Origin of the sequence: Marinobacter alkalisoli (assembly GCF_045449855.1) — a bacterium.
Taxonomy (GTDB): Bacteria; Pseudomonadota; Gammaproteobacteria; order Pseudomonadales; family Oleiphilaceae; genus Marinobacter.
The window spans coordinates 1-110813 of sequence record NZ_JBJJLC010000041.1 but is presented as its reverse complement, the minus strand read 5'-3'; the positions used below and the strand labels follow the sequence as shown (position 1 = coordinate 110813).

General features: G+C 58.2%; 117 protein-coding genes (1 of these 117 running past the window's edge). 40 read left to right on the top strand and 77 right to left on the bottom strand.

Translation table 11 applies throughout. The features are described 5' to 3' along the window. The 22 genes from ACJO5Y_RS16155 to ACJO5Y_RS16050 all read right to left on the bottom strand — a co-directional run. Positions 1-1045: the 5' portion of a Tad domain-containing protein gene (locus ACJO5Y_RS16155; RefSeq protein ID WP_406988647.1), read on the bottom strand. 161 nt of this gene lie to the left of the window's left edge; 1045 of the gene's 1206 nt are visible here — the first part of the coding sequence; its start codon is at positions 1043-1045; its stop codon lies off the left edge, out of view. Positions 1046-1072: 27 nt separating this feature from the next. Next, the gene (locus ACJO5Y_RS16150) at positions 1073-1381 is read right to left on the bottom strand and encodes a hypothetical protein (protein ID WP_406988646.1); all 309 of its coding nucleotides are present in this window, start codon (positions 1379-1381) and stop codon (positions 1073-1075) included. Continuing rightward, positions 1371-2864, bottom strand: a complete 1494-nt coding sequence (locus tag ACJO5Y_RS16145) for a type II and III secretion system protein family protein (RefSeq protein WP_406988645.1) — start codon at positions 2862-2864, stop codon at positions 1371-1373. Before ACJO5Y_RS16145 ends, ACJO5Y_RS16150 begins: the two co-directional genes overlap by 11 nt. A gap of 72 nt (positions 2865-2936) precedes the next feature. Beyond that, positions 2937-3722, bottom strand: coding sequence for a Flp pilus assembly protein CpaB (gene cpaB / locus ACJO5Y_RS16140; RefSeq protein ID WP_406988644.1), 786 nt, complete (start codon positions 3720-3722; stop codon positions 2937-2939). Between the two features lie 29 nt (positions 3723-3751). Then, positions 3752-5074, bottom strand: coding sequence for a DUF8689 domain-containing protein (locus ACJO5Y_RS16135; RefSeq protein ID WP_406988643.1), 1323 nt, complete (start codon positions 5072-5074; stop codon positions 3752-3754). A gap of 36 nt (positions 5075-5110) precedes the next feature. Beyond that, positions 5111-5617 (bottom strand): A24 family peptidase, encoded by a 507-nt coding sequence (locus ACJO5Y_RS16130; RefSeq protein ID WP_406988641.1) that lies wholly within the window; start codon positions 5615-5617, stop codon positions 5111-5113. Positions 5618-5691: 74 nt separating this feature from the next. Continuing rightward, positions 5692-5871 (bottom strand): Flp family type IVb pilin, encoded by a 180-nt coding sequence (locus tag ACJO5Y_RS16125; RefSeq protein ID WP_406988640.1) that lies wholly within the window; start codon positions 5869-5871, stop codon positions 5692-5694. A 142-nt stretch (positions 5872-6013) separates the two neighbouring features. Beyond that, the gene (locus ACJO5Y_RS16120) at positions 6014-6847 is read right to left on the bottom strand and encodes a helix-turn-helix domain-containing protein (protein ID WP_406988638.1); all 834 of its coding nucleotides are present in this window, start codon (positions 6845-6847) and stop codon (positions 6014-6016) included. Positions 6848-7098: 251 nt separating this feature from the next. After that, a complete protein-coding gene (locus tag ACJO5Y_RS16115; RefSeq protein ID WP_406988636.1) occupies positions 7099-8094 on the bottom strand; it encodes a branched-chain amino acid ABC transporter permease in 996 nt (331 codons plus the stop codon). A 2-nt stretch (positions 8095-8096) separates the two neighbouring features. Next, positions 8097-8984 (bottom strand): branched-chain amino acid ABC transporter permease, encoded by an 888-nt coding sequence (locus tag ACJO5Y_RS16110; RefSeq protein WP_406988635.1) that lies wholly within the window; start codon positions 8982-8984, stop codon positions 8097-8099. 104 nt (positions 8985-9088) lie between these two features. Continuing rightward, positions 9089-10303 (bottom strand): ABC transporter substrate-binding protein, encoded by a 1215-nt coding sequence (locus ACJO5Y_RS16105; protein ID WP_406988634.1) that lies wholly within the window; start codon positions 10301-10303, stop codon positions 9089-9091. 78 nt (positions 10304-10381) lie between these two features. Continuing rightward, positions 10382-11104, bottom strand: a complete 723-nt coding sequence (locus tag ACJO5Y_RS16100; RefSeq protein ID WP_406988633.1) for an ABC transporter ATP-binding protein — start codon at positions 11102-11104, stop codon at positions 10382-10384. Next, on the bottom strand, positions 11101-11874 hold the full coding sequence (locus tag ACJO5Y_RS16095; protein ID WP_406988631.1) for an ABC transporter ATP-binding protein: 774 nt from the start codon (positions 11872-11874) through the stop codon (positions 11101-11103). The genes ACJO5Y_RS16100 and ACJO5Y_RS16095 overlap by 4 nt, the downstream gene beginning before the upstream one ends. Positions 11875-11954: 80 nt before the next feature. Further along, positions 11955-12758, bottom strand: coding sequence for an alpha/beta fold hydrolase (locus ACJO5Y_RS16090; protein WP_406988629.1), 804 nt, complete (start codon positions 12756-12758; stop codon positions 11955-11957). Positions 12759-12762: 4 nt separating this feature from the next. Then, the gene (locus ACJO5Y_RS16085) at positions 12763-13179 is read right to left on the bottom strand and encodes a PaaI family thioesterase (RefSeq protein ID WP_406988628.1); all 417 of its coding nucleotides are present in this window, start codon (positions 13177-13179) and stop codon (positions 12763-12765) included. Beyond that, positions 13176-14825: an AMP-binding protein gene (locus ACJO5Y_RS16080; RefSeq protein ID WP_406988626.1), complete on the bottom strand. Its 1650-nt coding sequence runs from the start codon at positions 14823-14825 to the stop codon at positions 13176-13178. Before ACJO5Y_RS16080 ends, ACJO5Y_RS16085 begins: the two co-directional genes overlap by 4 nt. Before the next feature lie 119 nt (positions 14826-14944). Continuing rightward, a complete protein-coding gene (locus ACJO5Y_RS16075) occupies positions 14945-15988 on the bottom strand; it encodes a proline racemase family protein (RefSeq protein ID WP_406988624.1) in 1044 nt (347 codons plus the stop codon). Next, positions 15988-17130 (bottom strand): zinc-binding dehydrogenase, encoded by a 1143-nt coding sequence (locus ACJO5Y_RS16070; protein WP_406988623.1) that lies wholly within the window; start codon positions 17128-17130, stop codon positions 15988-15990. The genes ACJO5Y_RS16075 and ACJO5Y_RS16070 overlap by 1 nt, the downstream gene beginning before the upstream one ends. 99 nt (positions 17131-17229) lie before the next feature. Beyond that, positions 17230-18333, bottom strand: a complete 1104-nt coding sequence (locus ACJO5Y_RS16065) for an AI-2E family transporter (protein WP_406988621.1) — start codon at positions 18331-18333, stop codon at positions 17230-17232. 151 nt (positions 18334-18484) lie between these two features. Next, positions 18485-18613, bottom strand: a complete 129-nt coding sequence (locus tag ACJO5Y_RS16060; protein WP_406988619.1) for a hypothetical protein — start codon at positions 18611-18613, stop codon at positions 18485-18487. Between the two features lie 110 nt (positions 18614-18723). Beyond that, positions 18724-19587, bottom strand: coding sequence for a hypothetical protein (locus ACJO5Y_RS16055; RefSeq protein WP_406988617.1), 864 nt, complete (start codon positions 19585-19587; stop codon positions 18724-18726). A 247-nt stretch (positions 19588-19834) separates the two neighbouring features. After that, a complete protein-coding gene (locus tag ACJO5Y_RS16050) occupies positions 19835-20497 on the bottom strand; it encodes a hypothetical protein (RefSeq protein WP_406988615.1) in 663 nt (220 codons plus the stop codon). 372 nt (positions 20498-20869) lie between these two features. On the opposite strand from ACJO5Y_RS16050, the gene ACJO5Y_RS16045 reads away from it, so the two are divergent. Next, entirely contained in the window at positions 20870-21805 is a 936-nt protein-coding gene (locus ACJO5Y_RS16045; protein WP_406988614.1) for a formylglycine-generating enzyme family protein, read from the top strand. Here ACJO5Y_RS16045 and ACJO5Y_RS16040 read toward each other — a convergent pair. From ACJO5Y_RS16040 to ACJO5Y_RS16005, 8 genes are all read right to left on the bottom strand, one after another. After that, positions 21802-24519 carry a LysM peptidoglycan-binding domain-containing protein gene (locus ACJO5Y_RS16040; RefSeq protein WP_406988612.1) on the bottom strand — a complete coding sequence of 906 codons (2718 nt, stop codon included), beginning with the start codon at positions 24517-24519 and terminating at the stop codon, positions 21802-21804. The genes ACJO5Y_RS16045 and ACJO5Y_RS16040 overlap by 4 nt on opposite strands. Then, positions 24503-25366, bottom strand: a complete 864-nt coding sequence (locus ACJO5Y_RS16035) for a DUF4123 domain-containing protein (protein WP_406988611.1) — start codon at positions 25364-25366, stop codon at positions 24503-24505. The genes ACJO5Y_RS16040 and ACJO5Y_RS16035 overlap by 17 nt, the downstream gene beginning before the upstream one ends. Further along, positions 25329-27434, bottom strand: coding sequence for a type VI secretion system Vgr family protein (locus ACJO5Y_RS16030; protein ID WP_406988610.1), 2106 nt, complete (start codon positions 27432-27434; stop codon positions 25329-25331). Before ACJO5Y_RS16030 ends, ACJO5Y_RS16035 begins: the two co-directional genes overlap by 38 nt. A 169-nt stretch (positions 27435-27603) precedes the next feature. Next, positions 27604-28491, bottom strand: coding sequence for a 3-hydroxyisobutyrate dehydrogenase (mmsB, locus tag ACJO5Y_RS16025; RefSeq protein WP_406988608.1), 888 nt, complete (start codon positions 28489-28491; stop codon positions 27604-27606). A 62-nt stretch (positions 28492-28553) separates the two neighbouring features. Further along, positions 28554-29639 carry an enoyl-CoA hydratase/isomerase family protein gene (locus ACJO5Y_RS16020; RefSeq protein ID WP_406988606.1) on the bottom strand — a complete coding sequence of 362 codons (1086 nt, stop codon included), beginning with the start codon at positions 29637-29639 and terminating at the stop codon, positions 28554-28556. A gap of 1 nt (position 29640) precedes the next feature. After that, the gene (locus tag ACJO5Y_RS16015) at positions 29641-30420 is read right to left on the bottom strand and encodes an enoyl-CoA hydratase (protein ID WP_406988605.1); all 780 of its coding nucleotides are present in this window, start codon (positions 30418-30420) and stop codon (positions 29641-29643) included. A gap of 53 nt (positions 30421-30473) precedes the next feature. Beyond that, positions 30474-31640 carry an acyl-CoA dehydrogenase family protein gene (locus ACJO5Y_RS16010; RefSeq protein ID WP_406988603.1) on the bottom strand — a complete coding sequence of 389 codons (1167 nt, stop codon included), beginning with the start codon at positions 31638-31640 and terminating at the stop codon, positions 30474-30476. A gap of 66 nt (positions 31641-31706) precedes the next feature. Beyond that, positions 31707-33203, bottom strand: coding sequence for a CoA-acylating methylmalonate-semialdehyde dehydrogenase (locus ACJO5Y_RS16005; protein ID WP_406988602.1), 1497 nt, complete (start codon positions 33201-33203; stop codon positions 31707-31709). A 164-nt stretch (positions 33204-33367) separates the two neighbouring features. On the opposite strand from ACJO5Y_RS16005, the gene ACJO5Y_RS16000 reads away from it, so the two are divergent. The 4 genes from ACJO5Y_RS16000 (at position 33368) to ACJO5Y_RS15985 (ending at position 36350) form a co-directional block, all read left to right on the top strand. Beyond that, entirely contained in the window at positions 33368-34240 is an 873-nt protein-coding gene (locus tag ACJO5Y_RS16000) for an AraC family transcriptional regulator (protein ID WP_406988600.1), read from the top strand. 232 nt (positions 34241-34472) lie between these two features. Further along, positions 34473-34901, top strand: a complete 429-nt coding sequence (locus ACJO5Y_RS15995; RefSeq protein ID WP_406988598.1) for an SRPBCC family protein — start codon at positions 34473-34475, stop codon at positions 34899-34901. Between the two features lie 206 nt (positions 34902-35107). Beyond that, positions 35108-35476 (top strand): hypothetical protein, encoded by a 369-nt coding sequence (locus tag ACJO5Y_RS15990; protein ID WP_406988596.1) that lies wholly within the window; start codon positions 35108-35110, stop codon positions 35474-35476. 151 nt (positions 35477-35627) lie between these two features. Continuing rightward, positions 35628-36350 (top strand): YebC/PmpR family DNA-binding transcriptional regulator, encoded by a 723-nt coding sequence (locus tag ACJO5Y_RS15985; RefSeq protein WP_406988595.1) that lies wholly within the window; start codon positions 35628-35630, stop codon positions 36348-36350. Positions 36351-36414: 64 nt separating this feature from the next. Here ACJO5Y_RS15985 and ACJO5Y_RS15980 read toward each other — a convergent pair whose 3' ends face one another. Then, the gene (locus ACJO5Y_RS15980; RefSeq protein WP_406988593.1) at positions 36415-37023 is read right to left on the bottom strand and encodes a CAP domain-containing protein; all 609 of its coding nucleotides are present in this window, start codon (positions 37021-37023) and stop codon (positions 36415-36417) included. Positions 37024-37256: 233 nt separating this feature from the next. On the opposite strand from ACJO5Y_RS15980, the gene ACJO5Y_RS15975 reads away from it, so the two are divergent. Next, positions 37257-37997 carry a glutamine amidotransferase gene (locus ACJO5Y_RS15975; RefSeq protein ID WP_406988592.1) on the top strand — a complete coding sequence of 247 codons (741 nt, stop codon included), beginning with the start codon at positions 37257-37259 and terminating at the stop codon, positions 37995-37997. 4 nt (positions 37998-38001) lie between these two features. On the opposite strand, the gene ACJO5Y_RS15970 is transcribed toward ACJO5Y_RS15975, so the two are convergent. The 3 genes from ACJO5Y_RS15970 to ACJO5Y_RS15960 are packed head-to-tail and all read right to left on the bottom strand — an operon-like array spanning position 38002 to position 40785. Continuing rightward, positions 38002-38352, bottom strand: a complete 351-nt coding sequence (locus ACJO5Y_RS15970) for an FHA domain-containing protein (RefSeq protein WP_406988590.1) — start codon at positions 38350-38352, stop codon at positions 38002-38004. Positions 38353-38368: 16 nt separating this feature from the next. After that, positions 38369-39130, bottom strand: coding sequence for a PP2C family protein-serine/threonine phosphatase (locus ACJO5Y_RS15965; protein WP_406988588.1), 762 nt, complete (start codon positions 39128-39130; stop codon positions 38369-38371). Beyond that, positions 39130-40785, bottom strand: coding sequence for a serine/threonine-protein kinase (locus ACJO5Y_RS15960; RefSeq protein WP_406988587.1), 1656 nt, complete (start codon positions 40783-40785; stop codon positions 39130-39132). The genes ACJO5Y_RS15965 and ACJO5Y_RS15960 overlap by 1 nt, the downstream gene beginning before the upstream one ends. A gap of 213 nt (positions 40786-40998) precedes the next feature. Here ACJO5Y_RS15960 and ACJO5Y_RS15955 point away from each other — a divergent pair, with 213 nt between their 5' ends. The 3 genes from ACJO5Y_RS15955 (at position 40999) to ACJO5Y_RS15945 (ending at position 44059) form a co-directional block, all read left to right on the top strand. Next, a complete protein-coding gene (locus ACJO5Y_RS15955) occupies positions 40999-42453 on the top strand; it encodes a phospholipase D family protein (protein ID WP_406988586.1) in 1455 nt (484 codons plus the stop codon). Positions 42454-42635: 182 nt separating this feature from the next. Beyond that, positions 42636-43037 carry a PA2779 family protein gene (locus ACJO5Y_RS15950; protein WP_406988584.1) on the top strand — a complete coding sequence of 134 codons (402 nt, stop codon included), beginning with the start codon at positions 42636-42638 and terminating at the stop codon, positions 43035-43037. A 17-nt stretch (positions 43038-43054) separates the two neighbouring features. Next, positions 43055-44059, top strand: coding sequence for a PA2778 family cysteine peptidase (locus ACJO5Y_RS15945; RefSeq protein ID WP_406988583.1), 1005 nt, complete (start codon positions 43055-43057; stop codon positions 44057-44059). Between the two features lie 4 nt (positions 44060-44063). Here ACJO5Y_RS15945 and ACJO5Y_RS15940 read toward each other — a convergent pair whose 3' ends face one another. Continuing rightward, positions 44064-44732, bottom strand: coding sequence for a class I SAM-dependent methyltransferase (locus ACJO5Y_RS15940; RefSeq protein WP_406988581.1), 669 nt, complete (start codon positions 44730-44732; stop codon positions 44064-44066). A gap of 128 nt (positions 44733-44860) precedes the next feature. Between ACJO5Y_RS15940 and ACJO5Y_RS15935 the strand changes: the two genes are divergently transcribed. The 3 genes from ACJO5Y_RS15935 (at position 44861) to ACJO5Y_RS15925 (ending at position 48867) form a co-directional block, all read left to right on the top strand. Further along, positions 44861-45883 (top strand): helix-turn-helix domain-containing protein, encoded by a 1023-nt coding sequence (locus ACJO5Y_RS15935; RefSeq protein ID WP_406988580.1) that lies wholly within the window; start codon positions 44861-44863, stop codon positions 45881-45883. Between the two features lie 283 nt (positions 45884-46166). Beyond that, positions 46167-47954, top strand: coding sequence for a choice-of-anchor D domain-containing protein (locus tag ACJO5Y_RS15930; RefSeq protein WP_406988578.1), 1788 nt, complete (start codon positions 46167-46169; stop codon positions 47952-47954). An 88-nt stretch (positions 47955-48042) separates the two neighbouring features. Further along, positions 48043-48867 carry a DUF6160 family protein gene (locus ACJO5Y_RS15925; RefSeq protein ID WP_406988576.1) on the top strand — a complete coding sequence of 275 codons (825 nt, stop codon included), beginning with the start codon at positions 48043-48045 and terminating at the stop codon, positions 48865-48867. 38 nt (positions 48868-48905) lie between these two features. Here the strand turns inward: ACJO5Y_RS15925 and ACJO5Y_RS15920 are convergent, their stop codons facing one another. The 5 genes from ACJO5Y_RS15920 to ACJO5Y_RS15900 form a co-directional block, all read right to left on the bottom strand. After that, positions 48906-49898 (bottom strand): CobW family GTP-binding protein, encoded by a 993-nt coding sequence (locus tag ACJO5Y_RS15920; protein WP_406988575.1) that lies wholly within the window; start codon positions 49896-49898, stop codon positions 48906-48908. Positions 49899-49976: 78 nt separating this feature from the next. Continuing rightward, complete coding sequence (locus ACJO5Y_RS15915; RefSeq protein WP_406988573.1) at positions 49977-50771, bottom strand: ABC transporter permease; 795 nt, start codon at positions 50769-50771, stop codon at positions 49977-49979. Further along, on the bottom strand, positions 50771-51382 hold the full coding sequence (locus ACJO5Y_RS15910) for an ABC transporter ATP-binding protein (protein WP_406988572.1): 612 nt from the start codon (positions 51380-51382) through the stop codon (positions 50771-50773). Before ACJO5Y_RS15910 ends, ACJO5Y_RS15915 begins: the two co-directional genes overlap by 1 nt. Before the next feature lie 36 nt (positions 51383-51418). Next, positions 51419-51832, bottom strand: coding sequence for an alternative ribosome rescue aminoacyl-tRNA hydrolase ArfB (gene arfB / locus ACJO5Y_RS15905; RefSeq protein WP_406988570.1), 414 nt, complete (start codon positions 51830-51832; stop codon positions 51419-51421). A 55-nt stretch (positions 51833-51887) separates the two neighbouring features. After that, positions 51888-52787, bottom strand: a complete 900-nt coding sequence (locus tag ACJO5Y_RS15900; RefSeq protein WP_406988569.1) for a sensor domain-containing diguanylate cyclase — start codon at positions 52785-52787, stop codon at positions 51888-51890. Between the two features lie 229 nt (positions 52788-53016). Between ACJO5Y_RS15900 and rluF the strand changes: the two genes are divergently transcribed. Then, a complete protein-coding gene (rluF, locus tag ACJO5Y_RS15895; RefSeq protein WP_406988568.1) occupies positions 53017-53922 on the top strand; it encodes a 23S rRNA pseudouridine(2604) synthase RluF in 906 nt (301 codons plus the stop codon). A 26-nt stretch (positions 53923-53948) separates the two neighbouring features. On the opposite strand, the gene ACJO5Y_RS15890 is transcribed toward rluF, so the two are convergent. From ACJO5Y_RS15890 to ACJO5Y_RS15855, 8 genes are all read right to left on the bottom strand, one after another. Further along, positions 53949-54293: a YdbL family probable chaperone protein gene (locus tag ACJO5Y_RS15890; protein WP_406988566.1), complete on the bottom strand. Its 345-nt coding sequence runs from the start codon at positions 54291-54293 to the stop codon at positions 53949-53951. Positions 54294-54322: 29 nt separating this feature from the next. Next, on the bottom strand, positions 54323-54538 hold the full coding sequence (locus ACJO5Y_RS15885; protein WP_406988565.1) for a YnbE family lipoprotein: 216 nt from the start codon (positions 54536-54538) through the stop codon (positions 54323-54325). Further along, positions 54535-56052 carry an intermembrane phospholipid transport protein YdbH family protein gene (locus ACJO5Y_RS15880; RefSeq protein ID WP_406988563.1) on the bottom strand — a complete coding sequence of 506 codons (1518 nt, stop codon included), beginning with the start codon at positions 56050-56052 and terminating at the stop codon, positions 54535-54537. Before ACJO5Y_RS15880 ends, ACJO5Y_RS15885 begins: the two co-directional genes overlap by 4 nt. Before the next feature lie 23 nt (positions 56053-56075). After that, the gene (locus tag ACJO5Y_RS15875; protein ID WP_406988562.1) at positions 56076-57644 is read right to left on the bottom strand and encodes a nitrilase-related carbon-nitrogen hydrolase; all 1569 of its coding nucleotides are present in this window, start codon (positions 57642-57644) and stop codon (positions 56076-56078) included. Between the two features lie 72 nt (positions 57645-57716). Beyond that, complete coding sequence (gene thpR / locus ACJO5Y_RS15870; RefSeq protein ID WP_406988561.1) at positions 57717-58259, bottom strand: RNA 2',3'-cyclic phosphodiesterase; 543 nt, start codon at positions 58257-58259, stop codon at positions 57717-57719. Positions 58260-58269: 10 nt separating this feature from the next. After that, on the bottom strand, positions 58270-58698 hold the full coding sequence (locus tag ACJO5Y_RS15865; RefSeq protein ID WP_406988559.1) for an organic hydroperoxide resistance protein: 429 nt from the start codon (positions 58696-58698) through the stop codon (positions 58270-58272). Positions 58699-58756: 58 nt separating this feature from the next. Next, the gene (locus ACJO5Y_RS15860; protein ID WP_406988557.1) at positions 58757-59242 is read right to left on the bottom strand and encodes a MarR family winged helix-turn-helix transcriptional regulator; all 486 of its coding nucleotides are present in this window, start codon (positions 59240-59242) and stop codon (positions 58757-58759) included. A 74-nt stretch (positions 59243-59316) separates the two neighbouring features. After that, positions 59317-59634, bottom strand: coding sequence for a putative signal transducing protein (locus ACJO5Y_RS15855; protein ID WP_406988556.1), 318 nt, complete (start codon positions 59632-59634; stop codon positions 59317-59319). A 232-nt stretch (positions 59635-59866) separates the two neighbouring features. On the opposite strand from ACJO5Y_RS15855, the gene ACJO5Y_RS15850 reads away from it, so the two are divergent. The 4 genes from ACJO5Y_RS15850 to ACJO5Y_RS15835 all read left to right on the top strand — a co-directional run bounded on the left by ACJO5Y_RS15850 (position 59867) and on the right by ACJO5Y_RS15835 (position 62106). Then, on the top strand, positions 59867-60436 hold the full coding sequence (locus tag ACJO5Y_RS15850; RefSeq protein ID WP_406988715.1) for a DJ-1/PfpI family protein: 570 nt from the start codon (positions 59867-59869) through the stop codon (positions 60434-60436). A 51-nt stretch (positions 60437-60487) separates the two neighbouring features. Next, complete coding sequence (locus ACJO5Y_RS15845; RefSeq protein WP_406988554.1) at positions 60488-60868, top strand: ribbon-helix-helix domain-containing protein; 381 nt, start codon at positions 60488-60490, stop codon at positions 60866-60868. Positions 60869-60956: 88 nt separating this feature from the next. After that, complete coding sequence (locus tag ACJO5Y_RS15840; RefSeq protein WP_406988553.1) at positions 60957-61460, top strand: NlpC/P60 family protein; 504 nt, start codon at positions 60957-60959, stop codon at positions 61458-61460. A 19-nt stretch (positions 61461-61479) separates the two neighbouring features. Beyond that, positions 61480-62106 carry a porin family protein gene (locus ACJO5Y_RS15835; protein WP_406988551.1) on the top strand — a complete coding sequence of 209 codons (627 nt, stop codon included), beginning with the start codon at positions 61480-61482 and terminating at the stop codon, positions 62104-62106. Between the two features lie 15 nt (positions 62107-62121). On the opposite strand, the gene ACJO5Y_RS15830 is transcribed toward ACJO5Y_RS15835, so the two are convergent. Beyond that, positions 62122-62730 carry a LysE/ArgO family amino acid transporter gene (locus tag ACJO5Y_RS15830; protein WP_406988549.1) on the bottom strand — a complete coding sequence of 203 codons (609 nt, stop codon included), beginning with the start codon at positions 62728-62730 and terminating at the stop codon, positions 62122-62124. Positions 62731-62818: 88 nt separating this feature from the next. Here ACJO5Y_RS15830 and ACJO5Y_RS15825 point away from each other — a divergent pair, with 88 nt between their 5' ends. After that, the gene (locus tag ACJO5Y_RS15825) at positions 62819-63694 is read left to right on the top strand and encodes a LysR family transcriptional regulator ArgP (protein WP_406988548.1); all 876 of its coding nucleotides are present in this window, start codon (positions 62819-62821) and stop codon (positions 63692-63694) included. A gap of 36 nt (positions 63695-63730) precedes the next feature. Here the strand turns inward: ACJO5Y_RS15825 and ACJO5Y_RS15820 are convergent, their stop codons facing one another. Further along, positions 63731-64210 carry a cupin domain-containing protein gene (locus ACJO5Y_RS15820; protein ID WP_406988547.1) on the bottom strand — a complete coding sequence of 160 codons (480 nt, stop codon included), beginning with the start codon at positions 64208-64210 and terminating at the stop codon, positions 63731-63733. 161 nt (positions 64211-64371) lie between these two features. On the opposite strand from ACJO5Y_RS15820, the gene ACJO5Y_RS15815 reads away from it, so the two are divergent. Genes ACJO5Y_RS15815 through ACJO5Y_RS15805 form a run of 3 tightly spaced genes read left to right on the top strand, consistent with a single transcriptional unit; the run spans position 64372 to position 66494 of the window. Further along, on the top strand, positions 64372-65016 hold the full coding sequence (locus ACJO5Y_RS15815; RefSeq protein WP_406988546.1) for a sigma-70 family RNA polymerase sigma factor: 645 nt from the start codon (positions 64372-64374) through the stop codon (positions 65014-65016). Continuing rightward, positions 65013-65249 carry a mycothiol system anti-sigma-R factor gene (gene rsrA, locus ACJO5Y_RS15810; RefSeq protein ID WP_406988544.1) on the top strand — a complete coding sequence of 79 codons (237 nt, stop codon included), beginning with the start codon at positions 65013-65015 and terminating at the stop codon, positions 65247-65249. Before ACJO5Y_RS15815 ends, rsrA begins: the two co-directional genes overlap by 4 nt. A gap of 24 nt (positions 65250-65273) precedes the next feature. Continuing rightward, positions 65274-66494: a MerC family mercury resistance protein gene (locus ACJO5Y_RS15805; RefSeq protein WP_406988543.1), complete on the top strand. Its 1221-nt coding sequence runs from the start codon at positions 65274-65276 to the stop codon at positions 66492-66494. On the opposite strand, the gene ACJO5Y_RS15800 is transcribed toward ACJO5Y_RS15805, so the two are convergent. Continuing rightward, positions 66484-69372 (bottom strand): BACON domain-containing protein, encoded by a 2889-nt coding sequence (locus tag ACJO5Y_RS15800; protein ID WP_406988542.1) that lies wholly within the window; start codon positions 69370-69372, stop codon positions 66484-66486. The two genes, ACJO5Y_RS15805 and ACJO5Y_RS15800, sit on opposite strands and share 11 nt — an antisense overlap. A 302-nt stretch (positions 69373-69674) precedes the next feature. On the opposite strand from ACJO5Y_RS15800, the gene ACJO5Y_RS15795 reads away from it, so the two are divergent. Beyond that, on the top strand, positions 69675-70094 hold the full coding sequence (locus tag ACJO5Y_RS15795) for a DUF2721 domain-containing protein (RefSeq protein WP_406988540.1): 420 nt from the start codon (positions 69675-69677) through the stop codon (positions 70092-70094). Here ACJO5Y_RS15795 and ACJO5Y_RS15790 read toward each other — a convergent pair. From ACJO5Y_RS15790 to ACJO5Y_RS15775, 4 genes are all read right to left on the bottom strand, one after another. Further along, positions 70085-70708, bottom strand: coding sequence for a CPBP family intramembrane glutamic endopeptidase (locus tag ACJO5Y_RS15790; protein ID WP_406988539.1), 624 nt, complete (start codon positions 70706-70708; stop codon positions 70085-70087). The genes ACJO5Y_RS15795 and ACJO5Y_RS15790 overlap by 10 nt on opposite strands. Further along, entirely contained in the window at positions 70709-71563 is an 855-nt protein-coding gene (locus tag ACJO5Y_RS15785) for a crotonase/enoyl-CoA hydratase family protein (protein ID WP_406988537.1), read from the bottom strand. A 105-nt stretch (positions 71564-71668) separates the two neighbouring features. Beyond that, entirely contained in the window at positions 71669-72067 is a 399-nt protein-coding gene (locus tag ACJO5Y_RS15780; RefSeq protein ID WP_406988536.1) for a DUF2784 domain-containing protein, read from the bottom strand. A 1-nt stretch (position 72068) separates the two neighbouring features. Then, the gene (locus ACJO5Y_RS15775; protein WP_406988535.1) at positions 72069-72395 is read right to left on the bottom strand and encodes an antibiotic biosynthesis monooxygenase family protein; all 327 of its coding nucleotides are present in this window, start codon (positions 72393-72395) and stop codon (positions 72069-72071) included. 242 nt (positions 72396-72637) lie between these two features. Between ACJO5Y_RS15775 and ACJO5Y_RS15770 the strand changes: the two genes are divergently transcribed. Further along, entirely contained in the window at positions 72638-72844 is a 207-nt protein-coding gene (locus tag ACJO5Y_RS15770) for a cold-shock protein (RefSeq protein ID WP_406988534.1), read from the top strand. Positions 72845-72906: 62 nt separating this feature from the next. On the opposite strand, the gene ACJO5Y_RS15765 is transcribed toward ACJO5Y_RS15770, so the two are convergent. Then, positions 72907-74046: an AI-2E family transporter gene (locus ACJO5Y_RS15765; protein ID WP_406988533.1), complete on the bottom strand. Its 1140-nt coding sequence runs from the start codon at positions 74044-74046 to the stop codon at positions 72907-72909. Positions 74047-74079: 33 nt separating this feature from the next. Further along, positions 74080-74751 (bottom strand): SDR family oxidoreductase, encoded by a 672-nt coding sequence (locus ACJO5Y_RS15760; RefSeq protein WP_406988531.1) that lies wholly within the window; start codon positions 74749-74751, stop codon positions 74080-74082. Positions 74752-74878: 127 nt separating this feature from the next. Between ACJO5Y_RS15760 and ACJO5Y_RS15755 the strand changes: the two genes are divergently transcribed. Continuing rightward, complete coding sequence (locus ACJO5Y_RS15755; RefSeq protein WP_406988529.1) at positions 74879-75898, top strand: 2-dehydropantoate 2-reductase; 1020 nt, start codon at positions 74879-74881, stop codon at positions 75896-75898. Here ACJO5Y_RS15755 and ACJO5Y_RS15750 read toward each other — a convergent pair. Further along, a complete protein-coding gene (locus ACJO5Y_RS15750; RefSeq protein WP_406988528.1) occupies positions 75869-76921 on the bottom strand; it encodes a GlxA family transcriptional regulator in 1053 nt (350 codons plus the stop codon). The two genes, ACJO5Y_RS15755 and ACJO5Y_RS15750, sit on opposite strands and share 30 nt — an antisense overlap. Positions 76922-77080: 159 nt before the next feature. Between ACJO5Y_RS15750 and ACJO5Y_RS15745 the strand changes: the two genes are divergently transcribed. Then, positions 77081-77647, top strand: a complete 567-nt coding sequence (locus tag ACJO5Y_RS15745; protein ID WP_406988527.1) for an OsmC family protein — start codon at positions 77081-77083, stop codon at positions 77645-77647. Positions 77648-77746: 99 nt separating this feature from the next. Then, entirely contained in the window at positions 77747-78589 is an 843-nt protein-coding gene (locus ACJO5Y_RS15740; protein WP_406988526.1) for a M90 family metallopeptidase, read from the top strand. Here ACJO5Y_RS15740 and ACJO5Y_RS15735 read toward each other — a convergent pair. Then, on the bottom strand, positions 78580-79476 hold the full coding sequence (locus tag ACJO5Y_RS15735) for a LysR family transcriptional regulator (RefSeq protein WP_406988524.1): 897 nt from the start codon (positions 79474-79476) through the stop codon (positions 78580-78582). The genes ACJO5Y_RS15740 and ACJO5Y_RS15735 overlap by 10 nt on opposite strands. Before the next feature lie 111 nt (positions 79477-79587). On the opposite strand from ACJO5Y_RS15735, the gene ACJO5Y_RS15730 reads away from it, so the two are divergent. Together ACJO5Y_RS15730 and ACJO5Y_RS15725 are read left to right on the top strand one after the other, a co-directional pair. Next, positions 79588-80028, top strand: coding sequence for a DoxX family protein (locus tag ACJO5Y_RS15730; protein ID WP_406988522.1), 441 nt, complete (start codon positions 79588-79590; stop codon positions 80026-80028). Between the two features lie 41 nt (positions 80029-80069). Continuing rightward, positions 80070-80846: a dioxygenase family protein gene (locus tag ACJO5Y_RS15725; protein WP_406988521.1), complete on the top strand. Its 777-nt coding sequence runs from the start codon at positions 80070-80072 to the stop codon at positions 80844-80846. 60 nt (positions 80847-80906) lie between these two features. On the opposite strand, the gene ACJO5Y_RS15720 is transcribed toward ACJO5Y_RS15725, so the two are convergent. The 4 genes from ACJO5Y_RS15720 to ACJO5Y_RS15705 form a co-directional block, all read right to left on the bottom strand. Continuing rightward, a complete protein-coding gene (locus ACJO5Y_RS15720) occupies positions 80907-82211 on the bottom strand; it encodes a TRAP transporter large permease (protein WP_406988519.1) in 1305 nt (434 codons plus the stop codon). Beyond that, the gene (locus tag ACJO5Y_RS15715; protein ID WP_406988517.1) at positions 82201-82695 is read right to left on the bottom strand and encodes a TRAP transporter small permease; all 495 of its coding nucleotides are present in this window, start codon (positions 82693-82695) and stop codon (positions 82201-82203) included. Before ACJO5Y_RS15715 ends, ACJO5Y_RS15720 begins: the two co-directional genes overlap by 11 nt. A gap of 60 nt (positions 82696-82755) precedes the next feature. Beyond that, the gene (locus ACJO5Y_RS15710; RefSeq protein WP_406988516.1) at positions 82756-83766 is read right to left on the bottom strand and encodes a DctP family TRAP transporter solute-binding subunit; all 1011 of its coding nucleotides are present in this window, start codon (positions 83764-83766) and stop codon (positions 82756-82758) included. Between the two features lie 172 nt (positions 83767-83938). Then, entirely contained in the window at positions 83939-84607 is a 669-nt protein-coding gene (locus tag ACJO5Y_RS15705; RefSeq protein ID WP_406988514.1) for a DNA-3-methyladenine glycosylase I, read from the bottom strand. On the opposite strand from ACJO5Y_RS15705, the gene ACJO5Y_RS15700 reads away from it, so the two are divergent. Further along, positions 84606-84872: a DUF2897 family protein gene (locus ACJO5Y_RS15700; protein ID WP_406988513.1), complete on the top strand. Its 267-nt coding sequence runs from the start codon at positions 84606-84608 to the stop codon at positions 84870-84872. The two genes, ACJO5Y_RS15705 and ACJO5Y_RS15700, sit on opposite strands and share 2 nt — an antisense overlap. Before the next feature lie 18 nt (positions 84873-84890). Here the strand turns inward: ACJO5Y_RS15700 and ACJO5Y_RS15695 are convergent, their stop codons facing one another. The 6 genes from ACJO5Y_RS15695 to ACJO5Y_RS15670 form a co-directional block, all read right to left on the bottom strand. Beyond that, on the bottom strand, positions 84891-85406 hold the full coding sequence (locus ACJO5Y_RS15695) for a copper chaperone PCu(A)C (protein ID WP_406988512.1): 516 nt from the start codon (positions 85404-85406) through the stop codon (positions 84891-84893). A 113-nt stretch (positions 85407-85519) separates the two neighbouring features. Next, positions 85520-86629 carry a dihydrolipoamide acetyltransferase family protein gene (locus ACJO5Y_RS15690; RefSeq protein WP_406988511.1) on the bottom strand — a complete coding sequence of 370 codons (1110 nt, stop codon included), beginning with the start codon at positions 86627-86629 and terminating at the stop codon, positions 85520-85522. A 68-nt stretch (positions 86630-86697) separates the two neighbouring features. Continuing rightward, on the bottom strand, positions 86698-87723 hold the full coding sequence (locus ACJO5Y_RS15685; protein WP_406988510.1) for an alpha-ketoacid dehydrogenase subunit beta: 1026 nt from the start codon (positions 87721-87723) through the stop codon (positions 86698-86700). Next, positions 87720-88814, bottom strand: a complete 1095-nt coding sequence (gene pdhA / locus ACJO5Y_RS15680; RefSeq protein WP_406988509.1) for a pyruvate dehydrogenase (acetyl-transferring) E1 component subunit alpha — start codon at positions 88812-88814, stop codon at positions 87720-87722. Before pdhA ends, ACJO5Y_RS15685 begins: the two co-directional genes overlap by 4 nt. 88 nt (positions 88815-88902) lie before the next feature. Then, entirely contained in the window at positions 88903-89241 is a 339-nt protein-coding gene (locus ACJO5Y_RS15675) for a zinc ribbon domain-containing protein YjdM (RefSeq protein WP_406988508.1), read from the bottom strand. 70 nt (positions 89242-89311) lie between these two features. Next, positions 89312-89827: a histidine phosphatase family protein gene (locus ACJO5Y_RS15670; RefSeq protein ID WP_406988713.1), complete on the bottom strand. Its 516-nt coding sequence runs from the start codon at positions 89825-89827 to the stop codon at positions 89312-89314. A gap of 343 nt (positions 89828-90170) precedes the next feature. Between ACJO5Y_RS15670 and ACJO5Y_RS15665 the strand changes: the two genes are divergently transcribed. The 6 genes from ACJO5Y_RS15665 (at position 90171) to ACJO5Y_RS15640 (ending at position 97131) form a co-directional block, all read left to right on the top strand. Beyond that, on the top strand, positions 90171-90623 hold the full coding sequence (locus ACJO5Y_RS15665; protein ID WP_406988506.1) for a YaiI/YqxD family protein: 453 nt from the start codon (positions 90171-90173) through the stop codon (positions 90621-90623). A 99-nt stretch (positions 90624-90722) separates the two neighbouring features. Continuing rightward, on the top strand, positions 90723-92546 hold the full coding sequence (locus tag ACJO5Y_RS15660) for an ABC transporter ATP-binding protein (RefSeq protein WP_406988504.1): 1824 nt from the start codon (positions 90723-90725) through the stop codon (positions 92544-92546). Positions 92547-92613: 67 nt separating this feature from the next. Continuing rightward, the gene (locus ACJO5Y_RS15655) at positions 92614-93387 is read left to right on the top strand and encodes an ABC transporter ATP-binding protein (protein WP_406988502.1); all 774 of its coding nucleotides are present in this window, start codon (positions 92614-92616) and stop codon (positions 93385-93387) included. Next, positions 93377-94309, top strand: a complete 933-nt coding sequence (locus tag ACJO5Y_RS15650) for an ABC transporter substrate-binding protein (RefSeq protein ID WP_406988500.1) — start codon at positions 93377-93379, stop codon at positions 94307-94309. Before ACJO5Y_RS15655 ends, ACJO5Y_RS15650 begins: the two co-directional genes overlap by 11 nt. Next, positions 94299-96329, top strand: coding sequence for a Fe(3+)-hydroxamate ABC transporter permease FhuB (gene fhuB, locus ACJO5Y_RS15645; protein WP_406988499.1), 2031 nt, complete (start codon positions 94299-94301; stop codon positions 96327-96329). The genes ACJO5Y_RS15650 and fhuB overlap by 11 nt, the downstream gene beginning before the upstream one ends. Next, entirely contained in the window at positions 96316-97131 is an 816-nt protein-coding gene (locus ACJO5Y_RS15640) for a (2Fe-2S)-binding protein (protein WP_406988498.1), read from the top strand. Before fhuB ends, ACJO5Y_RS15640 begins: the two co-directional genes overlap by 14 nt. Positions 97132-97302: 171 nt before the next feature. On the opposite strand, the gene ACJO5Y_RS15635 is transcribed toward ACJO5Y_RS15640, so the two are convergent. Further along, positions 97303-99480 (bottom strand): TonB-dependent siderophore receptor, encoded by a 2178-nt coding sequence (locus ACJO5Y_RS15635; RefSeq protein WP_406988496.1) that lies wholly within the window; start codon positions 99478-99480, stop codon positions 97303-97305. Between the two features lie 229 nt (positions 99481-99709). On the opposite strand from ACJO5Y_RS15635, the gene ACJO5Y_RS15630 reads away from it, so the two are divergent. Next, positions 99710-100798, top strand: coding sequence for a PQQ-dependent sugar dehydrogenase (locus ACJO5Y_RS15630; protein ID WP_406988712.1), 1089 nt, complete (start codon positions 99710-99712; stop codon positions 100796-100798). A gap of 13 nt (positions 100799-100811) precedes the next feature. On the opposite strand, the gene ACJO5Y_RS15625 is transcribed toward ACJO5Y_RS15630, so the two are convergent. Beyond that, positions 100812-101225 (bottom strand): GFA family protein, encoded by a 414-nt coding sequence (locus ACJO5Y_RS15625; RefSeq protein WP_406988495.1) that lies wholly within the window; start codon positions 101223-101225, stop codon positions 100812-100814. 135 nt (positions 101226-101360) lie between these two features. On the opposite strand from ACJO5Y_RS15625, the gene dkgB reads away from it, so the two are divergent. Beyond that, a complete protein-coding gene (dkgB, locus tag ACJO5Y_RS15620) occupies positions 101361-102170 on the top strand; it encodes a 2,5-didehydrogluconate reductase DkgB (RefSeq protein ID WP_406988493.1) in 810 nt (269 codons plus the stop codon). A gap of 9 nt (positions 102171-102179) precedes the next feature. Here dkgB and ACJO5Y_RS15615 read toward each other — a convergent pair whose 3' ends face one another. Further along, entirely contained in the window at positions 102180-103115 is a 936-nt protein-coding gene (locus tag ACJO5Y_RS15615; protein ID WP_406988491.1) for an aldo/keto reductase, read from the bottom strand. Between the two features lie 68 nt (positions 103116-103183). Next, positions 103184-103954 (bottom strand): glutathione S-transferase N-terminal domain-containing protein, encoded by a 771-nt coding sequence (locus ACJO5Y_RS15610; protein ID WP_406988490.1) that lies wholly within the window; start codon positions 103952-103954, stop codon positions 103184-103186. A 263-nt stretch (positions 103955-104217) separates the two neighbouring features. Here ACJO5Y_RS15610 and dacB point away from each other — a divergent pair, with 263 nt between their 5' ends. From dacB to yfiB, 3 genes are all read left to right on the top strand, one after another. Then, on the top strand, positions 104218-105804 hold the full coding sequence (gene dacB / locus ACJO5Y_RS15605; RefSeq protein ID WP_406988488.1) for a D-alanyl-D-alanine carboxypeptidase/D-alanyl-D-alanine endopeptidase: 1587 nt from the start codon (positions 104218-104220) through the stop codon (positions 105802-105804). 205 nt (positions 105805-106009) lie between these two features. Next, positions 106010-106384: a DUF4398 domain-containing protein gene (locus ACJO5Y_RS15600; RefSeq protein WP_406988486.1), complete on the top strand. Its 375-nt coding sequence runs from the start codon at positions 106010-106012 to the stop codon at positions 106382-106384. Positions 106385-106411: 27 nt separating this feature from the next. Further along, complete coding sequence (yfiB, locus tag ACJO5Y_RS15595) at positions 106412-107224, top strand: outer membrane lipoprotein YfiB (RefSeq protein ID WP_406988484.1); 813 nt, start codon at positions 106412-106414, stop codon at positions 107222-107224. A 69-nt stretch (positions 107225-107293) separates the two neighbouring features. Here the strand turns inward: yfiB and ACJO5Y_RS15590 are convergent, their stop codons facing one another. The 4 genes from ACJO5Y_RS15590 to ACJO5Y_RS15575 all read right to left on the bottom strand — a co-directional run bounded on the left by ACJO5Y_RS15590 (position 107294) and on the right by ACJO5Y_RS15575 (position 110731). After that, a complete protein-coding gene (locus tag ACJO5Y_RS15590) occupies positions 107294-108061 on the bottom strand; it encodes an SDR family oxidoreductase (RefSeq protein WP_406988482.1) in 768 nt (255 codons plus the stop codon). Positions 108062-108078: 17 nt separating this feature from the next. Further along, a complete protein-coding gene (locus ACJO5Y_RS15585; RefSeq protein WP_406988481.1) occupies positions 108079-108768 on the bottom strand; it encodes a histidine phosphatase family protein in 690 nt (229 codons plus the stop codon). Next, positions 108768-109832 carry a phosphotransferase family protein gene (locus tag ACJO5Y_RS15580; RefSeq protein WP_406988480.1) on the bottom strand — a complete coding sequence of 355 codons (1065 nt, stop codon included), beginning with the start codon at positions 109830-109832 and terminating at the stop codon, positions 108768-108770. Before ACJO5Y_RS15580 ends, ACJO5Y_RS15585 begins: the two co-directional genes overlap by 1 nt. Positions 109833-109912: 80 nt before the next feature. Next, positions 109913-110731, bottom strand: coding sequence for an SDR family oxidoreductase (locus tag ACJO5Y_RS15575; protein WP_406988478.1), 819 nt, complete (start codon positions 110729-110731; stop codon positions 109913-109915). Positions 110732-110813: the final 82 nt, after the last annotated feature.

Genomic DNA, 110813 nt, shown 5'->3' with positions numbered 1-110813 from the left:
AACAGCTGAAGCCCAATAACTCCACCGAATCCTGCCCGTTGGCCAGTCCGTCACAGTTACCGACCGGCATGGTCAGGATTCGCCGGCCGGGCGCACCGCTAGGCGGCTGGTCCGGAACAACGCTCTCGTATTGCGATTCATACCAGTTCAGGTCGTAGGCGGGCATTGTCTGGTTGTTGTAATCGTCTTCCGTGTAGGTTTCATGGTTGGTAAACCAGTCGGGCGGGTAATCGTTCGAGTTCACCGGGCCGTTATAGATACCCAGGCGGGTGTTGATACCCTGAGCAAACGGACCGACGGTATTACCTGGCTCTGTTTCGATATCACCGTCACCACCCGTGGAAAGACAGGCGTCGAACTTTCCGGCTGCGGCTTCCCGCACATCGGCGCCACCGCTGCTACCATCAAGCCGAATCAGGTAGAAGTTGCCGTTACCCACCTCTGAAGTGGTGCCTGAACCGATTTTCAGCTGTTCCACCTCCCCCCGCGAATAACCAAAGGTAGTGCCAGGGGGGCTTTCTTCCTGCGGAGTTCCGCAGGCCATCATCGGCACAACATTGCAGGCTTTTTGCAGCGCCGGGCTTGGGCCGGCAACCGCAGTACCGGCGACCGCCAGCTCATCAATCCCGAGCACCGGAGCAAACCATTCTCCGACGTCATAGTTGGCCACACCTGCCCTGACGTAGTGCGCGGGTGTGGTACCGGCGACAAACGGATTCAGCGTGGAGGAGAATTCGAGCACCAGGCTGAGATCGCCATTGCTGGAAGCTGCCCCCAGCCCGGCGTTTCCTGGCGCGGCCACATTGGCCGCAAAGGTGGTATGGCCCGCACTGTCGGCTAATGCCGTGTTACCAGTTTGATCAAGCACCTTCGCTGCACTGAGCGCAGCGGCGTCCAGAGCATTCTGGAGTCGCGTCTTTTCCAGGTGAGCATTGCTGATATCCAGCGCGAGGGCGGCCATCCCGAGAATAGCCACCAGGGAAATAGCTGCCAGCGGCAAAATAGCACCTTGTTGTAAATGCCTGACCCCGTTTACCAGTACCATGACTCACCCTCCTGTCCAGCGCTGGAATCAGCGCTGGAGCCCAAGACCAACACCGCCGCTCATATCAGGATTCAGTCGCGTGGGGTTGCCGGTATCCTTGCGATAACTGTTGTATCCGGCTTCCGCTTTACGACCATCCAGCACCGGTAACTCCCGCGTTTGCTGATCCGGCGAAACGTACTTCTGGGCCGAGATCATCTGGCGCACCGAGTTACCGAACTGGTCCTCGGAACTGGGTGAGGCACATCCGACCATCAGCAAGCCTGCTGCCAGCCCTGCCACTACTGTTTTCCAATTGCGCTTGTAAGCTTCCATGGCTTCCACCTCAGAGTTCATGACCGAATTGTCCCTTCACACTTCCCTGCTGAGTCGACTTGGCACCGGTACCGGGCTCATGCCGGCCTTCGGTGTATCCCAACAGGTAAAACTCGAGATCGGACGGCTCCACAAAATAATCCGTCGGCAAGGTAAACCGATCACGATCCACTGGCTTGGCGAAGTGCGGTGTGACCAGAATCACCAGTTCGGTTTTACCCTTGACGAATTCCTGACTGCGGAACAGGTTGCCCAGCACTGGCAGGTCACCCAGACCGGGGAACTTGTCCACCCGCTCCCGCAGGCTTTCATTGATCAGGCCGGCTACCCCGATGGTCTGGCCATTAGCCAGCTCCACGGTGGACGATGCGCTGCGGCTGGTAAGTGCATTGACGAAGAAAGTGGCAGAGGTATTCGGTACATCAAGGGTGATCGAATTCTGATTGCTCAGCTCACTGACCTTGATGTTGAGCTTGAGGCTGATCATGTTGGAATCCAGCACCGTGGGCAGGAAACCCAGACTGACCCCAAACTCCTTGAACTCGATTTCGATACCGTCATCGCGACCGCTGCCGACGGGAATCGGGAACTCGCCCCCGGCGTGGAAGGTGGCTTCCTGACCTGTCAGAGTGGTCAATGTGGGTTCAGCCAGAACCTTTGCCAGGTTATTCTCCTGAGCGGCGTCGATCACCAGGTCAAACAGGGTATCCCCATCCAGGAAGCTGGCGAACAGGCCAGTGGTCTCGAACGTCATGGGTTCGCGCAGGATCTGGGTAGTGGGCACACCCCCCGATATGGTGTCAAACCCGCCTCCGGTGAGAAACGCTCCGGAGGGCGCCAGCGCCGTTCCGTTGTTACCGGCGCCAATCGTCAGGAGGGAGTTCGCATTGACCGCCTCAAACTTGGCGCCAATGCGCTTGAGGAAATCCCTTGAAACTTCGGCCACCTGAACCTCCAGCATGACCTGCTGCGCTCCACCCACCTGCATCATATTGAGCACTTTGCCTTCTTCACCGCCCTGATAACTGCCGGCGAGATCAAGTGCCGCCATCATGCGGGCGGTACTGCTTACCTCACCGCTCAGGATGATGGCCTCCTGCGACGACCGTACCTCGATCTCCTCATCCGGCAGGATCTGATGAAGCTTCGATTTCAGACTTTCCAGGTCATGACCGACTTCAATGCCAACGGCGCTGACCACCTGATTGTCGTTATCCCACAGGGTCACGTTGGTTGTCCCCAGCTTCTTGCCCACGACGTAGAGTTGCCGCGAGCGCAGAATCAGGATATCGGCGATTTCCGGGTTGCCAACGGAGATCTTTGCTACCGGCTGCTCCAGGTAGAGAATCTGGGACTGGTTCAGGGCCACTTCCACAACCTGCCTGTCCATCCCGCTCGCGAGCATGACCTGAGCGCGGGCCCCCACCGGAAACACCAGTACGCACATCAAAGCCAGGCTGATCAGATAGCCTTCCAGCGATAAATTCCGCACCTTTATTATCATGGTCACTCTCCCCTGTTTTACTTCCTGTCCGGCTGCCACAATCCACTGGCAACCGCCACACCACAAATTCAATTACATGGATACCTTCGACGTGCTGACTTCCGTGCCACGAATGATCGTGACACTGGATGAAGTGGCAACCACTCGCCGTGGCGCAGGTTTCGGCGCCGGCGGCGCTTTCGCCACGACTTCCTCTTTTACCGGCTCCGGCTCAAGCGCCGGACGCATGGTGTCGTCCAATGGATTCCGCAAGGCCAACTGCACTACCCCTTCCTGAGTCGCTTTGATCAGCTCTTCAGCTTCATCCGAGCTCAGTTCCAGGGTGACCGCCCGCACAATCACCGGCTTGTCTTTTTCAGGTGATGCGGTCTGGTCCACCGCCAGTACCTTGACGTTTTCCAGCAGGGTCCGGGACTGATAGCGGCGGTTTCCATTGGGGATGGCAGACACAACGTCTACCCGGTTACCCGGCATCAGGAAGCCCGCCACGCCGATCACGTCGTTCACCCGGACAGTCACCGCCCGTTTGTTGGGTTCAATCACGGCCGACAGCGCACTGCCCCCACCAAAGGCGACCACCTTCTCCTTCAGGATCACTTCACCCGGGTAGATGGTGGTCATGGCGACCGTGCTCTGGATGGCTTCCGGTTCCTGGTAGGCGCCGGATGGCACCATGGACCTGGGCATATTGGTGACTTTCAGGTCACTGACTTCCACCTTCTTACCGAAAGGAATCTGCAGTGCCGCCACCACCACCGGGACACCGTCATCCGTGGCTGGCGAGGCAAAGCGATCCACGGCCCAGCCCCTGGCCAAGTAGGCGGCGCCAAGCCCCATCAGCAGTGCAAAAGTAAGCATGAGTAAAGTTCTTGACTTGAACATAGCGGTCACCCCACGTTATCCATGTGTACGAAGTAGTTTTGCCAGGCCCATCGGATGGACTCCCGGCTGAGCCTGGCCGGTAACCCGCGATACCGGCAGTAATCACTGACCAGACCGAGCAGGTCCCGGGGGTGACAGGGCAGCAGGACGTTGTCCTGCTTCGGGTATAGCTCTGTCATCATGATCCGGGTAACTTCAGGATCGTTTTCGATCGCCATCTCCTGGCAGACCTGTTGCCATAACCGTAGATACGATTCCGGCTCCAGGGTTTTAAACCCGATTTTGTGTCCAATCCGGCGCAGGAAGGCTTCGTCTGCCAACTCGAGCGGATTCAGGTTGGTGGAAAAGATCAACAGCATGTCGAACGGAACAGCGAAGTGCTGCCCCGCCCTCAGATTCAGGAAGTCCCGCTTCTCCTCCATGGGAACGATCCAGCGGTTCAGCAGATCCATATGGGACACCCGCTGCCTGCCCAGGTCATCAATCAACAGCATGCCGTTGCTGGCCTTGAGCTGTATGGGCGCCTGGTACTGTTTCCGCTGTTCATCGAACTTCAGGTCCAGCATATCCAGAGTCAGCTCACCACCGGTGGTGACCTCAGGGCGATGGCACAGAACGTATCGGGGATCATGGCCGCTGGTGAGGTGAACCGGGTCCTGCTCCTCGCCATGAACCGGATGATGGAACTCCGGATCAAACAGGCTGATGACGGTATCGCCCACCAAGATGGCGTAAGGGACGTAGACCGGACCGGCAAGCAACCTGACCAGTTGGCGGGAGATATAGCTCTTGCCACTGCCAGCCGGACCGTAGATAAAGATGGCGCGACCGGAATGAACCGCCGGGCCGAGTTGGGCCAACAGGCGCTCCTCCACCACAGTATCGCGGAACAGCCGGTGGATATCCTCTTCGGTCACAACGCATCTGGATACCGACTGGCGCCGAACCAACGCTCCGTAATCCGCCAGTAAAACCGGAGCCGGGCCGCAGTATCCGTCACGTGATAACGCATCCAGCGCCACCGCGCGCCCCCGGTCGGTGAGGGCATAACGAAGGCCTTTACCGGAGAGGTTCTCACTGCGGCTTTCCACCTTGGCTTCCTGCCGCAGCAGGTTTATCACCGGCTCCAGCACGGCGCCGGGCAGTGCCATATGTCGGGATAACTGTTGCAGAGTCTGATTGCTGACCAGGTTAAGATGCTTCAGCAACAGATCCGCCACGAAGAAGTGATCCAGGCCAGTATCCTCAAGGGTGTGCGGCCTGGAAATCATTCTGGTTGCCAGGTAATCGACGCCCCAGTCTTCAGAGGGTATGAGTTCGGCTTCCATTGCTCACTCCTTTTGAATTCCTTGCGGACTTGACCGCTAGATGATTGCCAAGACAGTCCCGCAGGCGATTGCTAATGCGTAGGGGAACCGTAATCCGGCTGCTTCACCAGGAGCTGGGGGGATATACTGGAGTTGACCTGCTACCATCAACATCAACATTGAATGGTAGCGGCGAATCATCATTAACAAACCGCCCTTCGCCGTGATATAAGCTAACCCAATAACACCGCCCACCATCATTGTAATAAGCGCAGCCAAGAAGACATTCACCGGACCGAGAAAGGCGCCAACACCAGCAAGGAGTTTTACATCTCCACCGCCCATGGCACCAAAGATATGAAGAGGCAGGAAACACAGTAATCCCACCGCTATTCCGATTATTCCTGTTCCCAAACCACTTCCATGCCCACTCCAGGTTTGAAGTATCAACCCGGCACAAGCAATGCCAACAGTCAGCCAATTTGGGATCCTTCGCTTAGTCGCATCTATCAAGACAGCAAGACTTAGCCCAACAATCAGTGCAATTAAGAATAAGTTATCCATATCTACAAACCGGTGCTTGACGGAGTAAGTAGAACTGCAACAGCAGCAGCCCTACTTACTCACGCTCTAGTGGATCATGCAGTCGTAATCTTGCTTGCGATCAAATTGATGCCGTCTCTGATGTTCTCTCCAAGCAATGTAAACGCAGCCACTGCTCCAAGAACAATCAGAGACCCGGCCACCGCATACTCCGACAGCTCCAGGCCTTCCTCATCACGAATAAACTGAACTACTTTTTCCTTGAAGTTTTTCATTTTGTTACTCCTGCAGTCGTTAGACGAGCTTCCTTGGTTGTACAGCCACCATTCCGTGCGCTGTACCAACGATCATAGGAAGGACCAGGATTAACCGTTAGGAGTATTCTGATGAAAAAATAGGAGGATCTTGCAAACCCGGTCAGAGTTTGACCGGGTCACTGACTGAAAGCTGGAAAGGGAGGGCAGCCTCGCCACGGGCGGTAAGCCACTTATGGCGATACTGGGTCGGCGTCATGCCGGTGTGTCGGTAGAACATCTTGGTGAAATGGGAGGCGTCATGGAAACCGACGGACCAGCAAACGTCCATGATGGTGGCGCTGTTGTTGTGCAACAACGTGGTCGCCTTTTCAATGCGGCGCCGCATGATGTAATCCTGGAAGGTAATGCCGTACACCCGCTTGAACGCCCTGCTCAGCTGATAGCTGTTGGTGCCGCACAGATCGGCTATGTCCGCCTGCATCAGTTTGTCGGCCAGGTGTTGCTCAATGTAGGAGGCTGCGGATTCAACTACTTTGTCCTCACCGCGGTGCTTCTGGAAGCGGGCGTCGTCGGGCAGGGGCTGCTTCTGATGGATCGTGTTGCGGCGGTCGCGGTTCGAGGATTCCGCCAGAAGCCGATCCAACCGGTTGAGGGATTCAACCACCGTGCCCTCGTTAACCGGCTTTACAAAGTAATCCCAGACCCGGGTTCGCAGGGCCCAAACGGCCAGGGCCTCTGAGTGCTGTTCGGTAAACATCACCATCGGTACTGAGGCAAAGCTTCGTTTCGCCTCACTCAGCATCGAGAGGCTGGGTATGTCCGGAAAGTCGAACTCAAAACAGGTGATATAGCGCCCTTCGGGTGCATAAACTCCCCCAAGATCGTCCTGCTTCGATACATAGACCAGCGGGAAGCGCCGCTCAATCACCCTGACAACCGCCGGGTCTGCCCCATACTGCGTGGCATCCACCAGCACAACGGTAGCTTTTTCCATTCCTACAACCCCTTCTTCCTGCTTGTTTTGGGTTGCCTTCCTTGCTGACTCACCAGTTCCTTCCGGATCGGGGGAACAACATGTACGTTTGTTAATATTTTTGTGACGCGCCTCTCATTGATAGGTAATGCATCTAGACATGTCAAGAATACTGATACGATTTAACAATCTTTGAACTTTAAACGCATAAGGGCCGCACTTATGAGCGGCCCTTATGCGATTCCATCACAAACTTGGACTGGCGGCACGCCTCATCCAAGATTCTTTTTTACGAACTTCTGAATCTCACCAACAATGCCCGACTGGAAGGCGATAACGGTCAGCACAAAGATGCCCCCCAGGATGGGGTCTACCCAATCCCCCAGCGGGCCCTGGGACAACTGGTACTCCAGGTTGACTACGAACGTGGCGCCAAAGACCGGCCCCAGAAGCGTGCCTGTTCCGCCCAGCAGGGTCATCAGGATAACCTCGCCCGACATATGCCAGTGCGCATCATTCAGCGAAGCGAGCTGGAAGACGACGGTTTTCACGGAACCCGCCAACCCGGCCAGCCCAGCAGACATGACAAACGCCAGCACCTTGTACTGGTTGACGTTATAACCCAGGGACACCGCCCGGGGCTCGTTCTGCTTGATGGCCTTGAGAACCTGACCGAAAGGCGACCCGACAACCCTCTGTACCAGCAGGTAGCCCCCCAGGAAAACAGCCAGCACGAAATAGTACATCGCCAGGTTATTTTCCAGGTCAATAAACCCGAACAGGTAGCCCCTGGGCACACCGTGCATGCCGTCCTCACCACCTGTAAACGGCGCCTGAACGAACATGAAGTACACCAGTTGGGCCAGTGCCAGGGTGATCATCGCAAAATAGATACCTTGCCGGCGTATGGCCACCAGGGCGAAAAACACACCCAGCACGGTAGCGGCAACGGTGCCCACGATGATGCCCATTTCCGTTGTCAACCCGGAATAGTTGGACAGCAGGTAGCCGGTGGTATAGCTCCCGGTCGCCAGGAATGCCGCGTGCCCGAACGACAGCAAGCCAGTGAAGCCCAGCAGCAGGTTGAACGCCACCGCGAACAGGGCAAAACACAGGATCTTCATCAGGAAGACTGGATACATCACCGCCGGCGCAACCAGCAGTAGGGCCAGCAACACCAGGTTGAGTATGTGTTTGCGACGTTGATCCGCTTTCTGCTGTTGCAGCACGGTCTTCTGGATATCGCTCTGGTTGACAGGGTTGTCCATGATTACGCCTCCTTACCGAACAGGCCCGACGGGCGAATCAACAACACAACAACCATCACCAGGAAGATGACCGCCGAGGAGAACTCGGGGTAGAAAACCTTGGTAAAGCCTTCAATGACCCCCATCAGCAAGCCGGTAATAATGGCGCCCGCTATGGACCCCATGCCGCCGATGACAACCACCGCAAACACCACGATCAGAATGTTCGACCCCATGCCCGGATTCACGGAATAGATCGGCGCTGCCAGGACACCGGCGAAGGCGGCGATCATGACGCCAAAACCGTAGGTCAGGCTCACCAGTAAAGGCACGTTAATGCCAAACCCCTGCATCAGCTGGGCGTCTTCGGTGCCAGCTCTCAGATAGGATCCCAGCTTGGTTTTCTCAATCATGAACCAGGTGCCAAAACAGACCAGCAGTGCCATGAAAATGACCCAGGCCCGGTAATACGGCAGGAACATGAAATCCAGTTTGAACCCGCCCTGGAAGATGTCCGGCATGGAGTAACGCATGCCGGATACCCCGTAAATATTGGTCAGGATGCCCTGGATCATCAGGGCCACGCCGAACGTGAGCAGCAGGCTGTAGATATGGTCCTGGCCGGCAATCCGACGCAGCAGGAAATACTCAATCAGCATACCAAAACAGCCAACCACCACAGGGGCCAGGAACAGGGCGACCCAGTAGTTGATGCCCATGGCATCAAACATAATGACCGTGACCATCGCGCCGAGCATATACATAGCGCCATGGGCAAAGTTAATGATTTTGAGCAGGCCGAATATAACCGCCAGCCCAAGGCTCAACAGGGCATAGAACGCACCGTTGATTATCCCGAGCAATAGCTGGCCGAACAGCACAGCAACGGGAACTCCCAGAATCATGGACATGTTGCAAACTCCAAAAGCAGTGCAAACCCGGTTGCTGGTCTGCGAATCTGCAGGTTCCAGAGTTCGCCCCGCCGGGGTTGCGGGGCGAACCGTTGGTCAATACCTCAGTTCTTGGATACGAGTGAACACTGGCTCTCGGACAGCGGGCGGTATGCCTCGTCTCCCGGGATAGTGCGGACAATCTTGTAGAGATCCCACTCGTTCTCGGACTCTTCCGGAGTTTTCACTTCCGCCAGGTACATGTCGTGCACCATGCGGCCGTCTTCGCGGATCTTGCCGTTGGTGGCAAACATATCGTTGATGGGGGTTGCCATCATTTGCTTGCGCACGGTCTGTGCGTCGTCAGATCCGGTTTCCTTCACTGCGTTGAGGTACTGCACGGTGCTGGAGTAGATACCCGCATGCACCATGGTCGGGCGTACGCCGGTTTCTTCCATGAAGCGGTCGGACCATTTCCGGGTCTCTTCGTTCATGTCCCAGTACCAGCCAGTGGTCAGCTGAATTCCCTGAGCTGATTCAACACCCAACGCGTGTACGTCGGTGAGGAACAGCAACAGGGCGGCCAGGGTCTGACCGGACTGGGTCAGGCCAAACTCACCGGCGGTGGTGATGGCATTCGTGGTATCGGAGCCGGCATTCGCCAGAGCGACCACATCCGCGCCGGATGACTGTGCCTGCAGGATGTAGGAAGAGAAATCCGATGTCGGGAATGGATGGCGGGCAGTCTTGATCACCTTACCACCATTTTCCTCGACCACTTTGGTAACGTCCCCTTCCAGGGCGTGACCAAAGGCGTAATCCGCCGTCAGGATAAACCACTCTTTACCACCCTCCTGCACAACGGCTTTTGCGGTGCCGTTCGCCAGTGGGTATGTGTCGTAAACGTAGTGGATATGGTTCGGGGTGCAGTGCTCGTTGGTAATGCTGGAGGCCGCAGAGCCGGACACAATCCCCAGGCTGTCGTTTTCCTGCAGGAGCTTGGTCACTGCGATCGTGACGGAAGAGGCCACCAGGCCGGCAACCATATCCACGTCTTCGTTCTCAAGCCAGCGTCTTACGGTGCTGGATGAGGAATCCGGGTTGTTCCGGTCATCGGCGCTGACGACTTCAATCTTGGCGCCGTTGACTTCACCGCCAAAATCGGCAATCGCCATCTCAAGGGCTTTCAGACCGTTGGGGCCTGCCAGATCACGGTAGGTACCCGACATATCCGCCAGATAACCGATTTTCACGGTTTCATCAGAAATTTCGGCCTGGGCGCTCCCTACCATCATGGCTGAGGCAATCGCTGTTGTGAGGAGCTTTTTCATAATTGTCATTGTTGTATCTCCGCTACTGTCATTGCGTTGGTTGTATCGGGTTGTTGGTTGTTGCTTTTTGCTCTTATCTACCGGGCTTCAAACGCCCAGGTAGTTGTCCAGCATCGACTGCTTGGCCTCAAGCTCGTCGGCGCTGATTTCCTCCACAATCTGGCCGTGCTCCATCACGTAGTGACGGTCCGCCAGGGGTGCGGCGAAATGAAAGTTCTGTTCCACCAGGACAATCGTCAAGCCCTTGTTCTTGAGCTTGATCAGCACTTCTCCCAGTTTCTCGACAATCACCGGGGCCAGGCCCTCGGTGATTTCATCCAGCAGCAGCATATTGGCGCCGGTCCTTAGGATGCGCGCCATGGCCAGCATCTGCTGCTCACCGCCGGACAGTTTGGTGCCCTGGCTGAAACGACGCTCGTACAGGTTCGGGAACATGCTGTAGATTTCTTCCAGACTCATGCCGCCGCTGCGTACCACAGGGGGCAGGGTCAGGTTTTCCTGGACGTTGAGTGCGGAAAAAATGCCCCGGTGTTCGGGGCAATACCCAACACCCAACCTGGCAATATGGTGGGGCTGACAGCTCATGGTTTCGTTGCCGTTGATCATGATCGAGCCGGTGCGGCGGCCGACCATGTTCATGATGGCTTTCAGCGTTGTACTGCGCCCTGCCCCGTTGCGCCCCAACAGGGTAACCAGTTCGCCACGGTGCACCACCAAATCGATGCCGTGGAGAACGTGGGATTCACCGTAGAAGGCGTGAAGCCCGGAAACTCTGAGTTGTTCGTATTCTTTGTCCGACCCCAGACTCATTCGACTGCCTCCTGAGTGCTCTTCGCGGTCCCCATGTAGACTTCCCGCACACGGGGATCCTCGGAGACTTCCTGATATTCCCCTTCCGTCAGCACGGCCCCCTGGGCCAGAACGGTAATCCGGTCACACAGCTTGCTGACCACCCCGAGGTTGTGCTCGACCATCAGCACCGTCCGCCCTTCGGCGGCCTTGCGCACCAGCTCCACGACCCGTTCCACGTCTTCGCTGCCCATGCCCTGGGTTGGCTCATCGAGCAACAGCAACTCCGGCTCCATGGCGAGCGTGGTGGCCAGCTCCAGGGCACGTTTCCGGCCATAAGCGAGCTCAACCGTGGTGGTGTTGGCGAATTCGGTGAGCCCTACAGAGTCCAGCAGTTCCATGCAGCGCTCGTTCAGTTTGTTCAGGCTGCCTCCCGACTTCCAGAACTGGAAGGTGTTGCCCTCAAAACTCTGTAACGCCACACGAATGTTTTCCAGTGCGGTCATATGGGGGAAAACCGCCGAAATCTGGAAGGAACGGACCACGCCCCTGCGGGCGATGGCGGCGGACTTCAGTGCGGTGATGTCCTTGCCGTTGAACAGGATTGTGCCTCGTGTCGGGGGGAGAAACTTGGTCAACAGGTTGAAGACGGTCGTCTTACCCGCGCCGTTTGGCCCGATCAGGGCATGGATATGGCCGCGCTGAACCTTGAGGTTCACGTCGTCGACTGCAACGAAGCCTTTGAATTCTTTCACAAGGCCGCGGGTCTCAAGTACGAACTGGTCACTCATGGTGACATCCCACCTTTTGTTATTGTTGTACATGAAAACTATTGTCACAGATTAGGTTAACGTATACGTAAACGTCAATATTAATCTGTGGATTTTTCAGCGCTCAGCCCGCCCAGGAATTCACACACCAGATGCACCATCTCCTCAGGGTGTTCCAGGTGCGGTGAGTGCCCGGTTTCCGGTAGAAAAACCGGTGTGGCCGAATCACCAATTCCCTCGACAATCACTGTCACCTGTGCGGGAACGCCATATTCATCATCCTCTCCCTGAATGATCATAGACGGGCACTGGATGGCGTCCAGCCAATGGCTGAAATCCATGTAATCCTGGAACCCCTCGTCCAGCCAGACGGTTTGCCAGGCATCAAAAATGTCATCGGTGCGTTCGCCGTGGTGGCGCAGCAATTTCTCGCGCAGCCCTTCTTCCCGATAGCGGGTTTGCATCTCCTGGATGCCGGAGACGGTCAGATGATCCGCCCAGGTATGGGCCGCCATGGTGATTAACCCTTTCACCCGATCACCGAGGGCCCCGGCGGCAATCAGTGCTATCGAACCGCCGTCACTGTGGCCAATCAGGATGACTTCCGGTAGTTCAAGCGCGTCCAGCAGGCGCGGTAACCAGACAGAGCCCTCTTCCTCCTGATAGGAGTACGGTCGTGGTAGCACTTCATCCGTGGACAGGCCGTAGCCCCGACGTTCATAGATGAGGGCATTCAGCCCTGACGCCTTGGCCAGGCGCTCCGGAAATTTCCGCCACAAGGCAATATTGCCGAGAGACTCGTGTAAAAAAACCAGGGTTGGGCCAGTGCTGGCTTCATGGCGAATTCGCCGGACCTGAAGCGCCACACCATCGCCCAAAGGCACCGACATATCACGAATCTGCATGGCGTTACCGATTGGGTGGAATGGAATAGGTCATGGTGGAATGGGCCACCGGTTCCTCGACCCCTTCGGAATATACGAACACCTCGCCAACCCCCATAGTGCGCCCTACTTTCAACATCGTTGCCCGGGCCCATATCGGGGCATGGGCGACCGGTTTGCGCAGGAAGTTGATATTGAGATTGGTGGTCACCGCCAGCGGTACCAGGCCAATCTTGCTGAGCAGTGCAGCATAAAGCGTGACATCCGCCAGCCCCATCATGGCCGGGCCAGAGACAGTTCCGCCCGGGCGCAGGTGCTCTTCATCCACTTCCAGCTTCATCTCGGCCCAGCCGTCCCCGAGTTTCTGCAGGGAGCCATAAGCGGCCCCCTGCGGAAACTGCTCATCAAGGAAGGCCTGCAGCTCTTCAAATGTAATGATCATGCGTCGGATTCGTCCTTTGCACGGTTACGCAGAACAAAGCGCTGAATCTTGCCGCTGGGCGTCTTTGGAAGCTCGTCCACGAACTCGATCTCACGGGGATAGGCGTGGGTTGAAAGCCTGCGGCGAACCAGCTCCTGAAGTTCGTCCTTCAGCGCCTGGTCGTCGGCCGGCTCCTGGCCACCCTTGATCACCACGTAGGCCTTGATGATGGATCCGCGTTTCTCATCCGGTTTACCAACCACACCGGACTCGGCAACCGCGGCGTGCTCCAGTAACGTGCTCTCCACATCGGCAGGGCCAACCCGGTAGCCGGCCGTGGTAATGATGTCATCATCGCGGCCGCTGAATGAGAAGCTACCGTCGCCGTGGCAGATCACCATGTCGCCGGTCAGGTAATAGCCGTTCACAAACGGGTCTTTCTCACCCCAGGTGTAGCCGTCGAAGTGGAACAGGGGGGACGCTTTCACATCCACGGCCAGCTGGCCGATCTCACCCTCGCCGACTTCTTCGTTCTTCTCGTTCAGGGCCACCACTTTATGACCGGGGGACGAGTAGCCCATGGAACCCTGGCGCACCGGATGCTCAAGGCCATGGAAGTTGCAGCAGGTCATGCCGGTCTCGGTCTGACCGTAGTGATCCTTGACCGGACAGTAATGGCGGTTCTTGATCCAGTTAACCACTTCCGGGTTCAGCGGTTCACCGGCGCTGCTGGCAACTCTGAGCCCGAGGTTCTCACCTTCCGGCAAGACGTGATCATTGGCCTTGAGCAAGCGGTACGCTGTGGGCGCAGCCGCCAGGTTGGTGATCTTGTATTTGCGGATCATGTCGTAGGTGGATTCCGGGGTAAAAGCACCCGGGTTGAAATGGGTGGCGTGGCCCATCAACAGCGGTCCGACCACTGCGTAGTACAGGCCATAGGCCCAGCCCGGGTCAGCCACGTTCCAGAACACGTCGTCATCCCGCAGGTCGATGGCGTACTTCATGTACACATAGAACGCCATCAGTGCGCGGGCCGGAACAGCCACGCCTTTGGCCTTGCCCACGGTGCCGGAGGTGAACATCTGCAGGAAGGGATCGGTGCCGCTGATCATCACGGGCTCAAACTCGGGGGACTGCTCTTCCAAGGTCTGGTCGAAATCGGGTATTTCGGACCCAGCCTGATCTGCTTCCAGGCACAGCACCGGCGGGCACTGGTTAACTTCCTTCAGCTTGGGATAGTTCGTCGGATCGGTCACCACCAGTTTTGTATCGGCGCGCTCCAGGCGATACTCGATGGCGCCGGAGCCAAACGCGGTAAACAAGGGCTGGTATACCGCTCCGGCGCGCAGGGCACCGGCAATCACCACCAGCAACTCGGGGCTGCGTGGCAACAGACCAGCCACCCGGTCACCCTTGCCGATACCCCGTGACTTCAGGTAATTCGCAAAGCGGGCGGATTTTTCTTTCAGCTCCGCAAAGGTCAGGACGCCGTCTCCGCCATCATCCTTTTCGTAATAAAGCGCCACTCTTTGTGGGTCCGCCGCCCACTTGTCGCAGATTTCGTGGCATACGTTCAGCCCGGATTCCAGGCGTCCATCCAGGATCTCCGCTTCCAGGGCTGCGGCATCAAAATTGTTATAAACCGTTGTGTATTCCGGGAGGCTCATTCTCAACTCCTGTTGTTTTTATCGTTGAATGCTGACTTCTAGGTTTAACACAGGGTCTTGTTTACGTAAAGGTAAACTTTAGACCAAAAAATCAGGTTCCCGAGTCGTCTTAGAAACGATCAGGAGGCGTGGCCGCTGGTCAGTATGTGGTGCAATCCGTCGCACTCCACCATGGGGTCGTCACAGTTCACCACGATGTCGGATCGGGCGATCACATAGCTCTTGCCGGTGATGTTGTTTTTCACCACCTGATGCTCGCCTTCCTGTTTCACTCCGGTGAACTCGCCGATAAAGCCGGTCTCCCGGAGGGATACCGTTTCCAAACGGTCCCCCGGCTTGATACGCCCTTCGTAGTTCATCAACGCCAGACGAGCAGAGGTGCCGGTACCGGTGGTGCTGCGACAGATCACGCCCGGATGCACGTAAGTGGCCGACCTTGACCGGTAGTACCCTTCGGCCACATGTTCCACCGGCCCCATGAAGTGCAGGAACGGCAGCGGACCAACATCACCGAGGGTGTAATGGGAGAACCCCCGCTCCGCCTGAATGGCCTCGACAATAGCGTGCGCGGTGTTGGCAAGCTTGCGCTCTTCGTCCAGGGTCAGGTCGAACCCCAGTTCCGTGGCATCCACCAGCGCATAGAAGCCTCCGCTGTATGCCACGCTGTAAGTCACCCGGCCCACCGCCGGCACATCGATAGTGGACTGGTAGGTGTCAATGTAGCTGGGCAGCCCCTCGCAGGTAATGGCTTCCACCACACCGTTTTCTACGGTGGCGTCGATCCGGACCAATCCGGCCGGGGACTCCAGCACAAAGCTCTGCCTGCCTTCTTTCTTGGCAACAATGCCGCTTTCCAGTACCGCCGTGGCGGTGCAAATGGTGTTGGACCCGGAATAAATCGGGTACCCCATCACTTCCATGATGATATAACCGGCAACCGCTTTCGGGTCTGATGGCGGGACCAGCAGGTCCACTGACATCTCCGGAATGCCGTACGGTTCTTCCAATAGCAGTTTTCTCAGCCCGTCGGCATCGTCCCGCAGATATTCCATCTGCGCCCGGACCGTGTCGCCGGGTAACGCATCAATGCCGCCGGTCACAATACGGCTGACATCGCCGCCGGCATGGGTATCCATCAGTTGAATCGTCAGTTCGGGCTTCATCAGGCGCTCTCCAAGGACCAGGGTTTGCCGTGCTCTTCCCACTGAGAGTCGGGAACAATCACGATCTTGCCGAGATAATTGCTACCCCGGTTCACAAAGTAACGCTCGGCCTGATGCAGTTCCGAGAGCCTGAAAGCACCGTGCAGGACCGGTTTGAGCTGTCCGCCGCGAATCCACGCCATGAGTTGCTCCGCTTCCTCCCGGGTACCGTGGGAAACGCCGAATATCTGCACCTGATACAGGTAGATACGGGTCCACAGGATCTCGCTGATATTGCCGCCACTGGCACCGGCGATGCTCAGGCGCGGGTAGGTATCGCGGGCATTCATATCGAAGATCATGGTGTCGATAAACACGTCGGTCATTTCACCACCCACGAGATCCATGACCGCATCGAAGGGCTTGCCGCCGGTCGCAGCTTTGGCCCGATCAACGAAGGTGTCCATATCGGATCGATCCAGAACCGCCTCCGCGCCCAGAGTGAGCAGTGAATCGGCCTTATCCTGCTGGCTCAGTGCGTAGGGAATCGCGCCCATGATCCGGCACAACTGGATCAGTGCGGTGCCTACACCGCCACTGGCCCCGGTGACCAGCACCCGCTCCCCTGCCCTGACATTGGCGGAGGTCAGCATGTGCATGGCGGTCTGGTAGGAACACATGCCCATCGCCGCCACTTCTGCGTCCGCCAGTTCAGGGTTGGGAATAGGGTGAAACTGGTCCGCGGGCAACGCAACGTATTCGGCGTAGCCACCATCGGCGCCGTGGCCGTAATAGTCCGGCGTCAGGTTGATGTCGGGACGATCATCGGCGTAGATGTTGAAATCCAGTAGGCCCCGCTCACCGATGCGGCTTTCGTCGACACCTTCACCCACGGCAACAACCCTGCCGGCAATATCCGCGCCCTGAATCCTGGGGAACAGCAGAGTCGGCTCACCGCCCATCTGGAACGAAGTCATTTCGCCTTTCTTGGTGGGGTACAGGCCCTCGCGGGCCTTGCGGTCGGTATTGTTCTTCGCCGTTGCAGTGACCTGAACCAGCACCTGCCCCGCGCCGGGCTTCGGCGTGGTGACGTCCTGATATTCGAGTTTGTCGATATCACCGTGACCGGTAAGAACCATGGCTTTCATGGTGTTCGGGATCATGGGCGGGCAATCCTCCCTGGCTGCTGAATTTAGGGTATTCAGTCAGGATAGGTTAGATTCCCGGAGGTGTCAGGGGGTGTTGCGGGTATCCGCAACGAACTAGCGGGCGATCACCCTGTAGACCGGACGCAGGCGGGGAATCTGCTTGAGGACCACCTGAATCACCGTCATCAGCGGCACCGCCAGCAGCACACCCACCGGCCCCCAAAGCCAGCCCCAGAAAAAGATGGAGACAAAGATCACCACCGGGTTGATCGCCATGCGGAAACCATGGATCCAGGGTTCAATGAAGAAACCAACGACCGTGGTCAGTCCCAGGTAACCGAGAGGCGCGATCGCCATCATCCACAGCTTGTCGAGGCTGATCGCCGAGACCACCGCCAGCAGCGCGATGGTAAGGATTACCCCCAGATAGGGAATGAAGCGGGCCAGTGCTGCCACGATGCCCCACACCGCCGGGTCCGGAAGACCTACGGCCCAGCACATCAGCCCGGTGGTGACACCAACCACCAGATTGCTTAACCCGAGCACCCCGAGATACTTTGCAATCTGACTTTGGGAATCGTGGGTAATACGCAACGCCGTTTTGCGTTGTTCGCGGGGTAGCTGTCTCACCAGGTTCCGAATCAGGCGGTCGCCGCCAACCAGCAAAAAATACGTCAGGGCCAGAGCGAGCGCGAGGCCGGCGACGCCATTCCGGGCCTTGGTCATCAGTTGGCTACGCCAGGACTCGGTCTGCAACACAACAGTTGTAGGCTTCTCCGCCTCCTCTTCCGACAGATCCTCAACCGATTTCTCCACTTCCTTGGCCGACCTGGACACCCGCTCGATCTGTTGCTTAAAGGTGCTCTCGCCCACCAATAGCCTGGAAATGCCCTCTGGCGCCTTCCCGACCCAATCCAGAGCGGGCATGGCAACGGCAACCCCCACCCCGGCAAGACCGGCAAGCACCATCAATACCAGCAACAGTGAACTGACCATGCGCGGCACACGCCATTTGACGTAAGCCTTCTTGACCAGCGGCGCGAGCAACAAACTGGTCAACACTGCCAGGATAATGGGCAGTACAATTTGATGCGCCAGGTAAAGGGTGTAGAGAACCCCGAGCGCAAACAACCCGTGAATAGGCGTTGAAAGGTCGGACGAAAACAGGGGGCGCTTGTTCTCGTCTTCCGGTTCGTTCTGTTTAGAGTGGCCGTCCATGATGAACCCTGAGCTCGTGTCAGTAATCCCGCCCGGAGAAACGCCGGGCCGGTATCAAACGGCCAGTCTACCCTGCGCGGAGCCGGGCTGCATTATGGAGGGGGTTACGCGGCCGGTTTGCCCGGCGCAAAAAGCAGGCGAATCAGATCTGTCACAACGCCTGGCTTGGCTGTTGCGGTTTCAAGAAACGCTGAAGTGCTCTGGAATGAAAAAAGGCTCCAATGAGCATGCCGAAGCCCACGAGCGTAACAATCACCCGCAGGGTGTTGAAGGTTTTCATATCAGTTCCTTTGAAGGTTGCATCCTGGTCCGATAACGGCTTGTTTTCGGGAACGGGGAATTATACGTGGATATTATCCCGAGCGATCCGGGCTCGTCTCGGCAAGCATCTCAAAGACTATGGAATGGCGACCTGTATCCCTCAGGCAAGTTGTTAATCCGCATCCAATGTTCAGGCTTGCCATACTCTCGACAATTAATGCAGCGTAATTTCCCGTCCTCATAGAACTCAATTTCAAGCTCGCCCCATGTATCGTTGGTACTACTGGCTTCACAGCCATCTTCCGAGTTGGGAGTAAACATATTGTAGATTTCATGGCGGCCACAATGATGAAATGTGTTGGGAAGTGAGCTCCCCAACACGTTAATCATGAACATACCCGCTTTCGAGATCGTTACTTTTGGTGGCTTGTTAAAGCGTCTCTCATGGTCCCGATAATGCGCCACGAACCTGTCATCGGCTTCCAAATCATAGTCTGGGTAGTAGACGCCCCAATTCGCTTCAGGTACCGGGATCAGCTCAGAACTCTCCCAAATGACGGGGTTTATTAGGAAAGGAAGTACCAATACAACGATGACTAGCCCAAATACCGGCGTTCGGCGCTGCCAAGCGGTGCTCAGTGCCGGCAGAAGCTGAATCACTAACCCAATCCACCCCATTGCCAGGCAGACCGATAGCGCGGCTCGATCTCCCAACAACAACGAAACGAATACAGCTGGCAGCGCAATCACCCCGATTACAACACCTTTGCCAACCAGCGTTGTCTTCCCCTGATCACGGAAAGGCACATTGAAAATAACGCCCAACCAGCCTGCCAGGCTACTCAGGAAAAAAACGACGAGGAAACCAATATCCAGAATGGGGTTCTCGATCTCCAGGAGAGTCCGTCCGGGCGATCCCATCAACATTGTTGCGAAATAGCTGACAAGAACAATCGTTGAAGGTAATAGAAAAAAGGCTGAAATATACTGCATGAAAAAACGTCCTTGTTCTCCACGGGCGGACGGCGATGAATTTCCCCTCCGCCTCCATATGCTCACTGAACAGCAGCGATATTGGGAGACCGCTGAAGGTAGTTATCGATATCCAACTTTCCGGTATTGGTAGCGTATGCGACTGACTGCCCTCTGTTTCTGGCAGCGAACTCCCACTGGACTCCAGTCGGTAACGGAGGCTATTACCAACCAAGGCACAAGTACGTTGACAGCCTCCGCGACCGGCTCACTGGTGCTTCAGCGGCTTCATTTTATAGATCCAGCCGTCATACATTTCCCAAAGCTGGCCATTCACTAATTCAAGATTAACGGAGGGCTCAACAGTAACATCGTCTTCATCGTAAACATGCAAGACCTCAATAGAAGTTCTATTCAAGCCGAACCCGTAAAAGTTGCTCCAGCGATTGGTATCAACCTCTCCTTCATTCGGCAACGGGTAACAAGCCAATTCATAATATGGATTGGAAATAACAAGATCCCTGACCTGGAAAGTATCACGCTCAACAACGACTTGTTCTCCAAGACGGCCTTTGGCGGAAGACTCTGCTGTCAACCCTCCACCGTACTTAACCACCTCGAAGATTTCGTATCTGGAATACAGGCTATCCAAAGAATTCTCTGAACAAGATGACCTACCTTTATTGCCGTCAACAGCCAAACAATATTGCGAGAGCATGCACATAACGAGAACCAGAATATGTCTAAACATCGACGTTCGCAGGATTTTGGTAGCCCTCAGTATTCCAACGCCCCAAAGCGAGAAGAAACCGCCGATACGTGCGGACTCCGGTTCACCTGGAGCAAAGCACACGAATTTTCTCTCCACAACTGTAACTCCAAGGATTGCTGCCGCTTGGAGACTGAAATTTTCTGGCGCTGCCCGGCTCATACTCAAACCGGACAACGGGATAAAAAAGCGTTGGAATAACAGGATTGCGAGCGAATCAGATCTGAAACAGGTCGTTGCGATCTAAAGAAAAGCAGAGGTACTCTGGAAAGAAAAAAGGGACTGACAAGCATCCCGAGACCCATGAGCGTATAGATCACACGCAGGGTGTTGAAGGTTTTCATATCAGTTCCTTTGATGATTACGTCCCGGCCCGATAACGGCAAATTTCAGGGCCTAGGAATTATACGTGGATCCTGTTTCGTTGGAAGTCGCTCATTGAGCCCCTCTTTATTCGAACACAAGCCGTCTTCAAAACAACTCTTTCCACACCTCGAATTGGTAAGCTTGGCCCTTTTCAACCTGACAGGTAGAATGTCCACCACATGGAATGTCACTCAATGGACTGGAATGACAATGATTGCGTCTCGTACCTCGAAATCCCTGCTATTTTCTTCTTCCCTGACGATCCTGGTTGGCTGCGACACCATCACCAATTGGTATGCCACCGAGATGGTCCAACGCAATATGGACAACATGGTGTTGGTTGAGGGGGGGAGGTTCATGATGGGCAACCCCGGAGGATGGAGCGTACGCAAGGATACAGTCCCTGTGCATGAGGTTGAGTTGGATGATTTCTACATCCAAAAGTACGAAGTTACCCAAGAAGATTTTGAGATTTTTGTGGAAGCTTCAGGGCACGAAATCCAAGCACGCTTTTACGAAGACAAACGAAACGACTCCCCTGAACGATTCGCCCCTGAGCTTCCTGCTCCCGTCTCTTGGCATGATGCCAAAGCGTTCTGCCTATGGCTTGGAGAACAAGCCGATCGCGATGTGGACTTGCCCACAGAGGCGCAATGGGAGTATGCCGCTAAATCAAGGGGACAAACAGTTCGCTACGCAACCAGCGATGGCAGCTTGCATCCCGGACAAAATATCAATGAGGGTAGCACCCTATCCCGACCTGGCATTGACCAGGAGTTACCCAATTCTCCAGGCACATACCCGCCCAACCCACTGGGTTTATATGATATGTCCAGCAATGTTGGAGAATGGGTCAACGACTACTACTCCCCTGACTATTACCGGAGCTCAGAGAGAGTTAATCCCGAGGGACCGGAAGCAGGTAAGCTGGTCACAGTCGGCCCAGGTATCGAAGAGCCTGAAAGAGTCATGCGTGGGGGGCACTATCAGGATCTAACTGGCAGCACCACCGTTACTCGACGCCAAGTACCTGAATCAAGCGTGCCACTGAATGGCGGGTTTCGCTGCGCGGTGAACCAACTGGCCCCAAACGGCAAAGATTAAGAATACAGTCCGGTAAGCCACTGCTCCGCTTGTTCAGCCTTGGAAGACCTATAAAGAAACTTCAGGAACAGGCGGGTGTAGTTTTGCTTGAGATCGGTCAAATCACCCTTTGGGCCACCCTCTCGGCCCATACGACGAAGAATTTCCATAAATTCCCGGTGAGTTTTTACGGTACTCAAAACAGCAAAGGTCGCGGATGCCAACTGCTCAACGCTATTGTCATTCTCACTAAACGCCCTTGGTGCATTATTTGAAAACAAGTAAAGCACCTTAGCCTTCGCCTCTGGCGTGTAATTCACAACCTTTTCGTTTGTCATAACCCGGTTTGCAGCATTTACAGCTTCCCGATAATTTTCTTGGGCCGCTATCCAATAGTCTTTGAGCCGCTCCAAAGGCCAAGATACGAGATCAGCCAACTCATCACCACTGACTGCTTGGACACGCAACATCAAGGAGATCAGTGAGAATGCTTCACTGTCTATCCATTCCAGAAACCTGAAATCGGATTGCTCGAGAGACCAACGTATAAATTGGACGAGCTCCATAATCTGCGAGCCGTTGAGTTCGGCTGCGACGCCGCCACCGGCGCCTGGCCCCAGAACCAGATGCCCTTTTAATGACAGTACGAGCTTTCCTTCCGTCCACGTTACCCTATAGTCAAATCCAGCTCCAATCCCCGCAGAAAGTGCAAACTCCGGTTTCACCTCCAGCAGGGACTTAAAAGCCTGATCCGCCTCATTCCTATTTTCCTGATCTTGATCCGAAACGGGTTCGCCGTCGCCCTGTTCGCCTTGAACCTCTGCGTATGCCGCCTTCCACTTTACGCTGAAGGCCGCTTCGTTCTTCAGGGTGCCACCTGCGAACACCTCGCCGCCGGCGTCTCCGGTAATACCCACATTCCCGGGAGCCGTGGAGGCCTTCACGTTGGCAGCCAGAGACGCACATGCACCAGCAAAGCCCTGGATAGAGTATTCCGCATCAGCGCGCAGGTAGCCACAATGCAGGCGCACCAGTTCCCCTTTCTGGTCCTGGTATTCCAGTCGCAAGGGCGTGCCATCGGCATTGGGCAACTGGGCTTTGAGGGAAGCCTTGCCTTCCAGCAGACTATAGGCGCTTTCCATCTTGCCGCCCACGTGGACTTCTTCCTTCACCGGGTTGTAGGAACCAGATAACCCGGCTTGAGCGGCAAAACGGAACATCTGGGCCTCTGCACCCGCTGAGAATCGCCCGTCTTCCGTCGCAATCTCTTCCTTAAACAGCTCAATATTGAGCTGGTTGAAGAAATTGTCTTCCTTGCTCTTCCATTGAGCAATCTTGAGCTTTAGTTCCCGGTCCGCCCGCAAGGCATCACGGGCCTGTGAGCCTGCCTCCCGGAAGCGGCCGGCGGACATGGCTTGCTTTACGTCTGTCATAGTCAGTGGCTGCCAGCCCTGGCGGAATCGCTGCAGTGCCTCCCGATGAATGTAGCGGTATCCGGATTCGCTTGTGCGCTTGATTTCCACCACATTCCAGGCCCGGGTATCACCAACATTCGGGCTGGCAAATATGTCGTTTGTTGACGGTGGGCTGGTTTCAACCAAATAGCTCAGAGCCTGTTCTTGTTCCGTAATGAGATTTTCTTTCTCATCCTGGAGTTCACGGTAACGCTCGACTTCCGCCGTATCGACCAGGCTCCACAGGGATGGAGTCGGATCACTCCTGACAACGTAATCGGCGAACTCGCGCCACCAGGCGGGATCAGGCGTGGCTTCGATGTCTTTCAGCCGTTGCTGCCGTTGTACCAGCGCATTCATGTCCGAACTGGCAATGAATTCCGGCCAATGTGTGCGCGCCTTGAGTGTCTCGGTCTCATGAGCCAGCTGGGCGATTGTCTCGGCGTCCTGAGGGTCAGATGCCTGGGCAATCCGATAGGCAATTTCCGCCTCCAGCGCTGCCCGGAGAAACTGCAAGCGCTCATCCAGAGTTTCGTAGTTTTTTTGTTCGGAATTGACATTGCTCCTGCGCGCCTCCAACACGGTGTTGATATTGCGCAATGTCTCCTCCAGTTCGTGGGACAGAGTCCGGAAAATACGGATGGTCAGCAGGTCCTTGGGGTTGTTGCTGGCCTGCCGAGACATAGGTCTCAGAACCTCGCGCTGGACGTGTTCCAACTCCTGGCCAATACGCTCCCGTCGCCGTTGCTGACGATCCAGGCGCTGCTGTGCGTGCCGCCAGCGTGCCTTGTAGTCTTCCAGCAGTTCCCGAGCCGTGGTGCTTGAGGAGGTGGGCGGCAATGCGTCAAGATCCTTCAACGCCTGCCAGGCTTCCTCCTTGGCTGCGGGAATCCGATCCTCCGGCCCACCCTCTGCCTGTTGCAGATCATGCAAGGGCGCCTGCAAGGCTTCAACGGCCTTATCCAGCTCATTGCGTTGCCGTTCGGTCAGGGCATGCACCGAGCCTGTCTCGCCGGTAATGTGTACCAGCTCGACAAGCTCTACCTGGCAATCAGTGCAGGACGCCTCGGTGGAGCTTGTGTCGTCCGCGGACCGGGGCGGTGGAAGATCCTCTTCACTGGCTGAATCAATTGCCGGGATATCCAACATCCAACCGGCCTGAATCAGGTCTGGATCCTGAATAATGGGGTTTCGGGCCTGAATCTCCGATACCGAGACCTGATAGCGCTGGGCAATCTGTGACAGAGTATCTCCTGCCCGTACTTCATGCTGTTGGGACATAGTCCGGTTTCCTTATGCTTTCCATAGCGGTAAGCCTTTCACTGGCTGACCATTGCTCCTGCTTTAAAACTTCCTGGTACTGCGCATCTGCGGGGAAGGCATCACCGTGCCTGATGGCCAGCCGCAACCAACGCTCCTGGTCCGACACCGTGGTTACCCCTGACTCATGAGCTTCCAGCAAACAATTCAGAACCCAAACAGTGGGATCTTTGCACGCCGTCAGACTGCTTCCGTAATAGCTCGCAAAGCTCTCGGCCTGGGCAGCCATGCGGTAGCGGGAAACTTGTCGAAGCTGTTCCTCACTGACAGAGGTTAAGCTTTCTTCTATGGTTGTAGCACTATCTTTACCGGTCAGGGTTCGCCACACCAAGCCATCGTGCCAGAACCACTGTTCGCCTGGAGGCATAAACTGACGTAGCTGCACATCGCCCATGACACACAATAGCGGTCCAAGCATTCTGGGCTCGTAATATCGCAGCAGCTGCGCCCCCCCCGCCCCAAACAACCACTTTTGGCAGCGATCTCGCAGTTTTTGGGCATCCAATGGTGTCTCGATCATGACACCCAAAGATCGGGCCTCCATATCAATCGCGAGCTGCTGCATGAAAGTACCGCAGCTTCGCAAGTCAACTAGAATGGGACCACTGGACCAATCCGATTGCCATTCGGTGCCCTCAAACAGACTCCACCATTCGATGGGCTGGTTAGCCATAGCGCCGTAGAGTCGCTCCAAGAAATCGTGGGCAACGGCCAGGTCCATGATGGCGTATGAGGCTACCTCCGGTTTGTTACCTTGGGGGGCCGTATCCTCAAGCGTGGTTATGTAAAATGCAGCGTCCATGCTCATCGTACTCACATTTAGAGATAGCCAAGTTACCTGAATCCGCAGCTTCTTTTAGTAAGCCGGCTCTCGAGACATCGGGACTCGCGTCATGCCTCTGCTTCGTGCCAGCCAATACTGCGCCGTCCTTGATAGGCACAACATCTTCCGGTATTCGCTGCGGAGTGTCTGGAATCCGCGCCGAAGCCGCACTCCCACTCCCCGGCCCACCCCCGGAATTCATCTTCACCATCGGCCCTGAAACCGTCACGCCGCTGGGGTCCACTTTCACAAAACTGCCACCAGCCTTCAGTGTCACTTCAGCCCCAGCTTCGATGACGATTTTCATACCGGCTTTGTGGTGGATCTCGCTGCCGGCTTCGATGAGCTGGTTCTTGCCCTGTTTGCTGTGGTGACTGCCGTTGGCAGTGAGGCTGTAATCGCCGCCGATCTGTTCCCGGTGTTCGCCGTCGACGGTGGCGTGGTCGTTACCCTTAACATGAGAAAAGCGGTTATTCTCGACCGTTTGGTGGCTGTCGTTCTTGATGACTTCGGTGCGGTTGTTTTCCGTCAGCAGGTCCAAGTCTTTCTGGGCGTGGACGTAGATCTGTTCTTTATCTGCCTCGTCCTCGAATCTCAGTTCGTTGCTGCCCTCGCCTTTGTGGGTCTGGGTTTTGAGGGTGGTGCGTGTCTTGTGTTCCGGCAACGCGTACGGCGGCGTGTTGGTCGCGTGATAGGTTCTGCCGGTAATAATCGGCTGGTCCGGGTCGCCGTCCAGGAAGGAGACGATGACTTCGTGGCCGATTCGCGGCAGGGCCATGAAACCGTACTGGCCGCCGGCCCAGCCCTGGCTGACCCGCAGCCAGGCGCTGCTGTGTTCGTCGTTCTTTGAGTAGCGATCCCAGGGGAACCGCACTTTCACCCGGCCGTGTTCGTCGCAGTGGATCTCTTCGCCTTCCGGACCGGTGACGATGGCGATCTGCGGGCCGTCCATTCTGGGGCGGTGTTTGATTTGCGAGCGCCAGGTGCGGTCGGCGGGGATGGCGTTGAACTGATTGCTGTAACTGGTGGGCTCGGAACCGCCCTCTTCTTCCAGCGCCTGGGGCTGTTTGCCGGTGTGGGTGATGCCGGTCAGCAGCCATTCCCGGTTCAGGTGATCACTGTCGTGGTCGGTCAGGGCCACTTTGGCGCCGGCGGTGAAGTCGGCGCGGTTGCTTTTACCACTGGCGGTGCTGGCGTCGTTTCTCAGGGCGTCCAGCCGGGCTTCGGTGAAGGGCTGGCCGCTGGCGTCCTGTTTGAAGCGACCGGGGTAGTCGTAGTGCTGATAGTCCTCGCGGTGCTGAACATCACCCGCGGCACTGTCGTGCATCAGGGCATAGGCCGGGTTCCTGAAGGTGTAATCCTTCATCGCCACGGCACTGGCGCGGACCCGCTCCTGATGGGCGAAACGGAACACGCAGGGGGTTTTGGTGCTGCTGCCGGCCTTGCCGTTGTAAGTCACGGATTCCAGTCTGGGGGCGTCGCCGTGGTGATCGGCGATGATCAGGGCCGGCTGTTCTTCGCCGTCTACCGAGCCGTGGTGGTAGCGGTAATGCCAGCCTTCCTCGGCGGCCAGCCTCTCTACGAAATCCAGGTCGCTTTCCCGGTGCTGGACGCAGTATTCCCGTTCTTCCGGGCGGCGTTTGAGATCGAACAAGGTATCGACGATGCCCCGCTCTTCCAGCAGGGTGCGCACGATGGCGTCGGTGGTTTGGGTCTGGAAGATGCGGCTGTTGTGCATCAGGCCCAGGCGCCACAGCGGGGGCTGGATGATGAGCTCGTAGCGGGTGCGGCGGTGGCCGGAATCACCGCGGGCGAATTCGTTGACCACACCGGTGAAACGCCGCAACGGCGCGCCGTCCTGCCAGACCACCAGGTCCACGGCCTGTTCCAGTACATCGGCTGCCGCGACCGACGGATCGGTGCTGGCCAGCGCCAGCTTGCCGTAAAACAGCTCGGAAAGGTTTTCGGTCAGCTCAAAACCGACAACGGAAAAGTGATCAGAGGAAAATTCGCCAATGGTGGCGGTAAACTGCAGTCCGCTTGCCTGGGGCATATCTTCAATCCTTGAAGGTATGGTGAAGTCCTGAATCGGACAGCTATCTGGCAACCCACTCCGTGGTTAACCCGTCCGATTTTCGATTGCAGGAAAACTACCAGCACTGGCTCTGAAAATCCAGTAACCAGTGCCGGAATTGAGGAGGATGTCCTCCCCGCGCCGGAGTTTACTCCGGCTTGTACAGGCGCTGGATGCTGGAGAAATCCAGCGCGCCGTTGCCCTGCCCGGCGTGAAGCTCGAACAGGTTGCGGGCCAGGGAGCCCATGGGGATGGCGGCGTGGTTTTTGACGGCGTTGTCAAAGGCGAGCCCAAGATCCTTGTTCATCAGGTTCACCAGGAAACCGCCCTCATAGCCACGGGATGCAGGAACGCCTTCCATCACACCTGGCCAGGGGTTGTACACGTTCAGTGCCCAGTTACCACCGGAGCTCTGCTTCATGATTTCGGACAGAACGGCAGGGTCCAGGCCGTTTTTCACGCCCAGCGCCAGCGCTTCACTGGTACCCGCCATCAGGATCGCCAGCATCATGTTGTTGCAGATTTTGGCCACCTGGCCGGAGCCGTGCTCACCGGCGAGGAAGATGTTTTTGCCCATGGCCTCGAGAATCGGCTTGGCCTTGTTGAAGGTCTCTTCCGCGCCGCCGCAGATGAACGTCAGGGTGCCGGCCTTGGCGCCGCCAACGCCACCGGACACAGGGGCATCGATGAACGGAATGTCGCGGGCTTTGGCTTCTTCGGCCACACCACGGGCGGTTTCCGGCGCAATGGTGGATGAATCAATCACCAGGGTACCTGCCGGCAAGTTGGCCAGCAGGCCATCGTCACCCAGGTACACCGTTTCCACGTGCTGACCGGCGGGCAGCATGGTAATCACGCATTCGGCACCCTTGGCCGCGGCGTGGGCGGTGTCTGCGGATTTCGCGCCTTCGGAAACCAGTGCTGCGACGGCGTCCTTCGACAGGTCAAACACGGTGACGTCATGTCCGGCCTTGACCAGGTTGCTGGCCATGGGGCCGCCCATGTTGCCCAGTCCGATGAAGGTAATTGTTGCCATATCTCTTCCCCTTTCTTGTTGTATTCAGTCAAACGGGCCGGCGCTTTATGCCGGCCTGCCTACTATCGAGTGAAAAAGTCGTCGATCCAGGCGCTGTCCATTTCCGCCACCGAGGCATAGCGCCAGCGGGGCTGTTGATCCTTGTCGATCAACAGCGCGCGGATGCCTTCGGCAAACTCGCCTTTTGTGAGGCAGTTGCGGGAGATCGTCAGCTCCTTGTCCAGAGCTTCCTTCAGGCTGTCGTGGCGAACGTTGTTCAGGTGTCGCCAGCACAGGGCCAGAGAGGTGGGCGATGCCGTTGCCAACGATTTGGTCGCCTTGGCCAGCCAGCCGTTGCCACCGGATAGCTCGTTCAGCTGGGCGATGACTTCTTCCAGCGTATCGGCATCCGTCACCCGGTTGATGTCATCGAAATGGTTGCGTACCGGCGATTCCGGTCGTGCATCGGCGCTTTGCTGTTCGAACTGCCTCAGCACGCTGCTGACCACGGCGTAACTGTCCTCGTTCTGCCAGTTCCGCTGTTTCAGGGCGTCCACCACCCCGGCTTTGAGATCGTGCCGAATGAAGCGGTCCGCCAACCCGACAAACAATGCGTCCGCGCCATTCATGCGGGCGCCGGTCAGGCCCAGGAACATCCCGGTTCGACCAGGCGTGCGGTTGAGGAACCAGCCCGCAGCCACATCCGGATACAGACCAATGCTGCTCTCGGGCATGGCCAGTTTGGAGCCTTCGGTGACTACCCGGTGGGACGCGCCCGCCATGATCCCCATACCGCCACCCATGACAATGCCATGGCCCCAGCACACAATGGGCTTGGGAAAGGTATGGATGAGGTAGTCCATTTCGTACTCTTCCTCGAAGAATGTGGCGCCCTCGCTCGCTCCTGCCCCGGCACCCTTGGGCTCGGTCATGCTGCGGTACAGGGCCACGATGTCGCCGCCGGCGCAAAATGCCTTGTCGCCCTCGGCTTCCAGCCACACCGCACAAATGCTGCTGTCTTCCGCCCAGCGCTTGAGCTGCGGCGTCAGCAACCGGATCATTTCCAGAGACAGGGAGTTGAGTGCCTTCGGCATGTTCAGCCGGGCCACGGCGATGTGACTGCCGTCGGCCGTGGGCCACTCTTCGAAAACCATCGCTTGACCAGTCATATCAACGGTTCTTCCATTCCGGTTTGCGCTTGTCCAGAAAGGCATTCACGCCTTCTTTCTGGTCCTCGGTGGAGAACAGCTCGATGAACAGCTCCCGTTCCATGCGCCAGCCATCATCATGGCTGCGGCCATCACGGGCACTCATCACCAGTGTCTTGCAACGGGCAGTGGAGGACGGGCTCTGTTTGCAGGCCATCTCTGCCAGTTCCAGGGCTTTCTCCAGACCCTGACCGGTGGGCACCACCTCTTCCACCAGTCCGATCTGCAGGGCCTTGTCCGCCTTGACCCGTTCGCCACACAGAATCATCCGCTTGGCCCAGCCTTCACCCACCAGCCAGGGCAGGTTCTGGGTGCCACCGGCGCAGGGCAACAGGCCAACACCGGCTTCCGGCAGCGCCATCTGAGCATGCTCTTCAGCAATGCGGATGTCACAGGCCATGGCACATTCAAGGCCGCCGCCCATGGCATAACCGTTCACTGCGGCAATGGATACACCACGGAATCCGGATAATGCCGCAAAGGCTTCACCAAACGCCTGGGCCATCTCATTGGCACGGGCTATGTCGCCGTCGGCGAAGGACTTCAGGTCGGCGCCCGCGGAGAAGAACTTCTCCCCCTGACCAGTCACCACCAGGGCAAAAATGTCACGGTCTTCGTTCAGTTCACGGATGGTTGCCGTCAGCGCCGCCAGGGACTCTTTGGTCCAGGTATTCGCCGGCGGGTTGTTGATGGTCAGTACCGCAATGTGTCCGCGTTTCTCGAGCTGAATCAGATCGCTCATGGATCTCTCCTTATTAATTGGCTCCGCACCTTATTGAATAGCTCCCGCAACTCTTATTGGATCGCTTCCGCAACACCGTCATCTAGCAATCGGCGGGCGACAATCAGGCGCATGATTTCGTTGGTGCCTTCCAGAATCTGGTGTACCCGCAGGTCCCTCAGGTAACGCTCCAGCGGATATTCACGAATATAGCCGTAGCCGCCGTGCAGTTGCAGGGCATCGTTCACCACATCGAAACAGGCGTCGGTGGCGAACCGCTTGGCCATGGCACAGTGCAGCGTCGCTTCGGGATCACCGCTGTCCAGCTTGAAAGCCCCCAGGCGTACCATCTGCCGTGCCGCCACCAGGTTGGTGCCCATATCGGCCAGTTTGAATTGCAGGGCCTGGAACGCCGCCAGGGGTTTGCCGAACTGCTCGCGCTCATGCATGTAGTTGCGGGCCCGCAGCAGTGCCGCCTGGGCGCCGCCCAGCGAGCAGGTGGCAATGTTCAGGCGACCGCCATCAAGACCTTTCATAGCAATGGCAAACCCATCACCTTCGTTCCCGACCCGGTTGCTGGCAGGGATGCGAACGTTCTCAAGGCTGATCATGCGGGTGGGCTGACTGTGCCAGCCCATTTTCTCTTCGTTCTTACCGTAGGAAATGCCGTCGGCATCGGCGGGAATCACAAAGGTGGAAATCCCCTTGTAGCCGGAGTCCGGTGCACCCGTGCGGGCCATCAATACCAGGATATCGGTGGCGCCGGCGCCGGAAATAAACACCTTGCTGCCGCTGATGACATAGCTGTCACCATCCCGCACCGCCTTGGTCCGCAGGCTGGCCGCGTCGGAGCCGGCGCCGGGTTCGGTCAGGCAGTAGGAGGCCAGCCACTCGCCACTGGCGAGTTTCGGCACAATTTCCTGCTTCAGGTCATCCGAGGCAAAACTGGCCACCATCCAGGTCGCCATGTTGTGGATGGTGATAAAGGCCGCCGTGGAGGGACAGGCCGCGGCCAGCTCCTCCACGATTACCGAGGTATCCAGTCTTGAGAGGCCCATGCCACCCAGGGCTTCCGGGGTGTACATACCCATAAAACCCATTTCGCCAGCTTCTTTCAGCACGTCTTTCGGAAAGATGTGCTCGTCGTCCCACTGGGCCGCGTGGGGCGCCATGGATTTCTCCGCGAACGCCCGGGCCGCTTCACGGAACGCCAGTTGGTCTTCGGTCAGGTTAAAGTCCATCGTTGTTCTCCACTTCCCCACTTTCCAGTCTGAGAGGCCCTCCGGTCTGGAGGGCCGGCAGCATCATTAACGCAACTGGATAGAGAAGTTGGCTTCCGTAGTAGATGTCGCCTCTTTGGAGAACCAGCGGGAAGTCACGGTCTTGGTCTCGGTATAGAAACGCACCGCCTGCTTGCCGTAGGCATGCTGATCACCGTAGAACGAGCCTTTCCAGCCGGTGAAGGAGAAGAACGGCAGGGGTACCGGAATGGGAATGTTCACACCCACCTGGCCCACATCGATCTCGTGCTGGAAGCGACGGGCGCACCCACCGGAATTGGTAAAGATGGACACACCATTGCCGTACGGGCTGTTGTTGATCAGCTCGATGGCTTCACCCAGGCTGTCCAGTTCGACACAGGAGAGCACCGGCCCGAAGATTTCCTCGTTGTAGATGTCCATGTCCGGGGTCACGCCGGAGAACAGTGTCGGGCCAACCCAGTTACCATCGGGCAGACCGTCAACGCTGCAGCCACGGCCATCCAGCTGTAGCTTGGCGCCCTGGGCTTCACCGGTGGCGATCAGGGATTCAATGCGATCCTTGGCCTTGGCGCTGATGACCGGGCCGAAGCTGGCACCGGAATCGTTCCAGGCGCCCGGACGAGCCTTCGCCATGGCCTCCTTCAGTTCCGGAATCCACTCCTGCGCTTCGCCCACGAACACCGCCACGGAAATCGCCATGCAACGCTGCCCGGCCGCGCCAACGGAGGCGCCCACCAGGGCATTGATCACCTGCTGCTTGTCGGCATCCGGCAGGATCACCATGTGGTTCTTGGCGCCGGCGAAGCTCTGGACACGCTTCATATTGCGGGTACCGGTTTCGTAGATGTATCGACCGACCGGCACGGAACCGACGAAGGACACTGCCCTGATGGCCGGATCGGTCAGCAGTACGTCGACCTGTTCCTTGCCACCGTGGACCACCTGCAGGACGCCCTTGGGCGCGCCGGCTTCCTCAAACAGTTCAGCCAGGCGCATCGGTGTCATCGGGTCCTGCTCGGACGGCTTCAGAATAAAGGTGTTACCGCAGGCAATGGCCATCGGGAACATCCACAGCGGGATCATGGCGGGGAAGTTGAACGGGGTAATACCGGCGCACACGCCCAGCGGCTGGATCCAGGAGTGGGTATCCACTTCACGCGCCACGTTCTCGACGGTCTCGCCCATCATCATGGAAGCCACGTTGGCAGCGTGCTCAACCACTTCAATGCCACGCCAGACATCACCCTTGGCATCGTCAAAGGTCTTGCCGGTTTCCTTAGACAGGATTTCGGCAATTTCATCGTGGTGCTCTTTCAGCAGCGCCTGGTAGCGCAACATGACCCGGGCACGCTCGGATACTGGCACTTCTTTCCAGGTCTTGAACATTTCACCGGCGCTGTCGATGGCCTTACGCATTTCCGTGTCGGTCGTGCACGGGGCCTTGGCGATCACTTCGTTGGTGGCAGGATCAGTGACATCAATCCATTCACTGGCCTGGCTCTGAACAAATTCACCTGCAAGATACAGCGGTACGTTCTTCATCGTATATTCCCTGCTTGTTGTTGTACGGGTGGGAGCCGCCCGACCTACAGGTGGACGACCATGTTTTAATTGATGCTAGCACAGGAATTCAGACTGCACCGATTGACTAAATTTCGTTCGTGATGGATTATCTTTCGATCACGCACCAATAAATCGGCACGCCCATGACTCAGACCTCCCAGTGGCCGGTACCGGCAGACAGCATCCGTTATGTGGTTCCCGCGCCAATCATACGACTATTGTCTACCTACCCACTCACCCGGGACCTGTACCCGCTGGCTTTTGGCCACTATCGGCGGGCCACGGGGCATCACATGCACCGGGAGCACCACCACGACAATCTTTTGATTTACTGCACCGAAGGCCAGGCCTTCCTCAATGTCGAGGGAGAAGCCTATACCGTGGAAGCTGGCGACCTGTTGTTACTACCCGCCGGCGCGTCCCACCGCTACACCGCTGACCCGGACAATCCATGGACCATTCACTGGGTACACTACACCGGGCCACTGGCAGAGGATTTCCGTCATTACATGGGATTCGATAACACCCGGATACGACACCTGGGCCGCCAGCCACGACTGCTGGTGGACTTCAACGGCTTGCTGTCCGTGCGGCAAACAGGGTTTCGCACCCGGGGCCTGATCCACGCGGCCAACCGACTCCGCCAGTTACTGGCTGCCGTGCCACTGAATGCCGACGAAACCAGTCATGAACGCAAGACGGAGCTGGATACCATTCACAGCTATATGAGGGAGCACCTGGACGAGCGGGTATCACTGGAGCAGTTGGCCGACCTTGCAGGCCTGTCTCCGGCCCACTTTGCCACACGCTACCGGGAACAGACCGGCACCTCCCCCATCCAGCACTTCCTGCATTTGAAAGTGGAGCGAGCCTGCCAGATGCTGGACACCACCAGCCTGAGCTTTGCCGATATCAGCCGGCGCCTGGGATATGACGATTCCTATTATTTCTCGAGACTGTTCAAAAAAGTCATGGGGCAGTCCCCGAGAGACTACCGGCACACCAGCCGGCACTGAAGGCCGGAGCCCTGACACCGTGCGATTCAGGCCAAGGTTCGGTCCGCCTTCAACTACGACTTTTGTTGTAGACTCCGGAACGATAGGCTAGTGTCCATTGACAATAGTTTGTCGGATTACGGCTTCCGCTAATCCGACCTACATTCATTATTCATTCGGCACCGATTCTTCGTAGGTCGGATTAGGCGAAGCCGTAATCCGACAGCAACCTTTTATAAGAAAGAGCGATCCCATGGCCATGTATACCATTGAAATAGATGAAACCTTCGACGTACCCCGTAACCGGGTTTTTGCACTATTCGCCGACCACGGCCGCTTCGGCAAACTGCTGGGCGCACCGGTCAAGCGCATCCAGGACAGCGACCAGGCCGACCCCAACGGCACCGGTTCCGTTCGCAAAATCGGCATTGGCCCATTGAGCCTGGAAGAGACCGTGATCGGCTTTGAGCCGGACTCACTGATTGAATACACCATCACCAGCATGAGCCCAATCCGCAACCACATGGGGCGCATCCGCTTTGAGGATGTCGGTGAAGGCGGAACCCGGGTGAACTACACCATCACCTTCGAGGACATCGTGCCATTTACAGGGAAAGTGGTGAGTGCCGCACTCGAACAGGGTATCCGAAAAGGTATCAAGCGCGTCCCCAAACTGGCATAACCACGCGCTCTGGCGGCCGGCCACAGCCGGCCGTAGGTAGTTTCCGCATTGTCATTTCAGGCCTCCCCTTCCATCACCACTACCCTTCCCCCTCAAACCATGTGTACAGTTGTACACACAATAGAGCGCGGCCAGGAAGGCCCGTAACAAAAAAGCACCCATAGGGTTCCATTTTTTGTTTGTTTCTCTGATAAGGAGGCTCAACTATGAGCATCAACACAAATCGTTTGATTGGATTGACCCAGGAACGGGCGATAGAACTGAAAACCGGCGTCACTGACCTGCACGTTGGCTGGCAGAACGAATACAGCCAGCAGGAACAGAAGGACCCCGTGGGACACATTCACAGGGCGCCAGTGGTAACCTGGAAAAAAGACGACGTGACTTATCAGTTCGTCCCCAGGCTGGCATTCCGGGTCAACGTGACCGAAACACAGTGGATCAGACGGGTTCTTGGAATGACCGACGATCCCGCCTACATCGTCGACAAGGAAGAGCTCACCACGGCCATTGAGCACCAGTTGCTGAGCCGGGGCCGGGAAAACCTCAAGCAGAGGGAAGCCGCCGAAGCGTAATTCCAGGTGGCACACAAAGGGGGACAGCAGGATGATGCTGTCCCCCTTTTCATCAGTTCCCGCCGTCCTTGCTCCTCTACAAGAAAGCTGTAACCCGATCCGTTTGTTGGGTAGAATCCGACCCTTTCCGAACGATCAATGAGGCAGTGCAATGGGCAGAGCCTATCAAAACCGCAAAGATTCCATGGCCAAGACGGCCGCCGCAAAAACCAAGGTCTATAGCAAATACGGGCGCGAGATCTACATGTCGGCCAAGTCCGGCGGCACCGACCCGGACGGCAACCTGTCCCTGCGTGGGCTGATCGACCGTGCCAAGAAAGACCAGGTGCCGTCACACGTCATTGACAAGGCGCTCGAAAAAGCAAAGGGTGGCGCCGGTGAAGACTATTCCCCGGCCCGCTACGAAGGTTACGGCCCCGGCAATTGCATGGTGATTGTGGATTGTCTTACCGACAATCCGAACCGCACCTTCGGTGATGTTCGCCTCGCGTTCACCAAGACCAAATGCAAAATCGGCACCCCTGGCGCCGTTGCCCACATGTTCGACCACTGCGCCATCTTCGCCTTTAACGGCGACGACGAGGAAGCAGTGCTGGAAGCGCTGATGGACGCCGATGTGGACGTCACGGACATCGAGAACGAAAACGGCCTGATCACCGTGTTCACCCCCAACACTGAATACGCCAAGGCCAGACAGGCGCTGGTGGATACCATCGAGGGCATTGATTTCGAGGTGGACGAAATCCAGTTCCTGCCCAAGACCTCCACACCGGTGGAAGGTGATGATGTGGCGATGTTCGAGAAGTTCTACGACATGCTGAATGACCTGGACGATGTCCAGAACATTTATCACAACGCGGAATTGCCCGAGTAAACACAGGGCCACAAAAAAGCCCCGCTGATCTCACGAGCAGCGGGGCTTTTTTATGTCTGGCCGGTTATCGCGGGGTTGCGAACACCTGGGTCCAGTAGTTTTCGTAATCGGCGCCATTGGCGTCCACCCGATCAACCGCAAATTGGCTGAACCGGGAATCCATGATGTTACGACAGTGTCCCGGGCTGTCCAGCCACGCCTGAACAACGGTATCCACATCGTCATAGCCAGCGGCAATATTCTCACCGACAACCGACCACTCGTAACCCGTTGCCGTCACCCTGGCACCCACACGCAGACCGTCGGAACCTGTGTGGCTGAAGAAATTGTGCTCGGCCATGTCATTACTGTGATGGGTGGCAGCGCCTTCAATCGGGCAGTTGTATGCCAACGGCTCGGCAGCGGAAAATTGCTCTGAACCACAGCTTCGGGCCGAAGCACGGGCGGCATTCACCTTGTTGAGCATGTCAGCCTGGTACTGGTCCACTTCGCATCCGGCGATCACTACGGTCTCGGGGTTTCCGGTCTGGGTTTCCTGAGAAGTTTCCGAGTTATTGGCCACCGCTGAAGATCGGCCGCTGTCCGAGGAGCTGCTTCCGCCGCCCCCTCCGCCACAGGCTGTCAGGAACACCGCAGAGATCAAAAACACAGAAGTCGTCAAATAACCGTTCATGCATCACCACAATTCGCGTCAATAATATGGTGAATATACAGAAGAGAATCTGCGGCGTATGTGACAAATCCACGAAAACTACAACACATTACAAAGGCTTACTGCGCGGATATATACACGCCCAACCCGCTTACACATGGCACAATAAGACAAGAGCAGAACGGCACACGGTGTCCCCAAAGACCGTTGTTGAGTATGATCGTTCGTTTACATGACAAGGCGGGAGCACATTCATGGGCAGTAGCCATGCAACCACCCGGAAACCGAGACTGGCGGTCCTGAAAACCGGGTCTACCTACCCTTCTATCAAGGCGGAATTCGGGGACTTTGATCACTGGTTTGTCCGGAATCTCGGAAACAAACTGGACATTTCCGTGATTAACGTCGCTGCCGGGGAATCCCCCGGGCACCCGGAGCAATGGGACGGGATTATCGTGACCGGGTCACCGGCAATGGTCAGCGATCGGGCAGAATGGAGCGAGCGGACCGCGGTCTGGCTGGCCCGTGCAGTTGACCTCCGGATACCATTACTCGGGGTCTGCTATGGCCACCAGTTGCTGGCCCATGCACTCGGCGGCGAGGTGGGGTATCACCCGCAAGGCCGGGAAAGCGGCACATACAGCGTCGAACTGCTGGATACCGCCCGCACGGATTCACTGCTGGGGCACCTGCCAACGCGTTTCAACGCGCAGCTGACCCACCGGCAATCGGTGCTCCGCCTGCCGGAGAACGCCGTCCTGCTGGCAAAAAGCGAATTCGAACCCCACCAGGCTTTCCGTGTCGGTGACCGGGCCTGGGGCGTTCAGTTCCATCCGGAGTTTACGGCGGACATCATGAAAGCGTACCTGGCCGTGCAGGCACCGGACCTGGAGCAAGAGAACCAGGATGCCGGCGCGCTGATGTCAGCCGTAGCCGATGCGCCGGACGCCACCGGGCTGCTTTTGCGATTCGCGGAACTGGTGCTGAGGGGCTGAGCCGTCAGTCCAGGATGTAGGCGGTTTTTTCGAGGGCGTTTTCGTCCTCGTCAACAAAACGGAACTCATTCCAGCCGATACGGACGACGTCGTGACTGTTCAGGCGCTGGCGCGCCTCAATCCGGATTTCATTGACGAATGTGCCGTTAGTGCTGTCGCTGTCGGTGATGTAGTAGTCCACGGTGCCTTCAAGGTAGACATTGGGGATGGACTCAATCATCGCATGATGACCACTGACGGAAATTTCGTCGATGCGAATGTCATTGTCGGCCTTGCGGCCGATGCGAATCTCCGGCTGGTTCACTTCAAACGTGTTAACCACCACGTTATCAACCAGCTGTGAAAGTGATGCCATACTATAGGCTCCTCGGCTAGATCAGGGTCAATACAACAACGGACACGTTATCAGTGGCCTGGTTATCCAGGCTGGCTGCGACCAGCGCTTCCACCGCACTTTCCGTGCGCTCATGCCGCTCCAGGATGCCCGGCCATTGCTGGTCCGGCAGGGCATTGGTCAGGCCATCGGAACACAGCAGCAGCCTGTCTCCGCAACCTACTTCAAGACACTGGCAACTCGCCTCCACCGACGTCGAAGCGCCCAGCGCCCGGGTCAGTACATTACGGAAGGGCACATACGGTGCATCCGCTTCGGTAATACTGCCGTCGTCCAGCATGTTCTGGACCACGGTATCATCGCGGGTGAGGCAGTCGGCATGACCGTTGCGCAGCAGGTAGCACCGGGAGTCGCCCACGTGGGCAATGTGGGCTTTGCCGTCAATGACCCACGCCATCACCAGGGTTGTCCCCATCTTGTCCAGACTGTCATTGCCTGCCCGGCCGGCAATGATACTGTCGTTGGCGCGAGTCACGCTGTCCCGGAGCATCATGGCGATGGTGTCATCCCCCACTTTCGCGTAACTGGAGGCCGGCTCCGCCAGCCTGGGTGCCATCGAACCCAGCACGGTGTCCACCGCCAGCCGGCTGGCAATTTCCCCGCCATAATGTCCGCCCATACCATCAGCGACCAGCAGCAATGCCTGGCGCCCATCGTGACTCAGGCGCCAGGCCACCACGTCCTGATTGGAGCGGCGGGCAGTGCCGATGTCACTAAGACCGGAAATATCGTAGAGCATCAGGATGCTTCCTCTCTTGCTTCCCGTACCGCGAGCCGTCGCACCGCTTCCGCCATGTCAGCGGCATTGGCAAATCGCTTGTCGGGGTCCCGCTGAATGGCCTTGTTGATCAGGCGCACCACGCCGTTGGACAACTCCGGATTATACTCCCGCACACTCCGTGGTCGCCTGTTCAGAATCTGGTAAGTCAGGTTGGCCAGGGTATCCCCCTGATACGGCGTCTCACCGCTGACCAATCGGTACAGGGTGACTCCCAGACTGTAGATATCAGACGCGCCCGACACCTTCTGCCCCTTCAACTGCTCGGGTGACATGTACAATGGACTGCCCATCACACTGCCGGTTCGGGTACGGGAATCATCGGCGATTTTCGCGATACCGAAATCGGTAATCTTCACCTCGCCACTGTCTGGATTGTAAATAATGTTCCCCGGTTTGATATCCCGATGCACGATCTTCCGGGCATGGGCATACTCCAGTGCATCCGCCACCCGGGCCACGATGTCCAGCACGGTGGCCAGCGGCAGCAACCGCCCTGCCCGGCCAAAGTCACTCAATGGACGGCCCTGGGCGTAATCCATGGCAATGTAGGCAAGATCGGTTTCCTCGCCTACGTCATAGACTGTCACAATGGCGGGGTGATTCAATCGCCCGGCGGCTTCGGCCTCGCGGAAAAACCGGGCTTTCAGATCCGCCAGCTCCTTGTCCTCGAACACCTGATAACTGAGGGTTTTGATGGCAACGGTTCGGGCAATGCGGGGATCCTTTCCGAGATAGACCACACCCATGGCACCCCGGCCTATCTCCCGCTCGATCTCATAGCGGCCAAGGGTCGGCCGACTGACCGCACTCTCGGGCATAACCAGAGTCCGGGTGCTGTCAAAGTGGCCGGCAGTGAACCCACTTCCATCCCCTTGAAGGTTCTCCAGTGCCGCCAGGCGGTCACGCACGTCCCGGAAGGTTTTCCGGTGCTGCAGTATGTCGCGGTAAGACACCACTGCTTTGTCGTAATGACGTTTGCGCTCCTGTTGCAGTGCGATCTCGTACTGCAACTCCAGTCGCTCCACCGAGACAGGACATTCATCAAGCGCTGCCAGCGCCTCGTCCGTGTTTCCCTGCTGCAGCAGGACCTTCCCAAGCCGGATTCGGGCGGCCCGCACGTTCTCGGTCAATGTCCGCACCTCCCGATGAGGCTGTAGCCAGAACAGCATGATGAGGTACCCGCCAAGCACAAGCGTCACCACCTCACCCAGCGGCAACCAGGTACTGCGGTAGAACATGAAAGCCGCCTGCACGACCACCAGCGCGCCGGCGATCAGCAGCGTCACCGGGAGCGCAACCGCTGCCCCCATCGCGGGCACGGCCAACACCAGATACAGCGCAGCCGCCATCAAGCCCGCCCGCAACGTTATTGCCGACCAGTGGGGCTCCGACAGGCCCCGGTTTTCCAGGGCGGACACGAAGGCTTCCGGGCGCAGGTCCTGCATCAGGGCGGGGGCTGATGCGGACGAGCTGCCCAACAGGCCAAAGAGTACCCGGTCCACCCAGGCGATTATCGGCAGATGATCCCCCGCCACAGCGAAAATCAGCGCCAGCAGTACTACCAGTACTCGGAGGCTGAAACAGCGGGAACCTAGATATGCAATTGCGTTCACAGGCGTTATTGTCGTAACTGATTGATCTGACAAGTGTAGAAACACCTGGCGCCAGACGATAGAGGCACAGGGGCAGTTTTTTGTAAGTGTTTGTTGACCTGGGACTACCATCACGTATGACAGAGAACGGTCACGCAGGGGAGAGAAAGACGAATGGACACTGAGTGCAGTATAGTTTTCGGGATTTTGACCCAGGAGCCAGGAAGCTTGTCCATGACAGTGAAGTTAGTAATCGCCGCGTTGTTGCTGCTTGTGGCCGGAACCGGCCTGTACCACACTCTGAAGCCCCTTCCCGCCGGCATCGGCTTTCTCGGATCGGAGGCGCCGCTAAGGAATGCGAAACTGCTGACTGATGTCACGGCACACAATGCCGACGGCAGTACCCGGCTCGAACACAGCATTTTCGATGAGGTCCTGCGACAGATCGCCAATGCCGAGCGCTTCATCCTCGTGGACATGTTCCTTTTCAACGACAGCAAACCGGACGGCGCTACCGGATACCGGCCACTCGCCCGCCAGCTCACCGAAGCCCTGATTCAGCGCAAGCAGGCGGTACCAGACATTCGAATTGTGGTGATATCCGATCCCATCAATACCTTTTACGGTGGTACCCGCTCGCCCTGGTTCGACGCCCTGAGCGAAGCTGGCATCATCGTGGTGGAAACCAACCTTGCCAGACTCCGGGACAGCAATCCCGCCTGGTCCGCGATCTGGCGGGTGTGTTGCCAGTGGCTGGGCAATTCACCGGACGGCGGCTGGCTGCCCAACGCTTTGAAAGGCCGCCCGGTCACCCTGCGGAGCTACCTGGCGCTGCCCAATTTCAAGGCCAACCACCGCAAACTGATTGTCACCGATGACGACGACCGCCTACGTGGTCTGGTCACCTCCGCCAACCCTCATGACGGCAGCAGCCGCCACAGCAATATCGGTCTGAGTTTCACCGGGCCGGCGGTGGCGGATTTGCTGGAAAGCGAACAGGCGGTCCTGGCCATGTCAGGCGTTGAGGCCCCCTCCATCGATCACGCCATTGCCGAAATCCGCCAGGCACAGGGAGGTCCTGCCGAACAAACGCCGGAAGACACCATTCAGGTGGTTACAGAATCCGCCATACTGGCCAGCGCGCTCGACATAATCGAATCGGCCGACGCCGGCGACCGTATCGACCTGGCGGTGTTCTATCTCTCCCACCGCCGGATCATTCGGGCACTGATCGACGCTCACCAGCGCGAGGCAGACATCCGGGTGCTGCTGGACGCCAACAACGATGCCTTTGGTCATGAAAAGAACGGCATCCCCAATCGCCCGGTGGCTGCCGAACTGGTCCGCGCCGGCATACCGGTGCGCTGGTGCCATACCCGGGGCGAACAATGCCACAGTAAGCTGCTGATCAGGCGTGGCGGTGAAGGCGCGGCGGATATCCTGCTCGGGTCGGCGAACTTTACCCGGCGCAATCTGGATGATCTGAACCTGGAAACCAGTGTTCGCCTGCAAACGTCGCGGTCCTCCGCCGTGGCCAACGCTGCGGTCAGTTTTTTCGAAAGGCACTGGCAGCACGGCCCCGAATCGGCACCCGTGCTCAGCGACCCCTATGAAACCTGGGCGGATGAGTCCAGATTCAAATACTGGCGCTATCGCCTGATGGAGGCCACCGGGATGTCCACGTTCTGAGACAGGATTCGGAAGGCGCGTCCGGAGCTTGCTGACAAAATGGTAACCCGCCCTGCAATCCTCAGCAGGCCTGAGCGCAGGCCGGATGCGCGAAGTGACGGGCTGTTCAGCAAGTTGCCATCAAACAACGAACTGCTCTATCGTAATTATCAGGCGATCACCAAAAAGAACAGGAGTTAGGGATGCAGACAATTCGCAAGAATTTGAGACATGTGTCGTTCTTTCTGGCCATCCTGATGGCCATGACAACGGTATGGTCATCCGCTGCAACCGCCGACGTGATTGGCACCGGCGAGCTGCTGACCGAGCAGCGTGCCGACCTGGACCGCGAATCTCTCCTGAATATGCTTGAGCAGCAGGAGGTCAAGGACAAACTGGCAGACATGGGCGTCAGCCAGGACGTGGTGGAAGAACGAATCCAGAATCTGACACCGTCCGAACTGGCGGAATTTGAACAGCAACTGGCACAGGCGGAAGTCGGCGAAGGGGTCGTGGGCGTGATCGTCCTGTTCCTGCTGGTCTTTATCATCACCGACATGCTGTGTGCGACGAACATTTTCTCGTTCATTAACTGTATTCGCTAGGATTGCGCCGACAGCCAGTGACCACCCATCTTTGCCGCTACCTGTCCGCAACCGCCCTCAGCCTGGTGCTGATGGCGGTTCTGGCGGGCTGCGCCAGCAGCCCAAAATGGCCGGATCAAACCGCAGAAGGCAGCAAGGCTGGCCTTCACCAGCGACTCGTCCTCGACTCCGTCCCGTTCTATCCCCAAGAGCGCTACCAGTGTGGCCCCGCCTCCCTGGCGATGATGTTGAATACCCGGGGCCTGCAGACCAACCCCGAAGTATTGAAAGAACTGGTCTACCTGCCGGAGCGCGAGGGCAGTCTGCGAGTAGAGCTCGTCGCGGGAGCCAGAAGTCACGGCATGCTGGTCTACGAACTGGACGGCACGCTGGAAAGCCTGCTCACCGAAGTAGCCGCCGGCAATCCGGTGCTGGTCATGCAGAATCTGGGATTCGACTGGTGGCCGCAATGGCACTTTGCGGTGGTGATCGGCTTTGATCAGCAGGAACGCCAGATCATCCTTCATACCGATACCCGGGCCCGCCACGAGCAAAGCCTGAAGGTGTTTGCCACCACCTGGAGCCGGGCCGACCGATGGTCAGCAGTGGTGATGAAACCGGATCAGCTGCCTGCCACGGCAGAACCCCTGGACTACCTGATGGCCGCCAATGACCTGGAAACCACCGGGCGTACATTCGCGGCCATGTCGGCCTACAAGACCGCGGAAGATGCCTGGCCGGATCAGCCCGCCGCGTTGATGGGACAGGGCAATATCGCCTACGCACAAGCCGACTGGCCAAACGCCATCCGGCACTATCAGCGAATGACCCGGCGGTTTCCCGAGGTGGCGCCGGGCTGGAACAACCTGTCCGAAGCGCTGAAAAAAACCGGTTGCCCGGGTCAGGCCAGAACAGCCGCGATGTGTGCGGCGGAACTGGCGCCAGAGCGCTTTGACGCGCCATCCGGTCCAGTCAGTGATACCAACAGCGCCGAAAGCCCCCGTTGCCCGGTTATTCGCTGCCCCATCCCGCTGGACCGTTAGTCAGTCACTTTTTACGGAACAGAACCACGTCCTTGACCGGCACCTCCATCGTCCACCCCAGCTTTTCCGCCAGCCAGGCCATGGTCTCTTCACGATAGAACACCACATGGGTGGGATCGCGACGGTAGTGCCAGTTGGCGAATTGGCTATCCTCGGTCTGGAAACAGGTCATGACGCCCAGCCAGCCACCGGGTTTCACCAGTCGGTCAAGCTGACGGAACACCGCGCCCGGCTGGTGCAGGTGCTCCACCACTTCCGTACAGGTGACAAAATCGTAGCACTGGTCCAGGGTCGCCGGTTGCGGATAGAAGAAGGGGTCGTAAAGGCTGACCGTCATACCCGCCTCTTCCATCATCCTGGCGAGGGCCGGTCCCGGCCCGCAGCCAAAGTCCAGGCCATGGGCCCCTGCGGGCAAACGCTCCAGCAGCGGCGTCGTCAGTTTCGAGAGGAACCGGCGGTAGCCGGGGTCGTCGGGATCATTATCGTGAAGATCATAGACCGTCCGCTCCTGCTCCGGCGTCAACCAGTGGCAGGCGTCCATTACCGTGGCCTCACATACCGGACAGCGGTGGTACAGGGTATCCCGCACCTGCTGAAACTGCCGCAGCTCCCCGTTTTCGCATACGGGGCACGTCCGGGACCAGTTATCCGGTTCTGGTATCTTTGAGCTCAAGGAATCTCCCGGCAATGTTAAGAATCTTTCATTGTCATATCCGGCCATGACACGGAAATCGTGAACAACCCGAAAACTCACCGACGCAGTCCATGGGACACTGGCCTTTATTTTTCAGGGACAGATCCATGGAAACTTCCAGTCGCGTGGCACTTGAAGTACCCATTATTTCCGTACGCTATGCACGCCGCTTTATTCACTTCATGGAAAGCAAGGGGGTCAAGCGCCAGGCCATCCTGCAGGACACCGATATTACCAGCGAACTGCTGGATAATCCGGATGCCAGCCTGTCCATGCAACAGGTTATGGACCTGCTGGGCACGGCCGAGTGGCTGATGGGAGATGAGCGCGCGCCCTTCCAGTTTGGCCAACAGCTTGATCTGCCCGCCCACGGACTGCTGGGCTTCGCCGTGCTGGGACAGGAAAATCCCCGGCGCCTGATCAGCATGATTGTACAGTACCTGCGTGTGGGTCTGCCGCTGATGGATATGGAACTGAGCTCCACCGGCGCCACCTTCCGGATCCGCCTGATCGACACCTGGGGGCTCGGTGACCTCCGCCCCTGTCTCACCAAGATCTACATGGGCAGCATTCTGCGTATTTCATCGCAGGTTTGCAGCCACTTCCGCGTGGCCTTCGACTTCCCCTCCAGACTCGGCCCCGAGCCCTGGCAACGGCTTGCCAACGATTGTGAATTCCGGTTTGAAGCCGGCGACAGCGAAATCATCATGCCGCTCTCGGGTACGCCGATTCGCACCGATGACGCCGGCCTCGAATTTATTCTTGCCCGTAGCCGCGCTCATCCAATGCGGAACGAAGAGCAGCAGGATGAAACCGTGATGCAGGTGCGCGAGATGATCATGAGTCAGCCCGGGCGCCCCTGTACCACCGAGAACATCGCCCGCCGGCTTGGCATCAGCACACGCTCGTTGCGCCAGCACCTGGCGGCAGCAGGCACGTCCTTTCGCGAACTGCGCAATAACATCCGCGAAAACTTCGCCACGCTGTACCTCAGGGACACCAGTGTCTCTCTGGAATCCATTGCTGAAAAGCTCGGATTCAGTGACCAGGCCAGCTTCACCAGGGCCTACCGTTCCTGGACGGGGCAAACGCCGGGTGACGTCCGTCGCCAAAGCCGGGACAGCAGGTAGCCCCCGCTCCTGAGGACACATCTGGTTTGATGGGCGTCACGAATTCAACATTTTTTACACTCATCTTCCGCTTTGAACAAAAACCTCGCCGGCCCTGGCAATGACCCCGCGGCACCCTCCCCTGCCAAATAGTACCCGCCCTGTCAGCTTCCGCTGCCGGGGCGGGGAATTCATTGCAAGACCGATACAGCAGTCCTCATCGGTGATGTCTGCAACCCACAACAACAACGACGACTTTAGCCTTACAGAGGACGAACTCATGAAACTCAGGAATCATAATTCAATGGTCCGCAAGCTCGGACCGGCCGTTGCGGCGGCTGCACTGATGACAGGTGGTGGTCAGGCGCTGGCCGAACCCGTATCCCTCGAACTGGAATTCACCTGCCCGTTTCCGTTGATTGGCGACCAGCCGATCCGGGCGGAGATCAGCGCGGACATCCCAAGCCAGCAAACCGTTGGCGACCCGACCCCGGAATTCACCATTCAGGCCCTGACCGTAGTCAATGAGGATTCCCGGACCGGCCTCAAGCTGGTCGGCTCCGAAACCATCGAAGGCACGGCGATCAACCAGACCACCGTTGTCACCCCCAACCGGGAAATGGACCTCACGGTGCCGTTGACCATCCCGCCTTCCCCCATTCCCAATGAACCTGGCGAATTCACCATTCCGGCCGAAGGGGTATCACCCGCCATCACGTTCAACAGTGATGATGTCGGTGAGGCGCTGATTACCGTCGGCACCCTGCAGCTGGACATGATTGCCCGCACCGCCAACGGCGAGATTGCGCCGGCGCCCATTGGCGAATTCACCTCCGACTGTACCCAGAATCCCGGGCAGGACAATGTCCTCCAGACGGTCCAGGTGGTGGAAGACGAGGTCGAGACTCCCCGCATCAGCGTTAATCGCGAGGAAATCGCCTTTGGTAACGTCCAGGCCGGTCTGACTGCCGAAGAAACGGTTACGATTGCCAACACCGGCAATGCCGAGTTGGGCATCAACAACATCAGCATCAGCGGTGCCGATAGCAGCGTGTTCATGCAAACCAGCAGCTGCACCACGATTGCGCCATCATCAAGCTGCGATGTCACCGTGACCTATATCCCCAGCGGTGAGGGCGAACAGAGCGCGACTCTGACCATCGAGTCCAGCGATGCGGATAACCCCGCCGTGGACGTCAGCCTGAGCGGCAAGAGTGTGCTGGCGCCGGTGCCGGAGATCTCCGTGACCCCGGAAAGCCTCGATCTTGGCAGTGTCCTGATCGGTGAAACCGCTGCAGCGCAAGTGGTCATTGGCAATGCCGGCAATGAAACCCTGCTGATCAACGGCATCGAAATCGAAGGGGCCGACAGCGGTGAGTTCCAGCAAACCAACAACTGCACCACCGTCGCTCCCGACCAGAGCTGTTCCGTGGAAGTCAGCTTTACCGCGTCCTCCGAGGGCACCCGCAACGCGGTCCTGAGAATCACCTCGGACGACCCGGAGAACCCCGATATCAGCGTGGATCTGAGCGGTTATGGCGATAGCGGCGCCAGCGATATTCTGGAGTTGCTGCTGGACCTTGAAGGTTCCACCTACATCAAGTCATCCGACAGCACCCTGCCCCTGAACGGCAGCATCGCCACTGAACTGGAACTGTCCAGCGGTACCTTTGAGGCAGACCTTGACCTGGAACCCACCAGCGGCCAGTTCGAAATCAAATTGCTGTTCAGCAAGCTGAAAGCCGACGCGGACGTGGAATTCGAGCAGGCTGAAACAACTACCGGCACTCTGATCGACGGCACGCTGACCGCCAACTCCAGGCTGTATGTGAAGGTACCGAAAGTGGAGATGAAGCTCTTCGGCCTGCCCATCCGCGTGGGTGGCGGAAATGACTGCCGCACCATTGAACCGGTCAACATCAACCTTGAATCCAACGAGGGCACAACTTTCTCACCAGCCACAGGCGGCGATGTCACTGGCGTCTATGACCTGCCGCCACTGGAGAACTGCGGGCTGCTGACCGACGTCCTCAACCAGTTCCTGACCGGTTCCGGGAATACCATTGACCTGTCACTGACCCCGGCCCCCTAAGGAAGAGACGGAGAAACGGTTTTCTCCGGGCCTGCCAGTCGACTCCGGCTGGCAGGCCATAACAACAACAGTAACAAGGAACAACACAATGAAAAGCCTGAAGAAAGCAACACTGGCACTGGCTGTGGCTGCGTTGCCACTGGCCGGCTACGCTGACCTCAAGCCCCTGGGAGACACTCACATGGGCAACATCACCGGCCAGGCCGGTGTGACCATTGAGCTGGAAACCAAGGTCACCATGGATGAGTTTATCTATACCGACGAAGGCTCACTGTCGGTCAAGGATATTTTCATCGGCGGTGCTGACCGCACCGACATGTTCGAGGAATTCGACGACCCGGCGATCCGCCCACTCCTGTTTGGCGAAAGCAGTGACCTGATCGACAACATCAAGATCGAAATCGACATCCTTGATGACGGCGATGCCCAGATCAACGTCTTCCCGTTGGTGGCAGCCCCCATCGATTTCTCCGTTCGCACCGGAGGCTGGACCCTTCAGGGCCATACCGACAGCACACTGATTGCAGACAACCTGTCGATTGACGGCATCCTCACCGAACTGAAGATCAATGTGGACACCGAAACCGACGTGTTGAACCTGCAGACCCTGTTCGCCATTGATGACATGGATATGGATATCCCCTTCCTTGCCATGGGGATCCGTGACTTGCGCCTGACCGGCGCCAATTACGATCCGGACAATCCCATCATCACGCAACTTGGCGCCAAGGTGGACATGGACGTCTACAACGGTAGCAACGCAGCGGGCAACTCCTCCCTGGCGGTGGATATCAATACCTTCGAGGCCGACATGCAGATTGGTCAGGTCCTGGTAGGCGGCACATCCATCGGCTCCGTGGCCCTGGATAACCTGTCTGTCCAGAACACGGCCATGCGCATCTACGGCCACTAGGCAACACCGGGCCCCGCGAACCTTTTCGGGGGCCCGAATTAGCGCCCGTCATGCATGCCGGCACACGCCCTGAGTTGCTGATCGAACTCATCTTCATCCAACGCCCGAGAAGCAATCATCTCGATCCGTGACATCTCCCTGGACTCCGCCTCAACCACAGAGAGAGCGCCGTCCGCCATATTCACCGCACGCCAACCGTCGGAGCAGTGAACCACAGCCTTGAAGCGCGACAGCCGGTCATCCAGGGCCAACGCCATAAGGCCACTCTCATCCAGCACCAGATCCGGGTGAATCCGCCAACCGACACTGAAATAGCCCTGCCCCTCATTGCTCACCCGTTGCCAGGGCTCGTCGCTGACAGGCACCGCAGGATCAGGCTTCGGCTGGTGGTTGTGGTGATGGTGGGCCTGTGGCGATGTGACTTCCGGTAGGTCGGTGCAGCCGTCCAGCCATTCCGGCGCCAGACGCCCGAAACTGGTGTGAAAGACCGCCCGCTTGGCCGGTTCCAGCTTCGCTGCCCACTGATCGAAAGCAGACAACTGCTCCGGGGAACAGGCATCGACCTTGTTGGCCACCAGGATATCGGCTGCCGCCACCTGATCGCGGAACTGTACGTTCTCCACCACCCGGGGCTCCTCCAGGCGGCGTGGATCCACCAGACTGATCACCGGGCCAAGGGCAAGTACGTCCTGGTAGTGTTCGCTGGTCAGGGTATCGATAATCTGCGAAGGATGTCCCAGACCGGTCGGCTCGATCAGCAGGCGGTCCGGTTTGGCTTTGTGGATCAGTTGGTTCAGACCAATCTGCATGGGTAGCCCGGCGACACAGCACATGCAGCCTCCGGGCACTTCGCGGATGAACGCCCCTTCGGTTTCCAGCAGGGCGCCGTCAATTCCGACTTCACCAAACTCATTGACCAGAACCGCCCAGACCTCACCTTCCGGCCGGTTTTTCAGCAAATCGAGTATGGCGGTGGTTTTACCAACCCCCAGAAAGCCGAGGATCAGATTGGTGGGGATCGGTGTCTTCATGAAGCGACTCGCAGAGGCTGGCGCGGGAAATTATTGTTACACTATAACATCAACGCCGGAGAAGCGGAATGCGCGACATTAACCTGAGAGCCGATCCAGACGCAGCCGTTCCCGATCATCAAACAGGCGGCGACTGCCCCATGCCACAGTCATCAGGGCGCCAAATCCGGTGCCAACGGTAATGGTCAGCATCACCAGGATCTGATATTTCACCGCCACCGCCGGTGGGCTGCCGGCCAGGATTTGCCCTGTCATCATCCCGGGCAAACTGACAATCCCCGCTGCCGCCATCGCGTTAATCGAAGGCATCATGCCGCTGCGCATGGCATCCCGGCGGATATCCCCCACCGCCTGCTGCCAGGGCTGCCCCAGCATCAAGCGGTTCTCAATGACTGCGCGCTGCCGCCACACGGCTTCGGTTAAACGATCCAGGCTCAGGGCCACGCCGGTCATGGTGTTGCCGAGCATCATGCCCAGCAGCGGAATTGCATATTGCGGGGCATACCAGGGGTCGGGACCAATCACCACCGTGAGAGTCAGCACGGTTACCGCAAATGAGGACAGAAACATGGCGCCGGTGCCAATGCCGAACGCCCACCCGCCGGTCAGGCGGCGTTGCTGCCTGGCCATGACTTCCCGACCGGCCACCAGCAACATGACCAGGGCCATCAGCGCAATCCAGTGCAAGCCGGAGGAAGCAAACAATGCCTCCAGCACCAGCCCTATCAACGCCAGTTGAACACCGGTGCGGAGGCTGGCAATCAACAGGCTTCTGGTTACTCCCAGGCGGCTCAGATGGGTAAAGACCGCCAGCAGCACAATCATTCCGGCGGCCAGCGCCAGCTTCCACCACGCCAGGTCGATGACATCCATCAGCATGCCTCCACGACGTGGCCGCGAATCGCGAAGTGATGATGGGCAACCCGACGGATCTGCTCTCTATCGTGGGCGACCCAAAGCACCGGCAGTTGACGATGTGCGATCTCCCGCAGCAACCAGCTTTCCGCCAATGCCACCGAGTCTGCATCCAGGTTCGCGGTGGGTTCGTCCAGCAACAACGCGGACGGGTTCATGGCCATCGCCCGCAACAACGCCAGGCGCTGTTTCTCGCCGGAAGACAGGCGGCTCACCGACCACTCCAGGGCGCCGTCATCAAGCCCCAGATCCGCCAGCGGGAGAGCGTTGTGATCGCCTGCGCCGATATCAACTGGAAAATGATCAATCACCCTCTCGGCCCACCACTGGCTCTCCGCAGGAACCATCAATACCTGCCGCCGCCATTGATGAGCCGGGACATCACCCTGCCCGGTATCACCCAGCCAGACAGAGCCACCGTGGGCGTCCAGATCTGCCACCGCTCTCAGCAGGCGGCTCTTACCACTCCCGGAACGGCCGGACAGGCACACTACTTCTCCGGCTGGCACGGTTATGGACACAGTGTTCAGAGAACCAATGGAGAGATCTTCGAGCCGAAGGTCGGGCATGAGCAGGACATCCTCTACACATCAGAAAACCAGGCATCAGAGATCCACTTTTCCCCTGAGCGCCTTGGTTTTTCCTTTCCGGGTTTTGCTGTCAACACGGCGACGCTGGGAAGACTTCGTAGGCCGCGTGGGACGCCGGGCTTTCTGCTGCTTCACGGCTTCCTGAATCAGCTCCTTCAGGCGCTCCAGAGCGTCTTCCTTGTTGAGTTCCAGGGTGCGGAACGACTGCGCTTTGATCACCACAATACCGTCTTTGCTGATGCGCTGATCGGATAAAGCCATCAGTCGTTGCTTGTAGAACGGCGGCAAGGTGGAGTGAAGGATGTCAAAACGGAGGTGTACGGCCGACGCCACTTTATTCACATTCTGGCCGCCGGCGCCCTGGGCACGAATCTGCGTGATCTCGATTTCCCAGTCAGCCAGTTCAACGGCGTTGGAGATTTTCAGCATAGCTCAGCTCAATGTTTGATGGCTCTGGTATCCCGTCTGGCCATCCAAATGAGCCTTACGTTAAAGAATCCTGCGAGATAACACAATTGCGCCCGGCGGCTTTGCCGGCATAGAGGGCTTTGTCAGCCCTCTTCATCAGAGAATCGTATGACTTGTCTGTCGATGTAAACGAAGCCACTCCCACCGTAATGGTGGCATGCAGGACAACGCCATCCAGCTTGAAGTCCATGCTTTGTATACTCTGGCGAATTCGCTCGGCAAACGCCACCGCGTCCTGCAGCAGTGTATTCGGCAGGATGATCGCAAACTCTTCCCCCCCAATACGGCAAGCCGTATCCGATGGCCGCAGCTCCTCCAGAATCGTCCTCCCGGCATCAACCAGCACAACGTCTCCGGCAGCATGGCCATATTGGTCATTGATAACCTTGAAGTTATCGAAATCAAACATGACTACGGATGCCGGTATGCACGAACGAACAAACGCGGAGAACTGGGCCTTGAGCTGGGCCCTGAAGTGCTTCCTGTTATAGAAACCGGTCATTTCGTCGGTGAGGGATTCCAGGGTCAGCCGGTCTTCCAGCTCCCGCTGGTAGGTGACATCCCGGACCAAAGCCATGGCCACCCGGGCCCCATCCAACATGATCGCGTTGATCATGATATCGACCGGCACCTCCGTGCCATCGGCACGCAGACCGGAAAACCGTCTGCCCGCCCCCATGGGACGGGCATGGGGCGCCCGGAAATAACCCTTTACATTCATTTTGTGTACATTCCGGTGGTGCTCCGGAATGAGCATCTTCAGGTCAGAGCCATCCAGAGCATCCACGGGGTAACCGAACATTTCCCCGGCGCGGGAGTTAACCAGTACGATCTTATGGTCTGCGTTGGCAATGATAACGGCATCAGGCAAGGATTCAATAAACGGCAACAAACCCTGAGAAGTCGTAACGAGCATGTTGACGTTGTCCTGGACGGGCATGGTTGGCAAGACACCCCTGCGGGAATGTTGACGGAACATACACAATATTACCCACCTGAACGTGAAATTTCTCACACTCCTGGAAGATTTGACCATTTATGACATATCAACCCACAGTGCCCGTCACTGACGCATTCCTGAGACCCTGTTATCATGCGTTGGGCAAATCGGTACCGATCGCAAGCTCACCCATCACAGGACAACCATGACCGCCGGAAATACCACCCGCCTTAACAAATACATCAGTGAAAGCGGCCTGTGCTCGCGCCGGGAGGCTGACCGTTACATCGAGCAGGGTAACGTCTACATCAATGGCAAGCGCGCGACCGTAGGCGACCAGGTACTACCGGGCGATACGGTCAAGGTGAACGGCCAGCTTATCGAGCCACGCTCGGAAGCGGATCTCGTCTTTATCGCTCTGAACAAACCGGTAGGCATTGTCAGCACCACCGACAGCGCCGAAAGACACAACATTCAGCGTTTTGTTGGTCATAGTGAGCGAATTTTCCCGATAGGACGCCTGGACAAGGATTCCCAGGGCCTGATATTCATGACCAGCAACGGGGACCTGGTCAACAAGATCCTGCGGGCCGGCAACAATCACGAAAAGGAATACCTGGTCACCGTCGACAAACCGGTTACCAGGGCGTTGATCGAGGGCATGGCCGGCGGCGTCCCGATCCTTGGCACCATGACCAAAAAGTGCAAAGTCAGCCAGGAATCCCGCTTTGTTTTCCGTATAGTCCTGGTCCAGGGACTGAACCGCCAGATCCGCCGGATGTGCGAGCACTTCGGCTACGAAGTTACCAAACTTGAACGTATCCGCATCATGAACATCAGTCTGAAAGGGCTGGCCGTGGGGCAATGGCGGGACCTGACCCAGAAAGAACTGGCGGGCCTGTTTGATGCCATCCGTGACTCATCCTCTGAAGCGCCGGCAGAGGCTCCAAAGGCGGCAAGGAAGAAACCGTCCGGCAAACCGAAATCGTCAAAACCGGGGACCTCGTCCAGGGGGATCAGCAATAAAGAAAGGCCATCCCCCAGAAAAAACACGAAGTCGGGCAAGCGTCCAAAGCCTGGCAAGCCCCGGCAACGAAGCGTGAAGCGCTAAGCTTCTCGCATTAGCCATTGGGCGGGCTACTTTTTCACCCACTGCCCCTCAATCAACACGAACTGGCCGGAGGGCGTTTTGTCGATCGCTTTCTTTCCGGCCACGGTTTCCACCTGGGTAACCGGAATATCGTGTTTTTCGGCGATGCGGGTGTATTCATCCCTGCGGGCGCTATTGATGGCTTCCACCACCTCGCGGGCTTCCCCGTCGGCACGAACCACATCCAGGTAGCCTGTCGGCGTCTCACCCACCAGACCCTGTTGCTTGACGGATTCCAGCTTCTGCTTGGCCTCATCCAGCCCCATGGCGAGCGCGGGCAGACTCATGCCGATCGCAAGAATGAACGCACCCAGCTGTATCAATCGTTTCATTATCAACCCCTTGGAATATCCGGCTTCGCTCAGAACAACCCTTGCTCACTGAACAGTTCATCCACTTCCTTGTCCACTTTGACGTAGATTTCGTGCTGGATCTTGACGTTCAGGTTCACGGTAATCGGTTCTTTTGGTGCGGCCATCTGCACCGTCGGCGTACAAGCGTATAACGCCAGTGGCAGCATCAGTATCATCAATGCTCTCACCGCAAGCGATCGGTGCGACCGCGCTACATTCGTCATGGCACTGCCTCCTGCCCGGATTGTTGCAGTCGTTCCCGAACGCGTTCGGTCACGGCTTCGTTCACCCTGCCACTCAGCTGAAGGCTGGTTAACAGGGCGGGAATGTCTTCTTCAAGACTGATATTGAGCACCACCGGTTGCCCGCCCCTGACCTCCGGATTTTCTCCTTCCAGACTCAGATCAAGCACAAGCTTGCCCTTTTCATCGTAGTCTATCGTGCTCTCCAGCACCGAATAGTGAAAGTTTTGCAAAGCTTCCACCACCAGGGTCATAGCCTCACTGCTGCCAAGCATAGCCTGAAGCCGTTCAGCCGGGAGTTCCAGTACACCACCCGGGGCGATGGCAGAGATCTTGCCCTGCTCAACCTTGATGCCGGCGTCACTGATCAGAACCGGAATACGACCACTGAGCTCTCCGGTTCCTTCCAGGCCTTCGGTCGGATACACCTGCAGCAAGCGCGCCAGGGAGACGTCATAGACATCAACTGGTACCTGCCAGGGCTTGGTGGAGAGATCAATGGCGCCTGGCGCCACTCTCAGGCGGCCATCCAGAAACCCGGCGGTTGCCTGTTGCAGATTCAGAACGCCGGCAAGGGCGTCCGATTGCGGCGCCTCGTAGTCCGCCAGAAAACGAACGGGGCCGATGCCAATGCCGGAGTTGATCTGACCGATAGTCACGTCGCGAAAGCGGGCGAACAGTGAGCCCCGTTCCAGACTGACCAGCAGCCGTCCGTTCAGATCGGATATCGCGGTACGATCCATGAGCCCAGCAACGCCATCGAAATCCAATTGGCCATGGAGCGCCAATGGGGTGTCGGGTGCCATGCGAAGTTCTACTTCCGCCCGCACCTGCCCCGCATCCAGTTCCAGAACCTCGGGCCAATCAGCAAGAGTACCGGCCATGGCCTTGCCGCCCTGCTCCCCCTCAATCTGTGCGGCAATACCGGCGAACATAAATTCGCCGGGTACGTTTCTGACCGTCACATCAGCGACCAGACCTGCATCTGACCGTACCTGACCTTCAACGCTCAGATCCGTTAGCGGGCCATTCACGGTACCCTCAAACCGCCAGCCCTGGCGTTTCAGACGCGGATGATTCAGTGCTCCAACCTCGACAAGCACATGACCGGCCACGGTGCTTCGATCGGGCAATGGCTCCGTGCCTTTGAGATTCACCGTCAGGGTGACGTCCCTCAGGTCCACACGGACATCCTCCAACTGCAAGGACGAGTCAGCGGATTCCTGAACAACGCCCGCCGCCCGCAACCGGGACCCGGGCCTGAAATGGACGGTAGCAGCGCGGTTGTCTGCCTCGACGGCGGTGACCACATCAGCGCGAATTCCGGTCACAGCCCAGCCGCCGGAATGAATGTCCGGCAGCGTCAGTCCGATCTGCCCCTGCTGCAGCATCAGCGACCAGCCTGCGGCGAACGCAGGCTGCGCTGTCAGGGCAAATACCACCAGGACTGCAGGGTAGATCCATCGCTTCCATGGCGTAAGGCCATCAAATGGCAAAACAACGCTCCTGTCGGTTCGGGCTATTCACCACGCCAGGTCACACTGTAGAGGTCGTGACGGCGATCCTGAAGGTTTTTTACGGTGCCACTGTTGCGTGCGGTGATCAGTACCTCCGGTCGCAGATCAGCGAAAGCCACGGTTTCAACGTTTGGTTCAGTGTCCGCCGCGATGCCATCCCGGGCAAACGGGAAATCGCAGGGAGTAAGAATACAGCTCTGACCGTACTGGATTTCCATGTTCGGTACCTTCGGCAGGTTGCCGACATTACCGGACATCACCACATACACCTGATTCTCCACGGCCCGCGCCTGACAGCAATAACGCACCCGCAGGTAACTCTGGCGCTCGTCCGTACAGAACGGCACAAAGATGATGTGGACACCCTGATCCACCAGGTGCCGGGTCAGTTCCGGGAATTCCGCGTCGTAGCAGATCAGTACACCTATGGTGCCGCAGTCAGTCTCGATGGCGCTGACCCGGTTGCCTCCCTTCACGTTCCACCAAAAGGCCTCATTGGGAGTGGGGTGGATTTTGGGCTGGGTAAAGACCTGGCCGTCCCTGAGAAACACATGGGCCATGTTCCGAATGGCGCCATCGTCTTCGCGCACAGGGGTGGAGCCGGCGACAATATTGATATTGTGGCGCAGGGACAGATCCCGCATCAGTTCCCGGTAGCGTTCCGCATAGTGGGTGACTGCTGCAAACGCCTCTGCCGGGCTGCCCTTACGGGCTTCAATGGAAAGCAGCTGGAGAGTAAAAAGCTCAGGAAACACCACGAAATCGCCCTTGTAGGTGGATACGACATCCACGAAGTAACGAACAATCTCACTGAATTCATCAAACGAAGCCACGGGCCTTTGCTGGTACTGAACCGTGCCGATACGCACGGTATCCCGCATACGCTGGCCATACCGTTTGCGTTGTTCGTTGTCGCTGTTCCGGGATACTGTCGGATTGCGCCATATCAGGTGGACGCCATAGCCCATGGAATCATGATCGGCATCCAGATAATGAGGAATGATTCCGTGCACTTCGAAGCCCTGAAGGAGCTGAAAGGATAGCACCGGATCCTTTTGCTCCTTGCTCCTGATGGCTTCAACGTAATCCTCAACACTGCCAAACTTTTTCAGCCGCTGCCGCAGGCTGGGCAGGCGACCGGCAAACACCACACCTTGCAGTTTCAGCGCCTGGCATAACTGCTTGCGTTCGTTGTACAACCGCTCGCCAATACGGTATCCGCGGCACTCAGGATCCACACACACTTCCATGCCGTACAGCCAGTCACCTTCCGGGTCGTGCCGGGAGGCATAGCCATTACCGGTGATGGAAGTCCAGTCATGGGCTGCCAGGGCGATCTCTTCAGCAATGCGGAAAGTCGCGCAGTAACCCACCACCGTATCCCCCAGCATGGCGACAAACTGACCATCCGGAAAGGTATTGATCTGTCCGGTCAGCGGCCCCTTGGTATAGCCATACATGCCGGTGCCTTCATAGACACGGCGGCTGAGCTGGATGATGCCGGGAATATCCGCCAGCGTGGCATTACGCACAAACAGACGCAGATCAGGATCGGAAAACGGCGGGCACATAGACACCTCGGAAAAGGCGTTGATATGCCTTCATCTTTGGTGGCCATATGGGTTTTCGTCAAGGGAAATCGGTCAGCGCGGATCCGCCAACGGAAAGCGTTCGACCACCGAGTAGATGGATCCGCTGGGTCCCTGATTGCTTTCAAGCAGAAGGATCTCGGAAACCGCAAACTGCCCGAAAACCGAATCGCGATGATCATCCAGCAATGCCTCCACCGATCCCCGCTGTTTTTTAAATCTCGCCAGGGTGATATGGGGGCGAAACGGCCGACTCTCCGGCGCTATCCCGAGGCCTGCCATTCTGGTCTTGAGAGCGCTATGCAGCGCCGCAACGGGTTCCGGCGGCTGCACGCCCGCCCAAAGGTTTCTCGGGCTACGGGGCTGACCGAAACAGCCGAGACCGGTCACCTCAAGCTCAAAAGCTTCAACCGGGAGCCCCCTGACTGCATCGCACAGCCCCACAATCCTGCCCTGCTCAATATCTCCCAGGAACAGCAAGGTGATATGCAATTGCTCAGGGCTTTGCCATTTTGCGCCGGAAACCGGCGCAATCACCCCGAGCAAACGCTGTTTGAGGTCGGTCGGAATTTCCAGCCCGAAAAACAAACGGCTCATGGGAAGTGGTTCAGGCAACCCGGTTGAGCGTCACGTCGATGTTGCCACGTGTGGCATTGGAGTACGGGCACACCTTGTGGGCCTCGTCGATCAGCTGCTTTGCCTCAGCATCGTCCATACCCGGCAGGCTGATACGCAGTTCGACTTCAATACCAAAGCCACCCGGAATCTGGCCAATGCCCACGACACCCTCAATAGAGGCATCCTCTGGCATCTTGAGCTTGTCACGACCGGCCACGAACTTCATGGCTCCGATGAAACAGGCGGAGTAGCCGGCAGCAAACAGCTGCTCCGGGTTGGTGCCCTTGCCGCCGGCACCACCCAGTTCCTTCGGCGTCGTCAGTTCCACATCCAGGATGCCATCGGATGAAATAGCGCGGCCGTCACGACCACCGGTTGCTTCTGCGCTGGCTCGGTATGCGACTTGTTCAATTGACATGGTTTTCTCCTTTTCGCTGTGTGCGGACCTCTGACATGCCACTCGGGATGAGCAGCGTTCAGGTTGGCCCGGATTCAAGATGACTGTGCAATCGTTGCCTGAGAGCGTTGAGCTGGTTCTTCAGGTCCTCCAGTTCGGTCAGGGAACAGCCGGACGCCTCGGCCACATGCTCGGGCACCGGTTGCGCCCTGTCCCTCAGGCTGTGGCCCCTGGCCGTGAGATGGATCAGCACCTGCCGCTCGTCTTCCGGCGGCCGGGTACGGGTCAGCAGTTCCTGTTTTTCCAGACGTTTGATCAATGGCGTCAAGGTGCCGTAATCCAGGTGAAGACGCTCTTTCAGCGCCGACACCGTGATGCCGTCCTGTTCCCAAAGCACCAGCATCACCAGGTATTGGGGATAGGTCAGGCCAAGGTCAGACAGCACCGGTTTATAAAGTTTGGTCATGGCCAGCGAGGCGGAATACAGGGCAAAGCACATCTGCCTGTCCAACTTCAGCAGCTCACTTCCCGGTTCGCATGGCTGTGACGATTTCAGTTCTTTCATAATTAACTCACTCACGATTACCTCGTGTACGAGTTATCATAACCCATGGATCACTTGCCTGGGAAATTAATTTCTTAGTAAAGATTGAACAGCAACCATCCGAGAACGGCTAACACCAACAGAAACCAGCGCGCGTAAAAGTCCGGGCGGTCGTCATCATCCTCGGTCGCGACGTATCCGTGGCGGGTTGATTCGTATTCGGTGACCAGTTGCCGCGCACGGTAAAGGTCTTCGTCCTCCACATGAACGTTGCTGAAACCGGCAGCGCCGATTTCCCCCATGGCCCCCTGAAGATAGTGGCCACCCACGTAGGTTTCGATGCCATTGGCCTCAAGCAGGCCGGCCACAATGTGCGCCTCGGTAATATCCCGGGCCCTGTAGGCTATTTGCAACGCCCGCCTCCTTCTGTGACCTGGTCAGTACAGCACCCGCAAACATCGCCGGTCCTATTCCAAGCATAGTCCGCCAAGACAGACAGGACCAACAAACCCCAACAGATATGAGCCTGTAGTATCCCGTTAATACCCGCTCGCCGGGCACCGCTGCTACTGTTTCCTGACCTGGCAGGACAATCACAAGGAGATAGCCATGAGCGGGAAAACAGTCATGAGCGGGAAAACAGTCATGAGCGGAAAGAAAATTCTGATGATTACCGGTGACTTCACCGAGGACTACGAAACCATGGTGCCTTTCCAGGCGCTGCAGGCGGTCGGTCATACGGTTCATGCCGTCTGCCCGGACAAGAAAGCCGGCGATACCGTTGCCACCGCCATCCACGATTTTGAGGGCGACCAGACCTACACCGAGAAACCCGGCCACCGTTTTGCCCTGAATGCCGATTTCGAGGGAATCAACCCGGCGGATTACGACGCGCTGGTGGTTCCCGGTGGACGCGCCCCGGAATATTTGCGGCTGAACGACGATGTGAAGAATCTGGTACGACACTTTTTCGACAAGGAAAAGCCGGTTGCTGCCATCTGTCACGGCGCGCAACTGTTAGCGGCCGCAGGCGTCCTGAAAGGCCGCGAGTGCTCGGCCTACCCAGCCTGTCAGCCGGAAGTTGAACTCGCCGGAGGCCGGTTTGCCAGCATTGAGGTTGATCAGGCTGTCACCGATGCTAATCTGGTAACAGCACCCGCCTGGCCCGCCCATCCGGCCTGGCTGGCGCAGTTTTTCAAGTTACTGGACAACTAAGCCAATGGGGCCGGAATACCGGCCCCATTGGACACAGAACCGGAAACGCCCATGTGCAAGCTCTTCATCAACGCCGACCCCGAGCTGTGGGTCAGCAAGACCCACTCCCTTCGTATCGACGGGATGGTGACCAGCGTTCGCATGGAAAATGCCTTCTGGCATGTCCTCGCCGAACTGGCCGAACGGGACGGCATGAACCTGCCCCAGATGATCACCCGGCTTTATCACGAGTCCATCGATGCAGGGCATGACCTGGGGAATTTCACCTCGTTCCTGCGGGTCTGCGCGATGCGTTATCTGGAGCTGCAGTTAACCGGCGATGTCCCAAGGGACACCCGTGTGCCCATTGCCTCTCTGGATGCCGACCGGATCCTGGAGAAGAGCCCGGCGCCGGAGACCTTGTCCGCTCCGGGAGGTAAATCCACTCACTGATCCGGCATGGCATTCCAAACCGTAACCTGACATCCGATCGAAGGAATAATACAGTTGGAACACAGAACAGGCGGATCTGGGTTTCAATATGCGTGAATCGTTCCGATACATCCTTATCCTGGTCATATCAGCCCTTGTCCTGGGCGGGTGTGCCAGCCATCAGAGTCTGCCCGGGAGCACGGCTAATGTGCCCCACTCCTCGCCGACGGCTGCAGCACAGGAATCCGGCAAAGCGCAAAAACTCTGGCAGGTATTCGAGCGCTACCGGGGCACCCCTTATCAGTACGGCGGCACTTCCTCCAATGGCTTCGATTGTTCAGGCTTCATCCTGACCGCCTATCAGGAAGGACTGGGCAAGCAACTACCCAGAACCACCTCACAAATGCTGGCCAGCGGCGATGCCGTGCACCCTGGAAATATACAGCCTGGCGATCTCGTCTTTTTCCGCATTAGCGGCAAGGAGCAACACGCCGGCATTTACATGGGTGACAACCGCTTTATCCATGCCTCCACGTCAATCGGTGTGACCCAGTCGTCCATGAACGGCTATTATTGGAAAGGTCGCTTTACCCAGGCCCGACGCTTTGACTGACGCCGGAGCAACAAACCCCATGACACCCATCCGATCCCTCTGCTGTTACCTGGCCCTCCTTCCACTGGCCCTGCCGGCTGCAGCGGAGGTGGAGCTCACGCCGTTTGTCGGTTTCCGAATGGGCGGCGAATTCGACACCAGAAACGACACCGACGATTCCGAAAGCCGGGTGAAGCTGGATGACACGGTAAGTCAGGGCTTGTTGGTGAACATCGATCTGCAGGAACCGGGCAAGCAACTGGAACTGTACGTGGGGAGGCAGGACACAACGGCCGACATTCCGCAGGGGTTATTGTCGCCACCCCGTGACCGAGTGGATATCACGCTCTACCAGCTGCAATTTGGCGGACTGTATTTCCCCGGCGGCAAGACCACCGGCGGTTTTATTTCGGGCGTGGCAGGCGTGACCCGGCTCGACCCCAAACCTTCCGGTCTGGACACCCACCATCGGGCATCACTGACACTGGGCGGCGGATACAAGTTCCCGGTGACCGACCAGGTCCTGCTGCGACTGGACCTGCGTGGAATCTACACCGTGCTCGACAGCGGTGGCTCGGTGTTCTGCTCCGGCGGCTGCAACGTCCGGTTTGAAAGCAGCGGATATCTACAGGTCGAGGCGAGTGCCGGGTTGGCCGTGCGTTTCTGATCCGCCCTTTGAATTCTACAGACCACCGCCAATGGCAAGATGCACCGCAATAGCAGCCATCATTAGGCCAATAACACCATCAATCACCCGCCAGGCCATCGGCCGAGACAGAACCGGTGCCAGCGCCGATCCGCTCCATGCCAGCAGCCCGAACCAGATAATCGACGCACTGCTGGCGCCAGCGACAAAAGTGGTGGTGTCTTCCTGCTGGGCACCCACCGCCGGTATCAACACCAGGGTATCGAGATACACCTGAGGGTTCAGCAAAGTAACCGCCAGCGTGGTGAACAGCACGCCCTTCAGGCTTCGTTTTGTCACTTCTCCGGCTTCCAGAGCCACCCTGCCCCGACCGGCGCGAACGAATGCGTGGATAGCCAGCCAGCCAAGGAACGCAACCCCCAGCCAGCGCAGGATTTCCAAAGCCTGGGGCATGGCCATCAGCGCGGCGCTGACACCGAACATACCCAGGGTAAACAGGGTGACATCCGCTGCCATACACAGCCCGGCCGACCACCAATGGTGCTCCCGGCGAATCGCCTGGCTCAGTACAAAGGCATTCTGGGCTCCGATGGCGACAATGATGCCTCCGCACACGATCAAACCGGTCAGGTAACTCTCCAGCACGTTTAAACCTCCTTATCCAATAGCGCAAGATTACCGGGTTACCGCTATACTGGAAATTCATATTCATAATGCTGCATCAGTTTTTCTTATGATTGATTACAAACTGCTGGAAGCCCTCGCCACAGTGATCGAATGCGGTGGCTTTGAACGTGCCGGCGCGGCCCTGGGACTCAGTCAGTCGGCGGTTTCCCAGCGACTGCGCACACTGGAAATCCGGCTTGGCCAGCCCGTTCTGATTCGTAGCCCGGTTATCAAGGCCACCCCTGCCGGTCAGCGGCTGCTGAACCATGTGCAACAGGTGCAACTGCTGGAACGGGATCTGGCCGGGTCCATTCCGGCCCTGTCCGAACCAACGGCAAGGCTCCGCATTGCCCTGAACGCGGACAGCCTCGCCACCTGGTGGGCGAGCGCCATTGGAAAATTCTGCGCGGAGGAAGCGCTGCTTCTGGATATGGTGATCGAGGATCAGGACATTGGCCTGCGACGAATGCGCGAAGGCGATGTCGCCGCCTGTCTGTGCAGCAGCCCGCAACCGGTCGCCGGTGCCCGCTGCGTGCCAGTCGGCACAATGACCTACCTGCCACTGGCAACGCCGGCATACGTTCAGCGGTATTTCTCCAGCGGCTTTACGGCTGGCAATCTCGAATCCGCCCCGGCCATTGTGTTCGGCCCCAATGATCAGCTTCAGCACCGGTTTCTCGCCCAATGCGGCTACCATGGCCCGGTGCCCCACCATCTCTGCCCGTCCTCGGAAGGCTTCGTGAAGCTGGCCCTGGCGGGGATGGGGTACGGCATGATCCCCCAGGCCCAGGTACAACAGGAACTGGACAGGGGGCAGCTGGTCAGTATCACGCCCGGCCAATCCCTGGAGGTGCGGCTCTACTGGCATTTCTGGCGCCATGGCGGCGGTGTTATGGACCGCCTGACCACGGCCATTCAGTCCGCGAGCCCGCTCAATCGATAGCCGCTACGCCCTTCCCCGCCGCGCTGCTGCCGTTCATCATTGGCGGGGGTCGTCTTCAGGATTCAGGTATTCAATGCCCCAGGGGCCAGTTCCGTGGAGCTGGATAACCACATCTCCGTCGGTATAGCCGTACATCGGATCCCCGGGAGACATGATCGCCAGACTGCCCTCCGGCAGGGCCCTGGCGCTGTCGCGATCGAATTCCTCACCGTGGGCAAAGTAGAAGGTCCCGGACAACACCGTGACCCGCTCATAAGCCGGATGAATATGAGGCGCAATCACATAGTCCGCAGGTAACTTCAACCTCATGGTGAAGGGTTCGGCGGTTCCCAGGTCACCCTCCAGTACCGCAATCTGGGCGCCCGGGGCCATGGAGCCCACTGGTCCCCACTTCAGTTCATCCGGTGTAATCATTGTGTGCCCGTCTCCCATGTAGGGTGTTTCCGCCATCACGGCGGAACTCACGCCCATACAGAGAGCCAGGGCCGTTGCAGTGATCATTGTATTGGTAGCCATTGCATCTATCCTCCATGTAAGGGGTACCAACCGGGGATAACACCCGGCTGGCCACAAGGACGCATGGGCATATTGATTTGTTCCCCGATTTTTATCCGTTGCTGACGGGAACTTTCATTGGACTCTGCACGTCCCTGTGACATCTCCGGAGGGAGAACGTCATGGTAACGGCAACGCACACAGACAACCGCCCAAAGGCAGCACGACGGGCAATGTTCGAGCAGGAAATCCACAGGCTGATGGATCGTCTGTACGGGACAGCGTTGCGCCTGTCACGAAACCCGGATGACGCTGAGGATATCGTCGCCGAAACGGTGGCAACTGCCTGGAACAAGCTTGACCAGCTGACGGACATCACCCGGTTTGAAGGTTGGCTGTTCCGGATACTTAACCATACCTTTATCAACCAGTGGCGACGCCGCCAGTGCCGCCAGGAAAAGGAAGTGGCCCTGGAGACTGACGGGAACGAGGGTAATTTTTCACTGTTCGAGAAACTGCACCAGCCATTCCTGTTGTGGTGGGGCGCACCTGAGCAATCGTTCCTGAATCAGCTTCTAAAGAAGGATATCCAGGAGGCGCTGGATCAGCTGCCTGATGATTTTCGAGTTGTCATGGTCCTGGTGGAAATTGAAGGTTATAGCTATCACCAGACCGCAGAGCTGCTCGATATTCCCCTGGGCACCGTTCGCTCCCGACTCAACCGGGCCCGTGCCATGCTCCAGCACACTCTGTGGACCCAGGGGCGGGAAGCTGGCCTGACAACAACTTCCGGGAAGACAGGTCCCGGAAACGGAGGTGCGGTATGAGCGAAGACATTATCTCCTGTGAGGAGGTCATAGAACGGCTATTCGCGTACCTCGACAGCGAGCTCGATGACTTGACCCGGGCAGAAATCGATCGTCACCTCCGTCGCTGCCATGACTGCTTCAGCCGGAAAGAATTCGAAACGCGCCTGCGGGAAAAAATCGCCGCCAGCGGCACCGAAAAGGCGCCAGACCGGCTGAGGCAACGAGTGGAAGCACTGCTGGGCAATCGCTGAAGGGTAACGCAAGGAGCAGGAACCATGGTCGCGATCCTCGGGTATTCCAAAAGCCAGATCACCTCCGCCGTCCAGGACATGTACACCCAGGTCGCGGAGGCACCCCAATCTCCATTCCATTTTCCCGTGGGGCACCAGGCGCTCCGTGCCCTTGATTACCCCCAGAACCGCATCAAATTGCTACCGGAGGACATTGCCGCCTCCTTTGCGGGGGTTGGGTATCCCTTTAGCGGAAATGCCATCAGGGCCGGGGACACCACCCTGGATCTGGGTGCTGGGGCAGGCAATGACAGTTTTCTTGCACTGGACCTTGTCGGCCCCGATGGTCACGTCATATCGCTGGACCTGACCTCGGCCATGACGCGCAAACTGAAGCAGCGTGCTGAAACACAAGGCGCCAGTATCGATGTGATCCAGGCAACCGCCGAGCATCTTCCCTTTGCCAGCGGCAGTATCGACAGCATCACCAGCAACGGCGCCCTCAACCTTGTGCCCGACAAACGCAGGGCGATCGCGGAGATGTTTCGGGTCCTCAAACCCGGCGGCCGCCTACAGCTGGCCGACGTGGTCATCAATCGACCGGTTACGGTGGACTGCGATTCCGATCCCAGGTTATGGGTGGAGTGCGTGGTTGGCGCCACCGTCGAGGAAAACCTTCTGGCCATGCTGGGAGATGCCGGCTTTGAAGATATCAGGATCATCCGGCACATCGACTATTTCGCCCACAGCCCGAGCCATCAGACCCGGGAGGTGGCGCAGAGCTTTGGCGCCCGTTCAGTGGAAATCGCCGCGCGCAGGGGCGGCCAGGCTCCAGGACGACTGCAACAATGGTTGCGCAGGAGCCATCCCAGGCGCTGGCTGAGCGCGCTCAGGCAACAGGGATTTCTCGGCGTTACTGCCCTGATGCTGGCCTTGCTGACGTGCTACGGCCTGCTTGCTGCCACTATTCTGTTGGCAACACTGGGCGTTCAGCTGACGCTTGATCTCCAGCTTTGGTCAGGAGGCATCGGGATCTTTACGGCGCTGACCGTTCTCGCTGTGGCTGCGGGGAAACGACGCCATCACCGGATGATGCCTACCCTGATAGCCTTGGCGGGGGCTTGCCTCGTGTTCTTTGCCTTGTTTGTCTCCTACTGGTTTGTTGTGGAGCTGGCCGGTTTCATTCTGTTGATAGGTGCGGTATTCCGGGACCTGACACTTCGCCGGAGAGATGAGGCCCGGTGCCTGGGGCTCACTAGGGACTAACGTTAAACACTCCATGCACCACGGTTTCCCCGGAGGAGTCACTGCTCACGGCCGTGATCTGGTGCTGTCCGTCCAGGCCCTGGAGGTCAAATGGATAGGCGTTGCGGGGTGGCGTCAGGATGGTGCCCGCGAAATCCCAAGGTGCGTTGCCCTCCACCTTGATCGGTTTGGCTAGCCGATTGGGGTCGTCAAGGTAGAACGATACCTTCTCAATGCCAGCCGCCTCGGGGACAAAGACATAGACATTGCCGGACAGGGTTGTGCCATCCAGCGGAAACGCTGAGCTACGGTCCGGAGACAGGGATACCAGAAGTCCGGAGCTGGACTGCTGGCCATAGAACAGGTCAACGCTCACGGATTCCTGATCGCCGCTGTCCGCCAATACCGTGACCTGCCCATGATACTGCCCAGGGGACAGGTCGTTGACCTGCGCGGTCACGGTCAGGGTTTCCGGCAGGGTACCGGAGGACGGGCTGACCGTGAGCCAGCTTGCGTTGGTTTGGGCGGTATAGGCCAGCACCTGGCCGTCGGTCATTTGAGCCAGCACGCTGTCCTCCGCCATGGATTGCGGTGCTATCACCTGCAACGAAAGGCTGGGCGGGCTGACCGCCAGTTGAGGCGCATCATTGGCAACCTGGAAACTGGAATCCACTAGCACTTCCAGACCACTGCCCAGGGACAAGCGAGCACCCATTGCATGGCCGCCATCGGCCAGTGTCTCTGTGTCAAACGGGTAGGCACTGTCGTCCGGGGCGGTTCCTCCCAGATCAAACGGGGCTATGTTCTCTGTCTTGGTGACTGTGCCAGTTCCGGTGGGGTCATCCAGGTAGAAGCGCACCTTTTTGACGTCGGTATCCGGGCTGGTGAAGATATAGCGATTACCCTGCAACACGGCGCTTTCCAGGGGCTGGGCCGACAGCCGTTGTGGGTTATCGGCCACCCACAGGCTGTAGTCCGAGGAGCCAACCACCAGCGACACCGGCAACCAGGTAGCATTGTCAGCCCCATCCGAGAACTCCAGAACCCCACTGTACTTGCCCACGGCCAGCCCCTGGGCGTCGGCGGTGAGCTGGAGGTTTGCCGGCGTAGTGCCACTTACGGCGGACACCGACAGCCAACCCGGTATCTGGGTCACCTCGAATGGAATGGTTGTGCCATCGGCCGTCAGTTGCACCTCCAGGCTCTCCACTTCCCCGGGTTCCAGATTGAACGCAACTTGCGTAGGTTGGGCGGCGAATTCCGGGCCGCAGGTCTGGGTGGTATAGCGTACCCGGTCGATTCGCAGGGGCGGCGCCCCGTTACCCGCAACACCATGGATATCGACATCCAGCACCCCCGCCGAAGACACCGTCAAATGCGCGTAATGGTGCAGGGTATTGTCCCGTGTAACCGTCCAGTCAGGTGGCGGCGATGACGACCAGGGGGAAAACCCCTTGGAGATATTACTGAGCTTGCCACCGGGAGCCACCTTCAGCCAGGTAACCCCATCGTCCAGTGTATAGCAATGGCGATCAGTGGATGTCGGAGTATTATCGGCGGGCACGTTCTCCAACGGATAGGTTCGCTCATAGGATTGGTCGTGGGCAGTTAATACAACCTGCACGCCGGCGGCTTCGAACACAGGTCCCAGTTGGCCCCGCAATGTCAAGGCGGATGGATGATTCTTGCCATCGGAGAACGGAGCCGCATGAAAGAAAGGAATCAGCCAGCGCTGTCCCTGCTGGGAAGCAGCGGCCAGATCGGCGGCCAGCCAATCGAGCGCATCCTGGGGCAGGGTCTGGAATTCATCTACCCCGAATACCGCTACGAAATGGATGTCCCCAACATCGAAACTGTACATACGCCGGTTGTTCCAGCCGTCCGGCGTGGGGAAGTACTGCACCCAGGTGTCAAAGCCCTCACCCAGCACCTCCTCATGGTTGCCATATACCGGCATCATGGGCGTATTCCCCGCCACTGCCGCCATTTGATCAAACCAGGCGGCAATGGTGCGTTCCAGGGTGCCAAACCGCTTGTCGGTATCAAAATAGACGTAGTCACCGCCCAACAGCACCAACCGGGGCGACAGGGCAGCAATCTCCGCGATCACTTGCTCGGTCCCCGTTGCCAGGCCATCGGTACGGCCAACCAGCCCGGTATCCGCCACGAACACTGCGTCAAAATCCTGGGGCCCCGGAGCAGGCGCGGTCTGGCTTTGATAGACCTTGCTCCACACACTGTCCGCCAACGCCACGCGGAATTCATAGGGGGTATCGGGTATCAGCCCGGAAAGGGCAACCTTGAGATACCTGCCATCCGATGTTTGATGATTGAGCGAACCGCTGGCCTGAGCCCAGTCGGAATCACCGGTCATTCTGTAGCTCACCATGGCCGGCGCCGATGCATCCGGGGTGAACCAAACCAGGCTTAACGATGTGGCCGGGTCCGTTTGCCAACCGACATGCAGCTGCTGGGCCTCATCACCAGGCTCGGGGGCTGGCTGGTTCGTCACCTGCATGTCCACATCCAGGTTTTGTACGGTGACTCCGCCCTTGTTCAACTGGGCCCTCAGGGCGTAGGTGCCATCCAGCAGGTCTTGAGTGTCGAAGGGCAAGGCGAGTTTATCCGGGGTTGTACCCTCCAAGTCCCAGGGCACGTTGTTCTCGGTTTTAACCAGTGTGTTATCCAGGTAGAAGCGCACCTGGTCCATATCATCAGCGTCGGCCACAAAGACGTAGACCACGCCCGAGACTGGCCCGGATGCAACAGGTGTGGGAGCGCTGCGATCGGGGGATGTGGAGACCATCAATGAAGCGGCCTGCAGTGCGCTGGAAACCCCCATTATCAGGGAGATTGCAAGCGCCATGATCACCGGTAACCATTGCCGAATGTGGTTCATGACGCCCCTCTCCTTCAGCTTATCCGCAAAGAGACACTCTGGAAATACGGCAGCATATTCAGTGCCAGCGCTGCAACTGGCTGAACGCTATGGGGAAGGTCTTGGCGGGGTCGCCATTAGGCGAGTATTGTGTAAGAAAAACTGACATCGGGTGGTGGCTGAACACGACGCTGTCACAGCATTAGATCAACGGCTTACCTTGAAAGTTACCAACCCTATTTTGCAGTTACCGACTTTATTTCAATCCCATATAATGGCCAGGTATTACCGGCTAACGCACTGATCTCAAAAAGGACGACGAATTGGATCTGACAACGCCCGCCCTGCTGTTCCCTGCCATCTCCCTGCTGTTGCTCGCGTACACCAATCGCTTTCTGGTGCTGGCGCAGCTGATTCGTCAGCTCAGGCAAATGGATACCGAAGAGGACCATGCATTGATCGCCCGGCAGATCGGTATGTTGCGCAAGCGGATAGTGCTGACCAAGCGCATGCAGGCTTACGGCGTGCTCAGTTTCTTCCTCTGCACCGTCTCCATGTTCCTGCTCTTCCTGGGGGCTGGATTGGCCGGGGTGGTGGCTTTTGGCGCCAGCCTGGTGTTGCTGTCTTTTTCGCTGCTGTATTCCCTGTACGAGATACAGATTTCAACCAACGCCATCAACGTTGAGCTGGCCAGTTTCGAAGCCCGGAAAAGTACCGGCAGGGAAGATATCGACTATTCCTGATGCTCCGAGTGACCGGAACCCGCTTCCCTGACACCAAACCAGCGCGGAAAACGGAGCAGGCAGAACAGGGCTATCATGTCGTAGACCGCGTGCCAGATCATGACCAGCGCAATACTTTCAGACAGAACATAAGCCACACCCAGAATCAGCCCCAGCCCAGTGGCAATCAGGAAATAGGTGAACGACACATAGTGCACCAGGCCGAAGAATACCGAAGCCGCCAGTACCGCGACAGTGGCGTTGGTGTGTTCCAGCAACCAGCCCTGAACCGCGCCACGGAACAGCAATTCCTCGCCAATGCCCGCCAGTAACGACAGCACAATCAGCATGGTCCGCGAATAGCTGGACGCAAAGTTATACAGCCCCTGCATCTGCCGCTCCAGATTGTCCGGCAGTAATCCGGGAATCTGTGTGAATAAAAGCAGCGTGACATAAGTGAGCAGGGCGCCGATCGCGCCGTACAGGAGGCTGTGCCAGAGGCCAGGCCCCAGGAGCGGCACCGCGATATCGAAAATCAGAATGGCAACCAGGCCGAGCACGCCAATGGCGCCCTGGAACACCAGGGCTGCCATGGGGGAGATTCCGGATGTGCGCCGCCGGTTTCTCATAGGCATTTACTGCTCAAACAGCGGTTTTACCGGGAACAAAGCATCGTATTGGGGGGCCTGCTTCTGCGCTTTGGCCTGGAAGGATTTCATCATGTCGGTGGGGCGGAACATGCCGGCCTGCCATGTAGCCATATACTTCAGGCTGTCTTCCACGCTGTGATCACGGCTGTAGTTCAACATTTCCTTGCAGCCGGTGACCGCCAGCGGTGAGTTGGCTGCGATTTGCCCTGCCACCTTCATTACGGCCGCCAGCATCGCTTCCTGATCGGCGTAGACCGAATTCACAAATCCAAGGCTCCGGGCTTCTTCCGCCGAGAACTTGCGGCCGGTGTAAGCCAGCTCCCGAACCACTCCCTCCGGCATCAGTTTGGGCAGGCGCTGAAGGGTGCCGACGTCGGCTGTCATGCCCAGCTCGGTTTCCTTGATGGTGAAATAGGCATCTTCCGTGCAGTAACGGCTATCAGCCGCACAGACAAGATCGAGCGCGCCGCCGATGCAACCACCGTGGATGGCGGCCAGTACCGGCAGACGAATCTTTTCCAGCGATGTCAGGGTGTCCTGCAACTGCAACACGACCCGGCGCAGATTTTCCGCCATACGGCCGGGATCGCCGCTCATGGGTACGGATTTCGGGTCGCTGAATACGCTCAGATCCATCCCCGCGGAGAAATGCTTGCCAGTGGAGGAAATCACGATCACCCGTGCGTCGGTGTTGGCCTCGATATCCTGCATGCACTGTGGCAGTTCCAGCCAGAACGCCTTGTTCATGGTATTCAACGCTTCGGGGCGGCTGAACTGCACATGGGCGATGTGGTTGGACACCTCGATGGAAAAGCTCTGGTAAGTCGCAAGTTCTGACACGCGGCACTCCTTGTATGGGGATCGGATTCAGGTCTGGGGCAGATTAAACCATGTTACCGCGCCATTCACCCATAAGGATTCAATCCGTGACGCTTGCCCCGATCGTTAACGTTTTTTTCTGCGCGATCGCGGCGGACAATACCACCAGGTCAACACAACCAGCAGCCCGAACAGCGTATAGGCCAGGATGAACACCCACGCTGGCGCCTGGTAGTAGAGCAATTCCTGCAACCAGTACTGCACGAAGCTCCCGGAATAGCCCGCTTCACCGGCTTGCGAACGCAACCACACCTCCAGTGTGGTCAACGGACACAGAACGCCCAGCCACGCCTGCAGCACCACTATGGCAATGGCAACCACATGGGCAAGCCGGAACCACGGGTTCCTGACCCACCGCCAGCCCCGGAAATGGCCGGTGACAACCATGACCAGCCCGCCAACAACGAACAATACGACGGCCACGTGAATCGTCAGGACCGTATCGGCCAGGATCTGGTATGGCATGTCATTCCTGGCCCGACTTGCCGGGAGGCATGACCACCCACTCAGGGTCCTCAAACTCACCCAGCGGCCGGATCTCCACAAACGGCGCGGCGCTACGGATAATGTCGGTGATTCGTGGATCCTTGTCAGACTCCATCGCATCCCGCGCTTCCTTGCTTTCCCAAGTGGCGATGGCTATCAACGTGTCGGGATCACCAATCTTCCGGTGCAGTTCCGTCCCCCGGGCCCCGGGGGCCTGCTGGATCAGCTCACTCGCCCGTACCCAGGCATCTGCGTAGTCTTCAGCGGTGTAGCCATCGTTGATACGAACTTCAAAGATATACTTCATACAACCTCCCTTGGTATATGCCTATACGAAATAGCTTTGCATTCCGTTCCCACTGGGGTACAGTGAGTCCCGTTGGAAAGATAGAGCAAAGCATTTCATCAATAAGACGCATCTCTGTTGTAATAAGTAGTGCATCGTCCTGTTTTTGACCACGCCAGTTTTTTGTTTCCGCATTCCGCTGATCAGTCATCACGATGATGATCTGACGGCAAGTTAAATAATTGAATTCAGGATAGTTAAATATGTCTACTGTTACCGGTACTGTTAAGTTCTTCAACGAAGCAAAAGGCTTTGGCTTTATTACTCGTGAAGGCGGCCCGGACGTTTTTGTTCACTACAGCGCCATCCAGGGCGGCGGCTTCAAGACTCTGGCAGAAGGCCAGCAGGTTGATTTCACCGTAACTGAAGGCCAGAAAGGTCCTCAGGCGGAAAACGTAGTTGGCCTGTAAATAACAGCCAACACGTAGCAAAAAAGGCAGCCTCGGCTGCCTTTTTTTCGTTCAGCGAACGCCTATTTGCCCAGCAACTCCCCCACCGGGCGCAAGTTGACGATATGATCGCACAGAGACTTGGCGATCATCAGAATGGGAGTGGCAACAATTAACCCGACCGCCCCCCAGATCCAACCCCAGAACAGCAGACCGATAAAGATCGAAACGGTGTTCAGACTGGATACCTTGCTGGTCATCCACGGTGTCATCAGGTTGCCCTGAATACTGGTAATAATCAGGGAGACCACCGCAACAATGATTGCCATATCAGGCGTTCCAAACTGAAGGAAAGCCGCCAGCCCGCACCCGATAAACACCAGAAACGGACCCAGGTAAGGAATGGCACTGGCCACCCCCGCCGTGACACCCCACAACCCTGCCTCCTCAACCCCCAAAGCGAGGAATGCCAGCCAGGTAACCAGGCCGACAAACAGGGCACCGACCAGCATCACGAACAGAAACCGCCGGACCTGATGATGAAATTCGCTCATGAGACGTGCTGCATTGCGCATCCGGCGGAACGAAGGCCCGGACAATCGTATGATTTTTCTGCGATACAATTTGCCGATGGACAACTGGAAATACACCAGTAACAGTACGGAAAACAGCTGGGATATGAGCAGCAGGGCTGATGATGAGCCCCGCAGCAGGTAGTTCCTGAGGTTAAAGGAGTCGTCGACAATTCGCACGGGAGTGACCCCGGGTTCGGACTCTTCCTCGTTCTCGTCTTCTGCGGTGGATTCTATTTCCTTGACCGCCTTTTCTGCTTTCTCCAGCATATCCTCTTCGCCGGTCACCGCTGCGCTGGCCCGTATCTGTTTTACTTTCTGGGCCGCCAACGGCACCTTGTCCAGCATAGACATGGCCTCACGCTGGAGAGGGATGCTGGCGATCGACACCATGGCAATCAGGCTCAAAAGAATAATGGCCGCGCCGATAGCCCGGGGAATCCGAAGCCGCTCCAGGGCAGACACCAGCGGGTCAAGGGCGTAGGAAACCAGCACCGCAACCACCAGCGGCAGCAGGATGGCCTCTGCCCAGTCAATGAAGTACACCGTCGCGACAGTCGCAATCACGACCAGGGCGGCATCCCTTATATTGATTTTCCCCGTCAAGCCCCCCTGTTCCGGAGCTGAAGGTCCCCTCTCAGTGTCTGTCATGGGGTTCGTCCTTCCCACCCGCCCTAGCAACTATTACCAGGGCAACAGCTCCCCATTGCTGTGCCAGAATGAACCTGTGTTATCCAGGTCCAGCTCCTCAATCCGTTCAGCCAGGCCTTTCGCGGATTCCGTGGGCGTGATCAACCCACCGAAATTCACCATGCGGGTTTTGACATAGCCCGGGTGCAACAAGGCAACGGCAATACCTTTTGGTTGCAGATCCACAGCCAGGGATTTACCAAAGGCGTTCAACGCCGCCTTTGACGCGCGGTAACCGTAGCGACCACCGGAATCGTTGTCGGCAATTGAGCCCATGCGGCTGGTTATGTTGGCAATCTTGCCGCCGTAGGGAATCTGGCCCACCAATGCCTCGGCCACACGCAACGGCGCGTAGGCATTGATTTCCATCTGGGTACGGATGGAGTCGAAGTCGATACTGCCCAGCTTTTCATCCTGCAACAGGCCGGCATTATTGATCAGCAGGTCAATGGTCTGGCCTTCCAGTTCGCTCACCAGCTTCCGGATACCGTCGTCCGAGGTGACATCCACGCCCTCAATGACCTTGGCAGCCGTCTCCTGCAATTCCGCGGAGGCCTCACGGCATATTCCAATCACCCGGCAGCCTTGACCGGCGTAATGTCGAGCCAGTTCAAGGCCGATACCACGATTGGCACCGGTAATAACCACCGTCTGATTCTCTGACATATCCCTTTTCCTCCTGCAGACTCATTGATGCGCCAAGACATTAGAGTATGGCATCACTGGGGCAGGCAGGCCAAAATGGCCGTGCTTGCACGAAAACAATAAACGAAACCAGCATAAGGCTTATCCTGTGACCAAGACCACTTTCCGAATTGTCATCTTCGGTGCCGGTAGCGTTGGCTGTTATATCGGCGGCCGGCTGCTATCCGCCGGCGTTGATGTGGTCATGATTGGCCGGCCCGGAATGCAGGAGGTGCTTCAGGCCAATCCCCTGGTGGTGACCGACTACGAGGGCTTCAGCTTTCGCAGCCAGCTTGCCGAAAACCGGTACGTAACCTCCGCCGAAGCCGCCCGGGAGGCGGACCTGGTTCTGGTCACGGTGAAATCCGCAGCGACGTCTGAGGCGGGCAAACAGCTCGCCCCCTGGGTGCCGGAAGGCATACCGGTGGTCAGCCTGCAGAACGGAATTTCCAACGCTTCACACCTTAAGGAAGCGATGCCGGAAGCCACCGTGCTGGCCGGCATGGTGCCGTTCAATGTGCTACAGCAGCAGCCGGGGCATTTCCATCAGGGTACCGAAGGCCATCTGATGGCAGAGCAGTATCCATCCCTCGATCCCGCCCTGCCCTGGTTTGATAAGGCAGGATTACCCCTGGAACCGAGGTCCGACATCGAATCGGTGATGTGGTCCAAGTTGCTGCTGAACCTGAACAACCCGGTCAACGCGCTTTCAGGCGTCCCCCTGCTGGAGGAGCTATCACAGCGGGACTATCGCCGCTGCCTTGCCCTGGCGCAACGTGAAACGCTGCAACTTCTGAAGACCGCCGGAATCCCCACCGTCAAACTGACCGGCCTGCCGATGAACCTGATTCCGCCACTGATGTCGACGCCGGACTGGCTGTTTACCCGACTGGCCAAACAGATGCTAACCATCGACCCCGTCGCCCGCTCCTCCATGTGGGAAGACCTCCAGGCCGGACGGCCGACGGAGATAGACTGGATCAATGGTGAAGTGGTGAAACTGGCGGAACGGCTGGGTAAGGATGCCCCCGTCAACCGGAAGCTGGTGGAGTTGATGCACGAGCGTGAGCAGGAACCAGCAACCTGGAGCGCCAGGCAACTATGGAATGCGCTGAGAGACGTTCGGTGAGTTCTCCACGGTCAGCGGACGGAACATGCGCCGATACTGCCCGGGGGTCAGTCCGGTCAGGCGCTTGAACAGCCGCCTGAAAAAGGAAACATCCTCATACCCGGCTTCCACGCTCACCGCTTCAACCGAAAGGTTGCCCTGTTCCAGCGCCCGTTTCGCCTGTTCAATACGAAGATTCTGGAGGTACTCCATGATCGATACCCCCGTAGCGGCCTTGAAGCGTCGCTTGATCGTTCGCTCCGGCAGACCGGAGGCCTGGACCAGTCGGGTCACGGCCTTCGCATCCCGATAATTCTCCCGCAGCCACTCTTCACAACGGCGAACAGCCGAATCGGCGTGGTGGGTACGGCGTACCAGGCCGGTATACGGTAACTGGCCCTCACCATGCCACTTCAGCAGGTACACCTTCGCAATGCGCATGGCCTCGCCAATGCCAACGTAGCGGGCGATGATATGCAGTGCCAGATCGTGCCACGATGTGGTGCCACCGGCGGTCACCAGACGGCCACCGGAATGAGCGTAGACCAGGTTGGCTTCCGGCCGGAAGCGCACCTTCGGATAACGGGTCCGGAACAGCTCCTGATAGCCCCAATGGGACGTCGCCTCACAGTGGTCCAACAGCCCGCTCTCCGCGAGCAGAACCGAGCCTGAACACGCCGAGTATACCGTCGCACCCTCGTGATATTTGCGGTTAATCCAGGCCATCAGGACATCGTACCGGCCACCGATATCCTCATCCGGTCCGAGCCAGATTTCCGGCAGAATCAAGACATCCAGTGGCGGATCCTCAGCGATGGCGCACTCCGGCTCTACCGGAATGCCGTGGCCACAGCGAAACGGCGAGCGGGTTACCGAGACTATACGCACATCGAATGGCCGGAATGGCGCGCTGTCGCCCACAAGGGTCTGCCAGAGATTGCCCGTCGCCATCAGCACATCCACCATGCCGTACAACGCCGAACCCGCCGTTTCCGGCAAGGCCAGAATCAGAACCCGGGTTACTTTCGGTTGATTGAGTACCATGGCTTTTGGCCCCTGCGCGAATTCGTGGCACAAACACCCTCTTTTTGTCAAAAATCCATCTGATCAGTGGCGCTGTCAAGCCTTAATTTATCCATGGGCGCCTGGAAAGACGCCCCCGGAATTCCCGGCAACCAATGACGATGAGAAAGGAGAAGACAGATGAACACCCAGGTAAACATCCACACCCGTAACGGCCTTGACCTGATCCAGATGGGCCAGACCATAGAAGCCCTGAAGAACAGTCCCTCCCTCGCCCAATTCGAGTTCCGGGCCAATAACCGGTGGATCAACGGCGGAGAAAACCAATCCACCATCCGCGGATTCTACGGCGCGGGCGCCGAGGATGAATCCCGCTCCGAGGACTTCACGTTCACCAATGGCGAGCCTCCGGTATTGTTGGGCAACAACGAAGGCGCCAATCCTGTCGAGTTCCTGCTGCACGCGCTCGCAGGCTGCGTGACCACCACCACGGTGTTGCACGCCGCTGCCCGTGGAATCACCATTCGTAAGCTGTCCACCCGATTATCCGGCAACATCAACCTGGAGGGACTGCTGGCCCTGAATGACGAGGCAACGGTGGGTTACGAAAGCATTCGGATCCTTTTGGATATCGAGGCGGACTGCAGCGACGAAGAGCTGGACGATCTGCTGTCGTTCGCCAAGGGCCACTCACCGGTATGCAATACCGTGTGCCGGCCAGTACCGGTGACCCTCGAACGCGTCTGAAGCCCCATGCGGGGCGGGCACCTCCCACCCCGCCTCTGGTCGCCCCGGTGGATTTGTGTAAGATGGGTTGTGCCCTTTCACGCCACCGCAGGAACCGGAATGTCATCAGCGCTGATCTATGCCATCTTTGCCGCAACACTGATCGCACTGAGCATCTTCTACCTGTTCTTCTACCGCCAATGGCGCCGCCAACGGGAGTTGCAACAACCCTTTCCGGACCGGTGGCGACAGCTACTGACTACCCAGGTGCCGCTGTACCACAGACTTTCCCCGTCATTCCGACAACAGCTCGAACAACGGGTGCAGCTGTTCCTCGCGGAAAAATCCTTCTACGGCTGCGATGGTTTCAGTGTGGATGACAGGGTTCGCCTCACCATTGCCGGCCACGCCTGCCTGCTGATACTGGCCCGCGACTATAGCGATTTTGATGAAGTACGCAGCATCCTGGTGTATCCGGACGCCTATCACGTAAGAGACGAGGAGAGCGACGGCATGGTGGTCAGCGTCAGTAATGAAGTTCGTGCCGGTGAAGCCTCCAGCCGTGGCCAGGTGGTACTGGCCTGGGCGGAATGCGAAGAAGGGGCGGTCAATCCACAGGGTGAACACAACGTGATTCTCCATGAATTCGCACACCAGCTTGATTACCTCGACGGCACCGCCGATGGCGCACCTCCGCTCAGCGGTGAACAGGCCAGGCAGTGGCAGCAAACCATGACCCGCGCCTACGAACACCTGCGACACTCCCTCCGGCATCACCAGCACAGCTGGCTTGATCCGTACGGTGCTACTGAGCCGGCTGAGTTCTTCGCGGTATTGACGGAAGCCTTCTTTCAGCAACCCCAACACCTGAGCGACGAGCAGCCGGAAGTGTATGAAGCTCTCTGCGGGTTCTACCGGTTTGATCCGCTCAGGGACGTGTTGGATCGACAACGTCAGCCTTGAAGACCACCCGAAAACTTCTCACTGAGAAAGTCCACCAACGCCCTGACCTTGGGCGCGACAAACTTGCGGGTGGGATAGATCGCGTAGATCCCCAACTCCATGGAGCGGTACTCCGGCATCACCTCCACCAGCGATCCCGCCGCCAGGTCTGCGCCCACCAGAAAGTCCGGTTGCAGAATAATGCCCTGATGGCTGAGCGCGACGGCACGACAGGTATCGCCGTTGTTGGTGTTGAGCCAGGGTTGAATGCGAACGGACACCGCACCATTCGGCCCTTCAAAGTGCCAGTCGTGACGCGTGGCCAGATTGCTGTAGGCAATGATTCTGTGCTCCGCCAATTCCGACGGGTGCTCCGGCGTGCCGTGGGTTGCCAGGTAGTCCGGCGAAGCACACAACATTATGCGTGTAGAGGCCAGCTTGCGACTGATCAGCGTGGAACTGGGCAGGCTGGCGATGCGGATAGCCAGGTCAAAGCCTTCCTCGACGATATCCACAATCCGGTCGGCCAGGTTAATGTCCAACTGGACATCCGGGTGCCGCTGATGAAACGCCCCCCAAAGGGGCCCGAGATGGCCAATGCCAAAACTCACCGGTACATTGATTCTCAGCAGCCCGCGGGCATTACCGCTGCGGGAATCCAACTCCGCCTCGGCCTCCTCAACAGCTGACAGCAGTTCCTTGCATCGGAAATAGAAGACCTCCCCCTCATCCGTCAGCGACAGCCGACGGGTGGTGCGGTGCAGCAGCCTCACGCCCAACCGCGTCTCCAGGTCATTTACATACCGGGATGCCGCCGCTTTGGAGACCCCCATCACTTCAGCTGCCCGAACAAAGCTCTTGGCATCCACCACAGACACAAAGGTCTGCATCTCCAGCAATTTATCCATTGTTTCATTTTCCGAGACAGTTAATATCAGTTTCCCATGTTTATCCCACTTAGCATGACGAGTAAAGTTCACTCCATGGTTTAGCAACGAACCCACACAGGAGAGAACACAATGAGCACTCAATTGATCAATCGCGTTTTTGCAACCAACTCAAGCTGGGCAGCCCTGGCACTGAGAATTCCCGTTGGCATCATCTTTGTGGCCCACGGAGCCCAGAAACTGTTTGGCTGGTTTGGCGGCTACGGCCTGGAAGGCACTGGCCAGTGGATGGATTCCATCGGCCTCAGCCCGGGCTACCTGATGGCCCTGATGGCCGGCGGCGCGGAATTCCTCGGCGGCCTGGCCCTGATCATCGGCCTGCTGGTTCGGCCCGCCAGTGCGGTCCTCGCCTTTGCCATGCTGATCGCGATCTTCAGCGTGCATATCGGCAACGGCCTGTTCATGAGCAACAATGGTTATGAGTTTGGTCTTGCACTGCTGGCCGTGTCTGTATCGCTGGTCTTCAGCGGTGGTGGCCGGGCTTCCGTAGACGCCCTGCTCGCCAGGCAGTAAGACCGAACGAAACCATCAGCCCGCGCCAAAAGGAGAATGACATGAAGACATTACCAAGCCTGTTCGTCTCCCACGGCGCGCCCACCTTTGCACTGGACCCTGGCCTCGCTGGCCGGGGTCTGGCTGAGTTGGGGCGTACGCTGAGTCGGCCAAAGGCAATACTCGTGGTGTCTCCTCACTGGATGACACGTGGAGTAGAGGTGGGTACTGCTATCCGGCCGGAGACCATCCACGATTTTGGCGGATTTGATCCTGCCCTTTACGACATCATATACCCGGTCACTGGCCAACCTGAGGTCGCCACCCGCGCCCTGGAACTGCTATCAAAGGCAGGCTGGCCGGCAACCGCCAACCAGCACCGCGGGCTCGACCACGGTGCCTGGGTGCCCTTGCTGCACCTGTTCCCGCAAGCCGATGTACCGGTATTTCAGGTGTCCATGCCACTGGATCTGGATGCGGATTCGGCCTTTCAGCTTGGCCGGGCGCTGTCACCGCTGGCCAACGAAGGCGTCCTGATCGTCGGGTCCGGTAGTCTGACCCACAACCTTTATGAGTTCCGTAGCAGACACGATGACGGCGAGGCCTACGCCAACGAGTTCTCCGAATGGATCCAACGTGCGATTCTGGACGGGGACCATCACCGGCTCCTGCAGGCCCTGGAACTGGCACCCCATGCCCGGCGTGCACACCCGACCACGGAACATTTCTTGCCACTGCTGATTGCACTGGGCGCGGCGAATGCCCCCAGCGAGGCTCGCGTTATCGAAGGCGGCATCCAGCACGGGGTACTGGCAATGGACTCCTTTGTGTTCGGATAGGCCGAAGCCTTACCCCGTGAAGGCCGTCCGCAAAGCGGCAAGATCACACTTTTTTTCATTCTACCAGGGCCCGACCACATACCCGAGCTTGTCCGGCAGCCAGAGGGCAATGCCCGGTATCAGCATAACCAGCAACAGGCTGACGCCCATGGCGGCGATGAACACCAGGGCCCAGCCCATGGTGTGCTCCAGACGAATATTGGCAATACGGGTAGTCACCATCAGGTTGACGGCCACCGGTGGCGTGAACTGGCCGATGGCAATATTCATCGCCAGCAGGATGCCGAACCAGACCGGGTTCCAGCCGAAGTGGTTCATCAAAGGCAGGACAATGGGAATAAGGATGAGGTAGATGGACACGGCATCCAGCAGCATGCCGGCAATCAACACCAGCACCATCACCAGGCCCAGCAGCACCCAGCCGTTCTCGGACAGAGTCAGCAAGGCGTCAGCCAGATGCTGGAATGTCCCCAGGGTGGTCCCCGCCCAGGCGAAAATGCCCGCAAGGGCAATGATCAACATGACAACACCGGAGGTGACGGCGGCATCGGTCATCAGCTCAAAGAGACTGCGCAGGCTGAGGTTACGGTACACCAGGGTGCCAACGATCACACCGTAAGTCACTGCAACAACCGCGGCTTCAGTGGGTGTGAACAGACCCGAGCGCAGGCCGCCGAGGATAATCACCGGCGCGAACAGTGCCGGCAGTGCCGCCCGGAAGCTGGGCCAGAACGGCGGGCGCTCGCTCGTTTCAGGGTCCTCCCAGCCATACTTGCGGGCCAGGAACAGGGCGGGAACCAGCAGGGACAGCCCCGCCAGGATCCCCGGAAACAGACCAGCCGCGAACAGCGCCCGCAGGTCCACACCAGGCACCACAATCGAATAGAGAATCAAGGCAATCGAGGGCGGAATCAGGATGGCCGTCGATGACGACGCGGCTATCAAGGTCGCCGAAAAAGGCTGCGGATAGCCCGCCTTACGCATGCTTGGCAGCATGACCATGGCCACAGCCGCTGCATCCGCCGGGCCTGAACCGCTCATACCGCCCATGATCAGACAGACCAGCACCGCCACCACCGTCAGGCCGCCGTGACGGGGACCGATAATGGCCTGCGCAAACCGGACCAGGCTGGCCGCCACCCCCGCCCGTTCGAAGATCAGGCCGGTCAGGATAAACAGCGGGATGGCAATCAGCGGGTACTTGGCCACGCTGTTGTAGGTGTTGGTGCCGAGGGTCGCCAGCATGTCGGGTGACAGTCCCGCCAGGATACCGACCACGCCCCCGAGACCCAACGCAATCGCCACCGGGACGCCCAACAGCAACGCCAGCAGGAAGCTGCCAATCAGCAGCAGATCAGGACTCATGAATGACCTCCGGATCCTTCTTCCCCCGCAGGCGATCAATCAGGTTCTGGGTCATGCGGATGATGATGGCAAGAGACATCAACGGCAGCCAGATCACGTAAATCCAGTTGGGCAGCCCCAGCCCTGGAGACAGGGATTCCCACTGGTGTTCCTCCCATGCGAACTTGGCCCCGTACCAGGTGGTAATACCCATAACAATGACACCGGCCAGCCACTGCAACACAAACACCGCTTTTCTGGCCCGTGAAGGCAAGTAGTGCTCGATCAGTTCGATGCGGATGTGCTGATTATGGCGGGCCGCCACTGCTGCCCCGGCAAACGTCAGCAGAACCAGCAGGAACACCGAAAACTCTTCCGTAAAGGCGAACGAGGCATCGGTTGCATAGCGGACAATGACGTTACCCAGACTGATCACGCAAATGGCAATCAGCGCCAGGGTCGCCAGCCAGGCTTCTGGCCTGAACTTCGGGGGGCGGGATGGCATGGTTACTCCGGTTAAGACGACAGCGCCCGCCGGAGTGGCAGGCGCCGGGAGAGTCGAGGCTTACTGCTGGCGGTCAGCGACCGCCTTCTGCGCCTGCTCGACCAGTTCTTCGCCAATACGAGGCGTCCACTTTTCGTAGACAGACTGGGTTGCTGCAACAAAGGCGTCATGCTGTTCCTGCGTCAGTTCGGTCACTTGAACGCCACGTTCCTCGATAGCAGCCAGGGTGGCCTCCAATTCAGCACGGGATTTCTCGATTTCCCACTGGCCGGCATCGATGGCGGCCTGCTTCAGCAATTCCTGATCTTCCGGGGTAAACTGGCTCCAGACCCGGTTGCCGACCGCAAATACCAGTGGGTCCGCCATGTAGTGCCACAGCGTCAAATGTTCCTGGCCGACCTGGTCAATACGCGCGACGTCAAATACCGACAACGGGTTTTCCTGGCCATCCACGGCGCCGGTCGTCAGCGCCGGCTTGGCATCGGCCCAACTCATCTGGGTGGGGTTGGCCCCCAGTTCCGTGAAGGTATCCTGGAACAGTGGCGACCCCACAACGCGGATCTTCAGCCCTTCAAGATCGGACGGCTCGCTGATTGCCCGCTTGGAATTAGACAGCTCGCGGAAACCGTTTTCGCCCCAGGCCAGTGGCGTCACACCGCGCTTCTCAATAGCCGCAAAAATTGCCTCACCGGCCTCGCCCTGAGTAATCGCATCAATGGCCGCGTAGTCCGGCATCAGGAATGGCAGGGAGAAGAGGTTAAGCTCCGGCACCTGCGGGGACCAGTTAATAGTGGAACCCACCGCCATATCAATCAGCCCTGAACGCATGGCCGAAAACTCCTTGGTCTGGTCACCGGAGACCAGCTGGGAGTTGCTGTAAATCTTCATGTTGATGCGACCTTCCGAGCGCTCCTTGACCAGCTCGACCCACTTGTCAGCAGCCTGGCCCCAGGGGAAGGCTGACGGCAATACGGTGGAAACGGTGTATTCATCCTTGTACTGGGCGTTGGCAACAGAACTGAATAACAAAGTTGCGGCGGCAGCAGCCATAAACATTCTACGATTCAGCATCTCTTCTTCCTTTTATTATGTTCATTCGTTGGCAGCGGCGTGACTGAAAAGCGGCTGCTGTCAGCGATTATAGGAGGGGGGCTTGGCAGGAGGCAAAGATAAAAAGTCTAAGCCTGTGTCGCAGAAGAACAATTTTCGATGGCCCCGCTGCATGAGGGCGATGCCTTTGACATCAGGCTCCCACCGAACAAGACAGAATGCGGGACAGATGGCTGTACGGCAGTCCCGTCTCCCGATGCCAATTGGTAAACGCCTGCTGCGCCTGAACCAGGGCTTTCTTGCTTCCTGGTGTCGCGTCCAGCAGTTCCTCCCGCCGCAGCCCGGCAACCACATCCGGTGACAGGATAAAACCGTCCCAGCCGACCCTGCGCAAAAAATACTGGGCCGTGTTACCGCCCAGGCGTGCTCCGTTACGTTTGAGCCAGAGCAGCAGGCCCACCTGATCCTCGGATGGCCAGTTGCCCAGAAAAGCGCCAAAACTGCCTTGCTCGCGAGCGGCATCGACGATCATACGGGCGTTTTCAGGGACCGTGCGGATTTTCTGCATGTTTCGCACAATGCGCTCATCCCGCACCAGATCTTCCAGTACCTCCGGCGGCACCTGCTGCCAGTAGAGCGGGACAAAGCCCTGAAACGCCGACTCGAAGCCCGGCCACTTGTTCTCGATCACCCGCCAAACAAACCCTGCCTTGAAAATGCAGCGGGTAACTTCGGAAAGGTAGCGGTCATCGCCAATCGCTTCCAGTTCCCCGGCTTCCGCCACACGCGGCAGGAGTGAACGCAACGCCACCTCACCCCCTTTGTGGGCTGCGGCCTGGTCATATATTCTGGAGAAGGACATGATGAATTCTTCCGGGTTTCAGTTGTCGAAACTGATCATTCTGGTCCACTATGAAAGAAGAAACCAATCGGATCAGCGAGGCAACCATATGTCGGCTATAGGATGGATATTCATCGTACTTGCCTTCGGTCTGGTGCTTGGTAGCCTGTTTATGCTGCGCGACAGTGCCAGCAAATTCCGGATCTCTGACAAAAAGATGAAAAAGATCCAGCAGCGCAAAGCAGAGGTCGAGGCCGAGGAAAGCGCCGAGGACAGGGAGAACTAAGCCCCCCAGTCCTTGCTGTCAGTGGTGCTCATGCCCCTGCATGTCCATCTTGTCTTTCTTCTCTGGAACCGCGGCGCCGTCCAGTGATTCAACATTCAGCTCAACATCCATCGTCTCTGCGCCGTCAAAGCTTACAGTGAGCGGAATACTCTCCCCCTCTTTCAGCGGCCCCTTCAGTTTTTCCAGCATCAGGTGATAGCTGTGGGGCTTGAGCTCCACGGTTTCGCCGGCAGGGATGATCAGACCGTTTTCCAGCGTCCGCATGCTCATCACGCCGTCGGTCATGCGACTTTCATGGATGGATACCTCCTTGGCTCTGGGCGTTCTGGCGCTGGTGAAAGTGATATCGCTGGTTCCGTTGTTGGTAATAGCCATATACCCCACGCCCATAGGCATACCCGGTGGTGTGGGACGACTCCATGGATGATCTATTTTTACAGTACCCCGGGTGTAGTCGTGAGCCATGACAGGCGTGGTCATCAGGGCACTGCAGGCCAGCAGCAGGGTTCCGGCCAAACGGGTGGTTCTTTTCATGGTGTCTCGCATAAGTTGTGGTTTTGAATCGATAACGGTCATCCGGGCTGGAAGTGTTGCCTTCATTTTTCCGGAAGGCAAGTATCGGGATGATGTGAATCGCTTTTTTTAGCTCAGGGCTGCTGAAGCGCTTCCACCAGCCCTGCCAGAAAACGGGCGGCTTCACCGCCTGTAGCTGCCCGATGATCAAAAGTGACCGACAGCGGCAGGATGCGGCGAATAGTAGCGCTGCCCTTATAAGGCACCACTTTCTCGCGGATGGTACCCGCGCCCACAATGGCCACCTGCGGCGGGGTTACAACGGGGTTGGCATACTGACCGGCCATGGTGCCGAAGTTGGAAAGGGTAATGGTCGCGCCCTGCATTTCCTTCGGCGGAATCTTGCGGGTGGCAACCGCTTCACGCAGGTTTTCCAGGCCCTTGCGCAGGTCTTTCAGGGTACGATGATTCACATCCCGCAGTACTGGCACGAACAGGCCATCCGGCGTATCCACGGCAATGCCCACGTGCACTTCACTCAACAGCCGCCGGCTGAGATTGTCACCATCAAACCAGCAGTTCATCGCCGGCGATGCGTCACAGGCAGCGGCGATCGCCTGTACCAGGCGCATGGTAATGTCGGTGCCCTCTTTCCAGTCACCGATATCCACGTCTTCGTAGATAGACACCGGCACCACCCGGGCATGGGACAATGCCATGTTTTTGGCCATGGTTCGGCGTGTGCCCCGCAGCGGTTCCGCGTCCCCCAGCTGTTTCTGGTGGCTAGCCTGTTTATGCACATCATCGTTGGTAATCAGACCGCCCGGGCCGCTGCCTTTAATCTGCTCCAGGCTGACTCCCAATCGCTCCGCCAGGGCCCTTACACCGGGGGTCGCGCGATTGGCCCGTGCACGCCTGCTGGACGGCGCGGCGCCGACGATAAACTGGTCCTGTCCGGAGCCTGGCTCGGCTTTTTTCAGCTCACCCACCACGGTTCCACTGTCGTCTCCTTCGCCTTCGTAGGCTAGCAGCGGTTCTCCGGTGTGGATGATGTCGCCAGGCCCGCCAAACAGTTTGGCGATGACGCCAGCTTCCGGTGACGGCACTTCCACGATGGCCTTGGCAGTTTCGACGCTGACAAGAACCTGGTCCACGTCTACTGTGTCCCCCACCTTCACATGCCATTCGACGATTTCCGCCTCCGGGAGGCCTTCACCGAGATCCGGGAGTTTGAAGTTTTTCATGGGGCTTCAGCTCCATTGGGTTGTCGGATTACGCCTGCGGCTAATCCGACCTACGGTGGCGTTTTCTGTTACAGGGCGATGACTTGCTCCACGGCTTCGACTATGTCCTCTACGTGGGGCAAGTAGGCCTGCTCGTTGCGGTAGTAGGGCATGATGGTGTCGTATCCGGTCACCCGCACGATCGGCGCCTGCAAATCCAGGAAGGCGGCTTCGGCAATGGAAGCCGCAACTTCCGCCCCTACCCCGCCGTTGCGGCAGGCTTCATGCACAATCACGGCCCGACCGGTTTTAGCGACGGAACACAGCAGCGTTTCCCGATCCAGCGGGCTAATGGTGGCAACATCGATCACCTCCGTGGAAATGCCCTGTTCCGCGAGCTTGTCAGCGGCCTGCAGGGTTTCCAGTATGGAAGCCCCCCAGCTGATCAGGGTGACGTCATCCCCTTCACGCAGGGTGAAACAGGTATCCAGCGGCAGCGCTTCGCCGTTGTCGGCAACGCTTTGGGTGACCGCCCGGTAGATGCGCTTGGGTTCCAGGAATACCACCGGGTCCGGATTGCGAATAGCCGCCAGCAGCAGACCGTAGGCCCGTTGCGGCGAACTGGGAATCACCACCCGCAGGCCGGGCACATGGGCGAACAGGGCCTCGGTGCTTTCAGAATGATGTTCGGGAGCATGAATACCACCGCCAAAGGGTGCGCGATACACCAGCGGACAATGCAACCGGCCCCGGGTACGGTTGCGCATGCGCGCGGCGTGGCTGACCATTTGCTCCATACCAGCGTAGATAAAGCCCATGAACTGGAACTCAGCGACCGGACGAAGGCCTTGTGTGGCCATGCCAATAGCGGTGCCGGCGATCAGATTTTCCGCCAGCGGCGTGTCCATCACCCGTTTGAACCCGAAGCGCTCCTTCAGCCCAACGGTGGCGCGAAAAACGCCGCCGTTGGTTGCAATGTCTTCCCCGAGTACCACGACGTTCTCGTCATGTTCCATTTCCCAGGCGAGAGCCATGTTGACTGCCTCCACCAGGGTCACGTCCTTCACCTGGCTCGCCTTCCTTTTGTCCACGGCTTTCTGGGCGGACGCGTTCATGCGACACCTCCCTGCCCAGCCTGGGCACGGTACTTGTTGGCGATGCGATCACGCTGGTCTTGCAGGGCTACCGGCAGGGTTTCAAACAGGTAGTCCATCATGGCGGTAGGCGGCTCGGCTTCTATCGCCAAATATTCCTCAACGGCTTTGTCGACTCTTTCCTTGCACTGGGCCTGCAGTTGTTTTTCCAGGTCCGCGTCCCATTGCCCGGTGTCGTGCAGGTAATTCTGCAGGCGTTTGACGCCGTCCCTCTCCCAGGCCTTTTTCAACTCCTCCGCACTGCGGTAGCGGGTAGCATCATCGGCGGTTGTGTGGTCCCCGAGCCGGTAGGTCACCGCCTCGATAACAGCAGCCCCCTTGCCTCCGTGCGCCCGCTCCAGCGCATGGTCGATGGCCTCGGTCACGGCGAAGTAGTCGTTGCCATCCACGATATGTCCCGGTAATCCGGCACCAATGGCCTTCTGGGCAATGGTTTCAGCCCCGCACTGGATACTGAGGGGGGTGGAGATTGCCCATTGATTGTTGATCACCACAAACACCACCGGCAGGTGCCAGGCCCCCGCCAGGTTGATGCTTTCCAGAAAATCTCCTTTCGAGGTGCCACCGTCCCCGACGCAACACACCACGGCCCGATCCTCGCCACGAATCCGGAAGGCTGATGCCACGCCCACGGCATGGCAGCACTGGGTGGCAATAGGGACTGCAATGGGTAAGTCTTCCCGGCAGTTTTCCCAGGCGCTGCCCCGTTCATCCCCACCCCAGTACAGCAGCATCTCCTTCAGGCTGACACCTCGCAGGGTATGCGCGGCCTGATCCCGATAATAAGGTACCAGGACATCGGTTTTCGCCATGCTCTGGCCAATCACCGTGCCGATCAACTCATGCCCCAGTACCGAGGGGTAGGTGCCGCACTTACCAGTACGTTGCAGTGCAATGGTCTTGGAATCGAAGGTGCGGGTCAGCACCATATGGCGGTAGGCAGCCAGAGTACGCTCGGTATCCCTGGCCTGGGGCGGCAGATCGCCGAGTGGCTTGCCGTGATCATCCAGATAGCAGGTACTATCCACATGAAACTCGTGGCGCTCTCTCATCCCATCCTCCTTGCACAGAGTACCCGAAGGCACTCTGTTTAATGGGCAGTCTGTTTAATATTTAGACGACCAGGAGGGATTGATCAATTCACGCCTTTTTGACGAACTCCGATTTCAGCTTCATGGCGCCAATGCCGTCGATCTTGCAATCGATATCGTGGTCACCCTCCACCAGACGAATGTTCTTCACCTTGGTGCCGACCTTGACCACGGCGCTGGAGCCTTTCACTTTCAGGTCCTTGATCACCGTCACGGTATCGCCCTCCTGCAGTTCATTGCCGTTGGCGTCACGGATCGATTTCCCGGCTTCTTCGGCCGCAGTTTCCGTCTCACTCCATTCGTGGCCACATTCCGGGCACACCAATTGAACCCCGTCTTCGTAGGCATACTCGGACTGACACTGTGGGCAAAGCGGGAGCTGGGACATGGAATGGTTCCTGTAGCGATATAAAGAGCATGAAGTTTACCAGAAACCATGCCCCCCGGTGCGGCAACGACTAACCGCCAGGCGAAACCCGCGCCAGCACGGTCGGGTTCTCCGACAACGGCAGGGCAATGATCACCCCCTCGTTCGATGTCGGGTACACATCCGTGAGCCGGGTAATATTGACCTGATGAGACACCAGAACAACAGGCGCCCCTTCATCCAGATCATTCACCAGCGCGATGGTCTGCTTCGTTGCCATACCGCCAGCCCCGCGATTGCCGAAAAACGAATTCAGAGACGGCCACTCAGTCACTGTCCCCATATTCATTTCCGTAGCCGTCTCCATACACCGACACCACTGACTGCTGAACACTCTGGCCTGCCGGATACCCTGTTTTTGCAGGAATGGTTTCCAGGCCCGAGCCTGCTCCCGCCCCTGTTCGTTCAGGTTCCGCTGGGTACTGCAGTCATCAAGATCAAAGTTGCCAGGGTCCCCGGTACCGGGTGCCAGGGCATGACGCAGCATCAGCACCGCACGGCCTTCCCGCAGAGCCTCCCAGGCGTCTTCGTTATCAGCGTTCACCATTACTGGTGTAACGATGAAAACCGCGAACAAAAATCCGACTACAAATCGTCGCACCATAATAGTCATCTCCCTCGAACTGTTTTGTCGCACAACAAGGCCGCGGAGTTATCTGTTCTGCCGGAGGGCGCTCTTTAAGATCACTGTCCAAAAATGTCGGAGGCCATGGATGGCCGGAGATCAAGCGCACAGGGATGTGCTTGTAGCGTTTTTTGGACAGTGATCTTAAAGGGCGCCTGGCACCCAATTCACAGACCCGGTAAACAATACGCGGAACAAACCTACCAAGCTCACTATAACAAAAGGTAAACTTCACCCCAGAACCATACCGACAAAGGAACCAGCCATGCCAATATGGGTCGACGCCGACGCCTGCCCCGTTCCCATCCGGGAAATCCTCTGCCGCGCCGCCACCCGCTGGCAGATCGACACCACCTTCATCGCCAACCACGCCATCAGCCTGCCCCCGAGTCCCTACATCAAGCGTATGCAAGTGCCCCAGGGTTTTGATGTCGCGGACAACGAAATCATGGATCAGATGAGGCCCGGAGACCTGGTCATCACCCAGGACATCCCTCTCGCAGCCGAGGCAATCGACAAAGGCGCCGACGTCTTCAACCCCCGGGGTCAGGCCTTTACCAAAGAAAACATCCGCCAGCGCCTGGCCATGCGCAACTTCATGGAAGAAATGCGCAACGCCGGCCAGGTGACCGGTGGACCGGCCCCGTTCAGCCAGACCGATCGCAAAGAGTTCGCCGACAAGCTGGACCGCTGGCTGCAACGCCACGCCCACAAGTGATAATGATTCTGTTTTAAAACTCGAACAAATCCGCTACCCTTCCCGGCTTTATGCCTGCAGGTACCTATACCTGCGTGTTTCATGGGAGAGAAGCGGAGTATGTCCTCACACAGCCACAAAACCACCAGCAGCTTTGCCGCCCTGGCCCGCCTGCTGAGGTACGCCCGGGGCTACCGCCGGCAGATCATTGCAGCCGCCACCTGCTCCGTCATCAACAAGCTCTTCGACATCGCGCCGGAAATTCTCATTGGTGTCGCCATTGATGTGGTGGTCAACAAGGAAGAGAGCTTTGTGGCTGGCCTGGGGTTCGAAACCGCCCAGGAACAGATCACCATTCTGGCCATTCTCACCTTCTTTATCTGGGCAGGCGAATCGCTGTTCGAGTACCTGTTCCAGATCCTCTGGCGCAACCTGGCTCAACGACTGCAGTCAGATCTGCGACAGGACGCTTATGAACACGCCCAGCGCCTGGACATGAGTTTCTTCGAAGCCCGCAGCTCCGGTCAGTTAGTGGCCACTATGAACGACGACGTGAACCAGCTTGAACGCTTCCTGGACGGCGGTGCCAACGCCATGATCCAGGTACTGGTCACTGTGGTCGCCGTGGGCGCGGTGTTCTTTGTACTCTCCCCGCTGATCGCCCTGCTGGCATTCACTCCGATTCCCCTGATCGTCTGGGGCGCTTTCTATTTCCAGCGCAAGGCCGGTCCTCTGTACGCCGATGTACGGGAAAAAGTGGGTGATCTCTCCAGCCGTCTGGCCAACAACCTCGGCGGCATTGCCACCATCAAGAGCTTCACCGCAGAGCAACGTGAGGCCCAGCGGCTGAAGGAAAGCAGTGAAGCCTATGTGGAAGCCAACCGTCGGGCCATTCGCATCAGCTCCGCGTTCATTCCCGTGATCCGCATGGCCATTCTGGCCGGTTTCCTCGCCACCTTCACTGTTGGCGGTATGATGGCCCTGAACGGCACCCTGAACGTGGGCGCCTACGGTGTGCTGGTGTTCCTGACCCAACGCCTGCTTTGGCCATTGACCGGCCTTGCGGAAGTCATTGACCTGTTCGAACGAGCCATGGCCAGCACCCGCCGTATCCTCGACCTGTTGTCCGAACCGGTGCATATACGCGATGAGGCCGGGAAAACTCTCAACGAGCCCGTCAAAGGCGAAGTGGCGCTGGAGAACGTAAGCTTTCACTACCCCACCAGCGGCGCCGGCATCCGCGACATAGACTTGCAAGTGCCAGCAGGCAACACCCTCGCTCTGGTCGGTGCGACCGGCTCAGGGAAATCCACCCTGATCAAGCTGTTACTGCGATTTTACGACCCCAGTCATGGCGAGATTCGCATCGATGGCCAGCCCATTCAGGGCATCAGCCTGAAATCCCTGCGCAGTGCCATTGGCCTGGTGAGCCAGGATGTGTATCTGTTCGAGGGCAGCATTCGCGAAAATCTGGCTTACGGCAAGCCCGATGCATCCGATGCCGAGATCCTTGAGGCTGCCAGAACAGCCGAAGCCTGGTCATTCATCGATGCCCTGCCCGACGGTCTGGATACCGCTGTGGGTGAGCGCGGTGTTCGCCTTTCCGGCGGCCAGCGGCAACGCCTGTCCCTGGCCCGCGCGCTGCTGAAGAATCCCCCGATCCTGGTCCTGGACGAGGCCACCAGTGCGGTGGACAACGAAACTGAGGCGGCCATTCAACGGTCCCTGAAGCGTATCGGCCACAATCGCACCGTGATCATGATCGCCCATCGCCTCTCCACGATTGTCGATGCGGATTCCATTGCAGTGGTGGACGGCGGCAGAGTCGTGGAAAGCGGTACCCACCAACAGCTGCTTGAGCAGAACGGGGCCTATGCAGCCCAGTGGCGGGTGCAGACCGGCCAGGTTTACATCCCGGCCGACTCTTACTCCAATATATATTGATAGTAATTCGCATTTAGATTATTCTGCAGGCCCTCAGCAACCATCCTTCAGATCCAAGAGAGCCTGCATGTCTGCGTTCTTCAAAGTATCCGGCCTGGGTGTGCACATCGGTGACGCCGCCATACTTCGCAATATCAACCTTGAGTTTCGCGAAGGCGAAGTCACGGCCCTGCTCGGACACAATGGCTCCGGCAAGTCTACATTGCTGAAAATCCTGGCTCGCCAAATGTCTCCGTCGTCCGGCGATGTCAGCGTGCTGGGCACGTCGTTCAACGGTACCGGAGCCCGGGAATTCGCCCGCACGGTAGGCTACCTTCCCCAACACCCACCCGGAACCGACGGCCTGACCGTGCGGGAGCTGGTGGCCCTTGGCCGCTACCCCTGGCGAGGCCCGCTGGGCCGTTACAACGATGAAGATTACCGGCTGATCGACCAGGCCATTGACGATACCGGGCTCGGCCGTTTTCAGCATCGTTCCGTGGATACCTTGTCGGGGGGTGAACGCCAGCGCGCCTGGATCGCCATGCTGCTGGCCCAGCAGACCCGCTGCCTGCTATTGGATGAGCCGATTTCCGCGCTTGATGTAAAACATCAGGTGGAAACTCTGCGGCTGGTCCACCGCCTGGCCGAAGAGCGGGAGTTGACCGTGATAGTGGTATTGCACGATGTGGACCTCGCCGCCCGCTTCTGTGACCGCCTGGTGGCGCTGAAAACCGGCGAACTGGTTGCCGACGGCAGCCCGAGCGAGATTATGGACTCCGGCATTCTCGAATCCATTTACGGTGTGCCCATGGGCGTTATGGAGCGGGCACCGGGACAGTGGGTTTCCTATGTTCACTGACCGCCAGCCAACACGCCTGATCACGACGCTGCTTCTGATCCTGCTGCCCATGCTGGCCAGCGCCGCAACCTGGCAGCATGAATACGGCACCCTCACCCTCGACGAACCACCGAAACGGGTGATCGCTCTGAACTGGGCGGCCACCGAAGCCCTGTTGCTCCTGGGCGTTACCCCCGTCGGGGTGGCGGATCGGGATGGCTACTCAGTCTGGGTCAAGGAACCGGAACTGCCGGATGGCGTGCACGATATCGGTACCCGGGTGGCGCCCAGCCTGGAAGCCATCGCTGAACTGAAACCGGATCTGATTGTCACCAGCTCCGAAATGGCGCCCGCCGCCAACCTGCTGGAACGGATCGCTCCCACCTACGTGATCAGCGTTTACAGGGAGGGCAGCCAGCCGTTCGACAAGGCCCGGGAAATGCTGCTGACACTGGGCGACATGCTGGATCGCGAGGAACGCGCGGAAGCCATCCTGGCGGATATAGAACGGACCCTGAAGACCCAACGCCAACGCCTGGAAAATGCCGGCATGACTGATAGGCCGGTCGCCCTGGTGAACTTCCTGGACGATCGCCATGTGCGGATCTATGCCCCCAACGGCCTGTACCAGAGAGCTCTTGAGGGGCTTGGCCTGACCAACACCTGGTCACGGCAAGGCAACTTCTGGGGCTTTTCAGTGGTCGGGCTTGAGGCGATTGCCCCCTATGAAGACAGCCGTGTAGTGGTGATTTCACCAACCCCGCCCGGCCTGTCGGATAATCTCGCCAGCAGCCCCTTCTGGACCTACCTGCCGCCGGTGAAGCGTGAGCAGATCTATCAAGTGGACGCCACATGGCCATTCGGCGGCGTGTTCCCGGTTAAACGACTCGCGACGCAGCTTGCCGATAGCTTGCTGGAAGGAGGGGCCGACAATGTACGCTGACACCTCCCCCCTGCCTTCGGCACGCCCGACCATTCCGGCCACACTGCCAACGGCAGCGGTGATTCTCTGGCTCGGCGCGCTCATCGCCAGCGCCACACCCTGGCTGAATCAGCTGGAGCCTGCGGCGCTGCTCTCCGCATTCTGGACATTCGATCCCGATCAGTACGCCTCGGTGCTGGCCCATTACAGCTGGGCGCCCCGCGTATCCATAGCCATTCTGATCGGCTGCGGACTGGGTTTGGCAGGCGCCGTCACCCAGCAGATCCTCGGCAACCCCCTGGCGTCTCCCACGACGCTCGGTGTCGAAGCCGGCGGCCAGTTTGGCGTCACCGTGGCCACCCTGTTTGCGCCCGGCCTGCTGGCATTCAGCCCGGACCTGGCCGCCATGGGAGGTGGTTTGCTGGCTATCGGACTGGTCGTCGCACTGACGTGGCGCCTGGGCTTTTCACCGGTGACGGTCATTCTCGCCGGCCTGGTGATTACCTTTTTCCTTGGGGCCATGAATATGGCCTTCCTGCTGCTTAAAGGGGAGTGGCTCGGCAACCTGTTCATCTGGGGGGCTGGCTCCCTGGTTCAGAGTAACTGGGGTCCGTTTATGGACCTCTGGCCGCGGGTACTGGTGCTCGCGTTCCTCATGTTACTGCTGATGCGACCGTTGCAGTTGCTTCAACTCGGGCAGGCATCCGCCAGCTCACTGGGCGCGCGGGTGGCGTTGATCCGCATGCTGGCGCTGTTCCTGGTGGTATTAATGAGCACCACAGTGGTCAGCCGCGTCGGTGTTGTCGCGTTTATCGGGCTCGCAGCGCCGGTGCTCGCCAGACTCCTGGGCGCACGCACCCTGGGCAGCCGTTTGCTGTGGAGCACATTAATGGGCGGCGGCCTGTTGCTGTTGGCCGATACCCTGGCGCACTGGGCTTCCACCTGGGGCGATGGTTCCCTGGTACCCACCGGAACGACCACGGCGCTGATTGGCGGCCCGGTCATCCTCATGGCTCTGCAAAGTTTCAGGAATACCCACCATATGCCCGGCCAGGAATCGAGCCCGGCAGGCTTTCTGCCCAAACGACGTTCTCCTGTCATTGTGAGTGGCGTTGTTGTAGCCCTGCTACTGATCACCATCGTGATCTCCATGGGCTGGTCCCCGGGGCTCGATGGCTGGAACTGGACGGCCATCAGCCAGTGGCACGAAGCCTGGGTCTGGCGCGGCCCGAGACTGCTTGCGGCAACTCTTGCAGGTGTCGCCCTGGGACTGGCCGGCACGCTGATCCAACGCATGACCGGCAATCCCATGGGTAGCCCGGAGATGCTGGGCATCAGTGGTGGCGCAGCCCTGGTCATGGTCATGATTGTGTTGTCCGGCATGGAAGTCGGGCGCGTCGGTCAGGTTGGCGCCGCCACACTCGGCGCCGCCTCGGCGCTCGGCCTGCTGATCCTGTTGGCACGCAAACACCGGTTTGCCGGCAACCAACTCCTGCTTGGCGGCCTGGCGTTGTATGTATTCATGGATGCGGGGCTGCGACTGGTGATGGCCTCGGGTGGCACCGTGGCCTCCCAGCTTCTGAACTGGATGTACGGCTCCACCTGGCTGATTTCGGAGAATGAAGCCTTTGGCCTGATGGCATTTGTTGTCCTGATCTGCGGGTTTCTGTGCCTGGTGGTCCGCCCACTGACCCTTTTGCCACTCGGCGATACCTCCGCATCATCGTTGGGATTGCCAGTTGCCAAGGCTCGTTTGCTGCTTCTGCTGGTAGCGGCGGTGCTGACCGCCTCCGCCACGGTGGTGATCGGGCCGCTGAGTTTCGTAGGGCTGATCGCGCCCCATCTGGCCCGCGTGCTCGGTCAGCAAACGGTTGGCCGCCAGATGGTGGTAGCAGCCCTGGTCGGCGGGCTGCTGCTTGCTGCCGCCGATTACCTGTCCCGCATTGTGGTTTATCCAGGCCAGTTGCCAGCTGGCTTACTCGCGGCCCTGGTCGGTGGCGTCTACTTCCTGTGGGGGCTGAGCCGCCATGGCCGCGCCTGAATCGGCACTCCGGCAGTGGCCGGAGCAGTATCGTCAGTTGCTTGTCGGGGCCGGGCTGGATCGGGACACGGAACTGGCCGCAGCCCTGCAACCTCAGGATACCAACCGGCCGGCGTTGTTCTCCCTGTCACAGGGCCTCCACCAGCCGGATTTACTGAGGCAGCAGGTTCGCGCCGATTACCCGGACGCACAAAGCGGCCGGGCCGTCACCGCGCGTTTGTCTGTGCTGCAACAGGACCTTGCCCTGAACATTATCGCGCCTCTGACCTTACGGCTTTTCCTGCATGGGGAAGCGCCCTTGCCGGATCCCGACCGGATCTTTTTCGGAGCGTTGCGCCCCGGGAAGGAACAGCCATCGCGCTGGTTTCAGGCAACCACGTCGGCCCCGGTCAACGTGAGTGATTTTGTCAGTGGCGTGGAAGCACTGGTGAATGCCTGGTACCCGGTATTCCGGAAGGCACTCGGCGTCAGTCCTGGCGCTTACTGGAGCAGTATCGGGCTGGGGCTCGGCGCCCCGTTTTCAGTGGTATGGAACCGTGGCGAGCCGGCTGCCGTTTGCCGGCTGGCTCAATCATGGCTGAAACAGTTCGAGTGCGATGCCAACCGTTTTATTGACTGGATTCCCGCCGAGTTCAGCGGTCATTCATGCGCTATCCCTCAGCGCAAGGGCTGCTGTCTGCAGTATCTGTTACCGGATGGCGGTTATTGCGGGACTTGCGGTATCTATCGAAAGGAACGCATGGCAACGCTCAGCCACCAAAAGCCGAGCTCAACACCAGGCCAATGGCAGCCAAACCTATAAGCAGCCCGGAACTTGCGGCTATTTTTAATCCTTCAATCATTTCCTGCTCGGGTGTCATTCCCTGCCCTCCCTTCAGTCTCTGCAGTCTCTGATCAAAAAAGTATGGCCAAACCGGCTTCCCCGCCTGATTCAATGCCGGAGCAGGAAGAAAACTCCTGCTCCGGCCTGCAATCAGTACCTCCAGGAAACCGTCAGGTTGGCGTTGGCCGGCTCTCCGTAAAAGCCCTGGGCCGAGGCGCCGAACTTCTTCAGGCTCTCGATGTATTTCTCGTCAGTGACGTTGTTCACATTGAGTGTGGCATTCCAGTTGCGGGCAAAGTCATAGCTTGCCATCAGGTCCAGAACGGCATAGCTGCTCTGCTCGGTGACAATCGTGGCCCCGGCATTCGGACCAACCGTGGCAACACCCTGATCCTGACTGATCCCTGACTGCCAGCGTACCTGACTGCCCAGCTCAAGGCCGTTCACACCAGGCACTTTCCAGGTACCGCGCAGTTGCGCCAGATGCTCCGGAATAAACTCCCGTGTCGAGTGTCCATCCGCATCTTCGATATTGACCCAGGCATACCCGGCAAACACCTGAATGCGATCAGTCACATCACCCACGAACTCCAGCTCAACGCCTTCACTGCTGATTCCGTCAACGCCACGGTAGAAGGTATCCACACCGTTCTCAAAAGTACCTGCGGCCTCGGCCAGGTTCTCCTGTTTGGTCCGGAAAATGGCCGCAGTTGTGTGAACGCGGTCATCAAGGAACTCGCTCTTCAGACCCAGCTCATAATTCACGCCATCAATCGGATCCAGACGATCCCGATTGATGTCCTCTTCTGTTTGCGGAGTGAATATCTCGGTGTAGCTGGCGTACACGGAATGGTTGCGGTTGAGATCGTAAATCAGCCCGGCATAGGGGGTGTCAATTGCGTCATAGCTGGTGTCTTTGCTATTGCCGTAATTGGTACCCTCGGAATCCAGCCAGGTCAGCCGCACACCGGTGATGGCCGTCAGGCGATCCGTCAGTGACCAGCGGGAGGCCAGATAGGTGCTGATTTCCTTGTCGGTCCAGTCGGATCCATCCACACCCGCATCGAACGTCGGCTTGGGATAGTTGCCGTCCCACTCATCCAGCGGCGGCAGCGGATCTCCGATGCCCTGGCCGTAGCGTGATTCATCATCGGTTTCCGAACGTGACCAGGTTGCCCCCAGAACCAGTTCATGGGTGCGATTGGCCAACTGAAAAGGCCCGGTGGCATAGGCATCCACCACCAGCTGCTCTACGTTCAAGTCATACTGGCTGGCGTAAGCCATCAGCCCCTCGCCGGTTTCCCGGTCGGGCACACCAAACTGATAGAACAACTCGGATTCGCTGTCCTTCTCAAGGCGTAGCACCGACCCCCTGGCTTGCCAGCCGGCACCCAGCTGTTGCTGCAATTCAATGAAGCTGTTGTGATTGGCATTGTCCCAATAGGACCAGTCCGAGGCCGTGCTGGTGGAGCGCTTGAAGTCCGTTGCCGATCCATCGGTGTAGAACAGCGGCAGGGCTCCCCAAAGCGGGCTGTCAGTATCAGAGGTTTGAGTTGCATGCCCCAGAGTCAGCAATGTGGTGTCGGTGATGTCAGCTTCCACCACACCATAAAACATCTGTTTCTCGTTGCTGTAGCGGTCGAGATAGGAATCCCGATCCTGGTACCCCGCGACAACACGACCACGCACCTTGCCAGACTCAGATACTGAACCGGACAGGTCACCAACAATACGCCGATTGTCCCAGGAGCCTCCGGTCACAGCCACGGAGGCCTGTGTGTCCGCCGTGGGTCGTTTGCGGATGAAGTTGATCGTGGCTGACGGGTTGCCAGAGCCGGTCATCAAGCCGTTGGCACCACGGAGCACTTCAATCCGGTCATAAAAAGCGGTATCCAGGTCGCCCTGAACATTGTCATAAACCGCAGGCAGGCCCACGCCGTCGTATTGGAAGTTGTTGATATCAAAACCACGAGCGGTGTAATAGGTGCGGTCCGTTTCTACCGATTCGACAGTTACCCCGGTCGCGCCTTCAAGCACGTCGTTCACATCATCCTGACCAAAATCGTCCATCTGCTTGCGTGTAATGACCGTCACAGCCTGCGGAGTTTCCCTGTGGGACAGGTCCATTTTCATCGCAGTGCTGGTTGTACCGGCTTTGTAGCTACCGGTGGACTCAGAAGACTCCGCTCCCCTGTCTGCGGACACCTGAATGGCATCCAGTGTGGTGGTTTCCTGCTCCTGGGCGACGGAAAAACCAGGCAAGCTGGCCCAGAGGATGGCACTGGCCAGTGCTTTGCGGCGAAAGCCGGTGGTCGGGGACTGCGGCATGACTTCTCTCCTGACTCAGAATGATTACAAACGGCGCATATACTAATGCGAATCATTATTATTTTAAACATCAAACAATAATTAATTCTGAATAGACTGGGCTCGTTTTTACAACTCGCACCTGAGCTTGAGAGTGCTACCCTGAAGAATGCCCCCCGGTAACGCACAGAGGACAGTCATCATGGTCGAATTATTCAGGTCGGCAGCAACATTGACACTGGGCGTGGGTATGTTGGGATGCTTTCCCTATGCCGCCCTTGGCGACACATTTACTTCGAACAAGGCAAACTTCAGGCTGGAGACCATCGCCACTGGCCTGGCGCACCCCTGGAGCCTTGCCTTCCTGCCGGACGGCTCGCAACTGGTGACCGAGCGCAACGGTCAGCTGCGGCGCATCCGCGATGGAAAGTTGCAAGATACCCCCATCGACGGCTTGCCCGAGCTGGTGGTGTCCGGCCAGGGCGGCCTGCTGGATATCATCCTCCACCCCGACTTTGAACAAAACCGCACCCTCTTCCTCAGCTACGCCCACAAAATAAGCCGGGAGGGCATGACCACCCGCGTTGCCAGGGCAACCCTGAACGGGGACCAGCTTGAGGATGTGGAGGTTATCTTCGAAGCCATGCCGCGGGGAGACACCGCCCGGCACTTCGCCGGTCGCATGGCATTTGATGCTGACGGCAACCTGTACGTGGCCGTGGGCGATCGGGGCGAGATGGATCGCGCGCAGAATACCGATGACGACGCCGGCGGCGTCCACCGCATCACCACCACCGGCGACCCTGCTCCCGGCAATCCGTTCCTGGGCGATTCCGCCGTCAACGATACCTTCTTTACCTACGGCAACCGCAACATCCAGGGCATGACCATTCACCCGGACACCGGTGAAATCTGGAGCCACGAGCACGGCCCCCGGGGCGGCGATGAGATCAATATCATCCGCGCCGGCCACAATTTTGGCTGGCCCAGGGTGACCTACGGAATCGACTATTCTGGTGCAACCATCTCTGGCAAAACCACCATGGAGGGCATTACCGATCCCCTGCACTACTGGGATCCGTCCATTGCCCCGTCCGGCATGGCGTTCTACACCGGGGACCAGTTTCCGGAGTGGAAGGGTGACCTGTTTGTGGGCGCTCTCAAGATGCAGAAACTGGTTCGTCTGAGCATTGAGGACGAGGAAGTGACAGAAGAGGAAGACCTTCTGGAGACTCTCGGTGAACGTATCCGCGATGTGCGTATGGGGCCGGATGGCGCGCTGTGGCTGCTGACCGACTCATCCAATGGCAAGGTCTACCGGGTGGTGCCGGCCCGGTAACCGCTTGCGGTTATCAATGGGGATCGTTGGTTCTTTCGGTCTTCTCGAACTGGGGAATGTCGTCGGTAATTTCGAACCAGTCGGATTTGGAGCCCACGAAGACGTGTTGCGCCGGTCCCTTGCCAAGCGGTTCGTTGATAACGCCGACACGTAACCGCAAGATGCCGGGTATGGCGTCCACACGGCTGTACAGGTGACTGCCACAACGGCCGCAGAATGCGCGATATTTGCCGGGACGTGATTCGTACTCCCGGACCTGGTCTTCGCCACTGACGAAACGAAAGCGAACTTTCTGCACCGGCGCACTGGCGGAAAAAGCACTGCCGTGGGCACGGCGGCACTGGCTGCAATGGCACAGGGCAACCGGCCCCAGGGGACCTTCGTATTCAAAGGTGATGTCGCCGCATAGACACTGGCCGGTCAGCATGATTTGCCCTTTTGCTCCGCGCTGCTGCTGTGATAGCTGATTGGGTTACAGGGCCGCCATGATACCTGCGGGCCACTTGAAGAACCAGTACGCGGACACCACATTAAAGACACAGAATTCGCAAAGGAGGACACCATGTCATTCAGTGCACTTCCAAAGATCGGTATGGGTACTTTTCGCCTGAAAGGCAATGACGCCAGAGACGCGGTCAAGAGCGCCTTATCCCTTGGCTACCGCCATATCGACACCGCCCAGATGTACGAAAACGAGGCGGAAGTGGGCGATGGCATTGTTTCCAGCGGCATTCCCCGCCGCGAAATTTTCCTGACCACCAAGATCTGGTACGACAAGCTCCACGCCAGTGACCTGATCAACAGCCTCCACGACAGCCTGGCGCGGTTGAAGACGGATCACGTGGATCTGGCATTGATTCATTGGCCCTCCCCGGGAGACGAAGTACCTATGTCCGAGTACCTGGGCGCGTTGCGGGATGCCCGGAGGGAGGGACTGGCCGACCACATCGGCATTTCCAACTTTACCTGCGCCCAAATGGATCAGGCGAAAGACATACTGGGGGATAGCCCGATCTTTACCAATCAGGTAGAGGTTCACCCGTTCCTCAGTAATCGCAAGGTCATAGAGCACGCCCGGGAGCTTGGAATCCCGGTAACAGGCTATATGCCACTGGCGGTGGGCAAGGTCATGGAGGATGACACCCTGATCCGCATCGGCGCCGAGCACAACGCTTCTCCGGCGCAGATTGCCATTGCCTGGATAGCCTCGAAAGGTGTGGCGGCCATCCCGTCCTCCACCCGGTCCAGGCACCAGAAGGCCAACCTGGATGCCTTGAAGATCAGGCTCAGTGAGGAGGAGATCGCCGCCATCGATCAACTGGACAGGAACGAACGCATCGCCAATCCCGGGTTCGCTCCGAACTGGGACTGAACGGTGAGGTTAGCCGGCTGCGGTGAACTCCGCCATGCGCCTACGCTGGGCCGCATCGGGCAGACGGCCGTACATCGCGCCGGTATTCTGCTCCATATGGCTGACTTTGGTTGTGGCCTGAACCACACAGGTGACGGCGGGGTGAGCCACGATGAACTTCAGGAAAAATTCCGCCCAGTTCCGACAACCCGCTTCTGTCGCCCACTCCGGCATAGCTTCGCCGCCATAGCGCCTGAACAGTGAACCGCCCCGGAAAGGCCGGTTCACAATCACACCGATGCCCCGTTCTATGGCCAGGGGCAGCAACCGCTGCTCCGCCTCCCGGTCCACCAGGTTGTAGGTCAGTTGGACGAAGTCCAATGGTTCGGACTCCATGATTCTTGCCACCTCCCCGTGCTGTCGCCCATGAGATGTTGTAATGCCGATGTAGCGAACCTCTCCGTTCTCCTTCATCTCCCTGAGCGTCTTCAGGTGGCCCTGCCAGCCCACAAGGTTATGAATCTGAAGCAGGTCAAAACCCTCTATACGCCACTTTTCCCTGGATACCTCCGCCTGTTGTCGTGTAGCGGACTGGTCGCGTGTCCAGATCTTGGTGGCGGCAAACACCCTGTCCCGGGCCTTCAACTGCTCAAGCGCATAGCCCATCACTTCGTCGGACGAACCGTACATCGGGGAGGAATCCACCAGCGCTCCCCCCCGGTCGAAAAACGTCTTCAACACGGCTAGCCGTTGAGCCATCGCGTCCTGATCCCCGGCCACGTCGAAGGTCTGCCAGGTGCCCATACCGATGGCGGGAATACGCTCTCCCGAGGAGGGGATGGCGCGTGTCACAGGAGACTCAGCCGCTCCAGCCGGGGCATCCGCAAACAATTGTGGCGCTCGGAGCGCCAGGATCGACGCACCCGCACCGTAAAGGAACTGCCGTCGTGATAACCCTTTTGCCATTACGCCCCCTTGAGACCTGGGACCGCGAATTACACACATACTCCGTGACAGGCAGCCCGGGAGAAGGTTCAGCCTGCGTAGGTGGCATCCAGATACTTCAGAATACGGGACGACTCAAAGAGCCCCTCGCCGGTATTGGGATCCTCCAGATACGGCACCTGCACGCGCTTGTGAACCTGAAAGAACGCGTCCCGCTTGCCACCCGGCATCGGCGTATAGGGCCCTGGCTTGATGCGCTGCTTTGCCGGACCAATCTCGGTCCAGTGCTCCTTGCCCAGATTATGAATGGTGTACGGAACCTCCAGCTCACACAGTTTTTCCCGAACCAGGCGGGAAAACGGGCTGCCCTCAAAGCTCCAGAGGTGCAACGGTTGCTGCGGCGCTTTCGCGGGTGTAGCTCTCAGCCCCCGCAGGGCACTGGCGGCGGATGCCAACGAACCGAGAGCCGGTTGGTAGGTTTTGCTCCGATAGAAGCCAGGTACCGATCGGTTACCGTACTCACGGAACAGGTAGGCCACGATGGCCTCGGACTCATACATCACCGTGTCGGAATTCTCGTCCACCAGCAGAGGAAACTGCTGCTTGCCGCCGACAGCCTCGGCTTCCGGCCGGAACCGCCTTCCCCCTTTCGGGCATGGACGAATCTCAGCGTCCAGATTCAGCGCAGTCAGCGCCTCCCGCACCCGGCGGCAGTAGGGGCAGGCCTCGATGTCATAGAGTACAAGCGGTTTCTCCGGTTGCTTCCCTTGCTTCACGACCAGGCAACCACGCCATGCCGCCAATGATGAAGTGGCGACCGAACCCAGCACGTTGACGTTATGGACGAACAAATTGGACATGGTTGATGCCTCCCTGACGAAATAAGGTTGGCCGTCATTATCACTCAAGCAAACAAATTTCCATTGGCTCGCGGAACCCGGTGTCGTGTTCATACCGCGCACCTTAACTACCTGATTCCAAAGGGACCTTACAAGGCTTCACAAAAGTGCAATATAAACAACGACTCTACTGGCATTTTTTAACGTCATGTATAGGTTTTCCACATAGTATGATCCGCAAAATTGGGCTATTGTTATCCAATAACACACGGATGGGTCCGGCCATGCTCACGTCAGCGATACTTCGCTCAAGACAATCTATTTCCCGTTGCCAGCATACGTCGCCTGATCGCCGCCCTGGTCTGCGCGCGCCGACAACGTTTGTCGCCGGCGCTGCCGCCCTTGCCCTGGCTTGCAGCCCGGTTGTTCTTGCGCAGGATGTGGCGACCGGGTCTGAAACCAGAACCTGGAGCAATCAGGTCAGGGATTACGCCGTTGAGTCGCTGAGTAATGACAATGCCCTGAGCATGGCAGCCATCCCTCTCAATGGACCGGGCATTGACCAGTACATCAATGCCGATGCGCTGATGAGCCCCGGTTCAATCATGAAACTGGTCACCACTTACGCAGCCCTGGAAATACTCGGCCCCACCCACCACTGGGATACCGATTTCCTGACGGATGGTCAGCTCACCGGCAACACCCTGGACGGCAACTTCTACGTCAGGTTCGGAGGCGACCCCAAGCTGACCCTGGAGCGGCTCTGGAGCACCCTGCGGGAACTGCGCGGCATGGGCGTCACAACGATCAATGGCGATCTGGTCCTGGATGGCGATTACTTCGAAATTGCAGGCGGGCTGCCGACATTCGACGACAACGGTAACAACCCTTACGCTCCCTTCCTGGTGAAGCCGTCCGCAGTACTGACTAACCTGAACCTGATCCACTTCCAGGTTCGTGCCGACGAGCGTGGCACCCAGGCCTGGAGCGCCCCGGCCCTGAGTGAAGTGGTGATAGATAACCGGGTAACCGCAACCGCTGAAGGCCCCTGCCCTTCCCGCCGCGGCTTTACATGGGAGCCGGTGTTCCACACAGACCAGCGGGTGACAGTCCGGGTAACCGGTGAGCTGCCCCAGGGCTGTCGCACCACCGCTTACCTGTCACTGCTGCCTCACGAACAGTACACCGCATCGCTGATCCGCTCCCTGTTATCGGAGATGGGAATCACCCTGGCCGGCGATAACCTCACCGGGACCACCCCTGACGATGCCCGCCTGATGCTCAAAACCACGTCACCGGACCTGGTCACCATGGTGCGGGATATCAACAAGTGGAGCAGTAACGTGATGGCTCGCCAGTTGTTGTTGACGATTGGAGCGGAAAGCCGCGTCGAAGGCGAAGACGATGACCGGGTCGCCGGGATTCGCGCAATTTATGAATGGCTGGAAAACAAAGGGGTGTCCACTGCCGGCATGGTAATCGATAACGGCGCGGGGCTGACGCGCCATGGCCGGATTACTGCCCGTCAGGGCGCCCAGATCCTTCAACACGCCTGGAACAGTCCGTTTTCCGCAGACCTGATGGCGTCCATGCCCCTGATCGCGATGGACGGAACCATGGCCAGGCGCCTGCGGAATGTCGGCATGGATGGCCTGGGCCGGATTAAAACCGGCTACCTGGAAAATGTCCGTTCCATTGCCGGTTTCACCCGCGATGAAAGCAACACAACCTGGGCTGTGGTCGGCATGGTGAACACCGATCCGGCCTGGAATGGCCAGGCCGTGCTTGACCGCATTCTCTATTCCCTGCACCACCAGCCTCCGGTAGGAACCACCCTGTCCAAGGCAGAAGGTGGCCCTGAAATCCGCTAAAGGGCCGCCAGTTCCCACCTTTTCTCACATTTTCTTGCCAACCTTTCATGTCGACAACAGAACTGACTGCTAATCTTATCCGTAGCACCAACAGACACTCTGGATAAGAGCGTCCATGTGCGACTCCGGATCAAGGCTGTACCCGGGAGTGTCGATCGTTCGGGTGGGGTACCTTTCCCCGTCCTACACTGGAAGGAGATAGTGCATGAACAAGCATACTTCGATGTTAACCGCTACGGGCATCATCGGCATCGCGTTGGTGATGGGTGGTTGTGCCAGTTCCGGCGAACGACCGGATGGGGAGCTTCAGACCGCCGAATCCTCAATTCAGCAAGCCGTGTCATCGGACGCCCGGGATTTCGAACCCGTCCTGCTTAATCAGGCTCAGAACAGGGTTGCCGACGCAGAAGAGCTCATTGAACAGGAAAAGTACATTGAAGCCGAACGCCTGCTGGAAAAGGCATCCGTCGATGCGCAGCTGGCCGGTGCCAGATCGGACACGGCCAAAGCGGAACAAGCCGTTGAGGAGATTAACCGCAGTATCGAATCTCTTCGTGAGCGAATCGAACAACGCCAGTAAAGGCCTCAGCTGAGTAAGGAGATAGTTATGAACACACGCAACTTGACTCTGGGCATGGCTGTGGGCTTGTCGGTCTTCATGGCCGGGTGCGCCGGTACGCCCCCGGACAATCAAAAGGTCAACGAGGCACGCGCTGCCTACGAGGAAATCCGCAACGACCCCAACGTCGCCCGTAGCGGGGACCAGCAATTAAGGGAAGCCCGTGACCATCTGGCCCGTGCCGAATCTCTGCTGGACGACGGCGCTGAAATCGTCGAAATTGAACACGCGGCTTACCTCGCCAATCGGCATGCGCAAATTGCCGGTGAACAGGGTAAGCGGGCTCAACTGCAGAGCGAAATCAATTCCGCCGAGGAACGCCGTAAGGAGCTGGAACTGCGGATGAGTTCCGCCGCGACAGACGAGGCCCGACGTGAAGCCGAACTGCTGCGTGCCCGGATGGCGGAAATGGAAGCCGAGCAGACGGATCGCGGCATGGTGCTGACACTGGGCGATGTGCTGTTTGACCTCAACCGTGCCGATCTCAAACCGGCCGGGGAACAGACCATTTCCCGCCTCGCAGACTTCATGTCGGAGTACGAAGAACGCCGTGTTCGCGTGGAAGGCTACACCGACAGCACCGGGGAGGCCTCGTACAACCAGGGGCTTTCGGAGCGTCGGGCCGAGGCCGTGCGCAATGCTCTGACGGACATGGGGATCAGCCGGAGCCGGATCGAGACCCGCGGCTATGGCGAGGAGTACCCGGTTGCCAGCAACGACAGTGCAGCAGGCCGGCAACAGAACCGTCGCGTGGAAATCGTGATTTCTGATGAAACAGGTAACATCAAACGACGGGAGTGATGGCAGGATCCGGCCAGCTACCAACAGTACGTAGCTGGCCTTTCCTTTTCTGCCGTCGGCTTATCACGTTCAGACAGTCAGGTAGCCACCGTCGGCATTGATGCAGGCGCCAGTGGTGTAACTGGAAGCATCTGAAGCCAGGTACAGCACGGTACCCGCCATCTCGCTCGGATCAGCCACCCGCTTCATCGGGATATGGGCCATGGCCTGCTTCTTGATGGCGTCGTTGGTGGTCAGGGCACTGGCGAACTTGGTGTCCGTCAGCCCTGGCAACAGAGCGTTGACGCGGATCTTCTGCTGGCCCAGCTCCATGGCAAAGGACTTGGTCATGGAGATCACGGCGGCTTTGGTCACCGAATAGATACCCTGGAAGTGGCCGGGGTTTACGCCGTTGACGGACGCCACATTGACGATCGAGCCACCGCCATTTTTCTTCATCAGTTGCGCGCCACGGGCACTCATGAAGAAATACCCGCGAATATTCACATCCACGGTTTTATGGTAAGCGCCCAGGTCGGTGTCCTCCACCGGGCCGAAGTACGGGTTTGCGGCGGCATTGTTGACCAGGATGTCCAGCCTGCCGTGCTCTTTCCCGATATGCGCCCAGATATCCTCAATCTGGTCCATCTCGCCAATGTGGCACGCGTACGCTTCCGCGCTGCCGCCGGCATCACGAATACTGCTGGCCACGGCTTCGCAGCCTTCGATCTTGCGGCTGCTGCAGATCACGTGGGCCCCGTAGTCCGCCAGCGTGCGGGCGATGCTTTCGCCAATACCACGGCTCGCGCCGGTCACCAGGGCCACTTTGCCTGTCAGGTCAAACAGCTCTTTACTCATGCATTCACCTCAAATCGTTATCGGAAGGTCACCAGGGCGGGGTCTTCCGCTTCCAGATGACTGTAATTGTTGAAAACCGCCAGGCTGCGGCGGGCGCCGGAATAGAGGATGCGCGAAACGCTGGTATTGGCGATCACGCTGTTCATCTCCAGCGCCTTGTGGTCGCTCAGGTGCAACAGGTGTTGAGCAATCACGGCAATGGGTCCGCCGGAGGTAGACACCAGGGTATCGCTACCATCGGCGTATTCGATCAATTCGTTCAGCGCCTTGATGACACGGGTACAGAAGGCCTCCCAGCTTTCGCTATACTCGTCATCGTGGTCACCACTGACCCAGCGGGCCATGGCTTCCTCGAACACCTGCTGAAAGGCACGAGCGGGCTTGGGAAAAGCTGCAAGATCCGTGGCCATCCGCTGCCGGTCGGCCCATTCCGGACGCAGCCGTTCAACCACCTGCATATGATCAAACTCGTTCAGGCCACCCACCGCCTGCATGTCCGGCAGGGCGTCGCCATAACCGCTGGCAATGGCTTCCACGGTTTCCCGGTGGCGCTCCATATTGCCGCCAAACACGGCATCGGGACGAACCTTGCCCGACAGCCAGCGGCCGAGTACCCGGCCCTGCTCCCAGCCACGGGGCGAGAGCTGATCGTAGTTGTCCTTGCCAAAACTGGCCTGTCCGTGGCGGATCAGATAGATCGTCGCCATTACAGTTCACTCGCCTCAATCAGCCGCTGACAACGCTTCTCAAGGTAATTGGCCGCGTGACCAAAGGCAGCAAAACGTTTGTCTTTGGTCTGGCCGTGGTAGAAGCGGTAATAGATCTGTTGAACAATCACCGCAAGACGGAACAGCCCGTAGATCTCGTAAAAATCGAAGTTATCGACTTTGAAACCGGACTTGTCCATGTAGTACTCCACCACTTCCTTACGGGTCAGCATGCCCGGCCGGTGGGTCGGCTGCCGGCGCAGCATCTGGAACGGGCCATCGTCGTCCGCCTCGATCCAGTACGCCAGGCTGTTGCCCAGATCCATCAGCGGATCACCAATGGTGGCCATTTCCCAATCCAGCACGCCGATGACTTCAAACGGGTTATCCGGGTTCAGCACCACGTTGTCGAAGCGGAAATCGTTGTGGATCACAACCTGGGCGATGTCCTCGGGCATCTTGTCATTCAGCCAGCTCATCACGGCTTCAAAATCACCCACATCGTCGGTGCGGGCCTTGCGGAAACGATCGCTCCAACCACCGATCTGACGTTGCACATAACCGGCGCCCTTACCCAGCTTGTCCAGGCCTGCCGCTTGGGCATCGACCCGGTGCAGGTCGACCAGCTTGTCGATCACATTGAGGCAAAGCTTGCGGGTATCGGTTTCGCTCAGCTCAAAGTCCTTCGGAAAATCCTCACGCAGGATAATGCCCTTCAGACGTTCCATCACATAGAAGTCACAACCCAGGACATCATGATTGTCACAGATGGCCACGATGTTCGGCACGTAGGGATACACCGGTTTCAGTGCATCCATCACCTTCGCCTCCCGCAACATGTCGTGGGCGGATTTGGCGATCTTGCCGAACGGCGGGCGGCGCAATACGTAGGAGCGATCGCCATAATCCACCTGATAGGTCAGGTTGGAGGCGCCACCAGGGTACTGGCGGATGTCGGGATCACCTTGCAGATCCGGAATGGCCTGTTTCATAAAGCGGTCAACGGCGCTGACGTCCAACTCTTCGCCTTCGCGGATGTCTACAGCCTGGTCGATCTGGGTCATTCAGGGCTCTCCTATCGGTTATTCAAACTTGCTGTTATTCAATACAAGCAATTCATCTGTACAGGGATCAACAACAGCGCTTACGCCTTGCTACCACCCATCTTGTTCATCCAGCGCTTACTTTCCTGATGCATCAACCAGTCAAAAGCCCACGGCGCGTGGCGCTTGAGCATCCACATGCGACGCTCCCTGGCGTGGGGCAACACCCAGAAGCTCTTGTCTTTGACGGAACGGAAGATATCCTCGGCCACATCGTCCGCAGTGATACTGGAGCGCTTCATCAGCTTGTTCACATTCTGCTGGATACCAGGAAGGTCCGAACGCATGCTGGCGGTCAGGTTGGTCTGGAAAAACGCCGGGCACACGCAACTCACATGGATTCCGGAATCCCGCAGCTCCTGACTCAGGGTCTCGGACAGGGCGATAACCCCGGCCTTGGTGACATTGTAGCTGTCCATCAGCGGCGCCAGCATAAGCCCGGCCATGGAGGCCACATTCACAAACGCACCGGAGCCCTGCTCTTTGAACTGCGGCGTAAACGCCTTACAGCCACGAACAACGCCCAGTACGTTAATATCCAGTATCCACTCCCAGTCCGCCATGGTGGTGTCTTCAATAGACCCTGCGGAGGCAACGCCGGCGTTGTTCACCACCACATCCACTCCGCCCCATTTCTTGACCAGATCGTCCCGGACCTTCTCAAAGTCGGTCAGCCTGCGGACATCACACTCCACGAAGTAACCTTCGCCACCGGCCGCGTTGATCTCTTGCTCAACGTCAACGCCCTGCTCCGGGTTGATATCGCCGATACAGACCTTGGCGCCTTCTTTGGCAAAACGCAGTGCAATTGCCCGGCCCAGGCCGCTGGCCCCGCCTGTGATAAATACTCGCTGTGTCATCTGTGTTCCCCGTCTTTTTTATCTGAATCCGTGCAAGAGTCAGCTGCGAGAGCCACTTCTGAAACACGCTGTGAATACATCC

Bases quoted from the DNA above. Each gene is read 5' to 3' on its own strand.
- ACJO5Y_RS16150 (WP_406988646.1), bottom strand. From the start codon at position 1,381: ATGAACTCTGAGGTGGAAGCCATGGAAGCTTACAAGCGCAATTGGAAA.
- ACJO5Y_RS16145 (WP_406988645.1), bottom strand. From the start codon at position 2,864: ATGATAATAAAGGTGCGGAATTTATCGCTGGAAGGCTATCTGATCAGC.
- cpaB (WP_406988644.1), bottom strand. From the start codon at position 3,722: ATGCTTACTTTTGCACTGCTGATGGGGCTTGGCGCCGCCTACTTGGCC.
- ACJO5Y_RS16135 (WP_406988643.1), bottom strand. From the start codon at position 5,074: ATGGAAGCCGAACTCATACCCTCTGAAGACTGGGGCGTCGATTACCTG.
- ACJO5Y_RS16130 (WP_406988641.1), bottom strand. From the start codon at position 5,617: ATGGATAACTTATTCTTAATTGCACTGATTGTTGGGCTAAGTCTTGCT.
- ACJO5Y_RS16125 (WP_406988640.1), bottom strand. From the start codon at position 5,871: ATGAAAAACTTCAAGGAAAAAGTAGTTCAGTTTATTCGTGATGAGGAA.
- ACJO5Y_RS16120 (WP_406988638.1), bottom strand. From the start codon at position 6,847: ATGGAAAAAGCTACCGTTGTGCTGGTGGATGCCACGCAGTATGGGGCA.
- ACJO5Y_RS16115 (WP_406988636.1), bottom strand. From the start codon at position 8,094: ATGGACAACCCTGTCAACCAGAGCGATATCCAGAAGACCGTGCTGCAA.
- ACJO5Y_RS16110 (WP_406988635.1), bottom strand. From the start codon at position 8,984: ATGTCCATGATTCTGGGAGTTCCCGTTGCTGTGCTGTTCGGCCAGCTA.
- ACJO5Y_RS16105 (WP_406988634.1), bottom strand. From the start codon at position 10,303: ATGACAATTATGAAAAAGCTCCTCACAACAGCGATTGCCTCAGCCATG.
- ACJO5Y_RS16100 (WP_406988633.1), bottom strand. From the start codon at position 11,104: ATGAGTCTGGGGTCGGACAAAGAATACGAACAACTCAGAGTTTCCGGG.
- ACJO5Y_RS16095 (WP_406988631.1), bottom strand. From the start codon at position 11,874: ATGAGTGACCAGTTCGTACTTGAGACCCGCGGCCTTGTGAAAGAATTC.
- ACJO5Y_RS16090 (WP_406988629.1), bottom strand. From the start codon at position 12,758: ATGCAGATTCGTGATATGTCGGTGCCTTTGGGCGATGGTGTGGCGCTT.
- ACJO5Y_RS16085 (WP_406988628.1), bottom strand. From the start codon at position 13,179: ATGATCATTACATTTGAAGAGCTGCAGGCCTTCCTTGATGAGCAGTTT.
- ACJO5Y_RS16080 (WP_406988626.1), bottom strand. From the start codon at position 14,825: ATGAGCCTCCCGGAATACACAACGGTTTATAACAATTTTGATGCCGCA.
- ACJO5Y_RS16075 (WP_406988624.1), bottom strand. From the start codon at position 15,988: ATGAAGCCCGAACTGACGATTCAACTGATGGATACCCATGCCGGCGGC.
- ACJO5Y_RS16070 (WP_406988623.1), bottom strand. From the start codon at position 17,130: ATGATCCCGAACACCATGAAAGCCATGGTTCTTACCGGTCACGGTGAT.
- ACJO5Y_RS16065 (WP_406988621.1), bottom strand. From the start codon at position 18,333: ATGGACGGCCACTCTAAACAGAACGAACCGGAAGACGAGAACAAGCGC.
- ACJO5Y_RS16060 (WP_406988619.1), bottom strand. From the start codon at position 18,613: ATGAAAACCTTCAACACCCTGCGGGTGATTGTTACGCTCGTGGGCTTC.
- ACJO5Y_RS16055 (WP_406988617.1), bottom strand. From the start codon at position 19,587: ATGCAGTATATTTCAGCCTTTTTTCTATTACCTTCAACGATTGTTCTT.
- ACJO5Y_RS16050 (WP_406988615.1), bottom strand. From the start codon at position 20,497: ATGAGCCGGGCAGCGCCAGAAAATTTCAGTCTCCAAGCGGCAGCAATC.
- ACJO5Y_RS16045 (WP_406988614.1), top strand. From the start codon at position 20,870: ATGTCCACCACATGGAATGTCACTCAATGGACTGGAATGACAATGATT.
- ACJO5Y_RS16040 (WP_406988612.1), bottom strand. From the start codon at position 24,519: ATGTCCCAACAGCATGAAGTACGGGCAGGAGATACTCTGTCACAGATT.
- ACJO5Y_RS16035 (WP_406988611.1), bottom strand. From the start codon at position 25,366: ATGAGCATGGACGCTGCATTTTACATAACCACGCTTGAGGATACGGCC.
- ACJO5Y_RS16030 (WP_406988610.1), bottom strand. From the start codon at position 27,434: ATGCCCCAGGCAAGCGGACTGCAGTTTACCGCCACCATTGGCGAATTT.
- mmsB (WP_406988608.1), bottom strand. From the start codon at position 28,491: ATGGCAACAATTACCTTCATCGGACTGGGCAACATGGGCGGCCCCATG.
- ACJO5Y_RS16020 (WP_406988606.1), bottom strand. From the start codon at position 29,639: ATGACTGGTCAAGCGATGGTTTTCGAAGAGTGGCCCACGGCCGACGGC.
- ACJO5Y_RS16015 (WP_406988605.1), bottom strand. From the start codon at position 30,420: ATGAGCGATCTGATTCAGCTCGAGAAACGCGGACACATTGCGGTACTG.
- ACJO5Y_RS16010 (WP_406988603.1), bottom strand. From the start codon at position 31,640: ATGGACTTTAACCTGACCGAAGACCAACTGGCGTTCCGTGAAGCGGCC.
- ACJO5Y_RS16005 (WP_406988602.1), bottom strand. From the start codon at position 33,203: ATGAAGAACGTACCGCTGTATCTTGCAGGTGAATTTGTTCAGAGCCAG.
- ACJO5Y_RS16000 (WP_406988600.1), top strand. From the start codon at position 33,368: ATGACTCAGACCTCCCAGTGGCCGGTACCGGCAGACAGCATCCGTTAT.
- ACJO5Y_RS15995 (WP_406988598.1), top strand. From the start codon at position 34,473: ATGGCCATGTATACCATTGAAATAGATGAAACCTTCGACGTACCCCGT.
- ACJO5Y_RS15990 (WP_406988596.1), top strand. From the start codon at position 35,108: ATGAGCATCAACACAAATCGTTTGATTGGATTGACCCAGGAACGGGCG.
- ACJO5Y_RS15985 (WP_406988595.1), top strand. From the start codon at position 35,628: ATGGGCAGAGCCTATCAAAACCGCAAAGATTCCATGGCCAAGACGGCC.
- ACJO5Y_RS15980 (WP_406988593.1), bottom strand. From the start codon at position 37,023: ATGAACGGTTATTTGACGACTTCTGTGTTTTTGATCTCTGCGGTGTTC.
- ACJO5Y_RS15975 (WP_406988592.1), top strand. From the start codon at position 37,257: ATGGGCAGTAGCCATGCAACCACCCGGAAACCGAGACTGGCGGTCCTG.
- ACJO5Y_RS15970 (WP_406988590.1), bottom strand. From the start codon at position 38,352: ATGGCATCACTTTCACAGCTGGTTGATAACGTGGTGGTTAACACGTTT.
- ACJO5Y_RS15965 (WP_406988588.1), bottom strand. From the start codon at position 39,130: ATGCTCTACGATATTTCCGGTCTTAGTGACATCGGCACTGCCCGCCGC.
- ACJO5Y_RS15955 (WP_406988586.1), top strand. From the start codon at position 40,999: ATGACAGTGAAGTTAGTAATCGCCGCGTTGTTGCTGCTTGTGGCCGGA.
- ACJO5Y_RS15950 (WP_406988584.1), top strand. From the start codon at position 42,636: ATGCAGACAATTCGCAAGAATTTGAGACATGTGTCGTTCTTTCTGGCC.
- ACJO5Y_RS15935 (WP_406988580.1), top strand. From the start codon at position 44,861: ATGGAAACTTCCAGTCGCGTGGCACTTGAAGTACCCATTATTTCCGTA.
- ACJO5Y_RS15930 (WP_406988578.1), top strand. From the start codon at position 46,167: ATGGTCCGCAAGCTCGGACCGGCCGTTGCGGCGGCTGCACTGATGACA.
- ACJO5Y_RS15925 (WP_406988576.1), top strand. From the start codon at position 48,043: ATGAAAAGCCTGAAGAAAGCAACACTGGCACTGGCTGTGGCTGCGTTG.
- ACJO5Y_RS15920 (WP_406988575.1), bottom strand. From the start codon at position 49,898: ATGAAGACACCGATCCCCACCAATCTGATCCTCGGCTTTCTGGGGGTT.
- ACJO5Y_RS15915 (WP_406988573.1), bottom strand. From the start codon at position 50,771: ATGGATGTCATCGACCTGGCGTGGTGGAAGCTGGCGCTGGCCGCCGGA.
- ACJO5Y_RS15910 (WP_406988572.1), bottom strand. From the start codon at position 51,382: ATGCCCGACCTTCGGCTCGAAGATCTCTCCATTGGTTCTCTGAACACT.
- arfB (WP_406988570.1), bottom strand. From the start codon at position 51,832: ATGCTGAAAATCTCCAACGCCGTTGAACTGGCTGACTGGGAAATCGAG.
- ACJO5Y_RS15900 (WP_406988569.1), bottom strand. From the start codon at position 52,787: ATGCTCGTTACGACTTCTCAGGGTTTGTTGCCGTTTATTGAATCCTTG.
- rluF (WP_406988568.1), top strand. From the start codon at position 53,017: ATGACCGCCGGAAATACCACCCGCCTTAACAAATACATCAGTGAAAGC.
- ACJO5Y_RS15890 (WP_406988566.1), bottom strand. From the start codon at position 54,293: ATGAAACGATTGATACAGCTGGGTGCGTTCATTCTTGCGATCGGCATG.
- ACJO5Y_RS15885 (WP_406988565.1), bottom strand. From the start codon at position 54,538: ATGACGAATGTAGCGCGGTCGCACCGATCGCTTGCGGTGAGAGCATTG.
- ACJO5Y_RS15875 (WP_406988562.1), bottom strand. From the start codon at position 57,644: ATGTGCCCGCCGTTTTCCGATCCTGATCTGCGTCTGTTTGTGCGTAAT.
- thpR (WP_406988561.1), bottom strand. From the start codon at position 58,259: ATGAGCCGTTTGTTTTTCGGGCTGGAAATTCCGACCGACCTCAAACAG.
- ACJO5Y_RS15865 (WP_406988559.1), bottom strand. From the start codon at position 58,698: ATGTCAATTGAACAAGTCGCATACCGAGCCAGCGCAGAAGCAACCGGT.
- ACJO5Y_RS15860 (WP_406988557.1), bottom strand. From the start codon at position 59,242: ATGAAAGAACTGAAATCGTCACAGCCATGCGAACCGGGAAGTGAGCTG.
- ACJO5Y_RS15850 (WP_406988715.1), top strand. From the start codon at position 59,867: ATGAGCGGAAAGAAAATTCTGATGATTACCGGTGACTTCACCGAGGAC.
- ACJO5Y_RS15845 (WP_406988554.1), top strand. From the start codon at position 60,488: ATGTGCAAGCTCTTCATCAACGCCGACCCCGAGCTGTGGGTCAGCAAG.
- ACJO5Y_RS15840 (WP_406988553.1), top strand. From the start codon at position 60,957: ATGCGTGAATCGTTCCGATACATCCTTATCCTGGTCATATCAGCCCTT.
- ACJO5Y_RS15835 (WP_406988551.1), top strand. From the start codon at position 61,480: ATGACACCCATCCGATCCCTCTGCTGTTACCTGGCCCTCCTTCCACTG.
- ACJO5Y_RS15825 (WP_406988548.1), top strand. From the start codon at position 62,819: ATGATTGATTACAAACTGCTGGAAGCCCTCGCCACAGTGATCGAATGC.
- ACJO5Y_RS15820 (WP_406988547.1), bottom strand. From the start codon at position 64,210: ATGGCTACCAATACAATGATCACTGCAACGGCCCTGGCTCTCTGTATG.
- ACJO5Y_RS15815 (WP_406988546.1), top strand. From the start codon at position 64,372: ATGGTAACGGCAACGCACACAGACAACCGCCCAAAGGCAGCACGACGG.
- rsrA (WP_406988544.1), top strand. From the start codon at position 65,013: ATGAGCGAAGACATTATCTCCTGTGAGGAGGTCATAGAACGGCTATTC.
- ACJO5Y_RS15805 (WP_406988543.1), top strand. From the start codon at position 65,274: ATGGTCGCGATCCTCGGGTATTCCAAAAGCCAGATCACCTCCGCCGTC.
- ACJO5Y_RS15800 (WP_406988542.1), bottom strand. From the start codon at position 69,372: ATGAACCACATTCGGCAATGGTTACCGGTGATCATGGCGCTTGCAATC.
- ACJO5Y_RS15790 (WP_406988539.1), bottom strand. From the start codon at position 70,708: ATGCCTATGAGAAACCGGCGGCGCACATCCGGAATCTCCCCCATGGCA.
- ACJO5Y_RS15780 (WP_406988536.1), bottom strand. From the start codon at position 72,067: ATGCCATACCAGATCCTGGCCGATACGGTCCTGACGATTCACGTGGCC.
- ACJO5Y_RS15775 (WP_406988535.1), bottom strand. From the start codon at position 72,395: ATGAAGTATATCTTTGAAGTTCGTATCAACGATGGCTACACCGCTGAA.
- ACJO5Y_RS15770 (WP_406988534.1), top strand. From the start codon at position 72,638: ATGTCTACTGTTACCGGTACTGTTAAGTTCTTCAACGAAGCAAAAGGC.
- ACJO5Y_RS15765 (WP_406988533.1), bottom strand. From the start codon at position 74,046: ATGACAGACACTGAGAGGGGACCTTCAGCTCCGGAACAGGGGGGCTTG.
- ACJO5Y_RS15760 (WP_406988531.1), bottom strand. From the start codon at position 74,751: ATGTCAGAGAATCAGACGGTGGTTATTACCGGTGCCAATCGTGGTATC.
- ACJO5Y_RS15750 (WP_406988528.1), bottom strand. From the start codon at position 76,921: ATGGTACTCAATCAACCGAAAGTAACCCGGGTTCTGATTCTGGCCTTG.
- ACJO5Y_RS15745 (WP_406988527.1), top strand. From the start codon at position 77,081: ATGAACACCCAGGTAAACATCCACACCCGTAACGGCCTTGACCTGATC.
- ACJO5Y_RS15740 (WP_406988526.1), top strand. From the start codon at position 77,747: ATGTCATCAGCGCTGATCTATGCCATCTTTGCCGCAACACTGATCGCA.
- ACJO5Y_RS15735 (WP_406988524.1), bottom strand. From the start codon at position 79,476: ATGGATAAATTGCTGGAGATGCAGACCTTTGTGTCTGTGGTGGATGCC.
- ACJO5Y_RS15730 (WP_406988522.1), top strand. From the start codon at position 79,588: ATGAGCACTCAATTGATCAATCGCGTTTTTGCAACCAACTCAAGCTGG.
- ACJO5Y_RS15725 (WP_406988521.1), top strand. From the start codon at position 80,070: ATGAAGACATTACCAAGCCTGTTCGTCTCCCACGGCGCGCCCACCTTT.
- ACJO5Y_RS15720 (WP_406988519.1), bottom strand. From the start codon at position 82,211: ATGAGTCCTGATCTGCTGCTGATTGGCAGCTTCCTGCTGGCGTTGCTG.
- ACJO5Y_RS15715 (WP_406988517.1), bottom strand. From the start codon at position 82,695: ATGCCATCCCGCCCCCCGAAGTTCAGGCCAGAAGCCTGGCTGGCGACC.
- ACJO5Y_RS15710 (WP_406988516.1), bottom strand. From the start codon at position 83,766: ATGCTGAATCGTAGAATGTTTATGGCTGCTGCCGCCGCAACTTTGTTA.
- ACJO5Y_RS15700 (WP_406988513.1), top strand. From the start codon at position 84,606: ATGATGAATTCTTCCGGGTTTCAGTTGTCGAAACTGATCATTCTGGTC.
- ACJO5Y_RS15705 (WP_406988514.1), bottom strand. From the start codon at position 84,607: ATGTCCTTCTCCAGAATATATGACCAGGCCGCAGCCCACAAAGGGGGT.
- ACJO5Y_RS15695 (WP_406988512.1), bottom strand. From the start codon at position 85,406: ATGAAAAGAACCACCCGTTTGGCCGGAACCCTGCTGCTGGCCTGCAGT.
- ACJO5Y_RS15690 (WP_406988511.1), bottom strand. From the start codon at position 86,629: ATGAAAAACTTCAAACTCCCGGATCTCGGTGAAGGCCTCCCGGAGGCG.
- ACJO5Y_RS15685 (WP_406988510.1), bottom strand. From the start codon at position 87,723: ATGAACGCGTCCGCCCAGAAAGCCGTGGACAAAAGGAAGGCGAGCCAG.
- pdhA (WP_406988509.1), bottom strand. From the start codon at position 88,814: ATGAGAGAGCGCCACGAGTTTCATGTGGATAGTACCTGCTATCTGGAT.
- ACJO5Y_RS15675 (WP_406988508.1), bottom strand. From the start codon at position 89,241: ATGTCCCAGCTCCCGCTTTGCCCACAGTGTCAGTCCGAGTATGCCTAC.
- ACJO5Y_RS15670 (WP_406988713.1), bottom strand. From the start codon at position 89,827: ATGGTGAACGCTGATAACGAAGACGCCTGGGAGGCTCTGCGGGAAGGC.
- ACJO5Y_RS15665 (WP_406988506.1), top strand. From the start codon at position 90,171: ATGCCAATATGGGTCGACGCCGACGCCTGCCCCGTTCCCATCCGGGAA.
- ACJO5Y_RS15660 (WP_406988504.1), top strand. From the start codon at position 90,723: ATGTCCTCACACAGCCACAAAACCACCAGCAGCTTTGCCGCCCTGGCC.
- ACJO5Y_RS15655 (WP_406988502.1), top strand. From the start codon at position 92,614: ATGTCTGCGTTCTTCAAAGTATCCGGCCTGGGTGTGCACATCGGTGAC.
- ACJO5Y_RS15650 (WP_406988500.1), top strand. From the start codon at position 93,377: ATGTTCACTGACCGCCAGCCAACACGCCTGATCACGACGCTGCTTCTG.
- fhuB (WP_406988499.1), top strand. From the start codon at position 94,299: ATGTACGCTGACACCTCCCCCCTGCCTTCGGCACGCCCGACCATTCCG.
- ACJO5Y_RS15640 (WP_406988498.1), top strand. From the start codon at position 96,316: ATGGCCGCGCCTGAATCGGCACTCCGGCAGTGGCCGGAGCAGTATCGT.
- ACJO5Y_RS15635 (WP_406988496.1), bottom strand. From the start codon at position 99,480: ATGCCGCAGTCCCCGACCACCGGCTTTCGCCGCAAAGCACTGGCCAGT.
- ACJO5Y_RS15630 (WP_406988712.1), top strand. From the start codon at position 99,710: ATGTTGGGATGCTTTCCCTATGCCGCCCTTGGCGACACATTTACTTCG.
- ACJO5Y_RS15625 (WP_406988495.1), bottom strand. From the start codon at position 101,225: ATGCTGACCGGCCAGTGTCTATGCGGCGACATCACCTTTGAATACGAA.
- dkgB (WP_406988493.1), top strand. From the start codon at position 101,361: ATGTCATTCAGTGCACTTCCAAAGATCGGTATGGGTACTTTTCGCCTG.
- ACJO5Y_RS15615 (WP_406988491.1), bottom strand. From the start codon at position 103,115: ATGGCAAAAGGGTTATCACGACGGCAGTTCCTTTACGGTGCGGGTGCG.
- ACJO5Y_RS15610 (WP_406988490.1), bottom strand. From the start codon at position 103,954: ATGTCCAATTTGTTCGTCCATAACGTCAACGTGCTGGGTTCGGTCGCC.
- dacB (WP_406988488.1), top strand. From the start codon at position 104,218: ATGCTCACGTCAGCGATACTTCGCTCAAGACAATCTATTTCCCGTTGC.
- ACJO5Y_RS15600 (WP_406988486.1), top strand. From the start codon at position 106,010: ATGAACAAGCATACTTCGATGTTAACCGCTACGGGCATCATCGGCATC.
- yfiB (WP_406988484.1), top strand. From the start codon at position 106,412: ATGAACACACGCAACTTGACTCTGGGCATGGCTGTGGGCTTGTCGGTC.
- ACJO5Y_RS15590 (WP_406988482.1), bottom strand. From the start codon at position 108,061: ATGAGTAAAGAGCTGTTTGACCTGACAGGCAAAGTGGCCCTGGTGACC.
- ACJO5Y_RS15585 (WP_406988481.1), bottom strand. From the start codon at position 108,768: ATGGCGACGATCTATCTGATCCGCCACGGACAGGCCAGTTTTGGCAAG.
- ACJO5Y_RS15580 (WP_406988480.1), bottom strand. From the start codon at position 109,832: ATGACCCAGATCGACCAGGCTGTAGACATCCGCGAAGGCGAAGAGTTG.
- ACJO5Y_RS15575 (WP_406988478.1), bottom strand. From the start codon at position 110,731: ATGACACAGCGAGTATTTATCACAGGCGGGGCCAGCGGCCTGGGCCGG.